The organism is Leptotrichia sp. oral taxon 223, from assembly GCF_013394795.1.
In the GTDB taxonomy this organism is placed as follows: Bacteria; Fusobacteriota; Fusobacteriia; order Fusobacteriales; family Leptotrichiaceae; genus Leptotrichia.
The window spans coordinates 57,672-173,014 of sequence record NZ_JABXYU010000004.1 but is presented as its reverse complement, the minus strand read 5'-3'; the positions used below and the strand labels follow the sequence as shown (position 1 = coordinate 173,014).

The window sequence follows — 115,343 nt, the reverse complement described above, 5'->3', positions numbered from 1 at the left end:
CTTCTTAATGTTATTATAACATATTCAAAAAAAAGTCAACAAAAATATGGAAGAATCTTTAAATCAGAAAATTGCATTTTTTAGCTGTATAATTTTTATTTATTTAAAATTATAAATATCTTTTTTATTTAAGTTTTTAATTTTTTCATCTTTACTACGTTGTATTTTTGTCTTATCTGTGATAAAATTAGTATAGTTGAAAAAGGGTAAGTTTTAATTATAGCTTATATTTTTAGTAAAAAATTAATTTAGATAGGAGGATGTATGGGGATTTTTGATTTTTTTAAGTCTTCTGATAAAAAGAGAAATAAAAATAATAATGAAATAAATGAGAATAATATAAACGCTGACCAGTCTAATCGTCAAATTAGACGAGAAATTTATGATATTGTAAATAATGAATCGGAACTTATGGAAAATAACAGTTATTCAGATGATTTTAAGGAAATTTCTTATTATGACGAGTTTGGAAAAGAATTTAAAATGCCCAAAAAGGACTGGCTTAATAAAAAACTATATCCGTCCATAAAGAAAAACTGGAGCAACATGGACGGGCTGTATCCTATAATTCAGGATGCCTTTTCAAAGGAGCTGTACCCTGAAATAAAGGAGGCTGTGCTAAGATTTTATGCGGCTGACGAGGATTTTGAGAGAAAGCTGATCTTGCTTGGAACTTATCATATAAGAACAGGGGCTTATCAGAATGCTGTTGAGCTTTATGAAAAAAATCTGAATATTAATAATACGACAGAAGGGCTTTGCATAGCCTATGCCGAGGCATTGGAGCTTTGTGGACGGACGGCGGATTCTGAAAAAAAATATTATGAAGCACTGGAAATAAACCCAAATTCTGCAACTGCATTCAAAAAATATTTTGACATTGTGAAAAAGAGAAGCAAAAAGGAATATGAAAATAAAATGGAAAAACTGTCTGCAATAAGAGGAAACTGGCGGGCAAAAATGATGCAGGCTGTCGTTTATTTCAAAAAAGGCGACAAGGAAACTGGAAATTATTTTTTGATAACGGCCTTAAAGGAGTCTGGCTACAATTCAGAAGTGATGTATATTACGTCAAGTATTTATATTTTAAATGAGCTTTATGATGAATTTAAGCAATATGTCCTGGCATATTACAATCCTGAAAATCACAATGTTCACACTGCTTTAAATGTATTAAAATATTACAAAGTAAAAAATATGTATAAAGAAGGGCTGGAACTTTGTAAATTTACTTCAAAATTTCCTTGGATAGAGCATTATAAGAAGTTTATGCACTATGAGGATTATTTCTGGAAGTTAAAAGTGAAAACAGAAAGCAGAAACAAGCAGGAAAAGACGGCAAATCGCTTTTTTTCAACAAATAAGCCGCTGTGGTATTATGAATTTAACCATCCTGAATTCATGTTAAATCAGAATAGGCGTGTAAAACCAAATATTCTTATTTTGACATTTACATCAATTGGGGAAAAATCGGAACTGGCTGAAAATCTTGCAGTGTCATTGCCTTTATACTTAAATGAAAATTTACATTATAAGACAAACTTGAATTATCAGCTGGCAATCGCTTATAACAATGAAAATCTTTTTGTGTCGAAAAAGCGATACAGTACAGATTATATGAAACTGATAAGACAGCAAAATAATAATTTGAATTTTGTGCTGACGGGGAACATTCTGAAAATGCCTAGTGTTGAAAAATATGAAATTGAGATTTATTTATATGACACGTTTAATGAGAAAAAGTCAAGCTTGATTAATAAAATTTATGATGAAAATACGATTTATAATGTTCAGAATGATCTGCTAAAATCAGTAAGCAACTTTTTTGAAAGGGATTTTGCAATAAAATATGAAAAAAATTTGGACAATTTGATTTTATTTTCACCAAAGATGAAATTTCTGATTCAAAGCAAAGTCCACAAGGAACACCAGTCGTGGCGGTACAAAAAACTGCTTTCTGATCAAATTGACGTGGTGCTGGAAGACAGAAATAATGACTTGAAAAAAATTAACTTACTGGAACTTCTGTATGAAATAAAACAGACAAACAGCCAGTTGCTAAAATTCCAAAAACCAATCATTTACAGTATGAATATTCATGGTATTTTTGAAACGCAGACACTAAAAATACTTGCACCAATTATATTCAAGATATATGATGATGACGTTAATTTTCAGGCTAATATAGAAGCCTTGAACATTACGGATTCAAATTATTTGAGCTGGATAAATAAATTTTCGGGAGAATAATTATGTTTTTTTATTATAAAAAAATATTGGCAATAATAATATCCTTTTTTTACATCCTTGTAAACTACAATTTTTACAATTCCATCTATCACGAATACACGAATGACAAGATTTTCCATATAACGCTGTGGCTTGGAATTGTGGAGGCGCTTTTCTGGATTATGCTGCTTTATTCCGTTTTTTATCTGGAAAACAAGAATATTAGCAACAATTTAGATGGAAAAAGCAGGGAAGCTGTTGAACTGGAGGAAAGAAGGGATATACGTGATTTATTAATTTGTTTTGCAATATTTCTGACAAGTTTAATTTGTGTAAATATCTCACGTGTCATTTTACAAAGTTCGCCATACATGAATGATGTTGTTTCAACAGTAAGTTCATATGTTTTATTTTTTGGCGGAACAAGAGTTTTATTCATTTTTTCAACAATAGTGTTTATTTTTATTGCGGTAAGCAGAAGAAATGTATTTTTAATTTCCATTTCAGTATTAAATATGGGAGTTTCGGTATTGATATGGCTGGATTTTGATGCAGATATTACAGCGATTATGAGAATTATCATTGCCATTTTGGCAATTGCTTATTATATTCTTTTAAAGAACACTATAAAATACAGTTTTAAGCAAACTGGTAATCCAAAACTTGAAAACATTAAATAGTTTTACTATAAATAGAAGGAGGACAAGTATAATGAAAAAAAATATAACCAAATTATTATTATTGGTGTCAATCTTGTCAGTTGGAAGTATTTTGAATGCCCATAACAAAGATGTTTCCACTGATGTAAAAAAGCCGACAATAGATATACGTATCGATGGAAATGGGCAAGTAAAAAAAGATCAGACTGATGGCAATAGCAGAAGCAGTAACAGCGGCAACAATAATAAAACAGGAAGAGGTGGAACTCAGACAATCAAAAATTCAGCGGGTTCAGTAACAGTGGATTCTTCTTATACATCAAAAGGGCAAAATTATAGACAAAGATTTATAATTTTACATTATACAGCGTTGAACAGGGATAGTTCTCTTCGAGTCTTGACAACTGATGAGGTAAGTGCCCACTATTTAATCTCAGATAATAAAAATGATCCTGTTTATTCACTTGTAGATGAAAACAGAAGAGCGTGGCACGCTGGATTAAGTGAATGGAAAACAAGTAAAAATTTAAATGACAGTTCAATTGGGATTGAAATTGTTAACAATGGAAATACAAGTGGAAATTTTGAGCCATTTAAGAATTTTCAAATTAAGGAAGCTGCCGTTCTTGTAAGATATTTGGCAGATAAATATGAAATTCCTGCAACGAATATTTTGGGACATTCAGATATAGCCCCTCAAAGAAAGCCTGATCCAGGTCCATTATTCCCATGGGAAGAGTTATATAGAAAATACAATTTAGGAATGTGGTATGAGAATGACAGAAAATCAGCATATGAAAATGAATATGCAAACACATGGAATACATTGCCCGCTGCAACCGTGCAGGCAGAATTTAGTAAATTTGGATATTCTATCAATACAACAGGAAAATGGGACGAACAAACTAAAAATGTAATAAAAGTATTCCAGTATCACTTCAGACCAGCAAAATATGACGGTAAACTTGATTTGGAAACTTTTGCAATCTTAAAGGCATTAAATGAAAAATATAATAATAAATAATTAATTAAGGGGCTGTCTCATAAAGTAAATAAAATTATTAAATCATAAATTTTATAGATTTTACTATATTTATAAAATCAGTAAAAATAATATCTGTTGATTTTTAAAAATATATAACATTTATGTTAGTAAAATTATTTTTGACTTATGAGACACTCTCTTTTTAAAAATTATGTTTAAAAAATTTACAGTAGGGAAGGAAAAAATTACAATATGAAAAAATTTTCAAATAGAGTTTTGAATATGCACTATTCACCAATTAGAAAATTAGTGCCGTACATTGATGAAGCCAAGAAATCTGGCGTGAAAGTGTACCAATTACACATAGGGCAGCCTGATGTGGAAACGCCAGATACGTTTTTTGAAGGGTTAAATAATTACAAGGAAAAAATCGTTAAATATACAAATTCGGCAGGAATAATTGAATTGAGGGAATCATTTTCAAAATCTTATGCAAAAGTAGGAATTGATATTTTGCCTGAGGATATATTGATTACTCAAGGTGGAAGTGAGGCTATTCAAATTACATTGCAGACGATTTGCAATCCAGGAGATGAAGTTCTAGTTCCTGAGCCATATTATACGAATTATGACAGTTTTTTGAGAATCGCTGATGCAAAATTGGTTCCAATTGAAACTTCCATTGAAAATCATTATCATTTGCCTGAAAGAGAAGAAATTGAAAATTTAATCACTCCAAAGACAAAGGCAATAATGTTTTCAAATCCAAGCAATCCTACTGGGATTGTCTTCAAAAAAGAAGAAATGGAATTAATTAGGGATATTGCAATAAAACATGATTTATATATTATTACTGATGAAGTTTACAGACAGTTTATTTACGACGAGGAAATTGAAAAAAGTTATCAGTCGTTTATGTCAATCCCTGAAATTGAAGACAGAGTAATTTTGGTTGACAGCATTTCAAAACATTACAGCGCATGTGGAGCGAGAATAGGAGTTATTGCCTCAAAAAACAGGGATTTTATGGCACAGGCGCTAAAATTCTGCCAAGCAAGGTTATCAGTGTCAACAATTGAGCAATATGCAAGTACAAACTTGATAAATACATTGGACACTTATATCGATAATACAAGATTGGAATATAAAGTAAGACGGGATATGATTTATAACAATATCATAAAAATACCGGGAGTTATAACATATAAGCCAAGCAGCGCATTATACTTAATTGCAGAACTTCCAGTAGATGATATTGAAAAATTTGCAATCTGGCTATTAACAGAATTTAGATATGAGAATCAGACATTATCATTTGCTCCAGGACCTGGATTTTATACAACGCCAGGAAAAGGTACGAAGGAAGCGAGATTTTCTTTCTGCACACATAACTTGATTGAAATTGAAAACGGAATGAAGGTATTAAAAAAGGCATTAGAAGAGTATAATAAAAGAAAATAGTTTTAAAAATTTTTGTAGACTTGTTTAATAATTCAAAATTATGGAATTTTTTTGTGATTATGAAAGCAAGTCTAATTTTATAATAAATTTAAAAGGATTTGAACATAGCTTAAAAATGGGAGAGAAATTAATTTGATGAAAAACAATGAAAATATTGAACAGATGGAAAATACAGAAAGTACAGAAAGCTATATTGAAAGGGATATAAAAAACGCAAAGGAAATTCTGGAGAGAATGAATCCTAATCAGAAAATTAATTATCATACAATTTTGACAAAATTGATTTCAGATTGGGAAAATAAGCATATTCGTCCTAAAATACTGATTCATAGCTGCTGTGCACCTTGCAGTACCTATACGCTGGAATTTTTAACACAATATGCGGATGTGACAGTTCTGTTTGCGAATAATAACATTCATCCAAAGGCAGAATATGAAAAAAGGGCCTTAGTACAGGAGGAATTTATTAAGAAGTTCAATAAGCGTACTGGAAATAATGTCGGATTTATTGAGGATGAATATAAGCCGATGGATTTCTATAAGGCTGTGAAAGGGTTAGAAAATGAAAAGGAGGGTGGGGCAAGATGTACAGTCTGTTTTCAAATGAGGCTTGACATTGTGGCAAAAAAGGCTCAGGAATTGGGATTTGATTATTTTGGTAGTGCCTTGACATTAAGCCCGCATAAGAACAGCCAGCTTATAAACACATTGGGACTGGAAATTCAGGAAATTTTTGATGTAAAATACCTGCCATCTGACTTTAAGAAAAATAACGGATACAAACGTTCAGTTGATATGTGTGCAGAGTATGACGTGTATAGACAATGTTATTGCGGCTGCATATTTGCTGCGATGGATCAAGGGATTGACTTGAATGAATATAAATAGGGGTTGGAGAGATTAAAAAATTTAATTTGTTAAAAAATGGTGAGAAAATTAAAAATTTGTCTTGAAAAATAAACGGAAATATAGTATAATTTATTTAAGGAAATAATTGACAAAATTAGGTATTAAAAAATAGACCTTAAAGGAGCGAGAAGCCTAAATCTTCCTAAACGTAAGTTAGGTATTAAAAAATAGGCACGAATAGGAGCGAGAAGTCTAAATCTCCCTAAATGTAAATTTTAGGTATTAAAAAATAGGCACGAATAGGAGCGAGAAGTCTAAATCTCCCTAATTTTGTTTATTTTAGTTATAAAGTATTTTTAAAAGACGGTATAAATACAAAATATCGTCTTTTATTATTATAAAAGGAGGTTAATTATGAGAAAGAAAAAAGGAGAGGAGCTATATTTTGTAACTTTAACTTCTAGTTATTTGTCATACTTAGGTAGTTATGAAAGTAAAGTGTCAAAAAAAACAGACAGGCCTTTTATTGGAGTTATATTAAAAGTTGAAAATAGAGAATATTTTGCTCCGTTATCTTCTCCTAAAGAGAAACACAAAAAAATGAGAGAAACTATGGATATTATAAAAATAAAAAATGGAAAGTTGGGAGTAATAAATCTTAATAATATGATACCAGTTTTAAATCATTATAAATCAATGGTTAAAGTCAATTTGAGCATGTTGAAAAAAAGTGATAATATTAATGATAAAAAATATTATTTACTTTTAGACAAACAACTAAAATTTTGTAATGAAATCCATCAAGAAATTTTTGAAAAAGCTCAAATATTATATGATACATTTTCAAAAGACTTTTCAGAGTTAACAAAAATTGAAAGAAAAATGTATGGAAGAGTAAATAACTTTAAAGTTCTGGAGTATGCTTCAAAAGAATTTGAAAAGGAATACATAACAGAATCACTTTAAAACTAAATTTAGAAAATAATTAATTTAATAGGTTGATGTTAAATGAATTTGAATAAATGGAAAATATTTAATTGGAAATAAAATAACGAGAACGAGGATTTGGAAAATGAGAATTTTGATAGTAGAAGACGAGAGAATGATAAATGATATTATAGCTAGAACGCTAAGAAAAGAGAATTATAGTGTTGACAGCTGTTTTGATGGGCAAGAGGCGCTTAACTATATTTTTTCTGCAGAATATGATGTGCTGATATTGGATATAATGCTGCCTAAATTGGATGGGTTTGAAGTGTTGAAGAGAATACGGAATAAGGGGATACAGACGCCAGTATTGTTCCTTACTGCGAGGGAGAGTGTTCAGGACAGGGTAAAAGGGCTGGATTATGGAGCTGATGATTATTTGGTAAAGCCGTTTGATTTTGAGGAGCTGCTTGCACGTATCCGTGTAATACTTAGAAAAAATAGCATAAAGTCTGATTCAGTAGGAAATGTTTTTAAGATAGCCAATCTTACAGTTGATTGCAACATGCATACTGTATTTAGGGATGAAAAGAAAATAAAGTTGTCTCCAAAAGAATTTTCGATATTAGAATATATGATAAGAAATAAAAAAAGAGTTATTTCAAAAGATAAAATTGAGCAGCATATTTACGATTTTGATTCTGAAATAAACAGTAATGTAATAGAAGTGCATATAAGACTTTTAAGAAAAAAAATTGATACAGATTTTACGCCTAAATTAATTCATACTATAAGAGGTGTGGGATATGTCCTGAAGGAAGAAAATGAATAATGATGTTAATAAAATAAACAATAAAATTAATTACAATAAAAAAAGAATTTCAATGAAAACAAAAATTACATTATGGTATACAGGCATGATAGTTATAATTGTATTGTGTTTTTTGGGGGCAATGTTTTATATCAGTTCTATCGCTGTAAGAAATTCTGTTTATAAAAGGCTTAAAACGACAGTGGAAAAAATAAACAAGAGTATTGAGCTTGAAGATGGGGAGTTAATAGTTGACAATAATCTGAGTGTTATAACTGATGATATTTTTATTTCAATTTATGATAAAAATCTTGATTTTATATATGGTAATACAAATATTGATTTGGAAATTTCAAAAAATCCTACTGAAAGCAACAAATTAAAGATAGTAAAACAGGCTAATTCAAATTCTAAATGGTATGTTTATGACATAAGGAAAAATCTTGATGGGCATGGGGAAATACTAATTAGAGGAATTACACCTTTTTCCAGCCTTGAAAAAAACATAGAATTAATTATTTTAATATTTATTGTTATATTTCCGTTTTTAATAATTGTTTCCATTTTAAGCGGGAAATTTATAACAAAAAAATCTTTTAGTCCAATTGAGCAAATAGTCAAAACTGTTAATAAAATTTCAAAGGGAGATGATCTTTCTCAAAGAATTAATTTACAAAGTGGAGAAAGGGAAATTTATGATCTGGCTGAAACTTTTGATCAGATGTTTAATCGCTTGCAGGAGGCATTTGACAGGGAGACCCAGTTTACGTCGGACGTTGCTCATGAATTAAGGACTCCGCTTTCGGCAATTCGTATGCAAAGTGAATACAGCTTGAAATATGTGAATTTAAATGGGAAACAGAGGATAATACTAAAAAACATCTTGGAAAAATCTAAAAAAATGTCAATTTTAATTTCTGAATTGCTTATGCTTGCCAGAATGGATAAAAAAAATCAGAAGCTTAATATCAAAAACGAAAATTTAAATGAAATTATTCAGTTAGTTATTGAAATAGAAAATAATTATGCTAAAGAGAAAAATATTAAAATTATTTACGATAAAAATGGAGATATTTTTGCGGATGTTGACAAGGATATGCTTACACGAGTTTTTATTAACCTTATTTCAAATGCCATTACTTATGGAAATGAAAATGGAATAATAAAAATAATTTTAAATAAAATGGAAAATGAATCTGAAAATGCAGATTTGAAAAATTCAAATAAAATAAAATGTGAGATTATTGATGATGGAATCGGAATTTCAAGTGAACATATTAATAAAATATGGAATCGGTTTTATCAGGTTGATTCTTCCCGTTCCAGCGATAATTCAGGACTTGGGCTTTCTATTGTAAAATGGATAATAGAAGAGCATAAGGGGACAATTACGGTAGAAAGTGAGTTAGGAAAAGGGACAGTTTTTACCTTTTATCTGCCTGAAAAAATTTTGTAGTACATAACTAAAAAGGTTGTTTTAATCAATATCGAGGTAAATTTGTTGAGAAAGGAAGAAAATGAAAGCACTATGAAGAAGAGTAACGCCGGTTTTAATTTTATCAATGCTGCCTGCTTCAACTGGCATAAATTTATATTCTGCAGAAATAAAGGCTGTAACAATTAGAAACAACAAAGTAAAAATAAATTTGGAAAAAGCCAAAAAAATTGTTTTTGAACATTCAAAAGTACATTCAAATAATGTAAAATTGACAAAACTTATTTTGGAAAAAGAAAACAAAAAATATATCTATGCCATTGAATTTTATTACAGAAATAAAAAATACAGATATAATGTTGATGCAAATACAGGAAGGATAATTGCACATAGTTCCAGTGAAAGACTTGTATCTGATTCTTACTGGAATATAATGTTACCAGCACCGGCACCTATACCAGAATCAAATAATCCTGATGAAACTGCCGCTATAGCCTCAAATGATACTACAGTTAGGAAAGAGGCTAATAATTATTATGGTAAATCTGCTGAAAAAGAAAAAAATGTGGAAGATATGATTTTAGAGAAACTGAAACAAGATGTTTACGATGACTTGGAAGATGCTTCATTTGAGGAAGTTATTCTTGTAAATGTCGAAAAATCAATCTATAAAGGGACAATAAAAGTAGGTTATGTAGAGTATAATTTTAAAGTTAATTTATCTGCAGGTAAGATTTTAAGCTGGAAATTAAAAAAATAGAATATAAAAAGATAAAAATATTTAGATTTATTAAAAATTTTAAGTTAAATTTAAGGTTAATTTGTTAAGATATACTTGAATCTTTTTAAATTTAAACATATTATAATTTCTGAGCCAGGTTTATGATAAGAAAGCTGGTAATTATTATGAAGAAGAAAGCAAGAAAACTATTTGTATTGGTTATGGCAGGCTTACTTTTAAAAATGGGAATATAAAAAATGTATTGAATATTATATGATAAATTAATTGTAATAATCAAAAATTAAAATGAAAGTGAGTGATAAAAATGTTAAAAAAATTAGGAATAGCTATATTAATTGTAGCAAGCTTAGGAGTTGCAGCAAATAAATCAAAAGTAGGCAAAGTTCAAAAAACAGTTAAAGAAAACAATCAGGTAAATACAAAATTAAGTAATGAAGATAAAAAAGCAGTAAATACGGCAATAAACTTTATGAATGAATATATACGAATTAAAAATCCTGATGAGTTCAGCAAATGGTTTGCAAAAGCTCCAATTACAGAAAAATTTAGAAAAGAATATTTAAGAAGAAATAAGCATATAGAGTTAAGCGAAAAATCACTTGAAGGGAAATTAACTTCTGATGAAGAGAAATTTTTGAAAGAAAATAAGGATATTGATTATGAACATGATGCTTTACTAGGATCAGGAATAACAGATATAAGGGATGAAAGTGAATTTCAACTGAAAAAATATGATTCCAACTCTAAAACAGTTCTTTTGAAAGATAAATATGAGAAAGAATTTGTTTTAGATGGTAAAAAAAATTATCAAGGCGGGACAGAAATAACATTGAAACTTGTGAAGCAAAATGGAAAATGGTTAATTGATGAAGCAAAATAAAAACTGAATTTTAATAAAATAGAGGAGAATCAACTATGAAAAAAATCTTATTATTTATAATGATGCTGCTGTCAGCAACAGTATTTGGAGAAAAAGTTACGAATAAAATTAATTTTGAAATTTCGCCAAAAGAATTGAAAAAAATTGTGAAAAGTGAGCCGTTGTCAAATTCACATGATAATGGGAATTACGCTGTTTATTACTATGCAAACGTGGAAGATCCGTTAGGTGTAAAAAGAAATCTAAATAGTTTTGCTTTCTCTGAAAACAAGTTATTTTCATCAATTTTTGATTCATCTACAACAGATGAGGAACACACAAAAATAATCGAGGATTATAAAAAGAATGCAAGCAAGTTTTTAAAAGAAAAATTGAATAAAAAAGAACGTGCCGGGGGATTGCTGCTATATAATTCAAAAAAGGCAATTGAAATATACAGGATGATGGATCATACTTTTATAAGTATTTATCTTTATGCTCCTGAAAAATTAAAGGACATCTTGAAAAATTATGAATAATTATATTTTCTAAGTTAATTTAATAGACCTGTTCGGCAACTTTCTCTAAAGAACAATATCAGGGTATAATAATACTAGTGAAGAAAATGATAAATAATATTGAAAGAATTAAAAAACTCAAAGAAGAAAACTATCAGAAAATTTTTGGTATCAAAAAAATACTTTTGACAAAATGCTAAAACTTTTGAATGAAACATACAGAATTGAATATTTAAGAGACGGACATCCGTCAAAGATGTTTGTCCTTTGACAGGCTTGTAATTATGCTTTCATATTACCATGACTATAGAACTATGGAAAATATTGCCTTTTAATACGGTGTTGCAAGAAGTACCATCTGTGAGTGTATTAAATAGGCTGAGAACATACTGACAAGGAGCGAGGTTTTCCTTGCCTAAAAAAGGGAGCTTGTCAGAGACACCAAGATAGAAGTTTCCGTACTCCTATGTCCTGTACAGCTATAACATTCCTAAGTATAAATCAGAATTCTTTTATAACAGAGATGTAATACATGTAGAATATCCTCCAACGAAATTTCGGTTTGAAGGAGGAGATAGGTTAATATGGCCTCTTGAATACGAAGCTTTAAAAGATATTCCATTTTTTAATAAAACAACAAAATCAAGATTATTACTTGAAATTATTGATTACTATGGATTAAGGCCGTATTTATGGAGCAGTCTCATATATGATAAATCCAAAGGAAATGACTTTGAAAAGATAGAAAAAATATTAAAAAAACATGGTATAAAATATGATAAAAAAGTACCAGTTGGAGTTTCTGGAAGAACATGGGTATGCGGCACAATGCTCAAAGAATGGAATCACGAAAGTTTTGAAAAAAGTTTGATAAGTAAAAATACAGTATTAACAGTAATAGATGAAGAATGTGGAAATCAAATAGTGGAAGGGAAAGTAGAAAGGCTGAAAATGTATGGCAAAAAATTAGAGGAATATTTTTCAAAGCCTAGAAATTTTGAGGAGATAGACTGGTATGAGTTTATGAAATTTAATAATATTCATCCTATTATAACAATTTATGTAGGATATTTTTCGAAAGAAAAAATTGAAAAAATCAGAGATGAAATAAAGCCATATTATAATCAAAAAGATTTCACAATTCTGTTTTGTTATTGGGTAGATAATGGTAATGGATATGATGAAAAATATGTTTGGTAAAAAATATAATTAAAAAAAATAGGCTCAAATTTCTTGTACTAACCTATGAGAAATTTGAGTTTTCTGCTAACTATCTGCAATATTTCATAGCAAAGCGGCTCTACTAATAATCTAAAGCTGTTTTAATTGAAAAACACACGGGCATACAAGAACTGACGTGGAGCAGAGAATAACAAGAAACGTTACAGAGTTTACAGCGGGAGCAGGTTTCCTTGACGTAAAAGGGACAGTGAAGCAGGTAGGCTCATTAATTGACGGAAACTTCACATTAAACTCAAACGGCTATGAACACGAGGACTTAAAGGACATTGACAAGTCAAGAAATATTGGAATCAATATGACATTTACTCCAGGAGTAACAGAAATATACAGAAACGGAAGACTGACAGGAGAAGCAACAGGTGGAGTAGCAGTTGGAACAAGACTGAACTACAGTGAAACAGACTATGTAGCGAAGGTAAAGGCTACAGTAGGTGAAGTTACAGGAATTACTGTAAACGGAGAGAAGGCTGACTTGAGTGGTGTGAATAGGGACATAAACAATATGGTTGAAGTGAAAAAGGATAAGAAGATACTGCCTATGAATATTGATTTAGGTACTGAATATTGGCTTAATGATTATTCCAGAGAAAAACTTAAAACTGCTATGGATAAGGCTTCCACAAAATACAACATTGAAAAAATAAGGAATGAACTGACTTACTTAAATATTAAGAGAATACAGGAAAAAGCTGAAAGAGGTGAAAAATTATCAGAGAAGGAAAAAGAGGTTTATTCATTTATAGAAGAAACTAGAAGACTATACTTTGAATATACTGATAACAGTAAAGAAAAAATAAAAAAATACGTAGATATTAGTAAAATAAACAATGACTTATCTGAAGATAAAAAATTATATATTGTAAATGAAAGAGGTGAAAAAGAATTAAGCTATGATAATATAGAAAAATTTTTAAAAAATTATATAGATGAGAATTTTATTGAAAAAATTAATATAAATAATGAAAAATATCTAGGAGGAAAAACTACTGAAGCAGAATATGTTGTTGGTGCTGTTTATACATTAATATATGAAGAAAAAATTGAAAAAAATGAAGAATATCAAAAATTTCAAGATGAATGGATAACTAGAGGGATAGTAAATATTCATAATAATAAGTATATACAGGAACAGCAAAAAACTATACTGAATAAAGGCGTTTATAGCGGATTAGAGGGACTGGATGAAAAAGATGAAAGAGTAAAAGAAAGAATAAAAGAAATAAATGAGGAAATTATAAAAGAAGTACAGAAATCAACACAAGATACTTTAGAAAGATATTTGTATAAAAATTATAATAACAATAAGTTCGCTGTAAAAAATGGAATTATTACTGTAAATCGTATAAAGTTTAATGTAAAACCTAATATAGACAGTGCAGGACGCTGGGAAAATCCTTCAGTAAAGACAGATTTAAATCTGGGATCAAGTGCCTACTATGATATGGTTTCAAAAGAAATAGTTGTAGGAAATGCAATAAGAAATATTGGAACTGTTTTCCATGAAAATAATCATGGTGTGCAAGATTTCTTTGGAATTAACTATAATCAGTTAGCAAATAAGGGATATAATGACAAGTTAGCAGATGTGGGCAGATGGTTCATCTTAAATAATATATATACAGCTCCGAATGGTGGATTATCAGCAATATATGCACAAAATCTTAGAGAATACGATAGTATGAATATAAATGCAACTGGATATGAAAAATATACGTCAATTTCTAGAAGAATAGGGAAGAACGGGGATTAAAAAATGAAAAGAATAAAGTTAGAAATATTGACATTGCTCATTGCAATTGGAAATCTAAGCTACAGCATGTACAGATTTGAAGGCAGTTCAGTATATTCAGGACATAATAGAGTTGTGAACACTTCGATAGATGGGGAAATTCCTGCTGATATAGAAAGCTTTGAAGTTATAGATGAGTTTTTTGCTAAGGATAAGAATACTGTCTATTTTAGAGACAGCAGTATATTCAAAGTAGATATTAAAAGTTTTATTCCCATTGCAAGAGGGATATCCAGGGATAAAGACAAAGTTTATAAATTTCAATATGAACTTGAAGGAATCGATACTGATACAGTCAAAGTATTTAAAAATAAAAAAAATGATATATTAAATGTTTATCTGAAAGATAAAAATGGAATATATTTTTCAACTATATCTATGGGTGTTCCAATATTAGTAAAAGTCGAGGAGGCAGATTATGAAAGCTTTATAGAACTGCATTCAGGATATGCACAGGACAAAAAAAATATTTATTATAAAGGAAAAAAAATAAAAGCAAATCCAAAAACTTTTATGATTATTGAGGATAAAAGAGACATAAACCATTATTCAAAAGACAAAGATAATGTATTTTATGATGGAAATGAGATAAATAAAGCAGATATAAAAACTTTTAATGTTTTAAACTATATTTATTCCAAAGATAAAAATAATATTTACTATTTAAATAATAAATTAAAAGAAGCGGATGTGAGAACTTTTGAAGTGTTGAATGACCAGTATTCCAAAGATAAAAATAATGTATATTATTATGATGGTGAAATAATAGGGAATAGGGATGCTAAAACTTTTAATCTTTTAGATGAAAGCTATTCCAAAGATAGAAATGGTATATATTATTTAGGGAAAAAATTAGAAAATATAAATATGGAGACATTTAAAATTTTGAACTATGGTTATTCCAAAGATAAAGATAGTATTTTTTATCATGATAAAAAAAGGAAGGATTTAAATCTGAAAACTTTTAAGATTTTAAATGATTCTTATGCCAAAGATAAAAATAATATTTATTATCACGGAATACCCTTAACAACTACTGATACAGAAACATTTGAAGTTCTTAATTCTAATTATGCAAGAGATAAAAATAATATTTATTACAAGGATAAAAGGATAGGAAATATAGATGCAAGGAAAGTAAAAGTTTTAAATTCAGTTTATTTAAAAGATAAAAGTAGAGTTTATTACCTGGATAGGAATATTTTAAATAAAAATTTTGATGTCAATTATTTTGAAAAAGATAAAAATCAAATTTATCTTCGGGAACTAGAAAATGCAGATGCAGAAACATTTGAAGTATTAAATTCTGTATATTCTAAAGATAAAAATACAATATATTGCGGTACAATTCCTATAAAAGAAATGGATGTAAAAACCTTTGAATTAACTGGCGAAAATTCATCTAAAGATAAAAATAATAAGTATCATTTTTGTAAAAAGATTAAAAATTAAGAAACAAAAACTCAAATCTTTAAGCAAATAAAAAAAAGGTTTGAGTTTTCCCAAAAAATTGAAATACTGGGCAACAAATTATGGAAGAGAAAAGTTCAATAATGACGTAGCTCAGGCAAAGAACAAGGTTGAAAGAGTATCAGAAATAATGAAGGCTGTAATTGAAAATGAAGATAAGAATATTGGACTTTACTACAGGGACAGAATTGATTATGAGAAAACTAGGGATGATCTTGAGAGAGCAGGACTGTCAGATGGATTTATCCTTGACGAAACTATAGCACAGATGATGGCAGAAGTGGCGGCACAGCAAAATATAGATGACTTGCAGATAATTAGCCTGAATGACCCTAACATCAAGGAAGTGGTGGGAGCAGATGCAATAGCAGGAAGAGCTTACCATGTAGGAAACGGGAAAGTAGTAATAGTAGCTGAAAATATACAGGACTTTGCAGATGCAATAGGAACAATAGCTGAGGAAGGAAGACACATCTACCATAGAAACAACAATGGATTAAAAGACTCGGAGGACTACGCAAGTTTCTATGGAAGACAGTTTGAGAATTACTTTAACAAACGTGCGAAGGATACACCACTTTATATGATAGGAAGCAACTTGGCGTATAATGCTGGGCAGCTTGGGAATGATTGGGAGAATAAGTCTAGTATTTTCTATCACGTACCATATAAAGGTATAATAGACTTTGGTCATATATCTATCGAGATTGATGGTATAGTATATAATTACGGTAGATATAATCCTAATGCCGTTTGGGGATTTCTTCATTCTAAAGGTGATGGTGTATATGTTGAAGTAAATAGAAATGAATATTTAAATATGCATAAAGAAAAACAGGATTTAATAGAATACGAATTGAATTTAACAGCAAATGAAGAAAAAAAATTGAAAGAAAGATAATAAAAAATTTAATAAAACATAATAAAAAGAAATAATATAATTAGATGAAATGAGGTATTTATGAATAAACTTATACGTTTACTCTGCTTTTTTTGCTTATTATTGATAATTATTTTTTATGGAAAAGTTATACTTGAGAGAATAAAAATTTTTAATATGTTAAAAAAAAAATATTTCATAACTATATTCAATACAATGGATAAGGAAGCAAAAATAGTTATTTTTAATGGAAAGGATAAAATATTTGAATTTAACGCAGAATATGCAACAGATATTTTATCTGTTGAGAATCAAAATATATTTTATTTTGAACGAGATTCCTATTATAAAGACGTTAACACTATAATAGAAAAAAGTTTTGTAGTAAGATATGATATTAAAAATAATAAAATAATTGAAAAAATACCATTTCCATTTATTTTTAAAGATAAGATGCCTTATATGAAAAAAATAGGAAATAATGTATATTTTTCTGTTGGCGATAGATTGGATAGTAATCTAAAGGAGAATGAATCTATATTATATTCATATAATGTAAAAACTGAAGAAATAAAAGAAATTTTGACTTATAATGGACAAGGATTGCCTGTAATAAAAGAGAATGAAATTATATATTCAAAAGAAAATAAAATTTATAGTTTTAATAAATTTAAAAATATTTCAGAATTTCTTTTTGATGGAGATTTGCCATTTGACTATGTTGATGGTGAAATTTATTACATGAAGAAAAACAATATAGTCAAAAGGTCAAAAAAAAATTCCGATAAAATTATAAGTAAAATAGATAAAAAAACTAAAATAGGAGGTTATCCTGTAAAAATCAATGACAATTTGTTCGCAATTATTGAATTAAAACCTATACCATTAGATAAGCTGTATTCAGAATATGGAAAAATAGAAATTATAGATTCTAAAAGTAAGTCAAAATTAAGTTTGTATAAACTTTATTATGAAAAAGAAACACATTATCCTTATTTAACAAATAGTAGCTTTATATTTGTTGATAAAATATCGTTACAAAAATATCTAAATAATAAGATGTAATAGCAAAATTTAATAAAATCAATATTAATCAATTTTTTTACTAAGAATAAATTGGAAGGAAAAGAAGTAGAACTATGAATAATATTAATTTTTAATTTTGGTATCATATGACAATATTTTAAGATCAGAAATAATAAAAGATTTTTGATGTTTATTTTTAGAATTATGTAATTTTAATAGATTTTATATTATCTGTCTTTATCATTATATTATCATCCGTTATAATTTATATCTGGATATTAATATATAATATTCTTAAATGCTGGACAGCTTGGAAATGACTGGGAGAATGCTGGCTATTTAGGTGCTGGAGTTTCTTCGCCTATAAATATAGGTGGATTTTATACTACTGGAGTTTCAAGTCGGAAATCTATTAGTGGATGGAAAGGAAAAATAATATCAGGAATTTTGACAATTTTGAGACAAGCAAATGGTCTTGGAAGCATTACATTAGCAGCGGAAAAATATATAAGGAATCATGAGAAAGAAATCTTAAAAAAACTTAGGGAAAAGACAAAATAACTTTAAAAAAGAGGTAAAATATGGAAATAAAAGTAAAAAACAATATTTGGGCGAGATACGATTACATTACTTTATGGATTGATGAAGAAGAATATCATTTAAAGCCAGAATCAGAAATTTCTATTGAAGTTTTCAGTAATAAATTTTCTGTGGAATATTCGTTATTTTTTTCAAAAAGCAAAAAAATTTTTTTAGAATTTTCAGATAAAGAAGAAGTATATTTAAATTATAATAAATATTTTATTTTATATTGTGCAGGAATTTTGTTAGTTTTTTTATTACTTGCTTTATTGATGATATTAAGTATTATTTATTCCGATTTGAATATTATTAAGTTTTTTATATTTCCAATATATATAATAATTTTTGGTTATTGGTGGTTTTTTAAAAATACCAGTCTTATGGAGTTGATTAGAGTTTAAAGTTTAAGGTGATAATTTATGATATATATTTTGTTTACAATAATTTATCTTTTAATATCTTTTTTAAAAATTTATTTATATTATAGAATAGAGAATAAAAAAATATTGGTTTGTATATATGTAGTTGATATTATTTGGTCAGTTAATAAATTTTTATTATTTCCACTAGGAGTTTTTGCATTGACATTTGAAAAAAATTTTAATATTTCTAAATTATTGATTATGTCAATATGTCTAATATTAAGTTTTTTAGGAATATATAAATTTTATTTAATTATAAAAAGAATAATTGAGTTAATAAAAGTAAAAAAAGAAATAAATTTGTTATTAATTATAGATGTTCTATGGATATTATTTTATAATGTATTAATATTTATTGATAGCAAAAATTATTAAATTCCAACTTAATAAAATATTATAATTATAACGGAGATAAGAAAGAAATAATATACGATTTAAGTCATAAAAATACATATGAAATTAAAAAATATTTAAAAAGCTTGGAGAAATAAAATTTATGGATAATTATCAAGTATTAATTTTAAGTATAATATGGCAATATTTTAAGATTAGAAATAAGAGAAAGTTTTTTGAGAATTATTTCAGGAATTTTGTAACTTTAATAGATTTTGTATTATCAATTTTTTTCATTGTATTGTCGGTTTTTACAATCTATAAATGGGTAATTTTACAAAATATTCCTGAATACATTAATGAACAGGACATTGCAATGCTTGCATTTCTTAGTGGAATTATTATGTTTTATCTTTTACGAACAATTATCTTATTCCTTAAAGAAAGTGATATTAAGATAAAAAGATTATTTTTCTATCTTTCTGTTATATTTGAAACAGGGTTGCCTTTATATTTTACAATATTAGATTTTGTGTTAAGATAGTCAAACAAGAAAACTTGGATTCGTTATATTAATTTATACTGGATTTAAGTTTTCTTCAAAGTTCTCAAACGTAATTGCCTCAGTGAATGCAAGCGAATACCAGGCAAGATATGTGGAAGGAGTGTACGGAAACTTCCTACAAGACATAAAGGACAGTGGATACGTAACAGATAGAGAGATAGTGGACTTGATGAAATCGAGCATGACAGACGGAGATAGAGCTAGACTTAATGGATACAGGCTTGATGATATGCAGTATAGAATTTTCTTGGATGCAAGTTCTGATATAACAGATGAGGATAGAGAAAAAATAATAAAATATCTTGAAGAGTTTACTGGTTATGATTTAGAATTGAAAAAAGATATAAGTAATAAATATAAAAAAGAATGCGATGAAGGAAATGCAAATAAATGTGGTTATGAAATAGATTTTGTTAAAGATGCTAAAGGAAATAAAAAAGAATTAAGTGATAGTGCTAAAAAATATGTTAAAAGTAATAAACTGGTAGATGAATTAATAAAAACCCCAAAAAAAGTATTTATTACAAATGAAAAAGATAACAGCAGGACAGAAAAGTTTGGAGCTGACAGAAGTGGTTCACATGCATATGGAAATAAAGAACACAAATGTATCAGAATAAACTGTATTACCAATAATTACAGTCTTGATTTCAGAGTATCTCATGGAATACTCATTGATTTTGGAATATCTCCAGAAGAAGAAGCTAAAGTCAACAGAACAAGACAAGAAATGGAGAAAAAAAGATGAAAAAAAAGTTATTAATATTATTTTTTGTTCTTTCAAATTTAATGTTATCTAAAGATGATGACAATATTCCTTTTCATAAAGAGTTGACAGAAATAGGAAAATCTATTTTTGGGAATGTTATGGGTGGAACAAATGTTATACTTAATTCTAAGAGTTACAGTAGAGAAGAATTTGAATTATATTTTAAATTACATCCACATCAAATTCAGTCATTGGACAATATTGATAAGACAAGAAAAGAATTTGAAAAAATGTTCAACAGGGATTATCTTAATAAATATTATTCTAATGATTATATAGAATTGAAAAATGGAGAAAAATTTTTATATGGTAAATTTTATAGAATAAAAAATTATACTAATTATGTACTAGAACTTTATTTCGTTGATAAAAATAATGAGTTAAAGATAAAAATATACTATAGAGAATCAAAAGATGACAAGGGATATGACTATTTGAAAACAATAAATGATAGTACAGGCGAAGCATATTTTTATGTTCCTTTTATTTGGGAAGAAATTACAGTAATTACTGAGAATAAAAAAATTCAATCAAGAAAAGATTATTTTGGAACAGAAGGGAAATTATACGAGTACTTGTTAGAGCTATTTAAAGAAGAAATTCCAAAAGAATTTTTTGAACAAAGAAATGTTAAGAGATATAAAGAAGTTTATGAGCCAGATTATATTGAACCAAATAAAAAGTACAACTAAAGCCTATAACAAAATTGCGTAAACTAGTGTCTTGACAATGCGACCAAGACAAAGCTTCTTGCAAAACGGCTTTGCGATAACGGAAGACGGGACAGTATGGATAAACAAGGAGCATGTTGATTCAGGCAAGGTAATAGACTTCAATACACTAACTCAGCATGAAATAAGCCACATTCTGTTTGGAAAGGACAGCGAGTACCAGGCACAGTATGTGGAAGCGGTTTACAGGGAGTTCCTGACAGGGCTTGCAAGAAACGGATATGCCCAAAACGGGAGCGGAATAACCGACTACAGCAATTCAATGCTGACAGTTCAGGAGATTGCAAGGCTTAACGGATATACTGACGAGGAGATGCAGAAGTTCGTCAATGAATTCATGGAAGGGCTTATCGGAAAGCAAAAATGGAGAAACTTCAAGAATGGAGTTCAGGCCAATGTAAAAAGAGTTCCAATAGTAGGGAATGCAACTTCTAAGATACTGACAAAAGTAAGCCAGGTTGACAGAAAAATAGCCCCTAAGGCTGGAATGAAAGCAGGAGTTGCTACAGGAAGAACCATAAAAAAAGCAATAGATAAAGTTGATAGGATAAAACGGAATGTGCAGGCTCATAATCAACGTAAGGCAAAAGAGAAAGCACAGGCTGTAAATGCTGCAAAAAGAAAAACTGCCGAAGAGAAAAGAATAGCTCAGGAAAAAGCGGACAAAGCTTGAATAGAGAAACAGCAATGAGTTATATCCTTGATTGGGGAGCAAATTTTAGAGGAAATTTAAATTTAAGCCCTCTGCAAGAAAATTTATTAAAAAGAGTCAGTCCTAATGTATACAATGCTTATGAGGCGAGTGGAGCAATATTTGCTTCTAAAGAAAAAGGAACGCCAAAACAGTTGGAAAGAGCGTTGGAGTATGCAAAAAAAATGAAAGCAAAATATGGAGACAATCTAGTAAAGGTAAGCGGACATTCTCTTGGTGGTGCCGAAGCTATACATGTTGGTTCACATTTAAATCTTCAAGTGGTAGCAGTAGATCCTGCTCCTGTAAATAATCCAGGTAAGTATATAAATAATAAGAAAATGGTTGTAATAGTGCCTAATAATGGAAGAGGTACGTTAAATAGGACAATTATAGACAAAAACGGTGGAAAAGTAAATCAGTTTGCTCCAGGAAATGAATATCTTCCTAAACCAATTTCAGGAATATTTAATATGGGAATGGGAAATAATGCACATTTGCCAGTATTAGAAGTCAAAGCTGGACAAAATACCCATGAAGTAGATGATGAAGATATGAAAAGGGTAGAAAAAGAACTTAGAAAGAAAATGGGGTGGAACTAATGAAAATAAAGAAAAGAGCTCTACTTTTTTTCATATTTTCCCTGCTTCTTTCCTGCGTTGATTTTAGAAGTGATGAAACCCTAAAAGAAGAATGGTTTCATCAGATACATAATTTTTTTAAGTCAGAATATAACTTGATATTGAGCAAGGAAGATTTTGATATAAATATGGAAGTCTACTATAAGCCCTTTTCAAAAGGTAGAGCTTTTCTTCTGAAACCTAAAAAACCTATAGAATATAAGTCAAAATATTTTAGGGAAAATCAAAATCTACAGTGGGTAAATGAAGGTAAAGATTGGCATTTATCTTTGTGGAATGAAGAAACTATGAGAATATTTATGGAACCTATTGAAAATGATGATAAAAGATCTGAGATTCCTTTTTTTAATACATAAATTGCAATATTAATTTCTTTAAGATAATAGATTATCTTGGACTTAGGCCATATGTATTAAATAATTTAATCTATGATAAATCAAAAGGAAATGATTTTGAAAAAATAGAAAAAATATTTGATGAGTATCCAAATATAAAGTATGACGCTACAAATGTTCAATGGGCATGTGGATTATTAGATAAAAGAGATCCTGGATACAGTGTGAGTTTTATTTATGTCCAAGATAAAGAATGTGTTGTAAACAAAAAAAGTTATAAGGATAACATTGACATATATTCTTTAAAGGGGATAGAAAAATATGGAAAAATATTTAAGGAATATTTCAGCCAAGAAAGAAATTTTGTGAAAATAGACTGGTATGAATTTATGAAATTTAATAACATAACACCGATACTAATATTTGATATTCCAGATTATCTAACTAAAAAAGATGTTGAAAAACTAAGGGATGAAATTACTAAACACTATAATAAAAAAGATTTCATTATACTTTTACAAGGAACAGACACTTATATAGATAAAAATGGAAATGAGGTATATGATGCTTTTGGTGTGTGGTAGTAAGATTTTAAGAGTATAAATAAAGGAATAGTATTTATGTTTTCTATTCAGAAAAAACATAAAAGAATTAGTTGAAACAAAAAGAAAATATTAAAGAAAGAGAGCAGTATATGAATTTAAAAAGAATTTTATTCATTTTATTTCTAGGATTATGTTTATTATCTTGTGGAAATAAAACAAAATCAGAAGAAAACAAGCAGGAAGAAAAAAAGGGAACTGTTGAAAATACTGAAAAAAGTACAGAGAACAGATATGGAAGCAATTTGGTGGGCTATGTTACAAAACAAAATGACTGGATGGAATTTGAAGATCCTAATGCTTCACAGAATGCAAAACACCTTTAGTAATAATCTAAGGCTGTTTTACCATAAAATATTGAAAAATGAAATAATATTTTTATTAGTTCCATTAAGTTCTATTTTTATAAAAAATTTAATTTTGATACATATTTAAAGCGTAATTTTTATGATATTTTTTCCACCATTTTCAAAAAAATTATCAGTTATGTAATTTTATTAGTATTTTTAATAAATTTACTATATTGTAAGTTTAAATAGATTTAATTTGGGAAATATTTTGAGGAACATTTTATGATGAACTTCCAAAAGAATTATTTAAAAAGTCAAATTTTTGTGGGAAATTACAGAATTTTTTAAGGAAAAAGACTAAAATTTTACAAAATTAGAGTGTATAATACGATTGTAGGAATATCTAAAAATTATAAATCTACTAAGATAGTTATGAAAAAAAGGAGGATGATTAACTATGAGAAAAATGGGAAATATAGTACTTGGAGCTCTAATCATGCTAGTTGGACTTGTAATTTTGACAGAAAGTAATGACAATCATATTGATATAAAAATTGCAGATAAAGAGAATCTGAGTGTAAATAATGTAAAAAATGTGACAGCAGTAACTGAACAAAAAGGCGCAGGCAAGAAAGTAAAGGCTGTAATTATTGAATTTGACAAAGCGATAGAAAAATCAAAATTGTCAAAAGATGCCGTTACTGTAACTCAAAAAAATATTTCCAAAAAGAGTACAGGAGATACAGAAGATGAACCTTTAGCAAATACAACTGAAACAAAAGTAAACAGGGAAGTTTCCAAAATATATACAAGTAATAAAATAGACGAAACTGGAAAAGAAGCAAATGGTAAATATCTTTATGTAGAACTGGCTGAAGATACAAAAAATAACAATATTGTTACACAATCAGACTTGGATAGTGTAAAAATATCCGTTTCACAAGATAAAAATAATTATTTTATAAGTAGTAAAAGTTTTAATGTAAACGGTAAATAAAATTGAGATGGGAGCTTTTGGCTGAGAATGAAAAAAATAAGAAATTTATTATTACTTACTGGTTTGATAGTGGTAATAGTCAGCTGTTCAAACGAAAATAATATGCATTTGAATAAATCTGACTTAAACAAAAATATAGCAAAAAATAGTGAAACAACAGGAAATGGCTATTTAAAAAGTATAACATATTCAAACTTAACAGACGAAAAAACGCAAAAAGAAGTACAGGAAATATTAAAAAATTCTGGAATTAATTCTCAAAATCTAAATTTATTTTTTCAAAGCGTAAATTATTATAATAAAAAAACAGAAAATAAAGATTTAATAAAATCAGGCTTTGTAAATTCGCAAAATATAAATCCAACTTATGATGAAGCGGAAATACAGAAGCTATGGGATAAAAATAGCAGTAATTTTGCAGGATTTAATTGCAGGATAACTGCTTTTACACTTATGAAAGATTTTATAACAACAAAAAATTCACTTTTAAAATCAGGTGAAATGCTTTTTATGGATATGGAATCACTGAAAAATGCGCCATTTAAATTATTTTCAGAAACGGAAAAGAATAAATTTGTGAATTTATTTTCAGAAATTCCGACAAAGGCTGGTAAAGATGTGAGCATTCACGTTGAAAATGTAAAAAACGTCTGGAAGGAGCGGGGAGTTGTATTTGATAAAAATAGTAAAATATCAATGATTTCTGTATTTTTTCATTTTAATGACGAGCCTGAAGAAAATATTTTATTTATTGGGCATGTCGGGGTTCTTGTTCCAGAAGAGGATGGAAAACTTATGTTTATTGAAAAGCTGGCATTTCAGCAGCCCTACCAGGTATTAAAATTTAATAATCGAACGGAACTGAATGATTATCTTATGAATAAATATGATACTGCATGGGGACAGCAGACTGCGAAGCCATTTATTATGGAAAACGATGAATTGCTGAAGGGCTATAGAGGCAATCCGAATAATAATAAATAGTTATTTTTGAATATTTTAAAAGGAGTATGCTAACAATGTTTTTCTTAAAAAGAAAAAGAATATGGAAATTATTTGCAGGAATGGGTTTATTAGTAATTTTTCAATTTGCGTGCAGCAATGAAGTGAAAAATAATTCTAAAGAAATAAATTCAGAAAGCAATATAAAATCTGAAAAATTAATAAATCCGGAAGAAATGACAATAGAAACGAGATATGGCGTTCCGCAAGGGTATAAAAGAGTGGCAGTAGAAAAAGGCAGTTTTGCTGAATTTTTGAGAAATCAGAAATTAAAGCCCTATGGAGAAAAAGTGCAGTATTTTAACGGAAATTATAAACGAAGTGAAGGTATTTATGATAGCGTATTTGATGTGGAAATAGGTGACAGGGATTTGCATCAATGTGCCGATGCAATAATGCTTTTGCGTGCGGAATATTTTTACGGGAAAAAGGAATATGATAAAATCAGCTTTAAATTTGTGACAGGTTTTAATGCGCAGTATTCCAAATGGATGCAAGGATATCGCATAAATCCTAATGGAAAAGGAAGCTATTATAAAAAATCCGCTCCATCTAATACATACAAGGATTTTAGAAACTTTATGAATATTGTTTTTGGATATGCGGGAACATTGTCGCTTGAAAAGGAAATGATACCACAAAAAATTGAAAATATGCAAATCGGAGATGTATTTATTATGGGAGGCAGTCCAGGACACGCTGTTATTGTAGTGGATATGGCTAAAAATGAAAAAGGTGAAAAAATATTTATGCTTGCCCAATCATATATGCCTGCACAGCAAACTCAAATTTTGATAAACCCAGAAAATGGTGGAGTCTGGTATTCGTTAAAAGGAAAAGATATGCTTGTAACACCTGAATGGAAATTTCCAGTAGGAAAATTAAAAAAATTTTAGTTTTTTAACGTAAGGGCATCAGACGCCATGCCCTTACAACCCCGCTTTTCGGATTTCAATTTTACAGCAAAAGACAAAACTCGCTTTTAACAAAAGTTATTTTAGATTTTATAAAGTTATTACAAATTCAAATAAAATAGAAAAGCTCAAACAAGTTGTCTTTTACTGAAAAATTAAAATCTCGGAAATTTATAATAAATATTTTTTTTAACAAAATAAATTTTTTAGTTTCAATAAACGGACGGAGCTTTTATTTGTTCAACTACGACTGTCTGATGATTGAAAGGAGAAATTTTGGAGTTGGGAAAATAAAAGTCGGAGTCTAGCCATAGGTTGTAGGATTTGCGGCAATGAGCAATCTTACGAAAATAAAAAAGAAAAATCATAGTAATATGAAAAAATATATATTAATCAAAATATCCAAAAAATAATAAAAAACAATTTAGTTGAATGATTATGAACTGGCTATCAAACAACCTTATTATAAAAATTTATTTTTATTTTTAAACGGGGTTTAGTATACGATATTTAAAATAATAAAATAAAAAACTCAGAAGATAAATATTATTTTCCGAGTTTTTTTGTTAAGAAATTAAATAATTAGATTATTTTTTTACTTTTCTTGTTCTTTTGTCCCTTTTACCATCCTTTTTGCCTTTTGAGCCTTTTGATGATTTTTTATCAGAAGATTTTTTTCTTCCTTTTCTGTCTTTTCTTCTATCTGATTTCTTACCAGAGTTTTCTTTGCCATTTCTGTTTCCAGTAGCTTCTTCAACAAGCGGTTTTGAGTCTTTTTTTGAATTTAAGGCTCGCATTATGTATTGCGCTTCTTGCAACGGTACTGTTATGAAAGAGTATTTGTCCATAATTTTGACATCTTTTACTTTTCTTCCAGGCGTTTTTGCTTTTTTGTTTAACAAATCTAGCAATCGTCCCACATTATAGCCGTCCTTACTTCCAAGTGCGATAAATAATCTTGTTTTATCATCAATTTTAACTTTTACATCTTGAATTTCACTATAATTGTCAGGTAAAAATTCATCTTCATAAACATGTCTTAATACAGAGGCAAGCACTTGCTTTGCATCTCTTCCATCCATTAATTTTTCAGCCAGCTCCTCATAAGCGCCAAAATCATTTTCCTTGATGATTTCATCAACATAAGCAACCAGCGCTTCTCTTTTTGCCTCAAGGATTTCTTCTACATTTGGAATGTTTTCTTTCTTAATGTCTGTTTTTGTGATACGTTTAATTTGAGCAAGCTTGCTGGCTTCTCTTGGAGTTACAAATGTTATTGCGACACCTTTTTGTCCAGCACGTCCTGTTCTACCGATTCTATGAACATATGATTCGGCTTCCTGAGGAATAGAGTAGTTGATAACATGTGTCAGATTGCTTACATCAATTCCACGTGCGGCAACGTCTGTTGCGACTAATATTGTCAATATTTTTTTCTTGAACAGGTCAAGCGCTTTTTGTCTAAGAGCTTGGGTAATATCTCCGTGAATACATTCTGCATCGTAGTTTCTTGCCTTTAATTTATTTGTAACATCGTCAACTTCTGATTTTGTACGGCAGAATACAATTCCGTAAAAGTCCTGTTCATAGTCAAGAACTCTGCATAGGGCTTCAAACTTATCTTCCTGCTTTACCTCATAGTAAATTTGTTCAGTAAGATTAGTTGTAAGTTCCTTTTTTTCAACTCTTAATAATTTATGTTCTGGCATGAATCTTTTTGCGATAGCCAGAATTGCTTTAGGGATTGTTGCTGAAAAGAATAGCATTTTTTTCTCATCGTTAGTTTTTTCCAAAATAGTTTCAATATCTTCCAGAAATCCCATATTAAGCATTTCATCAGCTTCATCCAGTACAAAGTAGTCTAAATTGTCAACTTTTAGAACTTTTTTTCTCATTAAGTCCATAACACGCCCTGGAGTTCCAACAACAATATCTATTCCAGATTTTAATTTTTTTATCTGATTTTCTATGGAAGCCCCGCCATAAACAGCAAGAACCTTTAAATCCTTTGTTCCCTTCAATGAATAAATTTCATCGGCAACTTGGTTGGCAAGTTCTCTTGTTGGCGTTAAAATTAAGGCTCTAACTATCTTGTCAGCTTCAATTGTTTCCAGAATCGGAATACCAAATGCCGCAGTCTTTCCTGTCCCTGTCTGAGCCTGTCCTATCAAGTGAGTCCTTTCCTTTAATAATTCAGGAACTACCAGTTTTTGTATTTCACTTGGCTCCTCGAATCCTTTTTTGCTTAAAGCGTTAAGCATCTCTGTACTTAACCCGAAATCTTCAAATCTTTGCATTACTTTTTGTTTTACCTTCCTTATTTAATTTATACTCATTATTTATAAAAAATTTTTTGTATATATTATTATACCATACTTTTGTCATTTTTGTACTTAAATTATTTAAAAAATTTTTACATGTTAGAATGTATGGTAAAATATTGAGATTTTTTTATTCCATCAGTTTAAATTTATAAAAGATACAGGAACATTAATTATTTCTGCATTTAAATTTATTATTTAAATCATTTTTATCTGTCGGGATTCCAAGTACCAATAACTAGAAACTAAAAATAAGCAAGTAAAAAATATTTAATTTGCAATTTAAAAAATGTGTGATATAATTAATAAAAGCTGGGTTATTCTTAAAATGATCCTGAAAACTTGATTAATAGAAGATGTTGAGTTAGGAATATTGTTTTAGGATAAAAGTATACTACGAATTTGAAAAAATTGAAGATAAAAAGGTGAATGCTTTGAATAGACAAAAATTTAATCAGTATGGAAAGATAAAATTATACATTGCAGCCTGTTTTTGGACATTTTCGTTATCACTGCTTGCAAATGGGAGTAAAAATTCGATTAGTAAGAACAAGGTTGAGGACGAGGCAGTAAAAATTGATATCATTATTAATAAGAATGACATTAATGAGTTTGAAAATGGTGGCGATGAAATAGAAAATGATGAGGATAAGGATTTGATTTTTTTGGATCAGATTCAGGATGATGAAGATGAAAAGAAACAGAAAAAATTGAAAAAAACTAATAAACTCGAACGATTTATTCAAAAAATAGATGAAAAAGTTAATCCAATAATAAAATTTCAAATTTCAAAAAGCTATGGAACATGGTATCTTCTGAAGACAGAAGATAATTTAGAAAAAGATTTAAGAAATGTACGCTATGATTTTTTACAGCAGGAAAATGGCTATTTGGTTGTTAAAAGCTATTTTGATCCTAAAACAAATAACTGGAATGAAGAAAGATATAGAGCCTGGATTGAGGAGAAAAAGGGGCACGTATATTTTGAAGTTGAAAAGAAATATTTTAAGAATAATAAAAATGAAATAGTATTTTTTGATAAAAATTACCGTTATATGATTATTAGATACAGCAATGGGATTACAAAGGTATTTTCACGTTATCCCAACAATAATAAAATTTCTCTTGAAGATGAAGAGCTGGAAGAATTTGAACAAATTGTGGAAAACAAAAGCAACTTAAAAAATGTTATTTATGATGTGAAAATAAAAAATATCAGAGAAATAGAAAACGAAAGGAAAAAAGCTGAATTAAAGGCTAAGACAGACGAACTGGAAAAACAGTTAAGTGAAAATCCCGCAAGTGTATTTCAAATTGATACAATTGGTGCGAAAAAAGAACTCGAAAGAAGAAAGAAGAAAGAAAAAATGTTAAAATTTGAAACAAAAGATGGAACTAAAAATGTAGAAGTTATAGACTTACAAGATAAAGACTTAAAAAATGGAAATAAAATAAAAAGTAATGATAATGACACAGGAACAAATAAGGAATATTAAGTATAATAATTAATTATCAAATTTTTATTGAATAGAATTTGAAAAACTGTTTTGAAATAAAGTTAAAAATTGAAAATTTTTTTAAAAATAAAAAACAATTAATTTTTATAATAATTTAAAATAGTTAAAATATACAAAATACTGGATATTTAGGAGAAAAAAATGAAAAATACACTAAGAATTGTTTACGCTATAATATTTTTAATATTATTTATGTGTCTGTCACTTTTTTATAATTTTTTTGTTGCAAAAAAAGAATATAAAAATGTTAATATAAATGTAAAAAAAGGAACGACATTTGTACAGATTTACAAGGATTTAAAGTTAAATTATGGAATTATAGACAGAGTTTATCTAAAATTAAATGGGGGAAATATAAAGTTAAAAGTAGGTACTTATAAGTTTAACGGAAAATTCTCAAAATATGAAATTATAAAAAAAATTAAGAGCAGTGAAACTAACGGGGTTAGGCTTACAATTCCTGAAGGATTTACTTCAAAGCAAGTATTTGCACGGATGGAGGCATTGGAGCTGGGAACTCCTGAAGAAATTAACAAAGCCTTAAGTGAAATGGATTTTCCATATCCGCATGAAAATAATAATTTTGAGGGATATTTTTACCCTGAAACTTATATTTTTTCTGAAAATGTAACGACAAAGCAAGTTATTCAAACCATTCTTGCTGAATTTTTAAAAAAATTCCCACCTGAAAAATATCCTGATAAACAGAAGTTTTATGATACTTTGAAAATGGCTTCGATTGTGGAGGCAGAAGTGCCAGATGCGGCAGATAAACCAAAAGTTGCGGGAATATTTATGAAAAGACTGGAAATTGGAATGAAGCTGGAATCAGATGCCACTTTGAAATACGAGTTAGGCAGACAGGCTACAAGAAATGAATTAAAGGCACAAAATACTGCATATAATTCATATAAAGTAAAAGGACTGCCCCCAACACCAATTGGCAATCCTCCAATAGAAACTTTTAAAGCGGTATTAAATGCTGAAAAAACAGATAATTTGTTTTTCTTTACATACAAAGGAAAAACCTATTATTCAAAAACCCACGAGGAGCATTTGAAAAAACGTCGTGAAAGTGGACAGTTAAAATAATTGTTATACTTAAAAATAAAAAAACGGGAACAAATTAATGGAAAAAGTAAAAAAAATTGAAAAGAAAATATTGGAAAAATTGCAAAAGACAATTGAGAATAGGCTGATTGTTGAAAAAGAAAAAATTCTTATTGCATTTTCTGGAGGGCCAGATTCGGTTTTTCTCTATTATTTCCTAAACTTTTTAAAAAGCAGACTTTCACTCGAAATTTCGATAGTTTACATTAATCACAACTTACGCTATGATGTTGAAAACGACTTGAAATTTGTAAAGGAATTTGCAGCTGAAAATAGTGTTGATTACTATATTGAAAGCATAGATGTAAAAAAGCATGCAAAGGAAAACAAGAAGTCGCTGGAACTTGCTGCAAGGGAGCTGAGATATAAAGCTGTTGAAAATATAAGAAAAAAAATAGGCTATGATAAAATTGCAACAGGGCATAATTTGGATGACAATGTGGAAACCTTTATTTTTAGGCTTTTGCGGGGGACTTCGATAAATGGATTAAAAAGTATTCCAAGAGTGAGGGATAATATAGTAAGACTGATACTGGAATTTGAAAAAAGTGAAATCCTATACTTTTTAAAACAGAAAAATCAGAAATATATAATTGATTATACAAATGCGGAAAATGATTATACAAGAAACTTTATCCGAAATAAAATTTTCCCTGATTTTGAAAAAATAAATCCAAGTTTTAGACAAAAAGTTTATGCATTAATTGAAGAAATTAACGATAGAGAAGCTGCAGGACCTGAAAAAATTGAAAATTTTGATAAAACGTCTGAAATGCTTAAAAATGAAAAGGAACTGGAAAAGAATTTAAGGTGGAAGGATAAACTGGTTCAGTTTTTGAAGCAAAATGATGTGGAAGTTTCAAGAGAGAAGATCAATCAGATTTTTGACAGTTTTTTTTACAAAAATAGAATTTTGAAAAATAAAGGCTCAAAGGAATTTTATCTTGGAAAAGATAAATTTTTGCAAAATCAATATGGAAATTTGAGGATAGTAAAAAAGAGTAATAAAAATAACAATAGAACTAAAAAGAATGAGAATTTTGGCAGTTCATATGATAAAGTAAAGGTTTTAAAGAAAAATCAAAGTATCGAGTGGTATAATTATAAGATAACGTTGTATGAAAAAGTTAGCGATTTTAAAACTTCTTTTGTAAAGGAAGAAAATATGAGTTATACGTTTTTTAAGCTTGTTGATGACATAGATTATAAAAAAATTGTTGTTAGAAGCCGAAAGGATGGGGATAGAATTTTTGTCAAAAAATTGGGACATAAAAAAGTTAAGAAAATTCTGATTGATGAGAAAATTTCAAAATGGGAAAGAGATTTCATGCCGATTATTGAGATGGAAACCTTTGAAAATCAGGATTGCGTAAAAAAATTCTGGAATGAGGAAATGAAAGGTGAAAAATTAGGTTCTGAATTTCAAAATGGTAAAAAAGGTATTAAAATGAAAGAAATTTTGACAGTTTCGGATATTAAATTCTCAAAATTTTTGGAAAAACTTTATAATAATGATATTGAAAAACTGGAAAATACCAGTAAATTATTAATAATTGGGAGGAAAAATGGCAGATAGAGATAAAAACGATATAAGAAAACGACTGGAAGAATTGCGAAAAGATAATAACAGAAAAAATAACAGGCAGGATAATGGGAATAAATCTCCATTTTCGGGATTTCTATTTTTTATTTTTGTAGTCTTGTTATTTACTTTTACAGCATTGTTTCACCGTGATATACAGACATATTTCTTGGAAAAAAAGGATATTCCATATACAGAATTTGTAAGCAGAACACAGAAGGGCGATTTTCCGGAAATTAATGAAAAAGATGATAAATTAATCGCACAGGTGAAGGAAAATGGAAAAGATGTTCTTTATTATACAAAAAAAATAACGGAACGTGTTGGAAATGAACCAAAAATAATAAATGCAATTGAACAAAAGCATGTCAAGCTAAATTCATTGCAGCCATCAGGCGGAGGCTTCTTTTTGGCAATCCTAATTCAGTTTTTACCAATGGTTGCGATGATTGCGCTTATGGTTTACTTGGCTAGAAAGATGGTAGGCGGTTCGCAAGGTGGAGGGCCAGGAAATATTTTTGGCTTTGGAAAATCAAGAGTTAGTAAAATTGATAAAAAACCGGATGTGAAATTTGATGATGTGGCAGGTGTTGACGGAGCAAAGGAAGAACTGCGGGAAGTCGTAGATTTCTTGAAAAATCCTGAAAAATATACAAAGGCTGGAGCGAGAGTGCCAAAAGGTGTGCTTTTATTAGGAAGGCCGGGAACTGGAAAAACATTGCTTGCAAAAGCGGTGGCTGGAGAGTCTGGAGCGTCATTTTTCAGTATTTCAGGTTCAGAATTTGTGGAAATGTTTGTCGGAGTTGGAGCGTCACGTGTAAGGGACTTGTTTGAAAAAGCGAAGGAATCCAGCCCATCAATTATCTTTATAGATGAAATTGATGCCATCGGTAGAAAGAGAAGCGTAGGAAAAAACAGCGGAAGCAATGATGAAAGGGAGCAGACTTTAAATCAGTTGCTAGTTGAAATGGACGGGTTTGAAACAGACACAAAAGTTATTGTACTTGCGGCAACTAACAGGGAAGATGTCCTGGATCCAGCATTATTGCGTGCAGGACGTTTTGATAGACGTGTAACGGTTGATGCACCTGATTTGCAAGGACGTATTGCAATATTAAAAGTTCATTCTAGAAATAAAAAATTGGCAAGTGATGTAAGGCTGGAAGATATCGCTAAAATAACACCTGGATTTGTTGGCGCTGATCTGGCAAACTTATTAAACGAAGCAGCAATTTTGGCAGCAAGAAGAGCCAGTGATACGATAAAAATGGCTGATTTAGATGAGGCTGTGGATAAAATCGGAATGGGGCTTGGACAAAAAGGTAAAATTATTAAGCCAGAAGAGAAAAAGCTGTTGGCTTACCATGAAGCAGGACATGCGATTATGACTGAATTGACGCCAGGAGCCGATCCTGTACATAAAGTTACGATAATTCCTAGAGGAGAGGCTGGAGGATTTATGATGCCGCTTCCTGAAGAAAAATTGGTAACTACAAGCAGACAGATGTTAGCTGAAATAAAAGTGCTATTTGGTGGACGTGCAGCTGAGGAAATTGGACTGGATGATGTGAGCACAGGAGCATATTCTGATATAAAACGTGCCACAAAAGTTGCAAGAGCCTATGTTGAAAGTGTTGGAATGAGCAAGAAACTGGGGCCGATTAACTTTGAAAATTCAGACGACGAATATTCATTTGCTCCAAATAAAAGTGATGAAACTGTTAGAGAAATTGACTTGGAAATAAGAAAAATCTTAACAGAAGAATATTTTAACACTTTAAATACATTGCAGGATAATTGGAGCAGGTTAGAAGAAGTTGTAGCGTTATTGTTAAAAAAAGAAACTATTACTGGAGATGAAGTTAGAAGAATTATCAAAGGTGAAACTGCAGAACAAATTTTAAAAGAAAATGAAAATTTAGAAAAAGAACATAAAAACGAAGAAAATTCTGAAATAGGGCAAACTGAAAAAACGGAAGCAGTGGAGGAAGTTAAGAAAGAATTAGAGCTTGAAAAGAAAATAGAAGAGCAAGTGACAGAAAATGCTAAACAGCTGGAAGAAAAAAGCAAGACTGAAAAATTGGCAGAGGCTGTACGGGAAATTACTGGTGAAACAGGCGGCATATTGGAAAAGACTTCTGAAACAGAGGAACCCAAAGACGATTCTAAAAATGATAATCAAGATGATAATAATGATAGCAGCAATAATTCAGATGATTCTTCTGAAAATAATGATGAATCAGGAAATAAAACAGAAGAAGCGAATAATGAATCGGATAAAAGTAAAAAGAGAAAAAACAATTTTAAATTACCTAGCTTTATGGAATAAGATTTAAAAATTTAATTATAAATAGAGGAATGACATTGGATTTGAAACTTTGTTGTTTCTCTATTTTTTATTTCAATAATAACGGTTTTTCGATTACTGTAAAAAATAACATAAAATTTTTAAAAAATGTATTGACAAAATATAAATTATGTTGTATACTTTCAATGTAAAAAGAAAGAAAGTATATTACTGTTTAAAATAAACAGAATAAAATTGATTAGTATAAAATAAAAAGTACGCTTTGTTTGTTTTAATAAATTATGTGGTACAATACTGATCATTAGAGAATAAAAATTAAAAATGATAAATGGAGGAGATTTATATGAAAAAATTATTTTTAATACCGGTAGTATTATTAGCGGGAGTTGTGGCATGTTCAAAATCTGGAAAAGATGAAAAAAAGGAAGCAAAACAAATAGAAGTAAAACAGGAAGCTGACGCAGCGGCTGCAATTCCTGCAAGCAGTGCAAAAACAGAAAGCAGTTATGAAGCTCAAATACTGAAAAGAATGGAAGCGGTAAAAAAGGAAGTTCAGCCAGCTTTGGATTCTGGAGTGACAGCAGATATGAACAATGCAATTCAAAAATTAGGTGATTCATGGGAAACAGAAATGAAAAAGGTTTATGAATTGCTGTTATCGAAACTGCCGGAAAATGAAAAGGCAAAATTGCAAAAGGAGCAGGAAGAATGGGTGAAAAAAGTTAAAGAAGATGTCGAAAAAAGCGCTGAGGAGTCAGAAGGCGGAACAATATCAGGAACTCTAGGTGGAAATGCCTGGGCAAGCGGAATAGAGGAAAGAACTTTGGAACTGGCGAAAAGATATGATAAGATACATAAAAAGTAACATTTATAATTAGAATTTTAAATTATCTGTGAATTAACTATACGAAATAAGGGAGAAATATTGATGATTATGAAAAACAAAATTTTTAAAATATTTGTAATTATGGTTTTAGTGACAAACGTAAGTTATGCAAAAAACAATGTAAAAATAGATAAAGCAACATTTCAGGAAATAGCTGCTACATATTCAAAAGATAAAAATGGAGTTTATGTTTGGGAAAATAGAGGGTGGAAAAAATTAGAAGAGCTAGATCCAATTACTTTTCAAATTATAAATGTTAGCGGAAGTGTACGTCAATATCTAAAAGATAAAAATGGAATTTACAGTATCATTTACAGTATGGATGGAGATAGCGATAATTTGGTACTGGAAAAATTGCCATATGATAGTCAAACTTTTGAAGTGATAAACAAATTATACACGAGAGATAAAAATAATATTTATTACTCAGATAGAAAAATAATAGGAGCAGATTTATCTACATTCCAAATAGGAAGTGACGGTTTTTCAAAAGATAAAAATAATATTTATTTTGGAGGTAAAAGGATATTGGGTATTGATAAAGATACCGTTAAGATAATAGAACTTCCTTATATAGAGGATAAAAATAATGTTTATTATGGAAATAAAAAAATAGAAGGAGCAGATAAAAACACATTTGAATTAACATATGATTTTAAATCTGTAGTAAATGGGTATTATTCAAAAGATAAAAACAATGTCTATTATGAAAACAAGAAATTAAAAGGTATAGATGTAAAAACATTTAAGAAAATAAACAGATTAGTTGACAATTTTCTTATAGAAGATAAAAATGGATTTTACATTGTTGAGAAAGATGGAAGTATAGCTCCGATAGACGGTAAGAAAGTGGATATTGAAAATCTTTCGCAGTTAGCAATCAAAACTAACTTGTATCATGATAAGGACAGTATGTATTTTGTAAAAAATCATAAACTTGTAAAAATAAAAGACGCTCCTAAGGTTGATCCATATAATTTGTCGACATATAATAACAAATATATAAATAAGTATGATGTAGTTTATTACTTAGACACAGATGAAGGTGCATTTAAAAAACTTGAAAAAGCAGAAAGCCATCAGTTTAGTGCATATGGCGATACTGAATATGCAAAAGGAAGAAGAAATGTTTATTTTAAAGGTAAAGTTCTGACAGGTGCTGATTATGCAAGTTTTGATATGAAATATAATCATGAAAAAGATGTATATGAAATAAAAGATAAAAATAAAGTTTATGAAACGGTAAAAGCAGACTAGAAAAAATAATAAGTAAAATAAAAACTCTCATTTTTCTTTAATAAACTTATGATATATTGTCAGTGGAAAAATAGATAAAGAAGAAAAAATAGAAATCGGAGGAAACGAAAATGAAGAAAATTATTATGGCATTATTGCTATTAATAGGAATTATTGGATTTTCAGAAGAAGAATTTAGTTACAAAGGTTATGATTTACCTTTTACAAATGATGGGAAATTATATGAAGAAATATTGCTGAAAAGAGAGATAACGGCTGATGATGTTTCGATAGAAATCAAAAAATTAAAAAATGGGAAGTATCAGTTCTGGGATTACGCTTCTGATACTGAAGATGAAAATGAGCCGCCACGAATTTCAGATGCGGTTAAGGAAAAAAATGTACTTTGTGATGAATATATCTGTGTTGGATACGATACAAAATTAAAAGAACCAGTAATTTTGAATAGAAAAACGAAAAGAATAATTAGTATTGTACGTGAAGAAAACTACGATAAAGTTGATGATCCTGAAACTTTAAGAAGATTTCCTGAGGATAATCCTGAAATGTATAAATTATATCGTGATTATTATAAATTGTATAAATAAATTGTGATTAAAAAATGAAAAAATTAGAAATATTAGATTTAAATAGAAAGAGTAGGTAAAAATTATGAAAAAAGTATTATTTTTGATTATGGTATTAGCTGCAATACCAGCATTTGCAGTAAAGGTTACTACAGATGGGAAACATAATTTGGAAAAAGCAGCAGGAAAATATCAAGGTATCGAAATATTTAAAAAAAATGAAAAATGGTACATAACAAAAATACATGACGGATTCAATGAAACGGAAACAGCTCCTATAGTAATGGAAAAAAATGGAAAATTTTCAGCAAATTATAAAAAACATGAAAAAGAAACTTATGCTTATGATACAAAAATGAAAACTTTAGTAACGCTTGCTAAAAATGATACAGATCAGATACTTTTTATTGAACTGCCTGAAAAAACAAAAGCAACAGTGGATACAAACTTTAATATGAATAAAGTGAAGGGATACTGGTGTGATCAACTATTTGAAATTGTTCAGAAAAATGGAAAGTGGTATTTACATGGCGAAGATGATGGCGGATGGGACGAACTTATAACTGTATTAAAAAATGGATTTACTGTTGAATATGGAACTGAAGATACTGGAGATGACAGAAGATTTACTTTTGATACAAAACTTCAAACAATGGTTGAAATTGATAAAGACGGGAATATAATTCTTCCATATATATTAAAGGATTATTGTCCAACAGGGTATAATTAATATTTGAATTTTATTTAAAATTAAGTTGACTAAAAAAAGAGTTTATGGTTTAATACAAAATATAAAAAAATAAAAATAGGAGTTGATAAAAAATGAGAAAATTACTAATAGCGGGATTATTACTTTTAGGAGCAACTGTATTTGCAGGAAATTATGAAAATGAATTGACAGAAAGAATGAAAGCCGCAGAAGAAAAGGCACAGGCTGGATGGGATAGCGGAGTAAGAGCTGACATGATTAACGCTTCACTAGATTTGGATACTGAATGGGAAAAAGAAATGAATAAAGTCTATGATTTGATTCTAAAAAAATTACCAGCAAAAGAAAAAACAAAATTTAAAGCTGAGCAGCAAAAATGGATAAAAGATAGAGAAACAAAAACAACAAAGGCTTATAATAACTATGTTGCCGAACATGGAGAAAGAATGGCGGGAGAATTGTCAGCTAACGATAGATTGGATATAACAAAAACTAGAGCATTGGAATTGGCAAAAAGATATGATAAATTAAATAAAAGCAAATAAAATATAGTTAAATTTGCATATTTTTAAGGAGAAACTTATGAAAAAACTATTATTAATAATAGGAATGTTGCTTGTGGGAGTTGTGGCATTTGCTGGAAAATATGAAGATGGATTAAAGGAACGTATGAAAGTTGCGGAAGAAAAACTTGAATCAAAATTTGAAGGAACAACAGCTGATATGTTGAATGCTAGCTATGAATTAACAGATGAGTGGGAAAAGGAATTGAATAAAGTTTATGATTTAATTTTGAAAAAATTGCCAGCAAAAGAACAGTCAAAATTTAAGGCTGAACAGTCAAAATGGCTAAATGATAGAAAAGTGGCTATAAAAAAGCACTGGCTGATGAAGAAGATGGACCTAAAATGGCTGTGTTTGGAGCAGCTGGAACTGGACTTTCCATGACAGAGGAAAGAGCATTGGAATTAGCTAAAAAATATGATAAATTATTAAGTAAATAAAAAAGTTGATAGTTATGGAATAAATGAGTTTCATAACTATTTTTTCTATTTTTTATATGGAGTTTAGTATTAAACATAATTTTAAGGGGATATTGCCATAATATTTAGAAAAAAATCTTAAAAAATATTTGCACTTTTAAAATCATATGGTATAATGTTATTAGTGAGGTATAAAAAGTGAACAAGTTTTTTTTATTTAAGAAATATAAAATCATCTTTATTGTAACTTTTATGTTTTTTCATAAAGGATTATTTCCTGTAACTTTTAAATATGATACTGGAGAAAATCTAGTTCCAAAAATAAACAAGGAAAATGCTGATGAAAAACTTTTAAAATCAGTACTGGATGCCATACGTGCACATAATAATAAATTTGCAAAATTTTATCTTTCAACTAGAGATAATATTGAAAGCAGAAAAAGAATAAAAGATGAAATTTTAAATCCAAAACCAGGAGTTTATGGGGTTCAGCTTGATGAAGGATCAATATTTCAGGAAAATGGGAAATTGGTAGATATAAATGCAAAAAGCAAGGATGGATATACTCCGATTATTGTAGCTATTGAAGCTAAAAATAATGAGATTTTGAAACTCCTAATTGAAAATGGCGCAAATTTATACGAAACACACCCAATTTTTAACCGGACAACAGTGGGAACTGCGGCATATTATGAAAATATTGAAGCGGTGGAAATGTTATTAAAGCAAGATTCAAAGCTTGCAAATGCAGGAAGTACCGTTGATGGATGGACTCCGCTTGAAGATGCTACATTAAAAGCTAATTCCAGAATAGTAAAAATGCTGTTGCAATATGGAGCTAATCCTACAATTACAGATAAACATGGAGGCACTCCAATGGACATGGCAACAAAGTTTGGAAAAGGTGAAATTGTAAAAATATTAAGGGATTATATAAAGGCTAATAGAGGTAAGCTGTAATTTTTAAATTCGTTTGTAATAAAAAAATTTATATATAGAGGAGAAAAAAATGAAAAGAATGACAGGAATTGGTGCTTCAGAAGGAGTATCTATAGGTAAAGTATTACTTTTTATCGTAGAGGAAATTGTTATTCCGGAAAATAAAATCGAGAATTCAACAATTGAGGCTGAATTGGCGAAACTTCGAGATGGATTGAAAAAATCTAAAACTCAGTTAATCGCAATTAGAGAAAAAGTAAAGGAAAAAATGGGAGAAGATAAAGCAGCAATTTTTGATGGTCATATTATGCTTCTTGAAGATGAAGATTTGATTATGGAAGTTGAAGATAAAATCAAAGGAGATGGACTTCCAGCTGCAAAAGCGTTACACGATGGAATTAATGAATATCGTGACATGATTTCGCAATTAGATGATCCGTACCTAAGAGAAAGAGCTGCTGATTTGCAAGATATAGGAAGAAGATGGCTTAAAAATCTGTTAGGCATGAAAATTCATGACTTGAGTAATCTGGAACCAGGAACAATTGTTGTAACTGAAGACTTGACGCCATCCGATACTGCACAATTGGATTTAGAAAACTGTATAGGATTTATTACAGAAGTTGGAGGGAAAACAGCTCACTCTGCAATTATGGCAAGATCGCTTGAATTACCGGCAATAGTTGGAGTAAAAGGAATACTTGGCGAAGTAAAAGATGGGGAAATTGTTGTTATGGATGGAGAAACAGGGGAGCTGTATTTGGAACCATCTGAAGATTTAGTTAATGAGTACATTAAAAAACAGGAAGTAATAAGAAAAGAAAAAGAAGAATTGAAAAAATTAATTCATGAAGATGCGATTACTCTTGATGGTAGAAAAGTTGACATTTGGGGGAATATTGGAAGCCCTAACGATGTTGACGCTGTAATTGAGTCAGGAGCGACAGGAATTGGATTATACAGAACTGAATTCCTGTTTATGAACTCTGATCACTTCCCAACTGAACAGGAACAATATGAAGCATATAGAGTAGTTGCTGAAAAAATGCAAGGAAAACCTGTAACAATAAGAACAATGGATATTGGTGGAGACAAAGAACTGCCATATCTAGATTTGCCGAAAGAATTAAATCCGTTCCTAGGGTATAGAGCAATCAGAATTTCACTAGAAAATAAAGACATGTTCAAAACACAGTTAAAAGCTATTTTGAGAGCTTCGCAATATGGACAAATTAAAATTATGTATCCAATGATAAGTTCAATTAATGAAATCAGAAAAGCAAATGCTATTTTGGAAGAATGCAAGAGAGAACTTGATGAAATTGGAAAAATTTACGATAGAAACATAAAAGTGGGAATAATGGTTGAAACTCCTTCAACAGCAATTATTGCTTACAAATTTGCAAAAGAAGTTGACTTCTTCTCAATTGGAACTAATGACTTGACACAATACTTCCTGGCAGTGGACAGAGGAAATGAAATGGTTGCAAACTTATACAACTCATTTAACCCTGCAGTATTGGAAGCTATTCAAAAAGTAATTGATGCGGCGCATGGAGCTAATATAAATGTCAGTATGTGTGGAGAATTCGCTGGAGATAAAAGAGCAACTAAACTATTGTTAGGAATGGGGCTTGATTCATTCAGCATGAGCGCTTCATCAGGATTGACTGTTAAGAAAATAATTAGAAATAGCAATTATGCAGATGCGAAAAAATTTAGAGATTTAATTTTACAGCAAGATACGCCTGAAGATGTTGTAGAAAAATTATAGTAAATCATAACAAATTATAATAATAAAAAAAGGCTAGTTGGTTTCATTAGCCTTTTTTGCCTTAAAAGCAGGAATTATTATTTTAGAGTAAAATTATTTTGAAATCAAACAAAAAAGTTATGATAATTTTGTTTAATTCAAATTCTAATTTGAAAAGATATGAACATAGTGAATAAGGAGTAAAAGATATGGAAAATAAAAAAGTTGCAGTATTTTTGGCAAACGGATTTGAAGAAATTGAGGCGGTAACTCCAATTGATTTACTTCAAAGGGCAGGAATTAATGTAGATACAGTTTCAATCACAAAGGAGAACCTTGTGGAAAGTGCGAGAAAAATGAAGATATTGGCAGATAAGATAATTGATGAAATTAATTTTTCTGAATACGATGTGTTAATATTGCCTGGCGGTCCTGGAGTTGGAAATTATTTTAATTCAAAGACACTACTAAATAATGTGTTAAAATTTTCAAAAGATAGTGGAAATAAAAAAATTGCAGCTATATGTGCAGCACCTACAGTATTATCTAGTCTTGGAATTTTGGAAGGAAAAAATGCAGTGTGTTTTCCAGCGTGTGAAAACGAACTAGTAAAAGGGAAGGCAGTGCTAGGAAAAGATAGAGCTGTTACGGATGGCAATGTTATAACAAGCAGAAGTGCGGGAACGGCATTGGATTTTGCCTTTGAAATTATTAGTGAACTTTTGGGTGAAAAAGAGGCGAAAAGAATTGCTGAGGAAATTGTTTACAGATAGATTTATAAATATTTGTAAATAAAAGTATAAATTTTAAAAAGTTATATGGAAAAAATAAGAAAAGTGTGCTAAAATGTTTCAGTAATTATGAAAGAAATAAAATGATTTAATAATTAACAAGATTACAAATATTGATTTAATTACAATATACACTTGTACTAAAGTAGTTTTAGCAAAAACTTTAAAATGAAACTGAAGATAAATTATAAATTTTGGAGTTTGTATGAAATTAGTTTACTTTATTGAAATTGGTTTTAAGGAGTTTTGCAAATATTAAATTTGTATATTTTAAAAATGTTCTGGAAAGGAAGAAGCTATGGAATATCATAAGCCCGTACTGTTTGACGAAGTGATAGACAATATAATAACAGATAAAGATGCGGTTTATGTTGATTGTACGCTTGGTGGCGGCGGGCATACGGAAGGTATTTTAGAAAATTCTTCTAAAAATTCAAAAGTTGTTGCAATTGATCAGGATATACAGGCTATTGAATTTGCAAAAAAAAGGCTTGAGAAATATGGGAATAGACTTCAAATATTTCAAGATAATTTTAAAAATATTGATACTGCTGTTTATCTTGCGGGCTTTGAAAAAGTAGATCGGATACTGATGGATATAGGAGTTTCCTCAAATCAGCTGGATAATGCTAAAAGAGGTTTTTCATACAGGTTCGAGGCAAGGCTGGATATGCGGATGGACAGTAACTTAAAAATAAGTGCTTATGAAGTTGTCAATAATTTTTCTGAAAAGGAAATAGCTGATATTATTTACAAATATGGTGAAGAGCCAAAATCAAGAAAAATTGCAAAAAAAATTATAGAATATAGAAAAAACAAGCCAGTTGAAACTACAACGGAACTTGCGGATATTGTTATAAAATCAATAGGAAAAAGTATGAAACGGCATCCTGCCAAAAGAACATTTCAGGCTATTAGAATTTTTGTAAACAAAGAGCTTGAAGTGTTAAGCGAAACATTGGATAAAGCGGTAAAACTACTTAATAAAAATGGTAGGCTACTAGTAATTACTTTTCATTCGCTGGAAGACAGAATTGTAAAGGAAAAATTTCGTGAATATGAAGATCCATGTACTTGTCCAAAGGATATACCAATTTGTGTATGCAACAAAAAAAGTCTAGGAAAGATAATTACAAAAAAACCAATTATTGCTAAAAAATTAGAATTAGAAGAAAATAACCGGGCACATTCAGCAAAATTGAGAATTTTTGAAAGGAGTGAATAAACAGTTATGAATGGTGTTTCAAAAAACAAAAAAATGCAAATGGAAATACTTGATGTTCCAAAAATTACAAATACAGCAAGATCACATGAAGATGCAAGAAGAGAAAGAATAGTAGCTCCTAAAGAAGTTAGAAAACAACTTTCCAGAACAGCGGGGTTAAATATGAGAGTAATCGGTATAGTTAGTATCTATGTGGCTATTGTAACTATGGTAGCTTTGCTGAGAGTTTTTGTCTCATTTGATATTTCTGAATTAGGGAGAAGAATGGATGTAAAGGAAAAACAGCTAATTGAACTTAAAAAGGAAGTTGCAAGACTGGATACTCAAACAGTGGATAATGAAGACTTAAAAACCAAAGAAATAAGAGCAAAAGAAAAAGGATTTGATGTTCCTAATGCTCCAATATATATAAATTTAAATAATTAACCGAGGGAGAAAATATAACATAAAATCTGTGTTATATTTTTTTATTGACAATAGGCGAAAAAATTGATAACATAATAATATGGTGACTAATCAGTCAATTTATTTTTGTAAAATTATTTATAAGGGATTAAAAAAATATGAATAATTGTAAAAAGTAAAAATAAATTTTGAAGGAGGTTATATCTTGGCAAAAGAAGTTTTACAAAAAATAAGAGATGCTGAAGGAGAATCAGATAAAATTATTGCTGATGCAAATGAAAAGGCAAAGGATATTTTGAGAAATATTGAGCAGAAAATAAAAGATGATGGCGATAAAATGATTTCTGAGGCAAATCTTGAAGTGGAAAATTTGAAGAAACAGTCAATGGATGAGGCTGAAAAAAGAGTAAAATCTCTTTTGAGCAGCGAAAAGGAAAATGTAAATAAAATTCTCGAAATTGACGAAAGAAAAATAGATGAAGTTGTTAATTTATTAGCAGAGAGGATTGTGAAATAATGGCAATAGTTAAAATGAGCAAGTTTGATTTGGTTGTTTTCGCAGAACAAAGGGCTAAAGTGTTAAAGAAACTTCAAAAATTTAAGGAAGTAAATTTTGTGGATATTGAGCTGCGTGATGAAAATGGGGAAGTTAGTAAGGATGTTGTTGAAGGCGTTACAAAGTATGTAAACAATGAGGAACTGACTCACATTGACGAGCGTCTTTATCAGTTAAGCAGTGCAATTTCTCTTATTAAAAAATATGACGAGAGAAAAACACGTTTAAGGGATGTTATTCATGGAAATGAAAATTATACGTTTGATGAGTTAGCGAAAAAAGCATTGATTTATGACTGGAAGAAAATTTCTTCTGAGTTAAACCAGATTGGAACGCAGTATTCACAAATAAAGTCGGAAATTTCTAAAAAATATGCACGCTATGACGAAATTGATTTGTGGGAACGGCTGGATGTAAATCCGAAAGAATTAAAGAGCTTGAAAAAGGTAAATACATTTTTGGGAACAGTGCCGATAAAGTTAAAGGGGACTTTTATTGATGGCATTTCTAAACTTGATAAAACTTATTATGAGGAACTGAAAATAGTAAAAGATGAAGTGTATTATCTTGTGATTTCAAGTATTGATGAAAGTGAAAAGGAAAAATTGGCTGAAGTTTTCAGAAATAGCAGTTTTACAGTGGAAAATCTAGATATTGATGCAGTTCCACAAGATTACAAAAATGAACTGCAAAAGGAAATTTCAGGACTGAAAAAGGAAAAACGCAAATTGAAAGCCAAAATTAAAACTTATAGTGAAGATTTGACTGATTTACAGGCAGTTTATGAATATATGCAAAATAAAAAGCTAAGAATCGTTGAATCGGAAAAATTGGCACAGACTGAAAATACTATTTTGATAAAAGGATGGATTCCTGCTGAAAAGGTAAATGAATTTGAAAAAGTGGTAAAAGATGAAACCAGGGATAATTATTATTTGACATTTACAGAAGCGGATAAGGATGATGCGACAGTGCCGATTAAGCTGAAAAATGGAAAAATTGTAAGCACATTTGAAAATCTGACAGGGATGTATGCATATCCGAGATATAATGAAATTGATCCGACACCGCTGTTTACACCGTTTTATATCTTGTTCTTTGGAATGATGGGAGCGGATGTAGGTTATGGGCTTGTGTTACTGTTTGCAACGATGTTTGTTCTAAAGGTAGTAAATTTAAGTTCTCAAATGAGAAAATCTGTCAAGTTTTTCTTTTATTTAAGTTTTTCAGTTATTTTCTGGGGATTTTTATATGGTTCATATTTTGGAGCGACAATTCCGGGAATGTGGAGATTGATTGATCCTGCATCGCAATATAATGACTTGCTGATAGGTTCAATTGTATTTGGTATAGTCCATATATTTGTTGGATTGGCAATAAAAGCGTATATGTTAATTAGAGATGGCAAATCATTGGAAGCAATTTATGATGTGCTGTTCTGGTATATGGCGCTTATGGGCGGAATAGTCTATTTAGTATTCAAACTGATGAATTTGTCGCCTGTTGTAGCAAACGTGTCAATGTGGATAATGATTGCTGGAATGGCTGGAATTGTGCTTACTGGTGGACGTGAAGCCAAAGGAATTGGTGCAAAATTAGGTGGAGGGCTTTACAGCCTTTATGGAATTTCCAGCTACGTGGGAGATTTTGTATCATATTCAAGACTTATGGCTTTAGGGCTTTCTGGCGGGTTCATTGCGTCAGCTATAAATATGATTGCTGGAATGATTAGCGGAAACTGGTTTGGAATGATAATCGTGCCAGTAATACTGGTAGGAGGACATTTATTTAATATGTTCCTGTCTTTCCTGGGAGCCTATGTTCATACTTCAAGACTTATGTATGTAGAATATTTTGGTAAGTTTTATGAAGGCGGAGGAAAGCCGTTTAAAGATTTTAGAACAGAAAATAAATATATAAATCTTGATGATTAATTGTGTAATTTAAGTTTAGTAAAAATGTTTAATAAATAAAATAGAAAAAATTAGGAGGAAATAAAATGAATTTTTCACAGTTTTTAGTACAAAATGGAGGAATCGTAATGGCGACATTAGGTGCGGCATTAGCGACATTATTAGCAGGTATTGGATCTGCAAAAGGTGTAGGTATCGTTGGGGAAGTGGCCACTGGACTTATGAGTGAAGAGCCTGAAAAGTTTGGTAAATCGTTAGTATTGCAGTTATTGCCAGGAACACAAGGATTATATGGTTTTGTTATTGGACTTATGGTATTAGGGAAATTAAAACCTGAAATGACTTTGCAAACAGGATTAGGAATTTTAATGGCTTGCCTGCCAATCGCAATCGCAGGTTACGGTTCAGCAATCGCACAAGGAAGAGTTGCCGCATCTGGTATCAGTTTGCTTGCAAAAAATGAGGAACAAAACACAAAAGGTATTATTTACTCAGTAATGGTTGAAACTTATGCACTATTGGCATTCGTTGTATCAATTATGCTGCTAGGAAGATTTTAATTTTAAAAGGGGTAGTTATACCCCTTAAATATGGTAAGGAGTGAATATGTCTAATTTAAATAATTTAACCTCAAAAATATTAAATGATGCTAAAGAACAAGCAGACAAAATTGTAAAAAGTGCTGAGGATAAAGCAAAGCAAAAATACGATTTGGAAATAAAAAAGGTTACTGCTAAAAAGCAAACATTGCTTGAAAATGCGAGAAGAGAGCGTGAACTGCTTTCAGACAGAATTAAGTCAAGCGCAAACTTAAAAGTTAGAAATGAAAAATTAAAGGCAAAGCAGACAGTAATTGATAAAGTTATAGATAAACTAAAAACAAGACTTGTTAATATGGATGAAAAGGAGTACATTAATTACCTGACTCAGAATATTGATAAAAAATCTATAGCAGGAAAAGAGTTAATCGTAAAAAAAGAATTTTTAGACAAGGTTAAAGCTAAATTTCCAAATGCAAAAGTGAAGGAAAATGAGTTTGTAACTTCAGGATTTATCATTGAAGAAAATGGAATCCAGGAAAATTACACTTTTGAAGTGAAATTGGATTTTATGAGAGATGAGCTGGAAGTTGAAATTTCAAAACTTTTATTTTCATAAATAGAGTTACTTGATAACTATTGGAAGTATAATAAAGTAAATATTTACTTTAATTAAGAATAAACAAGTTGTTAAGCATATCTAATATAAAAAATAGAAATGAAATCAATAGTTAATTGAAAGAGTGAAAGTTAAAATAAATTTTATCAAGAAATAAAAAAATTTTGTGAAAAAAGAAGAAACTTTTATAATTGATAAAGAGAATCGGTAAAGGGAGAAAAAAATGAATAGAATGGATTACGGACAAAGTGTCGTAACTATTAGAGTGCTGGAAAAGAGGCTCTTGACTAGAAACAGGCTGGAACGTATGATAGAAGCCCAGACTCCCGAAGAAGTGCTAAAATTATTGGGAGAAACGGAATATTCTCAAGACATGGCTGATATTCATGGCAGTCAGGATTATGAAACAATACTGAAAAGAGAAACGGAGCGTGTTTTTTCCATTGTGAGAAGCATGGTTAAAAATACTGCAATTGTTGATATCTTATCTCTTAAATATGATTATCATAATTTAAAGGTGTTATTAAAAAGTAAAATAACAGGAAAAGATTTTTCAAATTTGCTTATGCAGGCTGGAACGATTGATGCCGGAAAATTTAAGACAAAGTTTGAACTGCAAAGTCATGATTTGCCGCAGGAAATTCTGGATGCAATTAATGAAGTGCAGAAGGACTTTGAAGAAAATCATAATCCGCAAAGAATTGACATAATTGTAGACAAGCACTATTTTAAAAATTTAGCAAGACTGGCAAAAGAAATTGATGTAAAAGTTATTACTGACTATGTTGAAGGGCTGATTGACTTTCAAAATATGATAACTTTGCTTAGAGTGCAAAAACAGAACCGTGATGCAAAATTTTTGGAAACTGTTATTTTTGACGGTGGAACAATTTCAAGAAATAAGATTGTTGAGTCAATAAATGACAATATAGATACTATTTTGAACAAGTTTAAGAAGGAAAAACTGGGAATATATCTGGCAAAGGGATTGGAAACATTTAATGAAACAAAAAGATTATCGGAACTTGAAAAAATTTCGGATAATTACCTGATGGAATTAAATAAGGAATCAAAATATGTTGTATTTGGGCCAGAGCCATTGTTTACCTATCTAGTTGCAAAAGAGCGTGAAATTAATGCAGTCAGAATGATAATGGTAAGCAAGATAAACAACATAGGATCGGATAAAATAAGGGAAAGGTTGCGTGAAACTTATGCATAAAATAGGCGTAGTTGGAGATAAGGATTCTATTTTATCATTTAAGGCACTAGGAATTGACGTGTACCCTGTTATTACAAAGGAAGAGGCAAGAAGCACAATTGATGAGATGGCAAGTAATAACTATGGTATTATCTTTGTGACAGAGCAAGTTGCCACATTGGTTGAAAGTACCGTTGAAAGATACAGCCGTGAAGTGCTTCCTGCTGTTATTTTGATTCCGAATAATCAGGGAAGTCTGGGAATTGGACTTAAAAAGATAGACGAATACGTTGAGAAGGCAATAGGATCTAATATATTTTAGATGAAAGGAGAAAATTCATTGAAAACAGGAAAAATAATAAAAGTATCTGGGCCTCTTGTTGTTGCGGAGGGTATGGAGAATGCCAATGTATATGACGTGGTAAGAGTTTCAGAGAAAAAATTGATAGGTGAAATTATTGAAATGAGAGGCGATCAGGCTTCCATTCAAGTATATGAAGAAACATCGGGAATTGGGCCAGGAGAAGAGGTTTTTACAACTGGAGAGCCTTTGAGTGTTGAACTGGGGCCTGGGCTTATTGAAGCGATGTTTGATGGGATTCAGCGTCCGCTAAAGGAATATCAGGAAATAGCAGGGGACTTTCTGGATAAAGGGGTAGAGGTAAAACCTTTAAACAGAGAGAAAAAATGGGAATTTGAGCCTGTATTATCTGCTGGGGCAACAGTTGAAACTGGGGATATTTTGGGAACTGTTCAGGAAACTTCTGTTGTAAGCCACAAAATTATGGTACCAGCTGGAATAAAAGGGACTTTGAAAACTATTAAAAGTGGAAGTTATACAGTAGTTGACACAATTGCGATTATTGAAACTGAAAAAGGTGAATTAGTAGAAGTTCAAATGATGCAAAAATGGCCAGTAAGACGTGGAAGAAAATATAAGCAGAAATTAAATCCAGAAGCTCCGTTAATTACAGGACAAAGGGTAATTGATACATTTTTCCCTGTAACTAAAGGAGGAACTGCATGTGTACCAGGGCCTTTCGGATCTGGAAAAACAGTTGTACAGCACCAAATGGCTAAATGGGCAGATGCAGAAATTATAGTTTACGTAGGATGTGGAGAACGTGGAAATGAGATGACAGACGTTCTTATGGAATTTCCAGAAATAATTGATCCAAAAACAGGACAATCATTAATGAAAAGAACTGTGCTTATAGCAAATACTTCGAATATGCCGGTTGCGGCCAGAGAGGCTAGTATTTATACAGGAATTACAATTGCTGAATATTTTAGGGATATGGGATATTCAGTGGCAATAATGGCAGATTCTACTTCAAGATGGGCAGAAGCTCTTAGGGAAATGTCTGGACGGCTGGAAGAAATGCCAGGAGATGAAGGGTATCCAGCTTATCTAGGTTCAAGAGCTGCAGAATTTTATGAAAGGGCAGGAAAAGTAATCTGCCTTGGACAAGATGAAAGAGAAGGGGCCTTGACTGTCATTGGAGCAGTTTCACCTCCAGGTGGAGATATTTCAGAGCCAGTATCACAGGCAACGCTTCGTATTGTTAAGGTGTTCTGGGGACTAGATGCGAATTTGGCATATAGACGTCATTTCCCGGCGATTAACTGGTTAAATTCATATTCGCTATATCAAGCAAAAGTAGACAAGTGGATGGATCAGAATGTAGGGCCTGAATTTTCTAGAAACAGAGCCCGTGCAATGTCGCTGTTACAAGAAGAAAACAGTTTGCAGGAAATTGTTAGGTTGGTTGGTAAGGATACTTTGTCAGAAAAGGATCAGCTTAAACTGGAAATTGCAAAATCAATAAGGGAAGATTATTTGCAGCAAAATGCGTTTATGGAATCGGATACGTATACTTCGCTTGAAAAACAGGACAGAATGCTGGAACTAGTATTAAAATTCTATGATGAAGGGTTAAGAGGACTTGAAAATGGAGCTTATTTAAGTGAAATTATCGCAATGCCCGTAAGAGAAAGAATTGCGAGAGCAAAATATCTGCCTGAAGCGGAATTAGATAAAATTAAAGAAATTGCAAAAGAATTGGAAACAGGAATAGATGAGCTTGTAAATAAAGGAGGTGTGGCAAATGCTTAAGGAATACAAAACTATTAAGGAAATTGTAGGGCCATTGATGATGGTTGAAGGTGTTGAAGGCATCAAGTATGAAGAGCTTGTTGAAATTGAAACTCAAAATGGAGAACTTCGTCGTGGACGTGTGCTTGAAGTAAATGGAGATAAGGCTGTAGTGCAGTTATTTGAAAATTCAGCCGGAATTAACTTGAAAGATTCAAAAGTAAGATTCTTGGGTAGGCCTTTATCTCTTGGAGTATCAGAAGATATGATAGGACGTGTATTTGATGGATTGGGACGTCCAAAAGATAACGGGCCGAAAATTATTCCTGAAAAGACATTGGATATAAATGGAACGGCTATAAATCCAGTTGCACGTGATTATCCGTCAGAATTTATCCAAACAGGAGTTTCTGCCATTGATGGGCTAAATACTCTTGTTAGGGGGCAAAAATTACCGATATTCTCTGGTTCAGGGCTTCCGCATGCAGAATTGGCGCTGCAAATTGCAAGACAGGCAAAAGTTTTGGGGACAGATTCAAAATTTGCGGTGGTATTTGGAGCGATTGGGATTACATTTGAAGAAGCTCAGACATTTACGGAAGACTTTATAAAAACAGGAGCGATAGACAGAGCAGTATTGTTTATGAACTTGGCTAATGATCCTGCAATTGAGCGTCTGTCCACACCAAAAATGGCACTTACTTGTGCAGAATACCTGGCATTTGAAAAAGGAATGCACGTACTTGTAATTTTAACTGACTTGACTAACTATTGTGAAGCGTTACGTGAAGTATCGGCAGCAAGAAAGGAAGTTCCAGGAAGAAGAGGATATCCAGGATACCTGTATACCGATTTATCAACAATTTATGAAAGAGCGGGAAGAATTAAAGGGCGTGAAGGTTCAATTACGCAAATACCGATTTTGACAATGCCTGAAGATGATAAGACTCACCCAATTCCAGATTTGACTGGATATATTACAGAAGGGCAAATAATCTTGTCAAGAGATCTGTATAAACAGAATTTGATGCCTCCAATTGACGTTTTACCCTCACTTTCAAGATTGAAGGATAAAGGGATTGGAAAAGGAAAGACAAGAGAGGATCATGCGGATACGATGAACCAATTGTTTGCGGCTTATGCGACTGGTAAGGAAGCGAAGGAACTGGCTGTGATATTGGGGGAATCGGCATTATCTGAAACTGATAAGGCATTTGTCAGATTTACAACTGCATTTGAGGAACAGTACGTGGCTCAAGGCTTTGAGAATAACCGAACTATTGAGGACACTTTAAATTTAGGATGGGATTTACTAAAAATACTACCAAGAACAGAGCTGAAAAGAATTAGAGATGAATATTTGGAAAAATATTTACCTGCAGGAGATGAATAGGCTATGGCAAGATTAAATGTAAATCCTACAAGAATGGAGTTAAGCCGTTTAAAGACACGTCTAAAAACTGCCAAAAGCGGACACAAATTGTTGAAGGACAAGCAGGATGAACTTATGCGGCAATTTATAATTTTGATAAAGCAGAATAGAAAATTGCGTGAAGAAGTGGAAGGGAAATTGCAGGATTCGTTTAAGGATTTTCTGCTTGCAAGAGGGGTAATGTCTGATGAAATGCTGGAAAATGCCATTGCATATTCAGAAGATAAACTTTTTGCAAATATAGAAACTAAAAATGTAATGAGCGTAATTGTACCAAAAATGACTTTTAACAGGGATCTGGAAAGTGCAGAAGTAGCCTATCCTTATGGGTATGCACAAACATCTGCTGACTTGGATGATGCTGTTGACGGTTTGAACCGGGTAATGAAAGACTTGCTGGAACTGGCAGAAATTGAAAAGGCATGTCAGCTTATGGCAGATGAAGTGGAAAAGACAAGACGGCGTGTAAACGCACTGGAATATATGACAATTCCGCAGCTTGAAGAAACAATCCGTTATATCCAGATGAAGCTTGATGAAAATGAGAGATCAAGCATTACAAGGCTTATGAAAGTTAAGGATATGATGGCTGAAAAAGCATAAATAAATTAGAAATTTTATCTAGAATAAAAAAATAGAGTCGCTTAATTGCGGCTCTTTTCATGTTTGACTGTTATTTAATGTCTTCTTTTGCTTTTATTTCAGCATTATCCATTTTGACGTTATTAGATTTGACGGTGTCGGAAGGCTCTCCAAAAATATCCCGGAAAAATCCAGCTTCCAATTCCTTTGAAAATACATTTTTCAAAATAATCATTACAACAGGGCCTATTAAAAAACCGATTACTCCGAAAATTTTGAAACCTGAATACATTGAAATTAATGTGATTAACGGATGAACTCCTAAATTCTGGCTTACTAGTTTTGGTTCCAGCATTTGTCGAACTGAAAGGACAAACAGATAAATTATTATTAATGCAATTCCCAGTTTTATGTCGGCTAGTGCAAAGGAAATTACTGCCCATGGGATTAAAATAGTTCCGGCTCCCAAAATTGGCAAGGCGTCAATTGCACAGATTATAATTGACATTAATAAAGGGTATGGTACATTTAATTTTAAAAATGACAGCAAGTGCAGGCAGATTAAAAGTTCAAAAAAACAAATTGTCATCAATATAATTTGCGCTTTTATGTAGGAACCTAGAACAGTAAACATATCCGTTTTTATATTAAATACCTTGTCTAGCCAAGATTTTGGCAGCTGCTGTTCTAAGAATGATACAATCTTATCTCTATCAAGGCTTATAAAGAAAGTTGCTAAAATTGTTATGCAGATATATAGAATTAATGTCGGAATGGAAGTAATAAAATTTATTAGCCCCTTTATAAATAGTCCAAGCCTTGCAGAACCTGATGAAATAAAGCTGTTTATCGTATCATTTACCTGCTTTGTAAAACCTGAAGGGAAATTTCCCAAATAAGTGTAGATTTTTGCCATATTGTCAACCCACAATTTTTGTGCCATTTCACTGTAGTTATTAAGGTTCTGTGATAATTTGTAAATTTCGCTTATTAACTTTAATGATCCCCATCCAATTGCGCCAAAAATTAGAATTAAAAATGTTACAATTGAAATTATTGTAGAAAGTTTTTTTGATAATTTTAACTTTCGCTGTAAAAACCGTGTAAACGGTCGTGTCAATATTGATAGAAACAATGCTATTGTAAATGGGAATAAAAATATTCCAAGCTTGAATGCAATAAATACAACTAGCAGAATTAAAGCAATATACACAAGAAAATATAATTTTTTAAAGTCAAAGTTTTTGTAGCTTGCCATAATGAAATGCTCCTTTTTTTGGTTTATTATTTAGTTTGTAGCATTATTATATAATAAATATGCAAAATTGTAAATCAATATTTTCAATAGATTTTATCCTTTAGTTGGATAATTAAAGGAAAATTTTAGAATAGGTTTTATGAGGAATTTAAAAATAGCAATTAAAAAATTTTAAAAAAGATTTACGTATAGGTATTGACAATGGAAAAAATTAAGGTATACTTAGAACGTAAAGGATAAAAAAAGTATTATTTAATAATAGGAGGAGTATTAATGTCAAGAGTGGTATTAAAAAAAGTTGAAAAACAATATCCAAACGGCTTTAAAGCAGTTCACGGCATAGACTTGGACATAAAAGATGGTGAATTTATGGTATTTGTAGGACCCTCAGGCTGTGCAAAATCAACAACGTTGAGAATGGTGGCAGGGCTTGAAGAAATAAGTGGCGGAGAAATATACATAGGTGACAGGCTAGTAAATGACATTCCGCCAAAGGACAGAGGAATAGCCATGGTGTTCCAAAATTATGCCTTGTATCCGCATATGACAGTTTATGAAAATATGGCATTTGGGTTAAAATTGAAAAAAACTCCAAAAGATGAAATTGACAGAAGAGTACGAGAAGCAGCAGAAAAGCTTGAGATAACAGAACTTTTGGATAGAAAGCCTAAAGAAATGTCAGGAGGGCAAAGACAAAGAGTTGCACTTGGAAGGGCGCTTGTAAGAGAGCCGGAAGTATTCTTGTTTGATGAGCCTTTATCAAACCTTGATGCCAAGTTGAGAGTTTCGATGCGTGTAAGAATTGCACAGCTTCACAAGGAACTGAAAACAACAATGATATATGTTACTCACGATCAAGTTGAAGCAATGACCATGGGAGACAGAATAACAGTATTAAAATCAGGGCGAATAATGCAGGTTGATACGCCGTTAAATCTGTATCACTATCCTGCCAATAAGTTCGTGGCTGGATTTATTGGTTCTCCCACTATGAACCTTATAGATGGTGAACTAGTGGAAAAAGAAGGAAAAATATACATAGATCTGAGTGGAACGCAAATTGAAATTGCAAGTGAAAAGGCTGAAAAATTGAAAAATCATGTTGGAAAAAAAGTTGTATTCGGAATACGGCCTGAAAATATAACAGTTTCTGAATCAGAAGACAGTTTTTCAAAAGAGGGGGAAATAAATGTAGTAGAACAGATGGGAAATGAAGAGTATATTTATTTTTCACTTAATGATCACCAATTTACTTGCAGATTAAATTCAAATTTCACACAAATTAAGAGCAGCAAAACGAAAAAAATATTTAGGTTCGATACTTCAAAAGCACATATATTTGATGCACAGACGGAAGAAAATATAAGCTTATAAAATACAGCCTACATAATTATTTAAACGAATTAGGGATTGTAGTCGCTTCATTCAGTCTTTAAATAATTGAATTTCTGAAGAAGTTAAGTAGGCAGTAAAATAGAAAAATGGTTAATAAAAAGTTAATTTACTAAAAGAAACAGGATTTTAATATCTTAAGCAAGGTAAACGTTACTATACTTCGATAAGTAATTTTAACAAATAGGCAAATATAAATTATAAAATTAACAACTCACAGCAGTCTATAATCTATTTTGTAAATTAGCTTTAAAATTAATAGATAAAAATTAAAAATATTTGGAGGACTTTATTATGAGAAAAAAATTACTTTTAGCATTGACAGCATTCTTACTGGCATGTTCTTTTATGAATGCGGAAACGCTTGAAGAAAGAGTTGAAAGGCTTGAAAGAGAGTTAAGAGAAACTAAAGAAGAATTGACAAAGCAAATAGCTGAAAAACAAACACCTGCACCAGCGCCAGCCCCTGCGCCAGCATTCAGCATGGCAAGCATAACTGATGGATTTGAATTTCATGGTTATGGAAGAGCAGGACTTCTTATAGATCAGCAAGGAGAAAAAGGAAGCACATTTAAAGTACAGGATGAGGGATTTGCTAAAAAATATAGACTTGGTAATGAAGATGATACATACGCAGAAATGGAATTAGTGAAAAAATTTGATATAAATGGGGCACAAGGTTCAGTTCACTACATGTTCTCAACAAAATCAGGTTCAGGAAATGACTATAAAACATGGACTGCAGGAAATCCAAATGATCCAGGTTCTGAAAATGACTCATTTAAAACTAGACAATTTTATGTTGACATAACACCAAATGGTGGAGTTACATATTGGGCTGGAAAAAGATACTATAACAGAGAAGACATTCATATAAATGACTATTATATTAAAGACTTCTCAGGAACAGGAGCAGGGATTCAAAACATAAAACTTGGTTCAGGAACAGCGGATGTTGCTGTAATAGCGACAGATCCTGGAAAACACCCTGAATACACGCTTCATACTAAATATTCAGTAGGTCCTTGGGCATTTGAACTGGCAGGACACACAATGAGATCGGATTCTACTGACAAAGACATAGCCGAATGGGGAACACAAGGTGCAATTAGTTATAGCTTGCCAGGATTCTATGGATTTAAAGATAATGGATTTTCTAAAATTGTATTGCAAGGTGGGGTAGGACTTGGTTCTGCAAGCGGACTGGGAACTGCTACTTCATGGGGAGATAGCCGAAAAGATGCCGTATCTGTAAACTTAATCACATATGGACAAGCTAATCTTTCAGACAGATGGCAAGTTATGCCTGAATTAGGATACAGATATGACAAGAACTTCTGGGGAACTAAAGATCAAAGACAGCAATGGCTAACAGCAGGAGTAAGAGTCAGCAACCCTATAACAAGCCATTTTGCTATGCAATATGAAACAGGAGTAGACTATGTAAAAGTTCGTAAGGGAGATACAGACTACGACAGTGGATTATTTAAATTAACAGTGGCGCCTACTTTGAAACTTGATACGGAAAACTTCTGGGGACGTCCTGAAATCAGAGCATTTGTAACTTACGGACACGGTTTTGGGGATAAAAAGATGATAAGAAAAGACTTAGATGGAAAGGAACATAATAAAGGAGTATTATTTGGAATTCAGACAGAAGTTTGGTTCTAGCAAACTTTCATAATTTGAAGATAAAATTGGAGGATATAAAAATGAAAAAGATATTTTTAATTATTTCCGCTATGATGATTCTATTCTCTTGCGGAAAAAAGGAAGCTGAAAAAACAGACGGAGGTGGACAAGGTTCTGCAATGTCAGAATTAAAGCCGGAAAGCGGAGCTACTTTAAAAGTTTGGGAATCTAAAGGAAAAGAAGCGGACTGGATAAAATATGTGGCACAGGAATTTGAGAAAAAATATAACGTGAAAGTAACTTATGAAAATGTAGAAGCGCCAGATGTAGTGAAAAAATTACAAACTGAAGGAAAAACAGATTCCGGAGCGGCAGATTTAGTAGTTTTCCCGCATGATAACATAGGAACAGCTGCAAGTGCAGGGCTGTTATTTACATTGGATGATGTGCCAGAATTAGTAAATAAATTGGAACAGGATTTCTATCCAGGAGCTATAAGCGGATCTAAGGCAATGGACAATAAACATTACGGTATACCTTTGGCAATGGAAACTTATGCTCTGTTCTATAATAAGGATTTATTGCCAACAGCGCCTGATTCATTTGAAAAATTAGTTGAAGCTACAAAACCATTAACTAATAAAGGTGCACAAAAATTTGGAATTTTATTTGAACCTGCTAATTTCTATTTTTCTTATGCATTCCTTTCGGCTGATGGAGGTTATGTATTCAAAAATGGAACAGATGTCAATGATATGGGACTTAATAACGATGGTGCTGTAAAAGGACTTGAAGCAATGTTAAAATTAAAAGAAGTTTCTGCTGATAAAGCTCAAGATGTAAATGCAAATGTTATAAAAGCATTGTTTACTGAAGGAAAAGTTGCAGCGGTAATAAATGGGCCTTGGTTCTTAAGTGATTTAAAAGATTCTAAAGTGAAATATGGTGTAGTTCCGTTACCTACAATTAATGGGAAAAAACCTAAATCATTCTCAGGTGTAAGAATATTAGGAATCAATTCTACTACTAAGTATCCGCAAGCGGCAGTGTTATTCCTGCAGTTCGCATCTTCAAAGGAAATGCTTCAAAAAAGATTTGAAATGACAGGGCAAATTCCGCCATTAAAATCTTTTGAACCAACAGATGATATTTCAAAAGCATTTTTAGCACAAATTTCAGTTGCTGAGCCAATGCCGTCAGTACCTCAAATGGGAGCAGTATGGGATCCTATGGGAGCTGCATTAGGAGATGCCTGGGCAGGAAAAGCGCAACCAAAAGCTGCACTTGATAATGCTGTAAAAGCAATTAAAGATCAAATTGCCGCAACAAAAAAATAAAGTAGTTAATTAAGAACTTTTTAGTTAGAGATTTAATAAACAATACATAGTCAAACTGCTTTTTTGAACTTTAAGATAAGAAGTAGTTTGGCTAAAATAATTTATTATTTAATTTTTTATCTGATTTTAAGATATTTAGACATAAAATAAATATGGAAAGTGTGGAAGTGAGATGAATAAAGAAAAAAAATTTTTAATAGCTTCGGCACTTTTACCGGGAGCCGGACAACTTCTGGCTGGACATATAGTTAAGGGAATTCTTTTTATTGTAATGCATTTATTAATGGGAGTAATACTTCTGTCGGGCTTATTTAGCAATGTAATTTATAAATTTATAAGTCTGGGGGATAAACCTGAAGTAAGGACTATATTTAAGACTACAGCTGGAGATAATTCGCTTGATTATTTGGTAAATGGTGCTTTGTTTTTTATAATATTAATTTTATTTATAATTTTTTATGTATATAATTTAAAAGATGCAAAAAAACTTGGGAAATTCATTGATGCAGGAAACAGCTTGCCAAAAGGTGAAAAATATAGAGATTATGTAATGGATGAATTTTTTATGCCGGCATTCTTGACACCTGGAGCTTTGGGAACAATTTTCATTGTATTCTTTCCAATGCTTTTGACAGTTCTAATAGCATTTACAAACTATTCGGGGCCGGATCATCTTCCGCCTAAAAATTTATTTGACTGGATAGGATTTGAGAATTTTGTAAGGCTTATAAGATACAAGGAATTGTCTAAAACATTTTTTGTAGTTGCAGGATGGACTCTAGTCTGGGCCATTTTAACTACTATATTTAATTTTGCGGCAGGATTGCTTTTGGCACTTATAACTAACAGCAGAAGAATAAAATTTAAAGGGTTCTGGAGAGCAATTTTTATACTTCCTTATGCAGTGCCCGCTTTTGTGTCATTGTTAGTATTTAGACTGATGTTTAATGGATTAGGGCCTATAAATGCTTTGCTGCATACAAATATTCCATTTTTAACTGATCCGACAGGGGCCAAAATAATTGCAATACTGGTAAATACTTGGCTGGGAGCGCCATATTTCATGGTATTAATATCAGGAGCACTGACTAATATTTCGAGTTCACTGTATGAAGCGGCAGATATAGACGGGGCTACTGAATGGCAAAAATTTAAAAATATAACATTTCCGATGTTATGGCTTCAATTAGGTTCTACAATGATATTAACTTTTGCATTTAACTTTAACAATTTTGGAGCGATTTATCTGTTAACAAATGGACTTCCAGCAGATTCCAGCCTGAGATATGCAGGACATACTGATATATTGGTGTCTTGGATATACAAACTTACAATGGATAATAACTTGTTCAGCTTAGCGGCAACAGTAACTATATTCATATTCCTGTTTGTAGCAAGTATATCTTTATTGACATTGGCTAGATCTAAAACTTTCAATCAGGAGGCGGTGTTGTAAAATGGCAGAAGAAAAAAAAATAAAATTTGATATACTGACCGTATTTATATATATATTGCTTGTTATAATATCACTTATTGTAATATTTCCTGTAATATGGATTGTAGGAGCGTCGCTAAGACCTGGTACTTCAATATTTGGAACTGATATTTTTCCAAAACAGATAACATTTGCTCATTATGCAGAGCTGTTTAAGACAGATTATCCAAGATGGTATCTAAATACGCTTTTCATAGCAGTAGTAAATATGGTAATTTCACTATTTATAACAACGTTAACGGCTTATATCTTTTCGAGATATAAATTTAAAGGGAAAAAGCAGACAATGGTAACAGTCCTTATATTGCAAATGTTTCCATCATTTTTAGCAATGACTGCAATATATGCGTTCTTAAAAAGACTTAATCTAGTTGATACTTATCTGGGACTTCTTGTGATATACATAGCAGGGCAAATTCCTTATAATTCTTGGCTTGCAAAAGGATATTTTGATGGAATACCTGCGAGTCTGGATGAAGCGGCAAGAGTCGATGGAGCAGGGCCTTTAAGAACATTTTTCCAAATAATTATGCCAGTAGCAAAACCGATATTAGTTTTTATTGCATTAATTAATTTTACTGCACCTTGGTTTGACTTTATATTTCCCAAAATGGTACTTTTAAGTCCGCATAAGAAGACATTGGCAGTTGGACTGTTTGAGTGGATTTCAGGAGTGAATAACAGTAATTATACGTTGTTTGCGGCAGGAGCAATATTGGTTGCGATACCAATAACTTTGCTATTTGTACTGCTTCAGAAAAATATAGTGGCAGGACTGTCAGCTGGAGCTTCAAAAGGATAATCTCGATCTTTCAGAATGAAAGGAAGTTAAATCTATGAAAAAAGTAAATGGATGGATTTTATTAATAACAGCATTATTTTTAAGCCTTTTTTCGTGTCAAAATAAAAATATAAAAGACTTTAATAATACTGAAAAAAGTAAAATTGAAAAATCAGGAGTTTATTATGAAATATTTGTAAGATCTTATGCAGACAGCAATAATGACAAAATAGGAGATATTAACGGAATAACTGATAAACTGGATGAATTAAAGGAATTAGGAATACAGGGAATATGGCTTACTCCTATCTTTAAGTCGCCTAGTTATCATAAATATGACGTAACTGACTACTATACTGTCGATTCAGAATACGGAACAAAGGAAGATTTGAAAAATCTGGTTTCAAAGGCACATAGCAAAGGAATAAAAGTAATTTTAGATTTGCCTGTAAACCATACAAGCAAGGAACATCCATGGTTTAAAGATGTGCTCCAGAATAAAAACAGCAAATACAAGTCATATTACAGAGTGACAAAAAACAATGACCAGTCTTTGAACCTGAATTCTTATGCAATGAATCACAAAACTTGGAATAAGTTAAATAATGAGGAAATGTATTATGCTATATTCTGGGAAGGAATGCCTGATTTGAATTACAGCAATAGACAAGTCAGGGAAGAAGTGAAAAAGATTGCAAACTATTGGGTTAATGAGACTAACATAGATGGCTATAGAATTGATGGAGCGTATCATATATATGGTGATGGAGAATATCCTAAAAATGTTGATTTGGAAAAGGAAAGCGTAAACTGGTGGAAGGAATTTAGAAGCAGTCTTGAAAAGGAGCATCCAAATATTTATATTGTAGGTGAAGTTTGGAATGATACAAATAAGATTGCTCCTTATTACGCAGCCTTTGATTCAAATTTTGATTTTGAAATATCGGAAAATGGTATATCCGAAGCGATAATTTCTCAAGATGCTACAACTTTTTCTGACAAATTAACAAAAATATATGAAACTTATGGAAAAGTTGCTTCCAATTACATTGATGCACCATTTTTAACAAATCATGATCAAAATAGAATTGCTAACACCCTGCTTGATTTGAGGCAGCAAAAATTAGCGGCTTCAATATTATTGACATTATCTGGAAATCCATTTATATATTATGGAGAAGAATTGGGAATGAAGGGAAGCAAGCCTGATGAAGAGATAAGGGAACCTTATTTGTGGGGAAATGAAAATGGACAGACAAAATGGGAGGAAATAAAAAACAATATAGATACCCCTACTTTGGAAGTTCAAAAGAAAAATCCTGATTCACTATATAATTATTACAAAAAATGGATAGCTCTAAGAAATGGAAATGAAGCTTTGAAATACGGTGATTTACAAATAGTAAATGTTAATGATAGCCAAATATTAGCATATAAACGGACTTATAAAAATAAATCGGTAATTGTTTTACATAATTTATCCAATACAGAAAAAAATGTAAATGTAGATGGAAAAAACATAAAAATTTCTGGATTGACGAGTGTTTTAGTAAGTACAATTTAAATTAAGCTCATAAGTTTTAACAATTTTATTTAAATCTGGTTTATGAGCTTGAGCATATATTTTAATTAACTAAATTAAACAAATTATAATAATAAAGATGGAGTAGAACAGTTTTTTTATTCTGTCTTTATTTTTTTGTATTTGAATTTTTGTAAATAAAAAAATCCTCTAGTCTAAGAGGAAATTTTTGAAATTTAAAGTATATATTTGGATTTCTTTGATATTGAGCTGACAGAGATAAATTTAGAATTTAAATAATCATAATCATAACTTTTAAGTTTGGTTTAAAGTAATGTTACTATGAATGTATCAGGTTCAAGAAAAACAGTATTGTCATCTAAAAATTGTTTAGCATTAGTCAAAAGAATTTTTCCTGTTTTTGGCAATTCAATTATATTTTCTGTATTGTTGTAATTTATAATAATTTTAGAATTATTGTAACAAATCGTAACTTGTAAAATATTATTTTCAAGAATTTGAATACTTTGTTTTCCGTAAATAATCCAGTCTATGTATTTTTTTCTCAAAGCAATCAGTTTTTTTATAAAATCTTTCATTTCTAAATCCTGTTTATTTTCATCCCAAGGCATAACTCGGCGGCAATCAGGATCTGATCCACCTTTCATGCCGACTTCTGTTCCGTAATAGATACAAGGTGTTCCTAAATGAAAGTACATAAATGTTAGTGCGGATTTTACAGCATTTTGATTATTTCTAGCTGTGGTAAGGATACGCTCGGTGTCGTGGGAATCAAGCATATTAAGCATAACTTCATTAGTTTGCTGACGATAGTACATAAGTTGGCTGTTAATCTGGTTTTTAAAATCTTCTGTTGAAATTGTTTTTGTTAAAAAATAGCTTTTAATACTGGCTGCAAGCGGATAGTTTGTTACAGCGTGAAATTCATCACCATTTAGCCAAGGATGTGCATTATGCCAAACTTCGCCTAATATATAAATGTCTGGATTGATAGCCGTTACAGCTTTATGAAATTTTTTCCAGAACTGATGATCGATTTCATTTGCCACGTCTAACCTCCAAGCATCAATATCAAATTCCCTTATCCAGTAAGTTGCAATATCAAGTAGATATTGTTGAACTTCGGGATTGGACGTGTTGAGCTTGGGTAGTTTAGGACTGAATTTAAACGTGTCGTAGTTTAAATAATGATGAATATTTGGGAATTTTTCTGTTTTTGCATAGACTGGAAAGTTATGAATATGAAACCAGTCACAGTAAATGGAATTTTTCCCATTTTTTATTATATCCTGCCATTGACTTGAATTGTTGCCAATATGGTTAAAAACAGCGTCCAACATAATTTTCATTTTTCGTTTATGAGCTTCTTCAACTAATTTTCTAAAAGTTTTTTTATCTCCAAAATGCTTATCAATTTCAAAATAATTGATTGTGTCGTATTTATGATTGCTCGGAGCCTCAAATACAGGGCAAAAATAAAGTCCTGTAATACCTAAATCTTTTAAATAGTCAAGCTTTTGGAGTATCCCATACAAATCACCACCAAAAAAATCATCATGTTTAGGCGAAATATCCGTATCCCAGACCAAACTGTTTATTGGAGAAATTTCAGGCTTTCCATTGGCAAAACGCTCTGGAAATATTTGATACCAAACGGTATCTCGCACCCATTCAGGTACTTTTACCCTGTCAGAGTCATGTAAATAGGGAATTCTAAAGCTGTTTGAAGCATCTTTGTACTGATGCGGCTGATTTTCAGCAATTCCCATATCGCCAAAAAATACGTTTTCTCCATCTGTCCCTGTTATTTCAAATAAATATGAAATTCGATGATAATCAACTTTTACACTGGCTTGCCAGTAGTCATGACAAAGATCACTTGTAATTATTGACATTGGAATATGGTACTGATAGTCCTGCGTAAAGTCAAACAGGGCTGTATCGCCATAATGCAGTATCACTTGAGCGACATCGTTCTTTTTTGTCCTTAATCTAATGTGAATTTCGTCTTTTGTATAAAGATAGGCATATTCTGATTCAGTCCTATGATAAAATGCCGATTTTTCCATTAAATTACCCTCCAATTTATATTATTTTTTATTTTACAAATTTGTTTTTAAAGAATTCTAAATATATATTCATTTTTTATAAAATTAAACAGTTTAAGCAAATATGTTTTACTCAGATATTAAAGTTATTTTCAAATTCTTGTTCCAGCCAGTCGGAGTTAAGTTTAGAAGAATAAAGATATGGTGATGTAATTGTTAGGCTTGAAACTAATGTTGCATATTTTAAACAGTCAGTAATTGGTTTTTGTTTTGAAAAACCATATAAAAAACCGCTTACAAAAGAATCACCGGCTCCATTGGAATCTACAAGTCTGTATTGCCTTAAAATGCCTTCAGAGTAGATTTCACCAGTATTCATCAATATTTCTGAACCTAATTTTCCGTGTGTGCAGACAACAAATTTTTTATCTTTAATAAGTTCTTTCGTTAAAGATTTCAATTCTGTCTTAGAATGGATAGAATCGGAACTCATAAATATTGCATCAGCATAGGGGATAAATTCTTTATGCCAAGGGTTTTTACCATCATAATCATGAATATCTAGCCAAATCTTATTTTTATAATCTTTTAACAAAGGAAAGAGATGTTTAACAAACTCACAAATATCAAGTAATATTATATCAGCATCGTCAATAGCCTTTTTAAACGGTTTTAAGTCAATATCTTGATTAACCATTCCAACATGAGTGTAGATACTTATCCGTTTCCCATGTGAATCCATTAAATTAGTATGCATCTCAGTGCTTTCTTTATCTTCAATATAAAAAAATTTGATTTTTTCTGAATTTAAAACATTTTTTATATTTTTTCCAGCCTCATCATTTCCAAATTTTGTTGCCAATGTAACATCAAACCCTAATTTACTAAGGTTTATAGCTTTTCCTGCAGCAGTTCCTCCCAATACTTGCTTATAATCACTTGCGAATATTGTTGTTGGTTTTGAAGGAAATTCATTAACATTAATTATTGTATCCCAAGAAGTAGTTCCGATTACAAGTATCTTATTCATTTGAGTTCCTCCTAAAATATATTTAATTATCATAAAATAAATTATTGAAAAAATATTATAAATATTATCAAAAATTTTCTTTATCTTATAAAAGTATAGCATTTTATTTATTTTATTTCAATATTTTTAAAATTAAGTTTGTTCAATAATTTTATTTCAAAATTACTAATTTAAATACTTAAAGATTATAGAATTTGATAAATTATATTGTTAGGCAAATTTAATAAATAAAAATACAAAAAAATTAATCAACTCATGTTAAAGTTAAATTAAATAAAAAATTTTAAAAAAATGACATAATTTTGTCAAAAAAAAATGATATTCTATGAAATAGATGTTATAATGAACCTTGGTTAAAAAATAAGTTGTTTATTCTGGATGGAAGGAGATTACATGGTTAGGATATTTTTGAATTTTAAAAATAGGAAAATACAGGTTTTATCAGTATTATTTACGTTTAGTTTAGCAGGATTTGCAGCTAATGTGGATGACTTGATTTCTCAGTATGAAAAAAATTCGTATACAACGAAAATTAATGAAAAAAATATGAAAAAATTTGATATAAAGGATAAGGCTTTAAAAAATGGGGAGTGGAATGAGGTTAATGTAACTTCTAACGAGAATTATACGTTGCATGGACAGTCAAATGGGCTGACTATGGAAAATAACGTAAAATATGGGATTTTCTATTATAGAAATGGATATAATTTTAGAAGCAGGGAACTTACAGAAAACAAAATTGGTATTTCCAAGACTTTAAATGATTATTTTGGTTATAGTGATGTTAATTATAATAAAAAAACTAATCAAATTTCACGAAATATACAGAAAATCAGTAATGAAACTGCGAAAAATTCAGAAATACGTGATTTGATTGATTTGTATAAAAGTTATAAGAATAAGCAGAAGGAGATTGAGCAGGAAGCACTTACCTTAGAAGATACTAAAAAAGATTATGCTATTCAGGCTAAAAAATATGAGCTGGGGACGGCATCACAGTATGATTATGAACTAGCAAAAACAGAATATGAAAATTCTCAGCTAAAATATGAAAATCTTGGGCGGGAGCTGCAAATTTTAGGGGAACGATTTACAGTTTACAATGTAACTTTACCTGAAAAAGAGAAGCTTGATGACTTGAAAAAAGTTGAGCTGAAAAAGGATGATTTTTATGCCCTTAGACTATCGGAAGCTGAAACAATAGAATTAAATTCGCAGCTTAACAGTGAACAGCTAAGAAAGGAAAATATTGATTACAAGTATCCTAAATTATCAGGAGATGTCGGATATTCATTGAAAGACCATTCTGTTGTTGTTGGCTTATCTGTATCAAAAACTTTCAAAAGATACAATGACACTATTGAAGATTTGAAGAATGAAGCAGATAAATTAAAACTGCAGTATGAACAGAAAAAAAATGAGCTAGTGTCAAATGCTGGACAGCAGATGATAACTTACACAACCTATCAGACAAATGAATTAACAGCAGAAAATACAATGAATATTAAGAAAAAAGAATATGAAATTTATGCTAAGAAGTATGAGCTGGGAGTTGACACGTATTCCAACTATGTGGAAAAACGGAATAACTATAAGAAAGCTGTAATAGATTACGAAACAGCCAAAAATGAACTTGCAGCATTTACTAAAAAAATAAAATATTATAAATAGAGATTATTAATATGAAAAATAAAAACGAAAATTAAGAAAGCGGTGATTTTGTGGAAATAAATACAGAATTTTCTGAAATATCTAAAACTATTGAATCAAAGAGGAAAGAGTCAAAAAATAAAAATTATTTTTATAAATTTATGACAATATTTGCTGTAATATTGTTTGCTGCAGTTTCATGTGGAAAAAAAGAAACTGAGCCTGAATATGAAGTGACAACTGTTGATAGGGGGGATATTTCGCTATCAGTTTCAAAGAATGGACAAGTTGTATCAGATAATGCGGTTTCAGTATTTACGACTTCAAGCCAAAGAGTAAACAAAGTGTTCTTTAAAAAAGGGGATAATGTGAAAAAAGGCGATGTAGTCTTGACATTTTATCCAGCTGATAAAAATGAGACTTTGAGAAAAATACAAATGAAAACTTTGGAAATTCAAAAATATGAGAGAAATTTGGCTGATGCTCAAGGTTCGCTTAGAAGAAAAAAAGAGTCTAAAAGTTTGGAAATTCAGCAAAAATCAAGAGATTTGTATAATGCGGAAGAATTGTATAAAGTTGGTGGAGAAACAAGGGTTAATGTAGACGATGCAAGAAAGGCTCTAAGAAATTCAAGGCTGGATTTGGATACAGTTGACAGTGAGCAGAAGGCCAGCATAGCAGATTCGAGAACAGCATTAAAAACTGCAAAATTAGAATTGGCGACATTGCAGGAAGATCTGTCACTTATAAAAGATGAAATAACGAGTCCAGTTGATGGTGTTATTACAGAAATGACTGCAGATGAAAATTACCGTGTAAATACTGAAACGACTTTGTTTAAAGTATCAGATTCAACAAACATGAGGGTAGAGGTAAGTCTTTCAGACAATGAGGTAAAAAATATTCAAGTTGGGCAAAGAGTTGAAATTACTTCGGATTCATTGCCAGATGGAGAAAAAATTGAAGGTACTGTTTCACAAATTTCTGGAGTGGCTGAAAAAAGCTCATCTCTTGACGAAAGTAACACTACTGTAAAAATTCAAATAAATGAAACTAAGGGATTAAAGCCTGGCGCTACGATAACAGCGACAATTTTTTACAAGGAAAGTAAAAATGTGACAAAGCTGCCGTATAGTTCAGTTATTAATGAAAATGGTAAATATTATGCCTTTGTTGTAGGAAAAGATAACAAAGTTTCAAAAAGGGAAATTAAAGTTGGAATAAATGATGATTCTTTTTATGCTGTAGAGTCGGGAGTGTCAGTAGGAGAAAGAGTAATTACTACTGTGGATGAGAGACTAAAGGATGGACAAAAAATAAAAATTGCAGATCCTTCAAAACAGAAAGCGGTTCCTAATGGTGTAATATTTAAGGAAGAAAAACCAGCAGGAAATGCTGGGGGACCTGATGGGCCACCACCAAGATAGAAAAATAAACTTTAGAGGTAAATTTTTATGATAAAAGTGAGCGATATAGTAAAAATATATAAAAATGGAAGTATGGAATTAAAGGTTTTGAAAGGGCTTAATCTTTCTGTGAGTGAAGGAGAATATGTGGCTTTTATGGGACCTTCAGGAAGTGGGAAATCAACTCTTATGAATATTTTAGGCTGTCTTGACAGTCTTACTTCTGGAACTTACATTTTGGATAATCAAGATGTTTCAACTATAAAAGGAGATGCACTTGCTGAAGTAAGAAACAAAAAAATAGGGTTTGTATTCCAAACGTTTAACTTACTTCCAAAGATGACGGCAGTTGAAAATGTGGCTCTTCCAGCTTTGTATGCAGGAGTAAAGAAAGCTGAAAGGCTAAAAAGGGCAACTGAAGCATTGGAAAGTGTGGGACTTGGTGAAAGAATTCATCATAAGCCGAATGAGATGTCAGGGGGACAAAGACAGAGAGTGGCAATAGCAAGAGCGATAATAAACAATCCTAAAATACTTCTTGCAGATGAGCCAACAGGAAATCTAGATTCAAAATCTGGAGAAGAGGTTTTAGAAATTTTTAAAAAACTGAACGATAACGGGACAACGATAGTAATGGTTACGCATGAGGAAGATGTGGCAGAGCATTGTAAAAGAATTATCAGATTAAAAGACGGTGTAATAGAAAAGGATGAAATTGTTCAGCATCGGAGAGGAGTGTAGTGTAAATGGATTTTATGGAATTACTAAAATTGTCAGTATCAAATTTATTTAGCTATAAGGTACGTTCCTTTTTGACAATGCTTGGAATAATAATCGGAATATCCTCAGTTATAATGATGTCTTCACTGGGAGCAGGAGTTAAGGAGAACATCACTGGAGATTTGAACAAACTGGGAGTATCAAATTTTCAAATATCAATTGACACTTCTCCAGGACAGACTTATAAATCATATGATTTATTGACAAAAAAGGATATTGAAAGAATAAAAAATATAGATGGTATTGAAGCAGTTACTCCAACTACAAGCTCATTTGCCAGAATATCAATGAGCAATGGCTCGGACATGATGCTTTCAGGAACAGGAGTGACAGAAGATTATTTTAAAATGTCAAACTATACAGTAATAAAGGGAAGAAAATTTTTGCCAAGTGAATACAGAAAAGATGGAAAATATATAATGATTGACAGCACAACGGTGGATCAATTATATCCTGGACAAAATCCTATAGGGAAAAAAATGATTTTAAACTTTAAAAAAAATAGTCAAACTGTAACAATTGTTGGAGTATTTAAAAATCCGTATGCCAGTTTAGGCGGTGGAGATGGAATGTCTGCTTTAGCACTTTTTCCTAATAATTACTTGAATTATCTGGAAGGAAACGAACAGGATAAGTTTATGGCATTACAAGCAAAGGCAAGAGATGCAAATGAAATGAACAGAGTAATGGAAGTGGTAAAAAATTTATTGAAAACAAGAGGAAGTGAACCTAATATTTACAATGTATATTCAACAAGTCAAGGGCTGGATCAATTTAATAACATTCTTAATATGCTTTCACTTTTCATAAGTGGAGTTGCTGCTATTTCACTATTTGTAGGTGGAATAGGAGTTATGAATATAATGCTTGTAAGTGTTACTGAGAGAATAAGAGAGGTTGGACTTAGAAAGGCCATTGGAGCAAAAACAGGGCATATTCTTATCCAGTTCCTTATAGAAGCAGTTATTTTAACATTTTTTGGAGGTATAATTGGAGTTGTAATTGGATATTCATTAGCACTTCTGGTTGGTATGTTTATACAGACATCACCAATATTAAGTCCAGTTATAGTGTTTGTGTGTATATTTGTTTCTACAATGATAGGATTAGTTTTTGGAGTTTATCCAGCGAAGAAAGCTGCAGCATTGGAGCCAATGGAAGCACTGAGAACAGATTAGAATTATGTTTAAATAAAAATAAAAATTGATTATCTTAAAAAATTAAATTTAGGATAATCTTTTTTTATAGATTTTGAAAAAAATATGTTATAATAAAGAATAAATTTTAAATATATTTGAATTATGATATTGATAAGAAATGTAGAGTATAAAAGGAGATGATAAAAAGTGTCAAAAAACAAATATCTTGATATGGATATAACAAACTTGCCAACACCAGCTTTTATAGTTGATGAAAGGCTGCTAAAAAGAAATCTTGAAATATTAAAAAGTGTAATTGATAGAACAGGATGTAAAATATTACTTGCACAAAAGGGATTTTCGATGTTTTATTTTTATCCGTTAATTAGTGAATACTTAAATGGAACGACTGCAAGCTCGCTATTTGAAGCAAGACTGGGGTATGAGGAAATGGAATTGAAAAATCCCAACAAAAAATTGGAAACTCATATTTTTAATCCATCTTATAGGGAAGATGAGTTTGATGAAATAATGGAAATAACAAATCATATTGTTTTTAATTCTTTCAATCAATGGAAAAAATTTAAAAGTAAAGTAAAAGAATTTGAAGAAAAAAATGATAAGAAAATTAGCTGTGGACTTAGATTAAATCCAGAATTTTCAGAAGTTGAAACAGAGATTTATAATCCAGCGGGAAGATTTTCGAGATTTGGAGTAACACTTGAAAATTTTAAGGAAGATGAACTTGAAGGTTTGGATGGATTTCATTTTCACGCACTTTGTGAGCAAAATTCAGATGCCCTTGAAAATGTATTAAAAATTTTTGAAGAAAAATTTGGAAAATATTTGCATAATATGAAATGGCTTAATTTTGGCGGGGGACATCACATTACAAGAGAAGATTATGATATTGAAAAACTTGTAAAATGCATAAATTACATAAAAGAAAAATATGATGTGGAAGTGTATTTGGAGCCAGGAGAAGCAGTTGCCTTGAATACAGGATTTTTAGTTTCAGAAGTTTTAGATATTACAAAAAATGAGATGGATATTTTGTTAATGGATACTTCAGCTTCGTGTCATATGCCTGATGTAATCGAAATGCCATACCGTCCATTTATTTTCGGCTCAGGAATGCCAAATGAGAAGAAATATACTTATAGATTGGGAGGGCCTACTTGCCTTGCTGGAGATGTAATCGGAGATTATTCCTTTGATGAACCTGTAAAAGTAGGAGATAAACTGATTTTTACTGATATGGCACATTACAGCATGGTAAAGACGAATACTTTCAATGGGATAAATTTGCCTGTGATTGCAGTTTATACAGAAAAAGGTGGAGTTGAGGTTATTAGAAAATTTGGATACGAGGACTTTAGAAATAGATTGTCATAATTTGAAATAAAAAATACCCCTAGATATTTGATATTATTTAGGGGTATTTACAAAACTTTATTTTTCCTGCATTTTCACTAATTTTACACTGTTATTTTCATCCAGAGGTATTAAATAATCAGTATTTTGTTCATTTTCTTCAAAAAGTAATTTTATTTAATTTTAATTAATATTTTAAAAAAAGATAGTCATTTCTGACCATCTTCACTAAATACTTATTTGAAAAGTTCATTAATTTTCTGAATCAAATAATTTACATCATTTTTCTCTAAAAATTCAACAATACTCGTTCCAACAATTACTCCATCCGCATATTTTCTCATCGTATTCACGTTATCGTTATTTTTTATTCCAAAACCTAATGAAACTGGCAAGTCTGAAACTTCTCTTATTTCATTAATAAAAGATTCTAAACGTGGTAAATCAACTTGTTTTGAACCTGTTACCCCAAGAGATCCGATTGCGTAAATAAAGCCATTGCCTTGAGAAATAATTTTTTTAATTCTGCTTCCAGAAGTAACGCTTACAAGAGGGATAAGAGCGATATTGTTTTCCTTTAATTTTTCTGACATTTCAAAGGCTTCTTCGTAAGGCAAGTCTGGAATGATTATTCCTTTAATATTAGTTTCACAGCATTTTTGGATAAATTCGTCAATTCCATAAGCAAATATTAAGTTGTAATAAATTAAAAAAATTAAAGGTTTTGAAATATCGTTTTTTATTTCTGTTAGTAAATCAAATATAGTATCGGTAGTAACTCCAGCTTCTGAAGCGAGAAATGAAGCATGTGAAATCAATTTTCCGTCAGCTATGGGATCAGAGTAGGGAATACCGACTTCTAGCATATCAAGAGCCGTATTATCTAAATTTTGTAAAAATTGTTTTGTAAAATCAACGCTTGGGTATCCTGCGACAATATAACCAATGTTTACTTTTTCTTTTTCTCTAAAAATATCAATAATTTTCTTATCTAATCTTTTTTCACTCATTTTCCAAACCTCCATTTAACTCATAAATTCCATTTTTTCCGCCAGTTTCCTTATCTTTTAACACAGAAAAAACAGTGTGCATATCTTTATCTCCACGTCCAGAAACGTTTACGACGATAGTTTCTCTTTTGTCTTTAGAAAGTGCAGGACATAATTTTTCAAGATAGGCTAACGCATGAGAACTCTCAATTGCTGGAATAATACCTTCTTTTCTTGTAACAAGCATTAACGCTTTCATTGCCTCATCATCAGTAATTGGTGCGTAAGTTGCTCTTTTTGTATCAAATAAATGTGAATGTTCAGGACCTACTCCCGGATAGTCAAGTCCAGCTGAAATTGAGTGAACTGGGCTTATTTGTCCATATTTGTTTTGAAGAACATAAGTTTTCATCCCATGAATAATTCCAGATTTTCCAAGTGTTAATGTGGCAGCGTGCATATCTGTGTCAATTCCGTATCCTCCAGCTTCGACTCCATAAAGTTTTGTTGAGTTATCTTCCAAAAATGCACTAAAAATGCCAATAGCATTACTTCCGCCACCAACACAGGCAATCACGTGATCAGCATGTTTTCCCAGTTCCTCCAGCTGTGCTTTTGCTTCGTAACCAATAATTGACTGAAAATCACGCACGATAGTCGGATATGGATGAGGCCCTACAACAGATCCGATTACATAAAACACAGTTTCTATCTCTGCAACCCAAGACTGAATAGCCGCAGTTGTCGCTTCCTTCAAGGTTTTAAGCCCATCTTCAATAGAAATAACTCTTGCTCCCAAAAGCTCCATTCTAAAAACATTTAATTTTTGTCGTTCAATATCAACAGCTCCCATATAAACGTCACACTCCAAACCTAATAGAGCGGCGGCAGTAGCAGTAGCAACGCCATGCTGTCCAGCCCCAGTTTCAGCAATAACTTTTTTCTTTCCCATTTTTTTAGCAAGTAAAACTTGCCCAAGCGCATTATTAATTTTATGAGCACCAGTATGATTCAAGTCTTCCCTTTTCAAGTAAATATCGTGGTTGTAATATTCGCTCAAATTTTTTGCATAATAGAGTGGAGTTTCACGCCCAACATAATTTTTTAGCAAATTATCAAATTCTTCAAAAAATTCCTTGTCATTTTTTAGCTTTTCATATTCGGATTCCAGTTCCGATAGAGCAAACATCGCAGTTTCAGGTACAAATTGTCCACCAAATTGCCCAAAATATGCCTTTTCATTAAAATGTTTATTTTCCATATTTTTTTCCTTTCATATCAATCTTTTTAAATTATTATTATTTCTTTTTTACCAAATTTACAACATTTTCAACTAATTCTTTACTTTTTCTATTATTAACTTCAACTTTGCTGTTTATATCTAAAATGGCAGGCTTGTACTCAAGCGCTTTTTGAATATTCTCAATCGACAACCCTCCAGCTAGCACAAACGAATATTCCTCTAATTTTTTCAAAATATCCCAATCAAAGACAATTCCATTTCCACCACGATTTTCTCCTTTTGCATCAAATAGAGGATATTCGATATATGGCTTGTAGTCAGTAATATTTGGAAGTTGATCAGTCACGCCAAAAACTTTCCAAAGCTTCGTTTTAGCAGGGAAATTTTTACGTTTTCTAAAACAATTTTTTTCGTACAATTTTTCTAATTTTTGAGTAAGTTCCATACAATATTCCACTAACTCATCTCCATGTAGCTGCACAATATCAATATCTGTTTCTTCCACAATTTTTATAATATTCTCAATCATCGCATTCACAAACACTCCTACCGTTCTTTTCCCATGCCTGTGTGCAATCCGTGTAATTTTAGTCGCTAGTTCACTATTCACCTGCCTTTGACTTTCTGCAAAAATACATCCGAAATAGTCAATATCCAAAGTTTTCAATTCATTAATTTCAGTAATGCTCCTAATTCCACAAACCTTTAGTTTAGTAGTATTTTCTGTGAAATCATCAATTGCCATATTATTTTCTTTTTTCTCCAATTTTTTTCCTTCCATAAATTTATTTTTCTTTCTAAAGAAGCCCTTTCATAAGTGCCTCTCCGATTAGCAGTCCATCCACATTCAATTTTTCTGCATACTCCACATCCTCTTTTGACAAAAATCCACTTTCACTTACAATAGTCAAATTTTTCAAAACATCATTTGGAATTTCATTTATCAGTTTTTCCGTAGTTCTAATATCAACTTCAAAAGTATTCAAATTTCGGTTATTTATCCCCAAAATCTCCAAATTCGGAATCTTCAAAGCCCTTCTTATTTCCTCTTCATCATGAGTTTCCACCAGAACATCCATTTCTAAATCCTGTGCCAGCTCATGAAGTTCCAAAAGCGTCTTATCGTCTAGCATTCTCACAATCAGCAAAATTGCCGAAGCCCCCAAAAATTTAGCATGAGCCACTTGAAACGGAGTATAAATAAAATCCTTTCTCAAAATCGGCATTTCTGGAAATTTTTCCCTTACAATTTTTATAAAATCATTCTCCCCTTTAAAATATTCCTTTTCCGTCAATATCGAAAAAGCTGAAACTCCTTTAACCACATAACTTTGTGCCTGTTTTAACAAATCAAAATCATCTTTTGCAATTTTTCCCTTCGATGGAGAAGCCCTCTTAATTTCCCCAATAATCTGAATTCCCTTTTGATCAAGTGCCTTTTTTAAAGATGGCTGTTTAAAAGACTTTAATTCGTCTACAAGCTGTATATCTCTTTTAATTTTTATTTTTTCTAAAATATCCATATTTCTCCTTTTGTTTTTAAATATTTGGTATGAAAATTTCATTTTTTACTAAACTGACATAGATACTAAATATTATTAAATTTACTAAAAAAATTACTAATTTTAATTTATTTTTAGATTTTTTTCTTTTTTCTTCATCTTTAACTTTATTTATTTTGTTTAATTTTATCGAACTTAAATACATTGCTATTATTTTAAACAAAATATAAATTAAAGGAATATTTCCAATAACAAAAAAATATAAAAATTCTAACATAGGGTAGAAAAAAATTGTAACTAATAAAAGCAATATTATGTCAGGTACTATAAAATATCTTAAACAATGTTCCCTATATAAAGTTTTTATCATATTCGCACCATTCTTTCCCCAAATTTTAATTTATAAATATTTTCAGCTTTTTTTAGTCTTTCAATAAAAAATCAATAATATTCAAATGTTTTATCCCGTTTCTTGACATATCAAACCTGTCCATAGAAATTACATATTTGGGATAATTATCATTAATTTTTTCAAATGGTAAAAATTCCCTTTTTATAGTGTCTTCAGAGGCAAGTAAATATGCTACCTGAATATAAATTTTTTCATTATTTGTTTTTGTACAGACAAAATCTATTTCTAAATTATTCAATTTTCCGATTTTTATGTTATAGCCTTTTCGCAATAATTCCATGTATACAATATTTTCAAAAATTTGATTTATATCTCTTTCGTTTGTTTCCAAAATTGCTTCTCTTATTCCATGGTCTGCAATATAATATTTTTCACTCACATTTAGAACTTCTTTACCTTGTATTTCATAACGAGGGACTTTGTGAATCAGAAATGCGTTTTCACAGGCTTTTATGTAATTTAGCACAGTATCTACTGCAACTTTTCTATTTTCGCTTTTGAAATATTTTGAAATTGAATTTGCAGAAAATGTATTCCCAATGTTCATTACAATGTAATTGATGATTTGCTCTAATAATTCAGTATTTCTTATATTGTTTCTTTGAGTAATATCTTTTAATATTATTGATGAATATATATCTTTTAAATATTGCATGCTTGATTCCGCTTCATAATTTAAATTATGTAAAAATGGCATTCCACCTAGTTTGACATACTTTTCAAACATTTCTTCTTTTGAAATATTTTGATTTATATTTTGGTATATTGAACAAAACTCTTTAAATGAAAAAGGATAAATTTCAACTTCAATATATCTTCCTGCAAGGTAAGTTGCAAGTTCTCCCGATAATAGTTTAGCATTGGAACCTGTTATATAAATATCAAATTGCTTATCCTCTGTTCTTAATGAATTTATACACTTTTCCCATTCTTTTACTTCCTGAATTTCATCCAAAAATAAATAGCATTTTTCTTGAGTATTTTCTGCTTTTTCCAATATATATTCATTCAATGTATCTGCATAGCAAAGATGTCTATTTCTTAAATTTTCAAAATTGATATAAATAAATTGATTTTCGTCAACACCGTTTTTTTTCAATTCTTTCATAATCAATTTTAACATTACAGATTTACCGCTTCTCCTAATTCCTGTCAAAACTTTGATAATATCTTTATCTATAAAGGGCTTAATTTTTTCAAAATAAATTTTTCTTTCTATCATAAAATCACCTCTATAAATATTTTATCATATTTACAACTAATAAAAAAGACATTTTTTTGATTTTTATCAGTTATAATCTATAAAAAATATAAATTAGTAATTTTATCAATTATATCTAAAAAATTATTTTGTAATTTTCACATAATCCTTATAAAACTCATAAACCTTCCCACTCTTAATCGCTTCCAAAATCATTTCTTTCGCCTCCGCAGGATGATCCACCACATCCGCAGTATAAAGAGCAAACATTGCATTCAATACGACAATATCAAATTTTGCTGATTTTTCTTCACCTTTTAAGATTTTCACCAAAATTTCAGCATTTTCCTCTGGAGTTTCGCCTTTAATTTCAGAATGAAAAGCCCGTTTAAAGCCAAAACTTTCAGGAGATATTGTATATTCAAGAATTTGTTCACCTTTTACTTCTATAATTCTTGTATCATCGCAAATCGTGATTTCATCAAGCCCATCATTTCCTCGAACAGCTAATGCATGCTTTCTTCCCAGTAATTGTAATGTTTCAGCGTACAATCTGTGTACAGGCTCGTGGTAAAGTCCAACCAATTGGTATTTTAATTTTGTGTTTGGGTGAAGCAGTGGACCTAAAATGTTAAATACAGTTCTTATTCCAAGACGGCTTCTAACTTCTCGCACTTCTCCAATTAATTTATGAAAAAATGGAGCATGAAAGAAAGCAAGATTTTTTACGTGCAGTTTTTCAATTTGATTTGCAAGCGAATTTTCAAGAGGTACTTCTAGTTTGTCAAGTACATCACTGCTTCCACTTTTACTTGAGATTGCACGGTTTCCGTGTTTTGCGACATTTATTCCCATTGCTCCCAGAATAAATGCCACAGCTGTTGAAATATTTATCGTCTTGAATCCATCTCCACCAGTTCCGCAAACATCAATCATTGGAGTTTCATCTTCAAAAGTTGTGCTATATTCTAGAATATTTTTCACAAATGCTGTAAGCGATTCAGGATAAAGGCTTTTTTCCGAAATTAGTACAAGCAAGGCTCCAAGTTGTACAATGTCATAATTTTTACTATCAATAATTTTACAGATTTCACGAAAATCAGTATCTGTTAATGCGATATTTTCCTGTAATTTTTTTAAATATTTATTCATATCTATAAAATTTCCTTTCTCTTTAGTATTTTTAGAATTTTCATTATTTTGCAAAGTTTCTGAAACTTCAATATTCAAGAAGTTTCGTATCGTATTTTTTCCATATTCAGTAAAAATTGATTCTGGATGAAACTGAATTCCAAAAATATTTTTACTTTTGTGTTCCACAGCCATTGCAATCCCATCCTCAGACTTTGCCGTAACTTCAAGATCTTCTGGAATATCATCAACATAAAGCGAATGATACCTCATAACTTTAAATTTTTTTGGTAAGTTTTTAAATAATACAGAATTCTCGGATAAAACTGTAATTTCTGAAGTTTTACCATGTAATGGGTTTTCAAGCCTTTTTATTTCCCCACCAAAATTCATTCCAATTGCCTGGTGTCCAAGACAAATTCCTAAAATTGGAATATTCCCCAGTTCATCAGTATTATTTAAAATTTCTAGGCAAATTCCGCTGTCCTTTGGATGTTTTGGACCTGGAGAAAAAATTATTTTACTAGGATTTATTTTTTTTATATCATCAATTGTTATTGCGTCATTTCTAACAGTAATAACTTCATCATCTGTCATTTCCTTCAAATACTGCTCAACATTAAATACAAAAGAATCATAATTGTCAATCATCAAAATCATTTATTTTACATCCTTTCTATTTTCATTTTTATTTTTTTCTTCATTACAGAATTTTTTAAAAATGTTTAGCACAGAAGCCCTCTTATGGTAAATTTCCTCATATTCCTTTTCTTTCACAGAATCAAAGACAATTCCTGCTCCAGCCTGAATAAATACATTCCGAATCTCATCAACTTCATTTAAGTCGTAATTTTTATTTTCAAAAAATGCAGTACGAATAATAATCGCAAGCTGAACATCTCCATTAAATCTCAAAAATCCAATTCCACCAGCATAAACATTTCTTTTAAATTTTTCCAGTTCTGAAATGATTTGCATAGCACGAATTTTTGGCGACCCAGAAAGCGTTCCTGCTGGAAGAGCCTGAGCAATAACTTCAAATATCGACACATCTTTTCGCTTTTTCCCGTAAACATCAGTTACGATGTGCATTACATGTTCATAATTCTTAATATGCATAAGATTTTTTACAACAACTGAGCCATTTTCTGCAAATTTTCCAATATCATTTCTAGCCAAGTCAACAAGCATCCTATGTTCAGCACATTCCTTTTCATCATTTAATAAATCGTTTGCTAAAAATGCGTCTTCGTTGGCATCTTTTCCTCTCGGACGAGTTCCAGCGATAGGAGCAATATAAATATTATCAGACGAAATATCAACTAGTATTTCAGGACTTGATCCAACAATGTCCCCATATTTTGTAGGAAAATGGTACATATACGGACTCGGATTTGCCTTTGACAATTTTTCATAAAAATCAAGAGAATCCATATTTGACGTAAGTTTTAACTGCTCGCTTAGCACAACTTGAAAAATATCTCCAGACTTAATATATTCCTTTGCTTTTTCAATAATTTCATAATAATGTAATTTTTCCTCTTCAAAATCTGTTTTTGTATCATAAAATAAATCAGAATCATTAATTTTTTCAGAAATTTCATCATTTAAAAAATTAAAATATTTTTCTTCATCTCCATAAAAAGAAAATTCTTTGCTAGTCTTTGAATAGTGTAAATATGCCTTTGCATTAGCAAAAATAAACTGTGGAAATTTAAATTGCTCTTTTTCAATTTTTTCAATTTTTTCAAAAAAATGTATCGACTCATAAGTAAATGTCCCAAAAAGTCCTGCAAAAGTGGAAAGTCTTTTCTGTTTTACAAACGAATTGTATATTTTTCTTAATGAGTCATAACTGTATTCATTAGAATCAAAATATTCACAGTCAATCCCAATAATAACTTGCCTTTCATCTTCAGCAAAATAGGAATTGCTAAATTTTTTTCTGATAATAGAGTAGTAATAAGTAGGTTTATTTGTTAACATAAAATATCTCACTTTCTATATTATTGTATTTTTCTTTTTAGTATTTTTTTCTTTTTTAGTTGAAATTTATAAAAAAATTCCCTTAAATCGTTTTACCGACTAAGAGAATTGTATAAAATAAAAGCATTGATTCTGTTTCACCAATGCTTTTCTCACAATATTTAATAATAGTAATTACAATAAATTTCAACATAGCTGGCAAAAAATATTAAATTGTATTTAATTTTTTCCACCATGTCCAAGTTTGTCTAATCATTGTAATCACTCCTTAAAATTTTATTTTATTATTAATTTACAAACACTATATCACAAAAAATGTATTTTGTAAAATATATTTTATCAATTTAACCATAAATTTTATTAATGATTAATTTGTATTTTCCGTTTCATTTTCTTCCTGCAGTTTTTTATCATCCCACAATTTAAAGAATGGATAGTAAATAGCCGCTGTTATGAAGAAGTTTACTACCTGTATTGCTGCCCCTGTCCAATGGCTCGTCGCAAGGAAGCCGGATATGAAAGGCGGTGTTGTCCAAGGCAAAGCGACTCCAGTTACTTTTGCAACTAATCCTGAATACATTGCTAGATAAGTAACCATTACTGTAACTAAAGGAGCCAATATAAACGGAATGATTAAAATAGGGTTCATAACTATTGGAAGTCCAAATAAAATAGGTTCATTAATATTGAAAAAAGCGGGACCAATTGCTAATTTACCAATTTCTTTAAGCTGTTTACTCTTAGAAAGGAAAAGCAGCATAATAGCAAGAGAGAAAGTTGTTCCAGAACCTCCCATATTGTGAAATATATCAAAAAACTGAGTTGTAACTATATTTGGAAGAGGTTTTCCAGCACTAAGCGCAATTCTGTTCTGATCCATTAACGTATCTAATACAGGTTTTGCTATACCTCCCGTTACTAGATTTGAACCGTGTATTCCAGCAGACCATAATAAATTAGTTATAAAAGAAAGTCCCATCATTCCAAAGAAAGATCCTCCTAATGCTGTAAGAGGTTTAGTTAAGACCATTTCAACAACTTTATGAATATTACCAAATGGAGAAACTTCAAATAAAATTCTTATCATCAATGCAATCATAATAACAAAAAAACCTGGAATTAATGCCGCAAATGATTTTGATACTGCAGGAGGTACAGAATCAGGCATTTTAATAACAATATTCTTTTTAACAATAAAGTTTACAATTTCTATTGCCAAAAGTGACATTATTATAGCTACGAATAATCCTCCACTTCCCATACTAGGCAGTGGAATACCATTATGAAAAGGAGTTACAAGTAAAAATGCCAAAACTCCTAAGATTGTACTGGAAATTTCATCTAATTTATAATGCTGAGCTAATTTATATGAAATACCGATACAGGCAATAAATCCTAATAAATTAAATGTTACGTCAACAGGATAAGATAGCCATTTTGCGATAATCTGCCCAACTGCATTATATTTATAAAAATTAGCTAGCGCTGGTATTGGCAAGTTTCCTAAAATTAAAAATACAGATCCTGCGATAATAAAAGGTAATGTAATAACCATTCCATCTTTAATTGCTGCCAAATGTCTTTGATTAGCCACTTTTCCAGCAACTGGCATTAATTTTTCTTCTAAAAATTGTGTAAATTTGTCCATAATATTTGCCATTTTAATTCCTCCTAAATTATATTTATTTCAAATTTTAATGTTCTTGTGTAAAAAATATATTATCTTTCATTTTGTTAATATTTTGTTTTTAGCAATAAATAGAGCGTTTAATATATATTAAAATGAATAGATAGTGTAATTAATATGTTAATGTTAAAAGTATTTATCAAATCAATTTATAAGATAAATAATTGTTAAATTAATAAAAATATAAATATGATATGAATAATTATGAAATTTTAAATTATATTTGAATTCTTTTCTGTATGTTCTAAAGAATTTAAATACAATTTATCTTAAAGCTAAATACTAATATTCATAATTGTTCAAATTTAAGTTACAAATATTAGTATTTAAACTTTAAATTAGAATACAATCAAAGAAATAAATGATATTAAAGTAAATTTAATGCCTGATCTAATACTTTGGCACCATTCATCATTCCATAATCAACCATATTAATTACATCTATACTAATGCTATTTTCTTCAGCGATTTTTTTAGCTTCTGGTAAAGCATATTTTACTTGTGGCCCCAATAAAACAACGTCAGCTTTAGCAAATTCCTCTTTTGCCTTGTCAAGCGGTTCAGCCCAGATTTGAACTTCAAGTCCTCTTTTTTCAGCTTCTGCTTTCATTTTGTTTACTAATAGGCTAGTAGACATTCCTGCTGCACAACATAATAAGATTTTTTTCATTTTCAATCATCCTTTCTTCTTTTTCTTAAATTTTTTATTGTTCTGTAATTTCATTGTTTTATCAAATCAATGAGCTTAACTTTCATATTTATAGTATACCATTAAATTTTAAGAAGTCAAATTTTATAAAAAAATCATCATTTTTCGTCTATAATTTATGTTAAATATAATTAAAATAAGGCTTTATAAAACTAAAAACAAAATAAACGATAAAAAATTTATTAGTTTTTTCGTTCGCTTTTTTACACAAATATTTCAAAAAAAATAAAATTTTTTTAAAAAATATACCTGTTTTTTAGAAATATTTAGTGAATTTTATGATACTTTTTGCATTTTGAAAATATTGAATATAAATTTTAAAATCATAAAAGTTTTTTTTCAAAATTTGTTCGTTTTTTAAAGTAAGAATTTCATTGAAATAACCATCATCAACTATTATTCTTAGTTCATTTTCCAAATGATTTTGCCTCATAAGATTTGCTACATCCAACTGAAGAAAAAAAGATGTAGAGTATTTTCTTTTAATATTGATAATTTCTAACTCTTCTCTAAAATTAGTTTTTGAAAATTGTGCCAAGTCAAGCAGTAGAACTTTCTTTAACTGTTTTTCCACATTATTTTTAAACTGTTTTTTTGCAAAGCTGACATTTTTATATACATAATCATAATTTCTTTTCAAAATATACGTTTTTATCAGTTCATAAGTGGAATGAAAATCTTTCACATCATTTTTTATTAAATCCATAACACTATTTATATTTTGGACAAGTTCCCTGTTTTTTTCTTCAGAAGTTTTACTATTGTCAATTATTTTAAAACGAATTTTTTCCACTTTATTATTTATATGTTCTCCAACCTTAATTTTTTCATAAGTCACCTTAATATCTGAAAAAAGATTTATAGTTTCAATCGCTTTTTTCAAAACCTGCTTCTCAAAATCAAAAAAACGCTCGTATTTATCCCCGGTATCAAACATTTCTTTTAGTCTTTCTAATGTAATTACAGTATCATTATTATAATTTTTATCAGAAATTAGATAAGTATAAAAATTATAAGTAGCCTCATCTCCCATAAAAACTAGAAAATCAAATCTAAGAAGTGAAAATAGAGTATTGTTTTTTCTAGCGCTCTGAATCTCCCTTGCAAACTGAAACTCAATTTTTGAATAAACAATATTATAAGATATCAAAATAGGAAACCGCCCATAAAGCACAGCTTTATCATTACTAAAAATTGAAAATTCCAGTTTTTTTGCCTGTAAATTATCCAAAAACTTTTTTAACTGTTCAAATTTGCTAAATTTAAGCACATCCAATATTTCGTCCAATTCAATATCTTGTAAAATTGACGTTTTCTTAAATTTTTCCAGTAAATTATATTCTGTAAAAAGAAATTTTAAAAAGTGTTTTTCTTTCTTATTCAACGCTTTTGAAAATGAAATTTTTATTTTTTTATTTTCTAAAAAATGTTTGTTAATTGGTGCATAAATATCCATAATGTGATTTTTCTCCTTTGATAAAAATTTTGTAAAATATTTTATTATAAATTTATAATTTTTTAAAATTTTCAATATATATTATACACGAAAAAACATATAATTGTAAATCGCTTATTTTCATAGAATATTGAAATAATGCTTTAATTAATAATAAAATTAATAAAAATAGACGAAAATTGAATTAAAAATATGAAAAATTGACATACTTGGAAACGTGTGTTATAACAAAATTAAGAAGAAATTTTAGTAAAAATATTTGATGACTAGAAAAAATAAAAATTAAAAATAATTTTAGGAGGAATTACTATGGCTGAAGAAGTATTGGATATTGAAATGATTGCAATGACATTAATTGGACATGCGGGAGAAACTAAAAGCTTGGCTTATCAGGCTATGAATGCGGCGAAGGAAGGGAAGTTTGATGAAGCGGAAGAATTTATGAAGCAGTCAACTGAGGAAATGCTGAAGGCTCATGAATTACAGACAGATCTGATTGTGAGAGAAGCAGGAGGGGAAAAAATTGATGTTGGTTTGATTATGGTGCATTCACAAGATCACTTGATGACAGCGATTTTATTTAAGGAACTGGCAAAGGAATTTATTGAGGTGTACAAGAGACTGGAACAAAAATAATTTTTTTAAAATATCTAAAACAGGGCAATTGCGTATAAAAAATGTTATTTTATGTGTGAATGTCCTGTATTCATAGTAAAGAAATTTACATTAAACCTCATTTGAATAACGAAGTTATTAAAAACTTTTTTAACAAAGAATAGAAACTTGATATTCCCAAATATTAAAATATAGTTTCCGCTTTTTAAATAGGGAATAGTATTAAACAGAAGTAGATAATAAGGCTGTAAAAATTGAAAAATGATGTATTAATGAAATTTTTTTAACTTTTACAAAAAGCTGTTTTACAAATAAAATTTAGGAGGATGAAAATGGTAAATAAAGGATTTCCAGAAGGATTTCTGTGGGGAGGAGCAGTTGCGGCACATCAGCTTGAAGGCGGATGGAATGAAGGTGGAAAAGGACCAAGCACAGCAGATGTAATGACTGCTGGAGCACACGGAGTTCCTAGAGAAATTACTGATGGCATAATAGAAGGGAAAAATTATCCAAATCATGAAGCAATAGACTTTTATCACAGATATAAGGAAGATGTGGCGTTGTTTGCGGAAATGGAATTTAAATGTTTTAGAACTTCTATTGGATGGAGTAGAATTTTTCCTAATGGAGATGATGAACAGCCAAATGAGGCAGGATTACAATTTTATGATGATTTGTTTGACGAATTATTAAAATATGGAATTGAGCCTGTAATTACATTGTCACATTTTGAAATTCCGTATAATCTTGTAAAAAATTATGGAGGATTTAGAAGCAGAAAAGTAATTGATTTTTTTGAAAAATTTGCAGTTACAGTTTTTGAAAGATATAAAAATAAAGTAAAATACTGGATGACATTTAACGAAATCAATAATCAGGCTTCAAATCTTGATGTTGACATATTTGCCTTTACTTGTTCTGGCGTTACTTACAAAAATGGTGAAAACCGTGAGGAAACAATGTACCAAGTTGTTCATAATGAATTCGTGGCAAGTGCAAGAGCCGTTAGAGCTGGTAAAAAAATAAATCCTGATTTTGAAATTGGCTGCATGGTTTCATTTGTACCTATTTATCCGTATTCATGCAATCCAGACGATATGATGAAATCTGTTGAGGAAATGCACAAGAGATGGCACTTCCTTGATGTTCATGTAAGGGGAGAATACCCTGCCTATACTAAGAAAATGTGGGAAAGAAAAGGATTTAATATACATATTGAGCCGCAGGATTTGATTGACTTGAAGGAAGGAACTGTTGATTATATTGGATTCAGCTATTATATGTCGTCAGTTGACAAGGCAGATAAATCAGATGTGGAAAGTGGGGACAAATTAGTCGGAAGTGTTAAAAACCCATACATAAAAGAATCTGACTGGAGCTGGCCAATTGATCCTGTTGGACTTCGGTACGCTCTTAACGTAATGTACGAAAGATACAACAAACCTTTATTTATCGTAGAAAATGGCTTTGGAGCAATTGATGTGAAGGATGAAAAAGGCGAAGTTCATGATGATTACAGAATTGATTATTTAAGAAGGCACATTGAAGAGATACAGAAAGCGATTGAAATTGATGGTGTGGAACTTTTGGGATATACTCCTTGGGGATGTATTGACTTGGTTTCATTCACAACTGGAGAAATGAAAAAGCGATACGGATTTATTTATGTGGATAAAAATAATGACGGGAGCGGAACGTTGGAAAGAAGCAGAAAAGATTCATTTTACTGGTATAAGAAAGTAATTGAAAGCAATGGAAAAGAATTGTAAAAGGGTGATTATTATGATGAAAATAGGAATTATAGGAAACGGGAAAAGTGCAAACAGATACCATCTTCCATTTTTACTGCAAAGAAAAGATAAAATAAAAGTGAAGACGATTGTTACGAATAACTTGGAAAATAGAACTTGGGAGCGAATAGACGAGATTAATTATACTGATAAAATTGAAGAATTGTATAATGATCCTGAAATTGATTTGGTTGTTATCTGCCTAAGACCTGATTTGCATTATAAATATGCCAAAGAAGTACTGGAACATGGTAAGAACTGCCTTGTGGAAAAGCCTTTTGTTGAAACATTGGAAGAAGCCCAGAAGTTATTTAGATTAGCTAAGGAAAAAGGGCTAATTGTGCAGCCTTATCACAATAGAAGATTTGACAGCGATTTTCTGACTACAATGAAAGTAATTGAAAGTGGGAAATTAGGAGAGATTTTGGAAATTGAGTCTAATTATGATTATTACAGGGCAGAAGTACCTGAAAATGTAAAGGAATATGATGGGAAAGCGGCAAATACATTTTTATATGGGCATGGAACACATGTCTTGGATCAGATAATTTCGCAATATGGTAACCCTGATAAAGTGCATTATGATGTAAGACAGCTTCTTGGGATAAATCGGATGAATGACTATTATGATATAGATTTATTTTATGATAGAGAAAATGGGAAAAGTTTAAAAGTCAGTGTAAAAGGAAGTTATTTTAGGATAAAACCAAGAGCTTCATTTATTGTCTATGGAACGAAAGGGTGCTTTATAAAAGAAACAGAAGACAGGCAGGAAGAACATTTGAAGTTATTTTATATGCCAGATAATGCAGATTTTGGGATAGATTTGCCAAAACATTATGGGACGTTAATTTATTATGATGACAATGGAAATTATCACGAAGAAAAAGTAATTTCTGAAAAAGGTGATTATGGTAGAGTCTACGATGATTTGTATGAAGCAATAAAAAATGGGAAAGAGAAAACTGTTAAAGATGAGCAAATACTTTGCCAGATAAAAATTCTGGAAGAGGGAAGTAAGGATTTGAAATAGTTTTTTTATAGCAAATAAAGAGGGAGTTAAAAATTTTCCCTCTATTTTTATTTGTATCAAAGTTTTTAAAGTTATACTAGACCCTATTTAAATAACGAATTTATTACAAATTTTTCTAATTATAAGGATAAAACTTAATATTTTCAAATGATTAAAGTATAATCTTCACTTTTTAAACAGATTCTAGTATAAATTAATCCGTCGGAGCATTTTTCTGTGCTGGCAAAACTGTTTGAGCATAGCGAGTTTTTTGTCAGTGCAGAAAAATGTCGTAGACTAGCCATAGGTTGTAGGATTTGCGGCAATGAGCAATCCTACGAAAATAAAAAAGAAAAAACATAGTAATATGAAAAAATAAAATGTCCAAAAAATAATAAAAAATAATTTAGTTGAATGATTATGAATTAATTATCAAACAACTCTATTATAAAAATTTATTTCTATTTTCAAAAGGGGTTTAGTATTAAATATAGTAGTTATGACTATTTAATTTTATCTAAGCATATGAAAAAATTTACTATTAAAGAAAAGTTTGCAAATGGCATTAAAATTTGTTATCATAAATTTGAAAAAAATATAGTAATTCTAGTTTAAAATGAGGAATCTATTGTTTATATATTTTTACTCTTATTTTTATGTGGATTGACTATAAATATTGAAATTCAAGGGAGAGATAGTGGTGGAAAATATTATTTCTATGAATGATATGGGGAAAAAGGAAATTCTTGATATTTTAGAGCTGGCAAGGAAGATTGAGGGTTGTTCGGAAGAGGAAAAGTTTAAGTTTTTGCACGGGAAAATTATTTCGACTTTATTTTTTGAGCCGAGCACACGTACTAGAATGTCGTTTGAATCGGCTGCAATGCGGCTTGGAGCAAATGTTTTATCGTTACCGCCTGTGGAGCAGTCGTCTTTAAAAAAAGGGGAATCCTTTAGAGATACAATAAAAATGGTGGAAGCATATTCAGACGTGATAGTTGTAAGACACCTGTTTGACGGAGCAGCGAGGCTTGCTTCAGAAACATCACGAAAACCTGTAATTAATGCAGGAGATGGCTCTAATCAGCACCCTAGCCAGACTTTGCTGGATTTGTACACAATTCTGGAGGAAAAGGGTACCCTTGAGAATTTACAAATTGCGTTTGTTGGAGATTTGAAATACGGAAGAACGGTTCATTCGCTAGTAAAAGCGCTTATGCATTTTAAACCAACGATTTATTTTGTAGCACCGCAAATTTTACAAATGCCTGGTTATTCACTGGAAGATTTGAGAAAAAAAGGGATAAAATATGAAGTTTTGGAAGATTTTAGGGATTGCCTTGATAAAATTGACGTTTTTTATATGACTCGGATTCAGAAGGAGAGATTTCCAGATATTGAAGATTATGAGAAAGTAAGGGGAATTTATGTTATAAATCGTGAAAATATCGAAGGGAAATGTAAAGATGACATGATAATTTTGCACCCTTTGCCAAGAGTAGATGAAATTGATACGAATTTAGACAATACAAAATATGCTTTATACTTTAAGCAAGCTAAAAATGGTATCCCTGTAAGACAGGCAATGATGATGACTGTTTTGAAAAAAGATAAGGAGTTTTTTTTGTAAATTTATTATTTTGAAATAGAAAATTTATGTTCAGGAAAGGAAAAGATTATGTCTGAAGGAAGAGAATTACTGATACGGGCAATAAAAAATGGAATTGTAATAGATCACATCCCGTCAGAAAAAGTTTTTGCAATTGTGGAAATTTTAAAATTAAAGGAATATAGCGAAAGAATCACAGTCGCAACAAATATGCCAAGCAGTTCACTTGGAAGAAAAGGGATTATAAAGATTGAGGAAAAAATATTGGAAGAAAAGGAATTAAACAATATTTCACTGCTAGCTCCAAATGTTACAATAAACATAATTGATAATTATGAAGTTGTAGAAAAGTCAAAATTAGAAAAATTGGATAAAGTTATCGGACTTATGAAATGTGATAATCCAAAATGCATTTCAAATCACGAAAATATTGAAACAAAATTTATTCGTATAAAAGAAAACTCTGAAAATTTAAATGAGAATAATTTGGAAGAAAAAGAAAAATATAAATGCTTTTATTGTGAAAAAGTAATTTTGGAAGATGAAATACAAATTCAATAATTTAAGAATAGTTCATTAAAGAAAGGAAAGGTCAATGCCTAAAATAATTATAGAATCAAAAATATCTTCTAATGGTAGAGGAGATAGGTTTAAGTTAAAAGTAAATGATGAGAAAATTGAAGAAGTAAAATATAATGGGAAAACAGAGGTTGATGTAGATTATGGAGAACAAACACTTCAAATATATAATAATTTTTTAATGAAAACTCCGAAAAAAATTATAAATGTGGATTCAGATAATCAAAATTATAAGATAACACTTAATTTTAAAGCGTGGGGAGTTATATTTATCTTGCAAGTTTTGATGGCGGCATTAATGATAAATCTAAAGCAAACAGGAGTTTTTATTGCAATTCCAATGTTCATTTTAGAAATTTTAATTTTAATTTTTACGGGAATGCTTGAAATAAAAGAAGTTAAAAGAAAGGATAATGAATAAATGAGTAAAATTGATGAGAGAGCAAAAGAGAGAATATTTGTTGCATTGGATTACGATAACATGGAATCTGCAAAAAAGCTGGTTGAAGAGCTGGGAGACAATATCTCGATGTACAAAGTCGGGCTGGAAAGCTATCTTAATACAGATGGGAAATTAGTTGATTACTTGCATGAAAAAGGGAAGAAAGTATTTCTGGACTTAAAGTTTCACGATATTACAAATACTGTAAAAATGGCTTGTGCGAATGCTATTAAAAAAAATGTATTTATGTTTAATATTCATTGTTCAAATGGAAGTAAAACTATGAAGGAAGTTGCTGAATTGGTAAAAGAAAGCAAATCAGAAAGCCTTCTGATCGGAGTAACAATTTTGACAAACTTAGGAGAAAATGACATTTTTGAAATGTTCAAAAGTGAGCTGAAATTGGAGGAAATTGTACTAAATCTTGCTACACTTTCCAGAAATAGCGGAATGCACGGGATTGTATGTTCGCCGCAGGAGGCAAAAGATGTGAAGGAGAAACTGGGGAAGGATTTTATGACAGTTTGTCCAGGAGTGCGTCCTAAATTTACGTTAAATGCTGATGGAAAAAGTAACGATGATCAGACCCGGATTATGACACCGGCAGATGCGATAAAACAGGGAGTGGATTTTCTTGTAGTTGGCCGTCCAATAACGAAGGCTGAAAATCCTGTGGAAAGTGCGAGATTGATTTTGGAAGAAATTTCAGAAGTATTGTAAAATCTGGAATTGTTGTGGAATGAAAAAAAAAATAAAAAAAATCTAAATTCTGTAACAGAACTAATAAAATTCAAAGAAAGATGTATTAAAATAAAGAGTATTAAATTTATAAAAATAGAAGGAGAAAATTATGAAAAAAAGAGTATTACTGTTAGTATTGGGAATTTTAGGAGCATATCAGCTTGGGTATAGTGAAAATGTGGATACAAAGAAGACAAATACAGAGGTTGAGTCAACTCAGGATGCAGAAGTGAAACAAAATCAGGTAAATTCAGAAGAAACAGAAAAAACGGAGGCAGAACCAGCTCAAACAGCGGAAACAGAAGAAGAACCTCAGACAATAGCAGCGCCAGTTCAGAAAGAAGCGCCAAAAGCTAAAAAACTTACGCCGGTACAGGAAAGAAGATTAGAAGCAAAAGCGAAAAGAAATAAAGAAAAAAATATGTCGCTAGATGAAAAGTTGGATTTGCAAATTTTAAAAATGGAAAGACTGTTAAAAAGTTTGGAAGGTAGATAAAAATTAAATTAATTGATGAATTTAGGGGTAAAAATGGCAAGAAATAAAATTATTGTTCTAAAAAATGGAATGGATGTCTTTGGAAATAAAATTGAAATTTTGATAAATGGCGAAATTATTGAAAAAGTTTCTGAAAATATTGATGAAAGCAGATTTGAAAATAATGAAAATGCAAGAATTGTTGATATTGAAGGGAAATTAGTAATGCCAGGAGTTATTGACGTGCATACACATATGAGGGAGCCGGGAATTACATACAAAGAAGATTTTGCGACAGGTTCACGTGCGTGTGCCAAAGCTGGCGTTACGACTTTTTATGATATGCCAAATACGATTCCTGCAACTACAACACTGGAAAATTTGCTGGAAAAGAAAAAATTGGCAAGAGAAAAGTCAATTGTAAATTTTGGATTCCATTTTGGTGGAAGTAAAAATGATAATGTTGAAGAAATAGAAAGAGTTCTAACTAGTGGTGAATCGAATACAGTAAAAATTTTTATGAATGTAACAACTGGAGAAATGCTTATTGAAGATGATGAAATTTTGAAAAATGTATTTGAGAACGCTAAGCTGGTGCTGGTTCACGCTGAACATGAAATGATTGACAAGGCGATAGAATTAAATAAAAATTATGGAAAAGGGCTTTATGTCTGCCATATCCCATCAGCAGATGAATTGAAAAAAGTTATAAATGCCAAGAAAAATAATAAATTGAATACAAAAGAACATCCAGTTTATGCCGAAGTTACCCCACATCATTTATTTTTAAATACTGAAATCCGTGAAAGTACAGAAAGAAACAGAATGCTTTTGAGAATGAAGCCTGAATTAAGAGAAAAATCTGACAATGAATTTTTGTGGGAGGCAATAAATCGTGGGGAAATTGATACAATTGGAACAGATCACGCCCCGCATCTGATAAGTGAAAAGCTGGAAAAAATTACGTTTGGAATGCCTGGAGTTGAAACTTCGCTTGCACTTATGATAAATGCCTTTAATGAAGGGAAAATATCACTTGAAATGATTCAGAAATTAATGTGTGAAAATCCTGCAAAAATAATGAAAATTGAAAAAAGAGGAAAAATTCAGGAAGGATATTTTGCCGATATAATTGCTATTGATACGCAAAAAGAATGGATTGTCGGTATAGATGACACGATTGAGTCAAAATGTGGCTGGACTCCTTATGAAAATTGGAAATTAAGGGGGAAAAACGCGATGACAATTGTAAATGGTGAGATTGTTTATGAAAATGGAAAAATTAATGAAAATGTGAAAAGCGGAAAAGAAGTTGAATTTTGTGATTAAGTTTAAAAAAATTACATTGTAAAAAGTAAAAATCAAAATTTGAAGGATGAAAGGAAATAAAATGTCGAATTTAACATTGGAAGAAAAAGTGGCAAAGGCATTGTTTGATGTGAAGGCAGTGAAAATCAGTGTAGGAGAGCCTTTTACATTTGCGTCTGGAATAAAAAGTCCTATTTACTGTGATAATCGTTATGTGTTAGGATTTTCAGATGAGAGGGATACGATTGTGGAGGCATTTGTTGAAAGAATTGACAAGGATGCGGATGTGATTGTGGGAGTGGCAACAGCGGGAATTCCTTGGGCTGCATTTATTGCCGACAGAATGAAAAAACCTCTTGCATATGTGAGAAACAAGCCAAAAGATCATGGTGCAGGAAAGCAGATTGAAGGTGCGGAAGTCAAAGGGAAGAAAGTCGTTGTAATTGAAGATTTGATAACAACAGGGAAAAGCAGCCTTATTGCAGTTGATGTGCTTCAAAAGGAAGAAGTGAAGGAGCTGGAAGTAAAATCAATCTTTTCTTACGGATTTGACAGCGCAAGGGAAAATTATGAAAAATATAATTGCAAATTCAGTTCACTTTCAAATTTTGATGTTTTAATAAAATTATTGGCTCAGACAAATTATTTGACACAAAATGAAGCGCAAATAGCTTTGGAATGGAGTAAAAATCCCGAAAAATGGGGGAAAGATAATAAATTAAGTCTGTTTGATAACTACAAATATGACTAAGTCATTATTACATATGCAAAGGATGTAAAATATTATTGTTTAAATTATCATAACTAAAAAAAATCACAGTAAAAAAAATTCTGTTAAAATTTGTTGATTTTTCAAATTTATTATGGTATAATATTTACTGTAAAAGATAAGTGTTATTTTTTTAGGAGGGATATATTATGGATAATAATAAATTTAATGAAGAGTCAAAGGAGCAATTGGAAAAAGAAATACAGGAATTAAAACGCCAGAAGGAAATTAGAGATTTACAAAGACAGAAGGAAGAGCTGGAAAAAACTATGTCTAGCAGTGTAGGAGGAAGTACGGCGGAGAAAAAAGAGGAAAAAGAAAAAGAGAGATTTGAAAAAAATGAGGAAAATTCAAAAAAGGGAACAAACTTTTTTTCAAATAGGAAAACTGCAATTTTGTCAGCTGCAGCAGCATTGTTTATTGTTGTTATAGGTTCAGGGATTTTCTATCTGAATGCACAAAAGGAAAGGAAAAAAGATAACTTTGGGAAAAATTCAGTGTCAGAAATATTCAATGGACAGAATATGACAAGCGTGACAACTCCGCAAGTGAAAACAGACGAAATGAGCGGCAAGGAAGCGTCTGAAACTATATTTAAGGAAGCAATGAACTATCTACAAGGCGGGGATTATTCATCAATGAACTCTAATGCAAAAGACGTTAAAACGTTGGAGTTATTTACTGGAGCAATTAAAAAAGTTACTTATAAAATAAACAATACAACTGAAATTCAGGATAAAGTTACTTTAAATGTAACTATGAAGTATCCAGATTTATCAGATATTCAAGAACTTCTGAATGAAAAAGTTTCTAATAATGCAGAGCAATTAAAAGGAAAATCAGATGAAATAGTTGAGCAGACAATTGAGAAATGGATGAAGGAATTAATTGACCATAAAGTGAGTAGTCCGGATTTAAAATATTTGGAGGAAACATTTGATATGGTGTATACAAAAGTAAATGGAGAATGGACATTGTCTGATGAAGGAAGTTTGCAACTTCAAAAAATAATGAAATTTAATTTAGAAAAATAGTTATATAATATCATTTTCACGGTATAATTTTTACTGTTAAATAATATTGCTGATTTTTAGGAGGGCATTATGGGTGATAACCAATTTGATGAAAATGCAAAAGAGCAGTTAGAAAGAGAAATAGAAGAATTAAAACGCCAAAAGGAAATTAGAGATTTGCAAAGACAGAAGGAAGAGCTCGAAAGGACAGTATTTGGAGGTTTGGGAGGACAACCTGAAAAACAGGAAAAAATATCTGAACAGCCAGAAGAAGATTCTGAAGAAGAAATAACAGAAGAAAAATATATTTCAAACAGAATGACTACAATTTTGGCGGCGGCAGTTGCAATAGTAATTGTTGTTATTGGATCTGGAATCTTTTATTTGAAGAATCAAAATAAGAAGAAAAAGGAAAATTTGAAAAAAGAAATGGCAGCGGTGTCACAAAACCAGAATATTCCTGCTGTAACCCCTCAAAGCACTCAGACAGCAGAACAGAAGCCTTCAGAGACAGCTGTTAAGTCACCAGTAACAGAACCAAAAACGGATGTAAACAGTGAAGCTCAGAAATCAGGCGGGAAATTAATTGTGCAAAGTCCAGTAACAGTAAAAAAAGGAAGTTATTGTGTAAATCCAAATCCTGCTGAATCAGCATTTGATACTGATACAGTTGAAGATTCATATGCAGAGCATGGGTATATGGCTGATATTTCGTTTCAAGACTGCGTAATTAACAGCGGAAGTTCGGTAAAGCATACTGGGCCTGTAACAGTAACAGTTAGCTTAGCAGAAGAAAAAAACTACGACTCAGTGATGAATAGAGATAAATGGTATCTGGAAAATGGACAACTTACAAGAATAAATGGACGGGACAGCATGTTTTTATATTTTAACGGCTGGCTGATGTATAAAAAAAGCAACTAATTATTTGACACAGGAGTAGTAAATTTATTACCCCTGTTTTATTTTTTTGTAAATTTTAACAAGAAAAAGTAAAAAAATTTAGGATACTAATTGACTTTTTTATTAAAATAATCTATAATTTGATAGGACTTTTGTGTAGATAAATCATAATTGTAAATACTTGAATACTATAACTGGTTATAAAAAGTTCAGTAAAGGAGTAAAAATTGAAAAAGATACAATTTATAATAATTCCTATAATATTGTCCTTTGGATTAATCATATCTTCGGCACTGATTTCAAATGCGATGAATAGAGCCAATAAGGATGAAAACAGAATTACGGTAAAGGGAGTTGCTGAGCGTAGAATTAAAGCGGACAAGGCACTTATAAATATAGTTATTTCCCAAAAATCTAATAATCTTGATGAATTAAAGAAAGAAGTTTCAGAAAGGGAAAAATTGGTAATTGATTTAATTAAAAATCTGAAAATTGATGGGAATGAATACAGCGTTGGAAATTTACGTATTCAACCAAACTATTTGGAAAATTCGTTAAGTGCAAGACAGCCGGCTGAAAATTCCGCAACAGCTGCGCCAATTGTAAAAATTTCAGACTATGACGGAATTGAAACTATTTCGATTGTTACAAAAAATATTGACAAGGCAGAAGAATTTTATGAAAAATTATCGGAACTGAAATTGAAAAATAATAATATAGAAATAAATATGCCTGAATATTTTATAACAAATATCGAAAGATACAAAAGAGATTTGATTGTCGATGCTTCAAGAAATGCTGAAATAAGAGCGATTGAAATGCTAAAAGTAAATAACAATGAAATTGGCGGGCTAAAAAATATGAGTCAAGGACAATTTGAAATATTGGAAGATATGGAAGATGTGAAAAGAATAAATGAAAACGAAAACAATCAAATTTATAAAAAGTTGAGATTAGTTGTAACAGCAACTTATTTGATAAAATATTAAAAAAATTGTTTTATAGTAAAATGGCTTTAAAGCTAAACTTGTAAGCCATATAAAAAATAAATAGAAAGTAAAAATTTAGGAGGAAAAAATTAATGAAACCAGCAGCAGAATTAAGACAAGGAAGTACATACAGAAAGGACAACATCCCATATTTAATACTAAAAGCTGAAAGACATCAATCAACATCAGGAAAAAGACAAAGAGCGGCAGAAGTAAAATTTAAGACAAAAGAGTTAATCTCAGGGAAAATTCAGGAAATTACAGTTTTGGCAACTGAACTTATGGATGATATTATTCTTGACAGAAATCAAATGCAGTTTTTATATGAAATTGATGGTGAATACAATTTCATGGATCAGGAATCTTTTGAGCAAATTAGTTTATCAGCTGAAGATTTAGGAGATGCGATAAATTTCCTGGAAGAAGAAATGATTATTCAGGTATTGATGTATGAAGGTACTCCAGTTGGTGTAGAATTGCCAAATACTGTAGTTAGAGAAGTAACTTATACAGAGCCGGGACTAAAAGGAGATACAATTGGACGTGCAACAAAACCAGCAACTGTATCAACAGGGTATGAATTGCAAGTGCCTCTGTTCATAGCAATTGGAGATAAAATCAAAATTGACACAAGAACTGGTGAGTACATCGAAAGAGCAAATTAATAATGATTTAAAATCAGGATTATAATAATAAAAAATACAGCTATCGGAAAACGGTAGCTTTTTTTGAAAAAATACGATAAAATTAAATGTAAATTAAACTATGGAAAAGAGGAAAATTTTATGAAAAATGATAAAATAAAAAGAGTTGAAGAAATGGAAAGAATTATGGATAAATCAGCAGATATTTTTAAGGAACTGGATGCAGTGCTAGATAAGCTGGAAGAAAATTTGGCGGATTATAAAAAGTTGGATGAATATTACAGCAGCGAAAACTGGTTTTTAGATGTAGAAGACTTTAATAATGGTGTTTTGCCACAAGACTTGAAATGTGGAGTTTTAAGTGAAGACGGGGCTTATGATTTATTTGGGGAAAATCATGAGTTGGCAATTAGAATGGTGGAAATTGCGGCGAAGATGTTGAGAAGATAGTTAAAATATAGAATAAAAATAAAAGTAAATAAATATTGAAATGTTTAGAAAGGAAAAATGTGAATGGAAAAAATTGTATTTAAGACAGATTTTAAAATTTTGAAAAGAAAACTCATAAAAGTATTTATTTTTATAGTGATTTTATGTTTATGGATGTTTGTTCCAAATATTCAAAATTTCCCAGTAAATGAAAGTTCGATTCACTTAAAAATTATTATTTTTCCAATTTTAAGTGCAATATTTATATTGCTTTTTGAAGTTCTAAAGAGAAAGGCTCAAATAATAGAAAGTAATATTTTTGCGATGGCGGCAATGTTTAATTATGGTGTTTTTTTTAACAAGATTCAGATAATTATTTTTATATTTAGTTATTTAGTTTTATACATTTCTTATTATTATATGATAAAAATAGTTGTTGAGGATAAAAATGTAAAATTTTATGAATTTGGGATAAGGAAAGCTAATTTGAACTTTATGGAAAAGGAAGTCGTTTTGGAGGAAGTTTCATATGAAAGATTTGCAGGGAGGCATCCTAGAAGAACTGTTATAGTTGAAGTTTTAAGAGCTTTTAAAAAAGTAAAATATTTTGGAAGGCGAATGGTTTTACAGGAAAGTACGGATTGGTTGAGTTTTGAGGACAAGGAAAAATTGAGGGAAATACTTAGTGAGAGTATTGTTTTGGAATTTAAATTTTAGATTGTGAAAGATAGGCAAAATGAACACAGAAGTTTATGAAAAGTCATTTTTTGAAAAGAAAATTGTAATAAAAAATGAAATAATTTATTATTTTGAAGATGATGATTTGAAAGAAGCTATTTATGTTGAAAAATTTGATAAAAGAGTTATTGAAACAGAGTATGTAAATAAAGAAGGACTTAGTCTTTTTTTGGAAATTATCACACCAGAACCAAATTATAAAATTAGAGATAAAAATAAGTATAAAGAGTTAATAAAATATAAAAAATTGAAATTTTTAGATGGAAAAGAAATAGATGTAAGTGAACTGGATAATTATGAATTCAAAAAGCTGGCGGATTATATCGAAAGTTTGAAAACAAAAAGACTGATTTTAGATGAGCAGAAGTTTCATATGAAGGATGAATTGGTAAATGAGTGGATTTGGAATTATGATTCAAGAAAAATGAGCAGAGAAAAACTTCAGGAGAAATATGATGAGCGGATAGAAGACAGTGAAGCACGAGGAGAATTTTTATCAAATTATGAAAAAAAGGTTTTTAAAATTAGAAAAGATGAGCTTTTAGATGATTTTAAAAAGAATTCCAGAGTTTTAAATTTTTTGAATATATCTTTTACGGAAGTGTTTTACTATGCTTTGACATTAGCAGTTCTTGCATTTATAAAATTTTTAAATCCAGTTATAGTAATGTTGATTTTTTTTATAATAATTATAAAATTTTTTATTAACAAAAATAATTTGAGAAAAAAGCTGGAAGTAATGATTTACAGTATAACTTTTTATCAGGATAAAATAGTTATAAATACAGGGAGTGATATTAATAGGATAAAAGTTGAGGAAATTACGAGCATGGCTGTATATGAAGTAAGCAAATATAATTTAGAATTTAGAATATTTAAAAAAAGAGCAGAAATACGTTGTAATTTTAGTATAGCTTTTACAAAATTAGTGGATTATGAATTGGTTAAGAGGGAACGGGAGAAGTTTTTGGAGATTTTGGAGGAAATACCAAAATGGTGCGTTATGAATAATATTGAATTTAGGATAGAAAAATAAAAAATCAAGGGGTTGATTGAGATGAAAAATAGAACAATAAGAAGGTTAATTTTTGTATTTTTAATTCTTGGAATATTTTCTTGCTTAAAAAAAGGGGAAATAAATGAGGAAATTGGGATAAATAAGGATGAAAATACAATTTTAGTTGCATCATTCAATGCGTTACGGCTTGGAGAAAAGCAAAAAGATTATCGGACGTTTGCACAAATTTTAGCAAAATTTGACTTAATTGGACTGGAAGAAGTTATGAACGAGAAGGGGGTAAAAAAAACGCAAGCGTATTTGGAAAAGTTGACGAAGGAGAAGTGGGATTACATTATTTCGGAAAATTCTGTAGGAAGTGAGAATTATCGGGAATATTACGCATTTATTTATAGAAGAAGTAAATTTTCTGAAGCGAGAGGGCTTGGATTTTATAAGGAAAAGGATGAGACTGAGTTTATGAGAGAGCCATATGGTGTTTATTTTAAGGCTGGAAATTTTGATTTTGTGTATGTTATCGCACATTCGGTTTTTGGGGATAAAGAAAAGCAGAGGCTGCTTGAGGCGGCAAATTATGTCAACGTCTATGAGTATTTTTCTAAATTGACAGACGAAGATGATATAATTATTGCTGGAGATTTCAATATGCCTGCTGACAATATGGCTTTTAAGAACATAGCGGATAAACATAATGTCAAGTACATTTTAAATCCTGAAGAAAATTTAACTACACTTTCAGATAGCAAGCTTGTAAGCTCCTATGACAATTTTTTTATAAATTTTGAAAAAACAAAAGAATTTACTGGAAATTTTGGAGTTTATAACTTCATAAAAAACAATAATTATGCTATAATAAAAAAATATGTATCAGATCATCTGTTAATTTTTTCAGAATATTCAGTAACAGAAGATTTGGATTGAATATTTGCATATAATATAAATTTATTGAATAGATTTAATAAAAAAGAAAGGGAATAAATGAAAGAAAAAGTATTAAATAGGAAGTTGGTTTATAAAAAGGTGATTAATGTTGGGCTGCCTGTGGCAATTGAAAATATGGTTTACTCACTTATGAACTTTGTGGATGTGTTTATGGTGGGGAAAGAGATTGTGGCACTTGGACTGGGAACAGCTGCTGTTGCAGGATTGGGATTTGCAAATCAGATATTTATGATTTTTATGACATCGATTTTTGGGATGAATAGTGGCGGTGGAATTTTGGCGGCACAGTATTTTGGGAATAAGGATTACAAGAATTTGAAGAAATGTCTTGGAATAACGATAATCGTTGGATTTTTGTTTTCATTGTTATTTCTTTTTGCAGGGTTATTTACCCCAAAACTTGTAATTTCAGTATTTACAAATGATAAAAAAGTTATAGAAATAGGGGCTTCATATTTACGGATAGCAGCGTGGACTTATCCACTTGTGGGGGTTGGCTTTGCCTTTAATATGCAGCTTCGTGCAATAGGGAAAACTAAATATTCGTTTTATTCAAGTGTAATTGGGCTTTTAATAAATGTAGCCATAAATTATATGTTGATTTTTGGACATTTTGGATTTCCTGCGATGGGAGTACGTGGTGCTGCGGTTGCAACAGTTATTGCAAGAATTATAAGCACTTTTTATATTATTTATATAATTTATAAATTAAAATTGCCAATTGCAGGGAAAATAAATGAATTATTTGATTTGTCAATGGAATTTTTTATAAAAGTTATGAAAATATCGCTCCCTGTGTTTATTCATGAAATATTATGGGTAGTTGGAGCAAGTACGTATGTAATGATTTTTGGAAGAATGGGAACAAATTTTGCAGCTGCAGTTCAGGTTGTAAAATCAATTAGTAGTTTGATATTGACATTATTATTTGGACTTTCTAGTGCAACTTCTGCTATAATAGGTAATGAAATTGGTGCTGGAAGGGAAGAAAACGCTTATGATTATTCGATAATTTTATTAAAAGTGGCTGTTATCTTGGGGATTATCATTGGAGTAATTGTATTTATTTTTAGTCCATTAATTTTAGTTCATGTAAACGAAAAAAGTTATCCATTAGCAAAAGAGATTGTAAAGGCAGAAGTATTTGTAATTTTTATAAAGGCAATTAGCTTGCAGCTGTTAGTTGGAATTTTACGTTCGGGAGGGGATACGCTCTGGACAATGTTTGTGGACTTGATTCCGCTTTGGCTCATTGCAATTCCAATAACATATTTTTCTGGATTACATTTAGGATTTCCAGTTGTAATTGTATATCTACTTTCGTGCAGTGATGAAGTTATAAAAATATTTCCATGTATATGGAGATTAAAGAGTAAAAAGTGGATAAATAATCTAGTTAATTAGAAATTTTATAAAAATGAAATATTTAAAAGGGGAAGTAACTAAAAATAAAAGAGTATAATTAAATTGTAAATAAAAAAAGACAAAAACAGATGTATTTTCAGTAATATATGTGTTAGATAAAGATATCCGTGATGCAATATCAAATTTATTATAAAGAATTGTTAATTCTTTATCTATATATTTATATGATTAAATAATTGAAGCATAATAGAAAGGAGAAGTATTATATATTTATTATAATGCAAATAGATAAAATGATTTTAATAAGGAGAAAAAAGCATTTACTAATTGGTATTTTAACAGCCTTTACAATTTCATGTTCCACAATAAAGACGCCTCCGCTTGGAGTGGATTATGAAAGTCCGTTGCGGAATAGTGATAATGTTGAGTTTCATTATGATTTGACTTATCTGGACAAGGATGGGAATATTCGGTATGACAGGAAGATTTGGGAGGCGACTTATAAGGTTGTGGATGAAGCTAAGGATTATCTGATTGTGGAGATGTTTTTGTTTAATGATATTTATAATAAGGATAAGGAGCATTTTCCAGAGTTTGCTAAGGAATATACGAGACGGCTTGTTAAGAAGAAGATGGAAAATCCTGATTTGAAGGTGTATGTGCTTTCAGATGAGAATAATAATTTATATGGAGCATTTGAGCATCCGTTTATTACAGAGATGAAAAATGCTGGGATTGATGTTATAGTGGTGGATATTTTTAAGTTGAAGGATACGTTTCCCTGGTATTCGCCAATTTGGAGAACTTTGATAGAGCCTCACGGAAATCCGCAGGGGAAAGGATGGATTGGAAACTTTTATGGACCTATGTGGCCTAAACTGACTTTGAGGAATTTGTTAAGGGCGCTGAATGTGAAGGCGGATCATAGGAAAATATTTTTGAATGAGGACAATGTTGTAGTTTCGAGTGCGAATATTCACGATCCGAGTTATTATCATGAAAATGTGGCAATATCAGCTAATGGAGAAATTACAAAGGATATTTTGCATGGATTGCAGCTTGTGGCTGAATTTTCAGATGGGAAGATTGATGTAACCAGAAAGCAGGAGAATAGAATAAATAGCAGTCAAATTGGGAATTTAACAGAAGATAGGACAAGCCGGATAAATAGTTTTTCTGAAAGTGAGACTGAAAAGCAAGTTAAAGAAATTGAGAAAAAGAAGGATGAATTTGTGGAGGAGGAAACAAGAAGGTTTGCACAAACTGGAGAACTTCCTGAAAAAAGTCAAAATTCTGAAAATGAAAATCAGAAAAATGGGGATACAATTACTAGATTTGATGATGAAAATAATAAATATCAGCTGCAGTTTGTGACAGAGGCAAAAATTGGGGAGCATCTGGATATGGATATTGACAGTGCGAGAGCTGGGGATGAGATACTTATGGGAATGTATTTTCTGGCTGACAAGGGTGTCATTGACAGGCTGATAAAGGCTGCAAACCGTGGTGTAAAAATTCGGATTATTTTTGATAGAAGCAGAGATGCTTTTGGAATGAGTACAAATGGGTTGCCTAATAAGCCTGTTTCGAAGAAGCTTAAGAAAAAAACTAAAAACAAAATAGAAGTGAAGTGGTATTTTACGAATAATGAGCAATATCACACAAAGATAACACTAATCAAAAAAACAGACGGCAATGTTATAATACACACAGGTTCGGCTAATTTAATCAAAAAAAATATACGTGGTTACATAATGGATGCTAATTTTAGGATTCTGACAAATAAGAATTCCAAGCTGACAAAGGATATTTATACATATTTTGACAGATTATGGGAAAATAAGGATGGCTTGTTTACAGTAAATTTCGACGACGAACCAACTACGAAGGCAAGTACAGATTTTATGTATAAAATATTGGACGCAACACAATTAGGATCGTTTTAGATGTAAAAATTGAACAGAAAATTTTATTAAAAAAATTATAAAATAAAAAGAATTTGAAAGAGAGGAATGAACAGTAAATGAAAAGAAAAATAATGTTTGCAATAGTAATTTTGGCTATTGGAATGATGTCGGTTTCTTGCTTTAAAAAGAAAAAGGATAACAAGAAAAATAACCAGCAGACACAGCAGCAGCAAAATAAGGACATTAACACTGATATTTTTAACCTTGGAGGACAGGCGCAAGGAAATCCTAATATACAAAATTTGACTCCTGAGGAGCAGCAAAATTTAATTGACAACCAAATTGATCCGGCAAAAGTTTCAGAAGCGTTGACAAAAGCCCAAAACGGAGATAAGGAATCAATTATGTCACTTGCACAGCTTTATTACAACTTAAAAAATATGGATAAAGTGAAGCAGATTTTACAATATGGTGTAGACAGAAATTATCCTGAAGCAATTTATAACTTGGCTGTAATTTTAAAACAAGAAGGAAATACAGCAGAAGCAAATAAATTGATTGCAAGACTTCCAAAAGGCGCTACAACGACTGCTGGCAGACAGCAAATGCGGCAAATAAAAATGCGTCCTGGCGCAGAAGCATACAATAGAGGTGTTGACTTAATAAAAGCAAAAAGATATAAAGAGGCTAAAGCAGAATTTGAAAAAGCATACAATGCTGGAATAAAGGAAGCGGACATACGTGTGGCACTTTTGAATAAAGAACTTAAAAATGAATCAGAAGCGATGAAATGGTTCCAGAAGGCTGCAAACCGTGGAGTAAAGGAAGCCAACTATGAAATTGGAGCAATTTTATATGATGGCGGAAAGCAGACTGAATCACGTCCATATCTTTTAAAGGCATACAGTGCTGGAAATAAAGGGCTTGCTATGCCAATTGCAATGTCGTATCAGCAGCAAAATAATATGACAGAGGCTCTGAAATGGTATAAAATAGCTGCCAAGAACGGAGATAAGAACGCTGCCGCCGCTATAGAAAGAATTGAAAAAGGCGGAGTGGTTGAAGAGAAGAAAACTGATAAGCAAGTAAAAACTTTCCTGGGAAACGGAAATTCTTCTCAAAGCCTAACAGAAAGCACACTTAATGATGTAAAAAGCAAAAGCAAAGCAGAAGAAGCTTCAAAGGTTGAAATTAAGGCTGAAAAACCAAGTGCAGCTAAACAGCAGCAGCCTGCACAAACAGTAAAACCTGCTGAAAAATCTTCAGATGTAAATATCGATGAAATTATGAAGAAAAAAGCGGCAGAATACAATAAGTAAAAAAATATGAAAAATAAAAATTTTTAAATATTGACATTTTTAAAAAAATAGTATATACTTGTTTTACAATAAAGTTATTTGAAAATCAAATTTAAAAATTATACTACAATTTAATAAAACTTATCAAGAGAGATACTAGGGAACGGCCCGTTTGAGTATCCAGCAACCTGTAAAAACAAGGTGCTAAATCCGGCATTGAGTGCAAAGATAAGAATTTTAATTCTCTTCCTTGCAGGAAGAGTTTTTTATATTTTTAAATAAAGCTTGAATTTAAATTTTTTAGAGTAAAGTATATTTTTAAGATGATATTACTTAACAAAATTTAGGAATAAAAATTAGGAGGAAATAAAATGGCTAAAAAAATTTACTTCACATCAGAATTTGTATCACCAGGACATCCAGATAAAATCTGTGATCAAATTTCAGATTCAATATTAGATGCCTGCCTTGCAGACGATGAAAATTCAAGAGTGGCGTGTGAAACATTTGCAACTACTGGACTTGTGGTTGTTGGAGGTGAAATTACAACTAGGACTTATGTGGATGTACAGAAAATTGTCAGAGATAAAATTCATGAAATTGGATACCGTCCAGGAATGGGATTTGACTCGGACTGTGGCGTGTTAAACACTATTCATTCTCAGTCGCCTGATATTTCAATGGGAGTAGATACAGGCGGAGCTGGAGATCAGGGTATCATGTTTGGAGGGGCAGTTAATGAAACTGAAGAATTGATGCCTCTGGCACTTGTATTGTCACGTGGAATTATTCAAAAGCTGACTGAAATCACGAGAAATGGAACACTAACCTGGGCAAGACCAGACGCAAAAGCACAAGTTACACTGGCTTATGATGAAAACGGAAAATTGTTGAATGTCGACACAGTTGTTCTTTCTGTTCAGCATAATGAAGATGTTACAAATGAACAAATTGAAAAGGACTTAAAAGAGCTTGTAATAAAGCCTGTATTGGAAAAATATGACTTGAATATTGAAAATGTAAGGAAATTTCATATTAATCCAACTGGAAGATTTGTAATAGGAGGGCCTCACGGAGATTCTGGACTTACTGGAAGAAAAATTATAATTGACACTTATGGCGGGTATTTTAGACACGGCGGAGGAGCATTTTCTGGAAAAGATCCATCAAAAGTTGACAGATCGGCAGCTTATGCAGCAAGATGGATTGCCAAAAATATTGTTGCGGCAGGATTTGCTACAAAATGTGAAGTTCAGTTATCGTACGCAATCGGTGTTGCAGAGCCGGTATCAATCCGTGTAGAAACTTTTGGAACTGGAACAGTTGAAGAAACAAGAATTGAAGAAGCTGTTGCAAAATTATTTGACTTAACACCAAATGGAATTCAAAAATCACTAAACTTGAGAAAGCCATCATTTAGATATCAGGATTTAGCAGCATTTGGACACATCGGACGGACTGACATTGATTTGCCTTGGGAAAAACTGGATAAAGTTGAAGGTTTGAAAGAGGAATTGGAAAAATAGCATAAAAATGGGGAGTGAATAGTCAACTAGTCAACTCCCTTATTATTTTTTAATATTTAATCATAAATAAAATATATTGAACTATATAAAAGTTATATATTATAATTATTGACAAAATGTTTTAAAAAATGTTATTATTATAATATATTTAGAAATTAATTTGTAAATTTTAGTATATAAATAAAAGCAGGAGGCCGTAGAAATGAAAAAAATATTGTTACTAATAATTTTAGCGCTAAGTGTATTTATGTGCAGTGTTCAGAAGGAGGAAAAAAAGGAAGGGAAGAATGCTGATGGAATTCCTAAGAAAATTGTAGTTGGACTTGATGATTCATTTGTTCCGATGGGATTTAAGAATGAAAAAGGTGAGATTGTAGGGTTTGATATTGATTTGGCCAGGGCAGTTGCTCAAAAATTAGGAAGTGAAGTTGAATTTAAGCCTATAAACTGGGATTCTAAGATATTGGATCTGAATGGTGGAAATATTGATTTAATCTGGAACGGGCTTACTATAACAGAGGAAAGAAAAAAAGAAACTGAAATGACAAAACCATATTTTACAAGTCATCAGCTTATAGTAGTTAAGGCAGGTTCAAATATTAACTCAAAGGCTGATTTGGCAGGGAAAAATGTTGGAAGCCAGACTGAAAGCAGCGGAGAGGAGGCTGTGAAAAAATCAGGAGATGACAAGAAATTTAAGGAATTTAAAACATATGCGCAATATGATCAGGCATTTATGGATCTTGACGCAGGGAGAGTTGACGCAATTATAGCTGATGAAGTATTGGCAAAATATACTAAGAAAACAAAAGAAAATCAGGCTAAAAAAGAATTGTACAAAATTCTAAATGACAATTATGGCGAAGAAGAATATGGAATTGCAGCCAAAAAAGGAAATACAAAATTAGTCGAGGCTATAAATAAAGCTGTTGAGGAATTGAAGGCAGACGGGACATATCAAAAAATTTACTCGAAATGGTTTAAAGATTAATGAGCCAGTTTATAGAACTGATAAAAATTTCACTGCCGATATTTATAGAACTGGTAAAAACTTTACCAAACGTGGTGATACTGTATATACTCACGGTTTTGTTTTCCGTCCCGTTAGGAATTTTAGGAGCGTTGGCGTATACAGGGAAAAATAAGGTAGTAAAATTTATTATTTCAGTTTATACCTGGATTTTCCGGGGAACTCCCTTAATGCTGCAATTAATGGTTGTCTACTATGGAATACCGTTGATGAACTTTGGTGGCTATAAAATAGTTCTAGCGCCATACACGGCAGCCACAATTACATTTATCATAAATTATGCCGCATATCTCGTGGAAATTATGAGAAGCGGAATAGAAAGCATTGATAAAGGACAGCATGAAGTGGCAAAAGTGCTAGGTTACAGCTATTGGCAAAAAATAGCATACGTTATTTTACCGCAGGCAATAAGAAGAGTCCTGCCAACATTGGGAAATGAGGCAATTACGCTTATAAAGGACACTTCCCTTGTGTATGTTCTAGCTGTAACAGAAGTAATGAAACGGACAAAGGAGCTGGCAAATATTTATTACAATGTCACTCCATATATTTGTGCAATTATTATTTATCTAGTATTAAGCTTTGCTGTTGACAGGCTATTTAAGAATATTGAAAAAAGAAATAAAATTAGGATTTAAAATTTATGATTTACAAATAGTTTTATTAAAATATAAGAAACTGGGAGATAAATTGTGGAAAGTGAAAAAATAATAGAATTAAAAAATTTAAAAAAACAGTATGGCGATAATGTAATTTTGAAAAATATTAATTTATATATTGATAAAGGTGAAGTTGTTTCATTAATAGGGCCTTCTGGAAGCGGAAAGTCAACAATTTTACGCTGTATAGTTGATTTAGAAAGCATAACATCGGGAGAAGTGCTGATTGAGGGGAATAATTTGACAGATAAGAATGTTGATAAAAAAATAAAAAAGGAAATGCTGCTAAAGACTGGAATGGTTTTTCAGACATTTAATTTGTTTCCTCATATGTCGGTTAGAAATAATATAGTCAAGACACTGAAACTTGTAAAGAAAATGGCAACAATGGAAGCTGAAAATATTGCCAATAAAATGCTAGATTTAGTTGGACTTTCAGATAAAATTGACAGTTTTCCAAATGAACTTTCAGGTGGGCAGAAGCAGCGTGTGGCAATAGCAAGGGCATTGGCATTGCAGCCGGATATTATGCTTTTCGATGAACCAACATCAGCATTAGATCCTGAGCTGGTAAAGGAAGTGTTGGATATAATAAGAAAACTGAAAAAACAAAAAATTACGATGCTAATTGTAAGCCATGAAATGAACTTTGTCCGTGAAATTTCAGACAGAGTAATCGTTATGGAAAGAGGCGAAATACTGGAAACGGGTACTTCACAGCACATATTTGAAAATCCCTCTTCTCAAAGAGTAAAGGAATTTTTGAATACAAATAATTAAATAGCTAATTTTGAGGGTATCATGATAATACCCTTTTCTTTTAAAATTTTTTTTATTATTGAAAAATAAAACTTGTATATACAATATAAAAATGATATAATATCAAAAAGTATTTTAAAAACAGTTGACTTTTAAAGTAAGAAATAATATAATCTTTTTGACTACAAAAGTAAAGATAAAGCAAAATACATGAAAAAGAGGTGAAATATGGACAGTTTAATTAAGATAAGAAATCTGGTAAAAAAATATAGACTTAATAACGGGCAGGAACTGCTGGCTGTAAATAACGTGAATCTTGATATTGTGCAAGGGGATATTTATGGAATTATGGGACTGAGCGGAGCTGGGAAGTCTACGCTTATACGGCTTCTTAATAGACTGGAAGAGCCTACTTCTGGAGAAATTTTTGTAAAGCACGAAGTCATTGATAAAAAAGGGAAAAAAAGTCTTGGGTATGAAGATAAAAATATTTTAGATTTTAATATAAGATTGTTACGTGAATACAGAAAAAAGACAGGGATGATTTTTCAGCACTTTAACTTGTTAAATTCTAGAAATGTAGCTGATAATGTAGCTTTTCCATTGAAAATTGCCAGATGGAATAAGAAGGACATTAATAGAAGGGTGGACGAACTGCTTGAAATTGTGGGGCTTTCAGACAAGAAGCTGAGCTATCCTGAACAGCTTTCAGGCGGACAGAAGCAGCGTGTGGCAATTGCACGGGCATTGGCAAATAATCCGCAGTTGCTGCTGTCAGATGAGGCAACATCGGCACTTGATCCTAGAACAACCAATTCTATTCTGGAACTTTTGAAGGATATAAATAAAAAATTTGGAATAACAATAATTTTAATTACGCACCAGATGGAAGTTATAAAGAAAATTTGTAATAAAGCGGCAATCATGTCAGACGGGGAAATTATTGAAAAAGGGGAAACAAAGGAAATTTTCTTAAATCCTAAGACAGAATTGGCAAAAGAATTTGTACAAAATATTTCACATGAAGAATTTAGGACGGAAGAAGAAATAAAAAATCGTGAAGAAAACACTGGGAAATTGCGATTAAGACTGAAATATAACGAGGAACAGGTAAATGAGTCCTATATTACAAAAATTATTCGTAAATATGATGTGGAAGTAAATATTTTAGGCGGATTTATTGACAAAGTAGGCGATATTATCGTTGGAAACTTGCTGATAGAAATTTCAGCAAACGAAGAGAAAGCAAAAGACATTATTGAATGGCTAAAAGAAAATAAAATAGATTCGGAGGTGGTATAATGAGATTTGACTGGATTAAATTTTTACAATTTCAAAATATGGCCGAGCCTCTTTGGGAAACAATTTATATGGTATTTATTTCAACAATTATAGCATTAATTATCGGACTTCCAATTGGAATTCTGCTTGTTACGTCTGATGAAAAGGGGGTAAAACCAAATAAGACGATTCATAAAATACTGGATATGATTATTGTAAATATTACAAGATCAATTCCATTTATAATCCTAATGGTTTTATTAATACCACTTTCACGAATGCTTGTTCATAAATCTTACGGAAGTATTGCATTTATTGTTCCGCTTTCTTTAGGTTCCGCACCATTTGTGGCAAGGATTATTGAAGGGGCGTTAAAGGAAGTCGATGAAGGGCTTATTGAGGCCTCAAAATCAATGGGAGCCAAAACTTCTGAAATTATTTTTAAAGTTATGATTCCAGAAGCGATGCCTGCGCTTGTTCATGGAATGACACTGACATTAATAAGTTTAATTGGATATTCTGCGATGGCTGGAACAATTGGTGGCGGCGGACTCGGAAATGCCGCTGTAATTGATGGATACCAAAGATCCAAGCCCGAAGTGATGTGGCAGGCGACAATTGTTATAATTGTGCTTGTACAAATCATACAGTTTATTGGAAACAGCATTGTAAAAATGCTGATGAACAAGAGAAAAAGAATATAGTTTAATAATATAGATACAGAAAGGGAGATGATTTCATGAAAAAAATTTTATTAGTCCTGATTGCAGCGTTATTTTTGATGGCTTGCGGAAATCCTGATAAAGCTGCTAAAAATTCTGAAAATAAAAAGACTCAAAAATTAAAGGTTGCAGCTACGCCCGTTCCAGCGGGAGAAATTTTGAATGTTGTGAAAGATGATTTAAGAAAAGAAGGGATTGAACTGGAGATAGTTGAGTTTAATGATTATGTTCAGCCTAATAAAGTGCTGCAGTCCAAGGAGGTTGATGCGAATTTTTTCCAGCATATTCCATATATGGAGAATTTTGGGAAGAAAAATGGATTTGAAATGGTGGCAGTTGGAAAAGTGTATTTGCCAACTCTTGCACTGTATTCAAAAAAAATAAAAAGCATTAATGACTTAAAAAATGGAGATACTATTTTATTGCCAAATGATCCGACAAACTTGGCACGTTCATTAATTTTACTTGACAAAGGTGGAATTATAAAATTAAATGATAATAAAAATACGGAAGCAACATTGAAAGATATTGTGAACAATCCAAAAAATATTAAGTTTGAGGAACTTTCGGCAGAACAGTTGCCGCCAAGATTACCTGAAGTGGCAGCTTCAATTGTAAATAGCAGTTTTGCATTGAATGCAGGATTGTCGTATAAAGATGACGGACTTTTGAAAGAGGACAAGGATTCTCCTTATGCAAATGTGCTTGCAACATTGAAAGGGAATGAAAATGATCCTAAAATTCAGAAATTGTTGAAGGCGTTGCAAAGTGAAAAAGTTAAAAAATATATGGAAGAAAAATACAAAGATGTGATTATTCCAGTATTTTAGTAGAAGGTTGTAAAATAAATTATAAATAAAAAAATTTTGGAGGTATTTATGAAAAAAATATTATCATTATTATTAGCAACTGCATTATTTTTAGTAGCTTGTGGAAACAAGAATGAAACTAATGGAGCGGCTGGCAGTCAAAATGGAACTGCAAAAAAAACTGAAAAATTAATCGTGGGAGCTACACCTGTTCCGCATGCTGAATTACTGGATTTAGTAAAGGATGACCTGAAAAAGGAAGGAATTGAACTGGAAGTAGTTAAGTTTAATGATTATGTTCAGCCAAATAAGGCGCTTGCAGACAAAAGTATAGATGCAAACTTTTTCCAGCATGCTCCATACATGGAAGATTTTGGCAAAAAAAATAACATTGAATTATCAGCAGTTGGAAATATTCATTTGGAACCAATGGCACTTTATTCTAAAAAAATAAAAAATGTCAATGACTTGAAAAATGGGGATACTTTGATAATTCCTAATGATCCAACAAATGGAGGACGTGCATTAATTCTGCTAGACAAAGCTGGAATTATAAAATTAAAAGACAACACAAAACTGGATTCTACACCAGCAGACATCGCTGCAAATCCAAAAAATATCAAGATTGAAACATTATCAAATGAACAAATTGCACCAAGATTAAGCGAAGTTGCAGGAGCAATTATAAATTCAAACTTTGCAATTGATGCTGGAGTTACAAAGAACGAAATTATCCTGATAGAAGGTAAAGATTCGCCTTATGTAAACATTGTTACGGTTTTAAAGGGAAATGAAAATGACGAAAGGGTTAAAAAATTGGTAAAAGCGCTGCAAAGTGAAAAAGTTAAAAAATATATTGAAGAAAAATATGAAGGCAGAGTAATTCCTGCATTCTAGACTTTATAAAAATATTTATATGGAAAAATGGCTTTAAATTAAATTTTAAGGCTATTTTTTTGTAAAGTTCTTGAAATAAATTTAAAAAAAATGTATAATAAACGTAATGCTTTTTTAGAGGGCAATTATAAAGTAAATATTTTTTGTTTTGCCTGAATTGAAAAGTATTTTTATTTAACTCAGATTATGAGTCTATGAAGTTTGAATATTTTATAAAAAAGAGAGGAGAAATTATTTTTAAATATGGTAATTTGAAAATTAAAAAAATTATATCTGACATTTATTTATTTAATTTTCAAAATATTTAAAGAGATGAAGAAAAATGAAAAAATTACTTACAGTTTCGCTATTTTTAGCTAGCATTAATTTAATTTATGCAGAAAACGAAAATTATGAATATGAGGAGCTTTCGGTGAAAAGGGCATCGCAAAAGGAAACAAAGCCGGCACAGCCTGCACCAAAGCAAATGGGATTCTGGGATTTTTATGAAAAGCAGCAGGCAAAATTATTGAAGGACAGCGATAAAAAGCTATTTGATGAACTTAGCACAACAGTTAAGGCGAAAGATGATTTTTATGCCTATGTGAATGAAAATTGGACAAAAAAGACGCAGATTCCCAGCACAAAGCCAGCATGGGGTTCCTTTTATGAACTGAATGAGAAAAATCAGGATTTTTTACGTAATTTAATAAAGGAGTTAAAGAATAAGTCGTCCTTGACTGCAGATGAAAAGAAAGTCATAACACTTTATGACAGTTATTCTGATATGAAAAAAAGAAATGAAGAAGGATTGACACCTATTAAAAAAGATTTGGATAAAATTGATGCTATACAGAATATTGAAGATCTGAAAAAATATAATGTTGAAGTTACAAAAACTGGCGGTTCTGAATTTTATGGATGGGGTGTAGGAACTGACTTGAATGACTCCAAAAATAATGCGATATATTTAGGAAGTGCTGGAATTGGACTGTCAAGAGATTATTATCAGAAAGATACAAAGGAAAATAGGGCAATATTGGAAGAATACACAAAATATGTAAGCGACGTGCTGAAATATTCCGGAGAAAAGGATACCCTTGAAAGAGCAAAAAAAATAGTTGCATTTGAAAAGCAGATTGCAAATACATTATTGACAAATGAGGAACGTCACGATGTAAAAAAATATAATAATCCAATAAAAGTAAGCGAATTGGGAACATTGTCTAAAAACGTCGATTTGGCACAATACTTGAAAGAATTGAACATAAAAACTGATAAAGTCATCATAAGTGAATTGAATTATTATAAAAATCTGGATAATTTTGTAAATGACGCAAATATTGATGTAATTAAGGATTATATGAAATATAATTTAATAAGTTCTGCAGCCGGAATTTTGACAGATGATATGGGCAAAAGAAGTTTTGAATTTTTTGGAAAATATTTAAACGGGCAAAAGGAAAGGGAAACGCTTGAAAAAAGGGCATTGAACTTTACAAATGGAAGTTTAGGGGAAATAATCGGAAAAATTTATGTCCAAAGGAACTTCTCACCGGAAGCTAAAAAAAATGCTCTGCAAATGGTTGACTATATCAAAAAAGCCATGAAAAGCAGAATTGAAAAACTGGACTGGATGAGTGCCGCAACTAAGAAAAAAGCACTTGAAAAACTGGCAAAAGTCAACGTGAAAATTGGATACCCCGACAAATGGCGAGATTACAGCAAAATGACAATCTCAAGTGATGATACGCTGTATGATCAATTGAAAAAAATAAGCGAATGGGCATATGGGGAAGAAATGAAAAAGGTTGGAAAACCGGTAGACAAGAAAGAATGGCATATGTATCCGCATACAATAAATGCTTA

At 30.8% G+C, this 115,343-nt stretch carries 107 protein-coding genes and 1 riboswitch (1 of these 108 only partly in view); of the genes, 93 read left to right on the top strand and 14 right to left on the bottom strand.

Annotated features, from left to right (window positions below):
- Positions 1 to 264 precede the first annotated feature (264 nt).
- From HW275_RS11010 to HW275_RS10875, 28 genes are all read left to right on the top strand, one after another.
- Complete coding sequence (locus HW275_RS11010) at positions 265 to 2,250, top strand: hypothetical protein (protein WP_178936599.1); 1,986 nt, start codon at positions 265 to 267, stop codon at positions 2,248 to 2,250.
- A gap of 2 nt (positions 2,251 to 2,252) precedes the next feature.
- Positions 2,253 to 2,909, top strand: a complete 657-nt coding sequence (locus HW275_RS11005; protein ID WP_178936598.1) for a hypothetical protein — start codon at positions 2,253 to 2,255, stop codon at positions 2,907 to 2,909.
- A gap of 31 nt (positions 2,910 to 2,940) precedes the next feature.
- Entirely contained in the window at positions 2,941 to 3,912 is a 972-nt protein-coding gene (locus HW275_RS11000) for an N-acetylmuramoyl-L-alanine amidase (RefSeq protein WP_178936597.1), read from the top strand.
- 213 nt (positions 3,913 to 4,125) lie between these two features.
- On the top strand, positions 4,126 to 5,334 hold the full coding sequence (locus tag HW275_RS10995) for a pyridoxal phosphate-dependent aminotransferase (protein WP_178936596.1): 1,209 nt from the start codon (positions 4,126 to 4,128) through the stop codon (positions 5,332 to 5,334).
- A 135-nt stretch (positions 5,335 to 5,469) separates the two neighbouring features.
- A complete protein-coding gene (locus tag HW275_RS10990; RefSeq protein WP_218975159.1) occupies positions 5,470 to 6,222 on the top strand; it encodes an epoxyqueuosine reductase QueH in 753 nt (250 codons plus the stop codon).
- 375 nt (positions 6,223 to 6,597) lie between these two features.
- Positions 6,598 to 7,149: a type III toxin-antitoxin system ToxN/AbiQ family toxin gene (locus tag HW275_RS10985; protein WP_178936595.1), complete on the top strand. Its 552-nt coding sequence runs from the start codon at positions 6,598 to 6,600 to the stop codon at positions 7,147 to 7,149.
- A 106-nt stretch (positions 7,150 to 7,255) separates the two neighbouring features.
- Positions 7,256 to 7,942 carry a response regulator transcription factor gene (locus HW275_RS10980; protein WP_178936594.1) on the top strand — a complete coding sequence of 229 codons (687 nt, stop codon included), beginning with the start codon at positions 7,256 to 7,258 and terminating at the stop codon, positions 7,940 to 7,942.
- Entirely contained in the window at positions 7,935 to 9,377 is a 1,443-nt protein-coding gene (locus HW275_RS10975) for a HAMP domain-containing sensor histidine kinase (protein ID WP_218975158.1), read from the top strand. Before HW275_RS10980 ends, HW275_RS10975 begins: the two co-directional genes overlap by 8 nt.
- Positions 9,378 to 9,483: 106 nt before the next feature.
- On the top strand, positions 9,484 to 10,116 hold the full coding sequence (locus tag HW275_RS10970) for a PepSY domain-containing protein (protein ID WP_178936593.1): 633 nt from the start codon (positions 9,484 to 9,486) through the stop codon (positions 10,114 to 10,116).
- A gap of 286 nt (positions 10,117 to 10,402) precedes the next feature.
- Positions 10,403 to 10,978 carry a hypothetical protein gene (locus HW275_RS10965; protein WP_178936592.1) on the top strand — a complete coding sequence of 192 codons (576 nt, stop codon included), beginning with the start codon at positions 10,403 to 10,405 and terminating at the stop codon, positions 10,976 to 10,978.
- Between the two features lie 35 nt (positions 10,979 to 11,013).
- Positions 11,014 to 11,496, top strand: a complete 483-nt coding sequence (locus HW275_RS10960; RefSeq protein WP_178936591.1) for a hypothetical protein — start codon at positions 11,014 to 11,016, stop codon at positions 11,494 to 11,496.
- Between the two features lie 807 nt (positions 11,497 to 12,303).
- Positions 12,304 to 12,675 carry a hypothetical protein gene (locus tag HW275_RS10955; protein WP_178936590.1) on the top strand — a complete coding sequence of 124 codons (372 nt, stop codon included), beginning with the start codon at positions 12,304 to 12,306 and terminating at the stop codon, positions 12,673 to 12,675.
- Between the two features lie 157 nt (positions 12,676 to 12,832).
- Positions 12,833 to 14,467: a hypothetical protein gene (locus HW275_RS10950; protein WP_178936589.1), complete on the top strand. Its 1,635-nt coding sequence runs from the start codon at positions 12,833 to 12,835 to the stop codon at positions 14,465 to 14,467.
- 3 nt (positions 14,468 to 14,470) lie between these two features.
- Positions 14,471 to 15,958: a DKNYY domain-containing protein gene (locus HW275_RS10945; RefSeq protein ID WP_178936588.1), complete on the top strand. Its 1,488-nt coding sequence runs from the start codon at positions 14,471 to 14,473 to the stop codon at positions 15,956 to 15,958.
- Between the two features lie 58 nt (positions 15,959 to 16,016).
- Positions 16,017 to 16,877, top strand: coding sequence for a hypothetical protein (locus HW275_RS10940; protein WP_178936587.1), 861 nt, complete (start codon positions 16,017 to 16,019; stop codon positions 16,875 to 16,877).
- 156 nt (positions 16,878 to 17,033) lie between these two features.
- The gene (locus HW275_RS10935; protein ID WP_178936586.1) at positions 17,034 to 17,921 is read left to right on the top strand and encodes a hypothetical protein; all 888 of its coding nucleotides are present in this window, start codon (positions 17,034 to 17,036) and stop codon (positions 17,919 to 17,921) included.
- Between the two features lie 542 nt (positions 17,922 to 18,463).
- Complete coding sequence (locus HW275_RS10930; protein WP_178936585.1) at positions 18,464 to 18,865, top strand: hypothetical protein; 402 nt, start codon at positions 18,464 to 18,466, stop codon at positions 18,863 to 18,865.
- A 517-nt stretch (positions 18,866 to 19,382) separates the two neighbouring features.
- Positions 19,383 to 19,763, top strand: coding sequence for a hypothetical protein (locus tag HW275_RS10925; protein ID WP_178936584.1), 381 nt, complete (start codon positions 19,383 to 19,385; stop codon positions 19,761 to 19,763).
- 82 nt (positions 19,764 to 19,845) lie between these two features.
- Positions 19,846 to 20,532: a hypothetical protein gene (locus HW275_RS10920; RefSeq protein WP_178936583.1), complete on the top strand. Its 687-nt coding sequence runs from the start codon at positions 19,846 to 19,848 to the stop codon at positions 20,530 to 20,532.
- Positions 20,529 to 21,245 (top strand): hypothetical protein, encoded by a 717-nt coding sequence (locus HW275_RS10915; RefSeq protein WP_178936582.1) that lies wholly within the window; start codon positions 20,529 to 20,531, stop codon positions 21,243 to 21,245. Before HW275_RS10920 ends, HW275_RS10915 begins: the two co-directional genes overlap by 4 nt.
- A gap of 37 nt (positions 21,246 to 21,282) precedes the next feature.
- Positions 21,283 to 21,957 (top strand): hypothetical protein, encoded by a 675-nt coding sequence (locus tag HW275_RS10910; RefSeq protein ID WP_178936581.1) that lies wholly within the window; start codon positions 21,283 to 21,285, stop codon positions 21,955 to 21,957.
- 14 nt (positions 21,958 to 21,971) lie between these two features.
- A complete protein-coding gene (locus HW275_RS10905) occupies positions 21,972 to 22,577 on the top strand; it encodes a lipase family protein (protein WP_218975157.1) in 606 nt (201 codons plus the stop codon).
- Positions 22,577 to 22,972, top strand: coding sequence for a hypothetical protein (locus tag HW275_RS10900; protein ID WP_178936579.1), 396 nt, complete (start codon positions 22,577 to 22,579; stop codon positions 22,970 to 22,972). Before HW275_RS10905 ends, HW275_RS10900 begins: the two co-directional genes overlap by 1 nt.
- A 203-nt stretch (positions 22,973 to 23,175) precedes the next feature.
- Entirely contained in the window at positions 23,176 to 23,535 is a 360-nt protein-coding gene (locus HW275_RS10895; protein WP_178936578.1) for a hypothetical protein, read from the top strand.
- A gap of 110 nt (positions 23,536 to 23,645) precedes the next feature.
- Positions 23,646 to 23,879: a hypothetical protein gene (locus tag HW275_RS10890; protein ID WP_178936577.1), complete on the top strand. Its 234-nt coding sequence runs from the start codon at positions 23,646 to 23,648 to the stop codon at positions 23,877 to 23,879.
- A gap of 421 nt (positions 23,880 to 24,300) precedes the next feature.
- Positions 24,301 to 24,840, top strand: a complete 540-nt coding sequence (locus HW275_RS10885) for a hypothetical protein (RefSeq protein ID WP_178936576.1) — start codon at positions 24,301 to 24,303, stop codon at positions 24,838 to 24,840.
- Between the two features lie 27 nt (positions 24,841 to 24,867).
- Positions 24,868 to 25,824, top strand: a complete 957-nt coding sequence (locus HW275_RS10880) for a DUF4300 family protein (RefSeq protein ID WP_178936575.1) — start codon at positions 24,868 to 24,870, stop codon at positions 25,822 to 25,824.
- Positions 25,825 to 26,018: 194 nt separating this feature from the next.
- Positions 26,019 to 26,738, top strand: coding sequence for a DUF4846 domain-containing protein (locus HW275_RS10875; RefSeq protein ID WP_255460116.1), 720 nt, complete (start codon positions 26,019 to 26,021; stop codon positions 26,736 to 26,738).
- A 605-nt stretch (positions 26,739 to 27,343) separates the two neighbouring features.
- Here the strand turns inward: HW275_RS10875 and HW275_RS10870 are convergent.
- Positions 27,344 to 29,053: a DEAD/DEAH box helicase gene (locus tag HW275_RS10870; protein ID WP_178936573.1), complete on the bottom strand. Its 1,710-nt coding sequence runs from the start codon at positions 29,051 to 29,053 to the stop codon at positions 27,344 to 27,346.
- A 449-nt stretch (positions 29,054 to 29,502) separates the two neighbouring features.
- Here HW275_RS10870 and HW275_RS10865 point away from each other — a divergent pair, with 449 nt between their 5' ends.
- The 24 genes from HW275_RS10865 to HW275_RS10750 all read left to right on the top strand — a co-directional run bounded on the left by HW275_RS10865 (position 29,503) and on the right by HW275_RS10750 (position 54,066).
- Complete coding sequence (locus HW275_RS10865; RefSeq protein ID WP_178936572.1) at positions 29,503 to 30,573, top strand: hypothetical protein; 1,071 nt, start codon at positions 29,503 to 29,505, stop codon at positions 30,571 to 30,573.
- 162 nt (positions 30,574 to 30,735) lie between these two features.
- Entirely contained in the window at positions 30,736 to 31,686 is a 951-nt protein-coding gene (gene mltG, locus HW275_RS10860) for an endolytic transglycosylase MltG (RefSeq protein ID WP_178936571.1), read from the top strand.
- A gap of 37 nt (positions 31,687 to 31,723) precedes the next feature.
- Positions 31,724 to 33,280 carry a tRNA lysidine(34) synthetase TilS gene (gene tilS / locus HW275_RS10855; protein ID WP_178936570.1) on the top strand — a complete coding sequence of 519 codons (1,557 nt, stop codon included), beginning with the start codon at positions 31,724 to 31,726 and terminating at the stop codon, positions 33,278 to 33,280.
- A complete protein-coding gene (ftsH, locus tag HW275_RS10850) occupies positions 33,270 to 35,615 on the top strand; it encodes an ATP-dependent zinc metalloprotease FtsH (RefSeq protein ID WP_178936569.1) in 2,346 nt (781 codons plus the stop codon). Before tilS ends, ftsH begins: the two co-directional genes overlap by 11 nt.
- Before the next feature lie 322 nt (positions 35,616 to 35,937).
- The gene (locus tag HW275_RS10845) at positions 35,938 to 36,459 is read left to right on the top strand and encodes a lysozyme inhibitor LprI family protein (RefSeq protein WP_178936568.1); all 522 of its coding nucleotides are present in this window, start codon (positions 35,938 to 35,940) and stop codon (positions 36,457 to 36,459) included.
- Positions 36,460 to 36,528: 69 nt separating this feature from the next.
- Positions 36,529 to 37,737 carry a DKNYY domain-containing protein gene (locus tag HW275_RS10840; RefSeq protein WP_178936567.1) on the top strand — a complete coding sequence of 403 codons (1,209 nt, stop codon included), beginning with the start codon at positions 36,529 to 36,531 and terminating at the stop codon, positions 37,735 to 37,737.
- 110 nt (positions 37,738 to 37,847) lie between these two features.
- Positions 37,848 to 38,324 carry a hypothetical protein gene (locus HW275_RS10835; RefSeq protein ID WP_178936566.1) on the top strand — a complete coding sequence of 159 codons (477 nt, stop codon included), beginning with the start codon at positions 37,848 to 37,850 and terminating at the stop codon, positions 38,322 to 38,324.
- A 64-nt stretch (positions 38,325 to 38,388) separates the two neighbouring features.
- Positions 38,389 to 39,033, top strand: coding sequence for a hypothetical protein (locus HW275_RS10830; RefSeq protein ID WP_178936565.1), 645 nt, complete (start codon positions 38,389 to 38,391; stop codon positions 39,031 to 39,033).
- A gap of 92 nt (positions 39,034 to 39,125) precedes the next feature.
- Positions 39,126 to 39,557 (top strand): lysozyme inhibitor LprI family protein, encoded by a 432-nt coding sequence (locus tag HW275_RS10825; RefSeq protein WP_178936564.1) that lies wholly within the window; start codon positions 39,126 to 39,128, stop codon positions 39,555 to 39,557.
- Between the two features lie 37 nt (positions 39,558 to 39,594).
- The gene (locus HW275_RS10820; RefSeq protein WP_370464353.1) at positions 39,595 to 39,960 is read left to right on the top strand and encodes a lysozyme inhibitor LprI family protein; all 366 of its coding nucleotides are present in this window, start codon (positions 39,595 to 39,597) and stop codon (positions 39,958 to 39,960) included.
- Positions 39,961 to 40,193: 233 nt separating this feature from the next.
- Positions 40,194 to 40,955 (top strand): ankyrin repeat domain-containing protein, encoded by a 762-nt coding sequence (locus tag HW275_RS10815; RefSeq protein WP_178936563.1) that lies wholly within the window; start codon positions 40,194 to 40,196, stop codon positions 40,953 to 40,955.
- A gap of 49 nt (positions 40,956 to 41,004) precedes the next feature.
- On the top strand, positions 41,005 to 42,708 hold the full coding sequence (gene ptsP / locus HW275_RS10810; RefSeq protein WP_178936562.1) for a phosphoenolpyruvate--protein phosphotransferase: 1,704 nt from the start codon (positions 41,005 to 41,007) through the stop codon (positions 42,706 to 42,708).
- Between the two features lie 188 nt (positions 42,709 to 42,896).
- Positions 42,897 to 43,460: a DJ-1 family glyoxalase III gene (locus tag HW275_RS10805; protein ID WP_178936561.1), complete on the top strand. Its 564-nt coding sequence runs from the start codon at positions 42,897 to 42,899 to the stop codon at positions 43,458 to 43,460.
- Between the two features lie 316 nt (positions 43,461 to 43,776).
- On the top strand, positions 43,777 to 44,703 hold the full coding sequence (gene rsmH / locus HW275_RS10800) for a 16S rRNA (cytosine(1402)-N(4))-methyltransferase RsmH (RefSeq protein WP_178936560.1): 927 nt from the start codon (positions 43,777 to 43,779) through the stop codon (positions 44,701 to 44,703).
- A 6-nt stretch (positions 44,704 to 44,709) separates the two neighbouring features.
- Positions 44,710 to 45,129 carry a cell division protein FtsL gene (locus HW275_RS10795; RefSeq protein WP_178936559.1) on the top strand — a complete coding sequence of 140 codons (420 nt, stop codon included), beginning with the start codon at positions 44,710 to 44,712 and terminating at the stop codon, positions 45,127 to 45,129.
- 184 nt (positions 45,130 to 45,313) lie between these two features.
- Positions 45,314 to 45,625, top strand: a complete 312-nt coding sequence (locus HW275_RS10790; RefSeq protein WP_178936558.1) for a hypothetical protein — start codon at positions 45,314 to 45,316, stop codon at positions 45,623 to 45,625.
- A complete protein-coding gene (locus HW275_RS10785) occupies positions 45,625 to 47,598 on the top strand; it encodes a V-type ATP synthase subunit I (protein WP_178936557.1) in 1,974 nt (657 codons plus the stop codon). The genes HW275_RS10790 and HW275_RS10785 overlap by 1 nt, the downstream gene beginning before the upstream one ends.
- Positions 47,599 to 47,663: 65 nt before the next feature.
- On the top strand, positions 47,664 to 48,137 hold the full coding sequence (locus HW275_RS10780) for a V-type ATP synthase subunit K (protein ID WP_015769010.1): 474 nt from the start codon (positions 47,664 to 47,666) through the stop codon (positions 48,135 to 48,137).
- A gap of 46 nt (positions 48,138 to 48,183) precedes the next feature.
- A complete protein-coding gene (locus HW275_RS10775) occupies positions 48,184 to 48,735 on the top strand; it encodes a V-type ATP synthase subunit E (RefSeq protein WP_178936556.1) in 552 nt (183 codons plus the stop codon).
- 223 nt (positions 48,736 to 48,958) lie between these two features.
- Positions 48,959 to 49,957, top strand: coding sequence for a V-type ATP synthase subunit C (locus HW275_RS10770; RefSeq protein WP_178936555.1), 999 nt, complete (start codon positions 48,959 to 48,961; stop codon positions 49,955 to 49,957).
- A complete protein-coding gene (locus HW275_RS10765; protein ID WP_178936823.1) occupies positions 49,950 to 50,258 on the top strand; it encodes a V-type ATP synthase subunit F in 309 nt (102 codons plus the stop codon). The genes HW275_RS10770 and HW275_RS10765 overlap by 8 nt, the downstream gene beginning before the upstream one ends.
- An 18-nt stretch (positions 50,259 to 50,276) precedes the next feature.
- Complete coding sequence (locus tag HW275_RS10760; protein ID WP_218975155.1) at positions 50,277 to 52,052, top strand: V-type ATP synthase subunit A; 1,776 nt, start codon at positions 50,277 to 50,279, stop codon at positions 52,050 to 52,052.
- Positions 52,045 to 53,424 carry a V-type ATP synthase subunit B gene (locus tag HW275_RS10755; protein WP_178936553.1) on the top strand — a complete coding sequence of 460 codons (1,380 nt, stop codon included), beginning with the start codon at positions 52,045 to 52,047 and terminating at the stop codon, positions 53,422 to 53,424. Before HW275_RS10760 ends, HW275_RS10755 begins: the two co-directional genes overlap by 8 nt.
- 3 nt (positions 53,425 to 53,427) lie before the next feature.
- Entirely contained in the window at positions 53,428 to 54,066 is a 639-nt protein-coding gene (locus tag HW275_RS10750) for a V-type ATP synthase subunit D (RefSeq protein WP_178936552.1), read from the top strand.
- A gap of 70 nt (positions 54,067 to 54,136) precedes the next feature.
- On the opposite strand, the gene ytvI is transcribed toward HW275_RS10750, so the two are convergent.
- Entirely contained in the window at positions 54,137 to 55,303 is a 1,167-nt protein-coding gene (gene ytvI, locus HW275_RS10745; RefSeq protein ID WP_178936551.1) for a sporulation integral membrane protein YtvI, read from the bottom strand.
- Positions 55,304 to 55,576: 273 nt separating this feature from the next.
- Between ytvI and HW275_RS10740 the strand changes: the two genes are divergently transcribed.
- The 6 genes from HW275_RS10740 (at position 55,577) to HW275_RS10715 (ending at position 63,504) form a co-directional block, all read left to right on the top strand.
- Positions 55,577 to 56,677 carry an ABC transporter ATP-binding protein gene (locus HW275_RS10740; protein WP_178936550.1) on the top strand — a complete coding sequence of 367 codons (1,101 nt, stop codon included), beginning with the start codon at positions 55,577 to 55,579 and terminating at the stop codon, positions 56,675 to 56,677.
- Positions 56,678 to 56,989: 312 nt separating this feature from the next.
- Positions 56,990 to 58,366 (top strand): carbohydrate porin, encoded by a 1,377-nt coding sequence (locus tag HW275_RS10735; protein ID WP_178936549.1) that lies wholly within the window; start codon positions 56,990 to 56,992, stop codon positions 58,364 to 58,366.
- A gap of 41 nt (positions 58,367 to 58,407) precedes the next feature.
- Entirely contained in the window at positions 58,408 to 59,664 is a 1,257-nt protein-coding gene (locus tag HW275_RS10730; RefSeq protein WP_178936548.1) for a maltose ABC transporter substrate-binding protein, read from the top strand.
- A 172-nt stretch (positions 59,665 to 59,836) separates the two neighbouring features.
- A complete protein-coding gene (locus tag HW275_RS10725) occupies positions 59,837 to 61,120 on the top strand; it encodes a carbohydrate ABC transporter permease (protein WP_178936547.1) in 1,284 nt (427 codons plus the stop codon).
- 1 nt (position 61,121) lies between these two features.
- Positions 61,122 to 61,961, top strand: coding sequence for a sugar ABC transporter permease (locus HW275_RS10720; RefSeq protein WP_178936546.1), 840 nt, complete (start codon positions 61,122 to 61,124; stop codon positions 61,959 to 61,961).
- 34 nt (positions 61,962 to 61,995) lie between these two features.
- On the top strand, positions 61,996 to 63,504 hold the full coding sequence (locus HW275_RS10715) for an alpha-amylase family glycosyl hydrolase (protein ID WP_178936545.1): 1,509 nt from the start codon (positions 61,996 to 61,998) through the stop codon (positions 63,502 to 63,504).
- A gap of 284 nt (positions 63,505 to 63,788) precedes the next feature.
- Here the strand turns inward: HW275_RS10715 and HW275_RS10710 are convergent, their stop codons facing one another.
- Together HW275_RS10710 and HW275_RS10705 are read right to left on the bottom strand one after the other, a co-directional pair.
- Entirely contained in the window at positions 63,789 to 65,552 is a 1,764-nt protein-coding gene (locus tag HW275_RS10710) for a glycoside hydrolase family 13 protein (RefSeq protein WP_178936544.1), read from the bottom strand.
- Between the two features lie 112 nt (positions 65,553 to 65,664).
- Positions 65,665 to 66,561: a carbohydrate kinase family protein gene (locus HW275_RS10705; protein WP_218975154.1), complete on the bottom strand. Its 897-nt coding sequence runs from the start codon at positions 66,559 to 66,561 to the stop codon at positions 65,665 to 65,667.
- Positions 66,562 to 66,954: 393 nt separating this feature from the next.
- Here HW275_RS10705 and HW275_RS10700 point away from each other — a divergent pair, with 393 nt between their 5' ends.
- The 5 genes from HW275_RS10700 to nspC all read left to right on the top strand — a co-directional run bounded on the left by HW275_RS10700 (position 66,955) and on the right by nspC (position 72,931).
- Positions 66,955 to 68,232, top strand: coding sequence for a TolC family protein (locus HW275_RS10700; protein WP_218975153.1), 1,278 nt, complete (start codon positions 66,955 to 66,957; stop codon positions 68,230 to 68,232).
- 50 nt (positions 68,233 to 68,282) lie between these two features.
- Positions 68,283 to 69,638 (top strand): efflux RND transporter periplasmic adaptor subunit, encoded by a 1,356-nt coding sequence (locus HW275_RS10695; protein ID WP_178936542.1) that lies wholly within the window; start codon positions 68,283 to 68,285, stop codon positions 69,636 to 69,638.
- Positions 69,639 to 69,665: 27 nt separating this feature from the next.
- A complete protein-coding gene (locus HW275_RS10690; protein ID WP_021743878.1) occupies positions 69,666 to 70,358 on the top strand; it encodes an ABC transporter ATP-binding protein in 693 nt (230 codons plus the stop codon).
- 5 nt (positions 70,359 to 70,363) lie between these two features.
- Positions 70,364 to 71,575, top strand: coding sequence for an ABC transporter permease (locus HW275_RS10685; RefSeq protein WP_178936541.1), 1,212 nt, complete (start codon positions 70,364 to 70,366; stop codon positions 71,573 to 71,575).
- A gap of 168 nt (positions 71,576 to 71,743) precedes the next feature.
- On the top strand, positions 71,744 to 72,931 hold the full coding sequence (gene nspC / locus HW275_RS10680) for a carboxynorspermidine decarboxylase (protein WP_178936540.1): 1,188 nt from the start codon (positions 71,744 to 71,746) through the stop codon (positions 72,929 to 72,931).
- 215 nt (positions 72,932 to 73,146) lie between these two features.
- Here the strand turns inward: nspC and trpA are convergent, their stop codons facing one another.
- The 10 genes from trpA to HW275_RS10630 all read right to left on the bottom strand — a co-directional run bounded on the left by trpA (position 73,147) and on the right by HW275_RS10630 (position 85,226).
- Positions 73,147 to 73,920, bottom strand: coding sequence for a tryptophan synthase subunit alpha (gene trpA / locus HW275_RS10675; RefSeq protein WP_178936539.1), 774 nt, complete (start codon positions 73,918 to 73,920; stop codon positions 73,147 to 73,149).
- Positions 73,913 to 75,160, bottom strand: coding sequence for a tryptophan synthase subunit beta (gene trpB / locus HW275_RS10670; protein WP_178936538.1), 1,248 nt, complete (start codon positions 75,158 to 75,160; stop codon positions 73,913 to 73,915). The genes trpA and trpB overlap by 8 nt, the downstream gene beginning before the upstream one ends.
- A gap of 37 nt (positions 75,161 to 75,197) precedes the next feature.
- Complete coding sequence (locus HW275_RS10665) at positions 75,198 to 75,908, bottom strand: phosphoribosylanthranilate isomerase (protein ID WP_255460097.1); 711 nt, start codon at positions 75,906 to 75,908, stop codon at positions 75,198 to 75,200.
- 31 nt (positions 75,909 to 75,939) lie between these two features.
- Positions 75,940 to 76,665, bottom strand: coding sequence for an indole-3-glycerol-phosphate synthase (locus HW275_RS10660; RefSeq protein ID WP_255460096.1), 726 nt, complete (start codon positions 76,663 to 76,665; stop codon positions 75,940 to 75,942).
- 401 nt (positions 76,666 to 77,066) lie between these two features.
- The gene (locus HW275_RS10655) at positions 77,067 to 78,278 is read right to left on the bottom strand and encodes an ATP-binding protein (protein ID WP_178936536.1); all 1,212 of its coding nucleotides are present in this window, start codon (positions 78,276 to 78,278) and stop codon (positions 77,067 to 77,069) included.
- A gap of 123 nt (positions 78,279 to 78,401) precedes the next feature.
- A complete protein-coding gene (trpD, locus tag HW275_RS10650; protein WP_178936535.1) occupies positions 78,402 to 80,048 on the bottom strand; it encodes an anthranilate phosphoribosyltransferase in 1,647 nt (548 codons plus the stop codon).
- Positions 80,049 to 81,374: an anthranilate synthase component I family protein gene (locus tag HW275_RS10645; RefSeq protein ID WP_178936534.1), complete on the bottom strand. Its 1,326-nt coding sequence runs from the start codon at positions 81,372 to 81,374 to the stop codon at positions 80,049 to 80,051. It lies immediately after the preceding gene.
- A 367-nt stretch (positions 81,375 to 81,741) separates the two neighbouring features.
- On the bottom strand, positions 81,742 to 83,034 hold the full coding sequence (gene celB / locus HW275_RS10640) for a PTS cellobiose transporter subunit IIC (RefSeq protein WP_178936533.1): 1,293 nt from the start codon (positions 83,032 to 83,034) through the stop codon (positions 81,742 to 81,744).
- 394 nt (positions 83,035 to 83,428) lie between these two features.
- The gene (locus tag HW275_RS10635) at positions 83,429 to 83,731 is read right to left on the bottom strand and encodes a PTS sugar transporter subunit IIB (protein ID WP_026749062.1); all 303 of its coding nucleotides are present in this window, start codon (positions 83,729 to 83,731) and stop codon (positions 83,429 to 83,431) included.
- Positions 83,732 to 84,026: 295 nt separating this feature from the next.
- The gene (locus HW275_RS10630) at positions 84,027 to 85,226 is read right to left on the bottom strand and encodes a replication initiation protein (protein ID WP_178936532.1); all 1,200 of its coding nucleotides are present in this window, start codon (positions 85,224 to 85,226) and stop codon (positions 84,027 to 84,029) included.
- Positions 85,227 to 85,535: 309 nt separating this feature from the next.
- Between HW275_RS10630 and HW275_RS10625 the strand changes: the two genes are divergently transcribed.
- From HW275_RS10625 to HW275_RS10480, 30 genes are all read left to right on the top strand, one after another.
- Entirely contained in the window at positions 85,536 to 85,862 is a 327-nt protein-coding gene (locus tag HW275_RS10625; RefSeq protein WP_026749060.1) for a PTS lactose/cellobiose transporter subunit IIA, read from the top strand.
- A gap of 305 nt (positions 85,863 to 86,167) precedes the next feature.
- Positions 86,168 to 87,610 carry a 6-phospho-beta-glucosidase gene (locus tag HW275_RS10620; RefSeq protein WP_370464352.1) on the top strand — a complete coding sequence of 481 codons (1,443 nt, stop codon included), beginning with the start codon at positions 86,168 to 86,170 and terminating at the stop codon, positions 87,608 to 87,610.
- A gap of 16 nt (positions 87,611 to 87,626) precedes the next feature.
- A complete protein-coding gene (locus HW275_RS10615) occupies positions 87,627 to 88,664 on the top strand; it encodes a Gfo/Idh/MocA family oxidoreductase (protein WP_255460095.1) in 1,038 nt (345 codons plus the stop codon).
- A 679-nt stretch (positions 88,665 to 89,343) separates the two neighbouring features.
- Complete coding sequence (gene pyrB / locus HW275_RS10610; RefSeq protein ID WP_178936529.1) at positions 89,344 to 90,273, top strand: aspartate carbamoyltransferase; 930 nt, start codon at positions 89,344 to 89,346, stop codon at positions 90,271 to 90,273.
- Between the two features lie 48 nt (positions 90,274 to 90,321).
- Positions 90,322 to 90,813, top strand: coding sequence for an aspartate carbamoyltransferase regulatory subunit (pyrI, locus tag HW275_RS10605; protein ID WP_178936528.1), 492 nt, complete (start codon positions 90,322 to 90,324; stop codon positions 90,811 to 90,813).
- A 34-nt stretch (positions 90,814 to 90,847) separates the two neighbouring features.
- Positions 90,848 to 91,252 (top strand): hypothetical protein, encoded by a 405-nt coding sequence (locus HW275_RS10600; RefSeq protein ID WP_178936527.1) that lies wholly within the window; start codon positions 90,848 to 90,850, stop codon positions 91,250 to 91,252.
- A complete protein-coding gene (pyrF, locus tag HW275_RS10595) occupies positions 91,253 to 91,993 on the top strand; it encodes an orotidine-5'-phosphate decarboxylase (RefSeq protein ID WP_178936526.1) in 741 nt (246 codons plus the stop codon). It begins immediately after the preceding gene.
- 130 nt (positions 91,994 to 92,123) lie between these two features.
- Positions 92,124 to 92,510, top strand: coding sequence for a hypothetical protein (locus tag HW275_RS10590; RefSeq protein WP_178936525.1), 387 nt, complete (start codon positions 92,124 to 92,126; stop codon positions 92,508 to 92,510).
- A gap of 33 nt (positions 92,511 to 92,543) precedes the next feature.
- Positions 92,544 to 93,818, top strand: coding sequence for a dihydroorotase family protein (locus tag HW275_RS10585; RefSeq protein WP_178936524.1), 1,275 nt, complete (start codon positions 92,544 to 92,546; stop codon positions 93,816 to 93,818).
- A 61-nt stretch (positions 93,819 to 93,879) separates the two neighbouring features.
- Positions 93,880 to 94,548: an orotate phosphoribosyltransferase gene (gene pyrE / locus HW275_RS10580; protein ID WP_178936523.1), complete on the top strand. Its 669-nt coding sequence runs from the start codon at positions 93,880 to 93,882 to the stop codon at positions 94,546 to 94,548.
- A gap of 167 nt (positions 94,549 to 94,715) precedes the next feature.
- A complete protein-coding gene (locus HW275_RS10575) occupies positions 94,716 to 95,600 on the top strand; it encodes a hypothetical protein (RefSeq protein ID WP_178936522.1) in 885 nt (294 codons plus the stop codon).
- 69 nt (positions 95,601 to 95,669) lie between these two features.
- Positions 95,670 to 96,503 (top strand): hypothetical protein, encoded by an 834-nt coding sequence (locus HW275_RS10570; protein WP_178936521.1) that lies wholly within the window; start codon positions 95,670 to 95,672, stop codon positions 96,501 to 96,503.
- Between the two features lie 206 nt (positions 96,504 to 96,709).
- Positions 96,710 to 97,471, top strand: a complete 762-nt coding sequence (locus HW275_RS10565; protein ID WP_178936520.1) for an SIMPL domain-containing protein — start codon at positions 96,710 to 96,712, stop codon at positions 97,469 to 97,471.
- Between the two features lie 92 nt (positions 97,472 to 97,563).
- A complete protein-coding gene (gene efp, locus HW275_RS10560; protein ID WP_178936519.1) occupies positions 97,564 to 98,136 on the top strand; it encodes an elongation factor P in 573 nt (190 codons plus the stop codon).
- Between the two features lie 120 nt (positions 98,137 to 98,256).
- Positions 98,257 to 98,565: a DUF4298 domain-containing protein gene (locus tag HW275_RS10555; protein WP_178936518.1), complete on the top strand. Its 309-nt coding sequence runs from the start codon at positions 98,257 to 98,259 to the stop codon at positions 98,563 to 98,565.
- A gap of 63 nt (positions 98,566 to 98,628) precedes the next feature.
- A complete protein-coding gene (locus HW275_RS10550; RefSeq protein ID WP_178936517.1) occupies positions 98,629 to 99,261 on the top strand; it encodes a hypothetical protein in 633 nt (210 codons plus the stop codon).
- A 19-nt stretch (positions 99,262 to 99,280) separates the two neighbouring features.
- Complete coding sequence (locus HW275_RS10545; RefSeq protein WP_178936516.1) at positions 99,281 to 100,318, top strand: hypothetical protein; 1,038 nt, start codon at positions 99,281 to 99,283, stop codon at positions 100,316 to 100,318.
- A 21-nt stretch (positions 100,319 to 100,339) separates the two neighbouring features.
- Positions 100,340 to 101,221 (top strand): endonuclease/exonuclease/phosphatase family protein, encoded by an 882-nt coding sequence (locus HW275_RS10540; protein ID WP_178936515.1) that lies wholly within the window; start codon positions 100,340 to 100,342, stop codon positions 101,219 to 101,221.
- Between the two features lie 57 nt (positions 101,222 to 101,278).
- Positions 101,279 to 102,646, top strand: a complete 1,368-nt coding sequence (locus HW275_RS10535) for an MATE family efflux transporter (protein ID WP_178936514.1) — start codon at positions 101,279 to 101,281, stop codon at positions 102,644 to 102,646.
- Between the two features lie 254 nt (positions 102,647 to 102,900).
- Positions 102,901 to 104,553, top strand: a complete 1,653-nt coding sequence (locus HW275_RS10530) for a phospholipase D family protein (RefSeq protein ID WP_178936513.1) — start codon at positions 102,901 to 102,903, stop codon at positions 104,551 to 104,553.
- Positions 104,554 to 104,630: 77 nt separating this feature from the next.
- Entirely contained in the window at positions 104,631 to 105,833 is a 1,203-nt protein-coding gene (locus tag HW275_RS10525; RefSeq protein ID WP_178936512.1) for a tetratricopeptide repeat protein, read from the top strand.
- Positions 105,834 to 105,950: 117 nt separating this feature from the next.
- Positions 105,951 to 106,047: riboswitch (SAM riboswitch) on the top strand.
- 136 nt (positions 106,048 to 106,183) lie between these two features.
- Entirely contained in the window at positions 106,184 to 107,338 is a 1,155-nt protein-coding gene (metK, locus tag HW275_RS10520) for a methionine adenosyltransferase (RefSeq protein WP_178936511.1), read from the top strand.
- Between the two features lie 202 nt (positions 107,339 to 107,540).
- On the top strand, positions 107,541 to 108,329 hold the full coding sequence (locus HW275_RS10515) for an amino acid ABC transporter substrate-binding protein (RefSeq protein WP_178936510.1): 789 nt from the start codon (positions 107,541 to 107,543) through the stop codon (positions 108,327 to 108,329).
- A complete protein-coding gene (locus HW275_RS10510; RefSeq protein ID WP_218975151.1) occupies positions 108,329 to 109,006 on the top strand; it encodes an amino acid ABC transporter permease in 678 nt (225 codons plus the stop codon). Before HW275_RS10515 ends, HW275_RS10510 begins: the two co-directional genes overlap by 1 nt.
- 69 nt (positions 109,007 to 109,075) lie before the next feature.
- Entirely contained in the window at positions 109,076 to 109,807 is a 732-nt protein-coding gene (locus tag HW275_RS10505; RefSeq protein ID WP_178936819.1) for an amino acid ABC transporter ATP-binding protein, read from the top strand.
- Between the two features lie 207 nt (positions 109,808 to 110,014).
- The gene (locus HW275_RS10500) at positions 110,015 to 111,088 is read left to right on the top strand and encodes a methionine ABC transporter ATP-binding protein (protein ID WP_178936509.1); all 1,074 of its coding nucleotides are present in this window, start codon (positions 110,015 to 110,017) and stop codon (positions 111,086 to 111,088) included.
- On the top strand, positions 111,088 to 111,771 hold the full coding sequence (locus tag HW275_RS10495; protein WP_178936508.1) for a methionine ABC transporter permease: 684 nt from the start codon (positions 111,088 to 111,090) through the stop codon (positions 111,769 to 111,771). The genes HW275_RS10500 and HW275_RS10495 overlap by 1 nt, the downstream gene beginning before the upstream one ends.
- Positions 111,772 to 111,806: 35 nt before the next feature.
- Positions 111,807 to 112,619 (top strand): MetQ/NlpA family ABC transporter substrate-binding protein, encoded by an 813-nt coding sequence (locus HW275_RS10490; RefSeq protein ID WP_178936507.1) that lies wholly within the window; start codon positions 111,807 to 111,809, stop codon positions 112,617 to 112,619.
- A 48-nt stretch (positions 112,620 to 112,667) separates the two neighbouring features.
- Positions 112,668 to 113,495 (top strand): MetQ/NlpA family ABC transporter substrate-binding protein, encoded by an 828-nt coding sequence (locus tag HW275_RS10485; RefSeq protein WP_178936506.1) that lies wholly within the window; start codon positions 112,668 to 112,670, stop codon positions 113,493 to 113,495.
- A 322-nt stretch (positions 113,496 to 113,817) separates the two neighbouring features.
- Positions 113,818 to 115,343, top strand: the 5' portion of a protein-coding gene (locus HW275_RS10480) for a M13 family metallopeptidase (protein WP_178936505.1). The gene runs 616 nt beyond the window's last position; the window shows 1,526 of its 2,142 coding nt (coding positions 1-1,526); the start codon lies at positions 113,818 to 113,820; its stop codon lies beyond the right edge, outside the window.

What these genes read in the sequence shown, in the direction of transcription:
- HW275_RS11010 (WP_178936599.1), top strand. Translation starts at nt 265, where the DNA reads ATGGGGATTTTTGATTTTTTTAAGTCTTCTGATAAAAAGAGAAATAAA.
- HW275_RS11005 (WP_178936598.1), top strand. Translation starts at nt 2,253, where the DNA reads ATGTTTTTTTATTATAAAAAAATATTGGCAATAATAATATCCTTTTTT.
- HW275_RS11000 (WP_178936597.1), top strand. Translation starts at nt 2,941, where the DNA reads ATGAAAAAAAATATAACCAAATTATTATTATTGGTGTCAATCTTGTCA.
- HW275_RS10995 (WP_178936596.1), top strand. Translation starts at nt 4,126, where the DNA reads ATGAAAAAATTTTCAAATAGAGTTTTGAATATGCACTATTCACCAATT.
- HW275_RS10990 (WP_218975159.1), top strand. Translation starts at nt 5,470, where the DNA reads ATGAAAAACAATGAAAATATTGAACAGATGGAAAATACAGAAAGTACA.
- HW275_RS10985 (WP_178936595.1), top strand. Translation starts at nt 6,598, where the DNA reads ATGAGAAAGAAAAAAGGAGAGGAGCTATATTTTGTAACTTTAACTTCT.
- HW275_RS10980 (WP_178936594.1), top strand. Translation starts at nt 7,256, where the DNA reads ATGAGAATTTTGATAGTAGAAGACGAGAGAATGATAAATGATATTATA.
- HW275_RS10975 (WP_218975158.1), top strand. Translation starts at nt 7,935, where the DNA reads ATGAATAATGATGTTAATAAAATAAACAATAAAATTAATTACAATAAA.
- HW275_RS10970 (WP_178936593.1), top strand. Translation starts at nt 9,484, where the DNA reads ATGCTGCCTGCTTCAACTGGCATAAATTTATATTCTGCAGAAATAAAG.
- HW275_RS10965 (WP_178936592.1), top strand. Translation starts at nt 10,403, where the DNA reads ATGTTAAAAAAATTAGGAATAGCTATATTAATTGTAGCAAGCTTAGGA.
- HW275_RS10960 (WP_178936591.1), top strand. Translation starts at nt 11,014, where the DNA reads ATGAAAAAAATCTTATTATTTATAATGATGCTGCTGTCAGCAACAGTA.
- HW275_RS10955 (WP_178936590.1), top strand. Translation starts at nt 12,304, where the DNA reads ATGCTCAAAGAATGGAATCACGAAAGTTTTGAAAAAAGTTTGATAAGT.
- HW275_RS10945 (WP_178936588.1), top strand. Translation starts at nt 14,471, where the DNA reads ATGAAAAGAATAAAGTTAGAAATATTGACATTGCTCATTGCAATTGGA.
- HW275_RS10935 (WP_178936586.1), top strand. Translation starts at nt 17,034, where the DNA reads ATGTTAAAAAAAAAATATTTCATAACTATATTCAATACAATGGATAAG.
- HW275_RS10930 (WP_178936585.1), top strand. Translation starts at nt 18,464, where the DNA reads ATGGAAATAAAAGTAAAAAACAATATTTGGGCGAGATACGATTACATT.
- HW275_RS10925 (WP_178936584.1), top strand. Translation starts at nt 19,383, where the DNA reads ATGGATAATTATCAAGTATTAATTTTAAGTATAATATGGCAATATTTT.
- HW275_RS10915 (WP_178936582.1), top strand. Translation starts at nt 20,529, where the DNA reads ATGAAAAAAAAGTTATTAATATTATTTTTTGTTCTTTCAAATTTAATG.
- HW275_RS10910 (WP_178936581.1), top strand. Translation starts at nt 21,283, where the DNA reads ATGCGACCAAGACAAAGCTTCTTGCAAAACGGCTTTGCGATAACGGAA.
- HW275_RS10905 (WP_218975157.1), top strand. Translation starts at nt 21,972, where the DNA reads ATGAGTTATATCCTTGATTGGGGAGCAAATTTTAGAGGAAATTTAAAT.
- HW275_RS10900 (WP_178936579.1), top strand. Translation starts at nt 22,577, where the DNA reads ATGAAAATAAAGAAAAGAGCTCTACTTTTTTTCATATTTTCCCTGCTT.
- HW275_RS10890 (WP_178936577.1), top strand. Translation starts at nt 23,646, where the DNA reads ATGAATTTAAAAAGAATTTTATTCATTTTATTTCTAGGATTATGTTTA.
- HW275_RS10885 (WP_178936576.1), top strand. Translation starts at nt 24,301, where the DNA reads ATGAGAAAAATGGGAAATATAGTACTTGGAGCTCTAATCATGCTAGTT.
- HW275_RS10880 (WP_178936575.1), top strand. Translation starts at nt 24,868, where the DNA reads ATGAAAAAAATAAGAAATTTATTATTACTTACTGGTTTGATAGTGGTA.
- HW275_RS10875 (WP_255460116.1), top strand. Translation starts at nt 26,019, where the DNA reads ATGACAATAGAAACGAGATATGGCGTTCCGCAAGGGTATAAAAGAGTG.
- HW275_RS10870 (WP_178936573.1), bottom strand. Translation starts at nt 29,053, where the DNA reads ATGCAAAGATTTGAAGATTTCGGGTTAAGTACAGAGATGCTTAACGCT.
- mltG (WP_178936571.1), top strand. Translation starts at nt 30,736, where the DNA reads ATGAAAAATACACTAAGAATTGTTTACGCTATAATATTTTTAATATTA.
- tilS (WP_178936570.1), top strand. Translation starts at nt 31,724, where the DNA reads ATGGAAAAAGTAAAAAAAATTGAAAAGAAAATATTGGAAAAATTGCAA.
- ftsH (WP_178936569.1), top strand. Translation starts at nt 33,270, where the DNA reads ATGGCAGATAGAGATAAAAACGATATAAGAAAACGACTGGAAGAATTG.
- HW275_RS10845 (WP_178936568.1), top strand. Translation starts at nt 35,938, where the DNA reads ATGAAAAAATTATTTTTAATACCGGTAGTATTATTAGCGGGAGTTGTG.
- HW275_RS10840 (WP_178936567.1), top strand. Translation starts at nt 36,529, where the DNA reads ATGAAAAACAAAATTTTTAAAATATTTGTAATTATGGTTTTAGTGACA.
- HW275_RS10835 (WP_178936566.1), top strand. Translation starts at nt 37,848, where the DNA reads ATGAAGAAAATTATTATGGCATTATTGCTATTAATAGGAATTATTGGA.
- HW275_RS10830 (WP_178936565.1), top strand. Translation starts at nt 38,389, where the DNA reads ATGAAAAAAGTATTATTTTTGATTATGGTATTAGCTGCAATACCAGCA.
- HW275_RS10825 (WP_178936564.1), top strand. Translation starts at nt 39,126, where the DNA reads ATGAGAAAATTACTAATAGCGGGATTATTACTTTTAGGAGCAACTGTA.
- HW275_RS10820 (WP_370464353.1), top strand. Translation starts at nt 39,595, where the DNA reads ATGAAAAAACTATTATTAATAATAGGAATGTTGCTTGTGGGAGTTGTG.
- ptsP (WP_178936562.1), top strand. Translation starts at nt 41,005, where the DNA reads ATGAAAAGAATGACAGGAATTGGTGCTTCAGAAGGAGTATCTATAGGT.
- HW275_RS10805 (WP_178936561.1), top strand. Translation starts at nt 42,897, where the DNA reads ATGGAAAATAAAAAAGTTGCAGTATTTTTGGCAAACGGATTTGAAGAA.
- rsmH (WP_178936560.1), top strand. Translation starts at nt 43,777, where the DNA reads ATGGAATATCATAAGCCCGTACTGTTTGACGAAGTGATAGACAATATA.
- HW275_RS10795 (WP_178936559.1), top strand. Translation starts at nt 44,710, where the DNA reads ATGAATGGTGTTTCAAAAAACAAAAAAATGCAAATGGAAATACTTGAT.
- HW275_RS10785 (WP_178936557.1), top strand. Translation starts at nt 45,625, where the DNA reads ATGGCAATAGTTAAAATGAGCAAGTTTGATTTGGTTGTTTTCGCAGAA.
- HW275_RS10780 (WP_015769010.1), top strand. Translation starts at nt 47,664, where the DNA reads ATGAATTTTTCACAGTTTTTAGTACAAAATGGAGGAATCGTAATGGCG.
- HW275_RS10775 (WP_178936556.1), top strand. Translation starts at nt 48,184, where the DNA reads ATGTCTAATTTAAATAATTTAACCTCAAAAATATTAAATGATGCTAAA.
- HW275_RS10770 (WP_178936555.1), top strand. Translation starts at nt 48,959, where the DNA reads ATGAATAGAATGGATTACGGACAAAGTGTCGTAACTATTAGAGTGCTG.
- HW275_RS10765 (WP_178936823.1), top strand. Translation starts at nt 49,950, where the DNA reads ATGCATAAAATAGGCGTAGTTGGAGATAAGGATTCTATTTTATCATTT.
- HW275_RS10755 (WP_178936553.1), top strand. Translation starts at nt 52,045, where the DNA reads ATGCTTAAGGAATACAAAACTATTAAGGAAATTGTAGGGCCATTGATG.
- HW275_RS10750 (WP_178936552.1), top strand. Translation starts at nt 53,428, where the DNA reads ATGGCAAGATTAAATGTAAATCCTACAAGAATGGAGTTAAGCCGTTTA.
- ytvI (WP_178936551.1), bottom strand. Translation starts at nt 55,303, where the DNA reads ATGGCAAGCTACAAAAACTTTGACTTTAAAAAATTATATTTTCTTGTG.
- HW275_RS10740 (WP_178936550.1), top strand. Translation starts at nt 55,577, where the DNA reads ATGTCAAGAGTGGTATTAAAAAAAGTTGAAAAACAATATCCAAACGGC.
- HW275_RS10735 (WP_178936549.1), top strand. Translation starts at nt 56,990, where the DNA reads ATGAGAAAAAAATTACTTTTAGCATTGACAGCATTCTTACTGGCATGT.
- HW275_RS10730 (WP_178936548.1), top strand. Translation starts at nt 58,408, where the DNA reads ATGAAAAAGATATTTTTAATTATTTCCGCTATGATGATTCTATTCTCT.
- HW275_RS10725 (WP_178936547.1), top strand. Translation starts at nt 59,837, where the DNA reads ATGAATAAAGAAAAAAAATTTTTAATAGCTTCGGCACTTTTACCGGGA.
- HW275_RS10720 (WP_178936546.1), top strand. Translation starts at nt 61,122, where the DNA reads ATGGCAGAAGAAAAAAAAATAAAATTTGATATACTGACCGTATTTATA.
- HW275_RS10715 (WP_178936545.1), top strand. Translation starts at nt 61,996, where the DNA reads ATGAAAAAAGTAAATGGATGGATTTTATTAATAACAGCATTATTTTTA.
- HW275_RS10710 (WP_178936544.1), bottom strand. Translation starts at nt 65,552, where the DNA reads ATGGAAAAATCGGCATTTTATCATAGGACTGAATCAGAATATGCCTAT.
- HW275_RS10705 (WP_218975154.1), bottom strand. Translation starts at nt 66,561, where the DNA reads ATGAATAAGATACTTGTAATCGGAACTACTTCTTGGGATACAATAATT.
- HW275_RS10700 (WP_218975153.1), top strand. Translation starts at nt 66,955, where the DNA reads ATGGTTAGGATATTTTTGAATTTTAAAAATAGGAAAATACAGGTTTTA.
- HW275_RS10690 (WP_021743878.1), top strand. Translation starts at nt 69,666, where the DNA reads ATGATAAAAGTGAGCGATATAGTAAAAATATATAAAAATGGAAGTATG.
- HW275_RS10685 (WP_178936541.1), top strand. Translation starts at nt 70,364, where the DNA reads ATGGATTTTATGGAATTACTAAAATTGTCAGTATCAAATTTATTTAGC.
- trpA (WP_178936539.1), bottom strand. Translation starts at nt 73,920, where the DNA reads ATGAGTGAAAAAAGATTAGATAAGAAAATTATTGATATTTTTAGAGAA.
- trpB (WP_178936538.1), bottom strand. Translation starts at nt 75,160, where the DNA reads ATGGAAAATAAACATTTTAATGAAAAGGCATATTTTGGGCAATTTGGT.
- HW275_RS10660 (WP_255460096.1), bottom strand. Translation starts at nt 76,665, where the DNA reads ATGGATATTTTAGAAAAAATAAAAATTAAAAGAGATATACAGCTTGTA.
- HW275_RS10655 (WP_178936536.1), bottom strand. Translation starts at nt 78,278, where the DNA reads ATGATAGAAAGAAAAATTTATTTTGAAAAAATTAAGCCCTTTATAGAT.
- trpD (WP_178936535.1), bottom strand. Translation starts at nt 80,048, where the DNA reads ATGATTTTGATGATTGACAATTATGATTCTTTTGTATTTAATGTTGAG.
- HW275_RS10645 (WP_178936534.1), bottom strand. Translation starts at nt 81,374, where the DNA reads ATGTTAACAAATAAACCTACTTATTACTACTCTATTATCAGAAAAAAA.
- celB (WP_178936533.1), bottom strand. Translation starts at nt 83,034, where the DNA reads ATGGCAAATATTATGGACAAATTTACACAATTTTTAGAAGAAAAATTA.
- HW275_RS10635 (WP_026749062.1), bottom strand. Translation starts at nt 83,731, where the DNA reads ATGAAAAAAATCTTATTATGTTGTGCAGCAGGAATGTCTACTAGCCTA.
- HW275_RS10630 (WP_178936532.1), bottom strand. Translation starts at nt 85,226, where the DNA reads ATGGATATTTATGCACCAATTAACAAACATTTTTTAGAAAATAAAAAA.
- HW275_RS10625 (WP_026749060.1), top strand. Translation starts at nt 85,536, where the DNA reads ATGGCTGAAGAAGTATTGGATATTGAAATGATTGCAATGACATTAATT.
- HW275_RS10620 (WP_370464352.1), top strand. Translation starts at nt 86,168, where the DNA reads ATGAAAATGGTAAATAAAGGATTTCCAGAAGGATTTCTGTGGGGAGGA.
- HW275_RS10615 (WP_255460095.1), top strand. Translation starts at nt 87,627, where the DNA reads ATGAAAATAGGAATTATAGGAAACGGGAAAAGTGCAAACAGATACCAT.
- pyrI (WP_178936528.1), top strand. Translation starts at nt 90,322, where the DNA reads ATGTCTGAAGGAAGAGAATTACTGATACGGGCAATAAAAAATGGAATT.
- HW275_RS10600 (WP_178936527.1), top strand. Translation starts at nt 90,848, where the DNA reads ATGCCTAAAATAATTATAGAATCAAAAATATCTTCTAATGGTAGAGGA.
- pyrF (WP_178936526.1), top strand. Translation starts at nt 91,253, where the DNA reads ATGAGTAAAATTGATGAGAGAGCAAAAGAGAGAATATTTGTTGCATTG.
- HW275_RS10590 (WP_178936525.1), top strand. Translation starts at nt 92,124, where the DNA reads ATGAAAAAAAGAGTATTACTGTTAGTATTGGGAATTTTAGGAGCATAT.
- HW275_RS10585 (WP_178936524.1), top strand. Translation starts at nt 92,544, where the DNA reads ATGGCAAGAAATAAAATTATTGTTCTAAAAAATGGAATGGATGTCTTT.
- pyrE (WP_178936523.1), top strand. Translation starts at nt 93,880, where the DNA reads ATGTCGAATTTAACATTGGAAGAAAAAGTGGCAAAGGCATTGTTTGAT.
- HW275_RS10575 (WP_178936522.1), top strand. Translation starts at nt 94,716, where the DNA reads ATGGATAATAATAAATTTAATGAAGAGTCAAAGGAGCAATTGGAAAAA.
- HW275_RS10570 (WP_178936521.1), top strand. Translation starts at nt 95,670, where the DNA reads ATGGGTGATAACCAATTTGATGAAAATGCAAAAGAGCAGTTAGAAAGA.
- efp (WP_178936519.1), top strand. Translation starts at nt 97,564, where the DNA reads ATGAAACCAGCAGCAGAATTAAGACAAGGAAGTACATACAGAAAGGAC.
- HW275_RS10555 (WP_178936518.1), top strand. Translation starts at nt 98,257, where the DNA reads ATGAAAAATGATAAAATAAAAAGAGTTGAAGAAATGGAAAGAATTATG.
- HW275_RS10550 (WP_178936517.1), top strand. Translation starts at nt 98,629, where the DNA reads ATGGAAAAAATTGTATTTAAGACAGATTTTAAAATTTTGAAAAGAAAA.
- HW275_RS10545 (WP_178936516.1), top strand. Translation starts at nt 99,281, where the DNA reads ATGAACACAGAAGTTTATGAAAAGTCATTTTTTGAAAAGAAAATTGTA.
- HW275_RS10540 (WP_178936515.1), top strand. Translation starts at nt 100,340, where the DNA reads ATGAAAAATAGAACAATAAGAAGGTTAATTTTTGTATTTTTAATTCTT.
- HW275_RS10535 (WP_178936514.1), top strand. Translation starts at nt 101,279, where the DNA reads ATGAAAGAAAAAGTATTAAATAGGAAGTTGGTTTATAAAAAGGTGATT.
- HW275_RS10530 (WP_178936513.1), top strand. Translation starts at nt 102,901, where the DNA reads ATGATTTTAATAAGGAGAAAAAAGCATTTACTAATTGGTATTTTAACA.
- HW275_RS10525 (WP_178936512.1), top strand. Translation starts at nt 104,631, where the DNA reads ATGAAAAGAAAAATAATGTTTGCAATAGTAATTTTGGCTATTGGAATG.
- metK (WP_178936511.1), top strand. Translation starts at nt 106,184, where the DNA reads ATGGCTAAAAAAATTTACTTCACATCAGAATTTGTATCACCAGGACAT.
- HW275_RS10515 (WP_178936510.1), top strand. Translation starts at nt 107,541, where the DNA reads ATGAAAAAAATATTGTTACTAATAATTTTAGCGCTAAGTGTATTTATG.
- HW275_RS10510 (WP_218975151.1), top strand. Translation starts at nt 108,329, where the DNA reads ATGAGCCAGTTTATAGAACTGATAAAAATTTCACTGCCGATATTTATA.
- HW275_RS10500 (WP_178936509.1), top strand. Translation starts at nt 110,015, where the DNA reads ATGGACAGTTTAATTAAGATAAGAAATCTGGTAAAAAAATATAGACTT.
- HW275_RS10495 (WP_178936508.1), top strand. Translation starts at nt 111,088, where the DNA reads ATGAGATTTGACTGGATTAAATTTTTACAATTTCAAAATATGGCCGAG.
- HW275_RS10490 (WP_178936507.1), top strand. Translation starts at nt 111,807, where the DNA reads ATGAAAAAAATTTTATTAGTCCTGATTGCAGCGTTATTTTTGATGGCT.
- HW275_RS10485 (WP_178936506.1), top strand. Translation starts at nt 112,668, where the DNA reads ATGAAAAAAATATTATCATTATTATTAGCAACTGCATTATTTTTAGTA.